The organism is Pseudomonas sp. S3_C06 (genome assembly GCF_054667675.1).
Window position 1 is genome coordinate 4,730,001 of the sequence record NZ_CP162747.1, and the last position, 115,343, is coordinate 4,845,343.

General features: G+C 59.0%; 89 protein-coding genes, 5 tRNA genes, 3 rRNA genes, 1 other RNA gene and 2 pseudogenes (2 of these 100 cut by a window edge). 75 read left to right on the forward strand and 25 right to left on the reverse strand.

Annotation, left to right across the window (positions count from 1 at the left end):
* The 11 genes from AB4N44_RS20915 to AB4N44_RS20965 all read left to right on the forward strand — a co-directional run.
* Window positions 1-162: ribosomal RNA gene (locus tag AB4N44_RS20915) — 16S ribosomal RNA — on the forward strand (it extends 1,375 nt beyond the left edge of the window).
* Between the two features lie 81 nt (window positions 163-243).
* Window positions 244-320: transfer RNA gene (locus tag AB4N44_RS20920), tRNA-Ile, on the forward strand.
* Window positions 321-350: 30 nt separating this feature from the next.
* Window positions 351-426: transfer RNA gene (locus AB4N44_RS20925), tRNA-Ala, on the forward strand.
* 246 nt (window positions 427-672) lie between these two features.
* Window positions 673-3,566, forward strand: a 23S ribosomal RNA gene (locus AB4N44_RS20930).
* Window positions 3,567-3,730: 164 nt separating this feature from the next.
* A 5S ribosomal RNA gene (gene rrf, locus AB4N44_RS20935) occupies window positions 3,731-3,846 on the forward strand.
* Together the 16S, 23S and 5S rRNA genes with 2 tRNA genes alongside form the textbook arrangement of a ribosomal RNA operon.
* Before the next feature lie 154 nt (window positions 3,847-4,000).
* A complete protein-coding gene (recC, locus tag AB4N44_RS20940) occupies window positions 4,001-7,453 on the forward strand; it encodes an exodeoxyribonuclease V subunit gamma (RefSeq protein WP_460107701.1) in 3,453 nt (1,150 codons plus the stop codon).
* On the forward strand, window positions 7,450-11,139 hold the full coding sequence (gene recB / locus AB4N44_RS20945) for an exodeoxyribonuclease V subunit beta (RefSeq protein ID WP_460107698.1): 3,690 nt from the start codon (window positions 7,450-7,452) through the stop codon (window positions 11,137-11,139). Before recC ends, recB begins: the two co-directional genes overlap by 4 nt.
* On the forward strand, window positions 11,136-13,244 hold the full coding sequence (recD, locus tag AB4N44_RS20950; protein ID WP_127925733.1) for an exodeoxyribonuclease V subunit alpha: 2,109 nt from the start codon (window positions 11,136-11,138) through the stop codon (window positions 13,242-13,244). Before recB ends, recD begins: the two co-directional genes overlap by 4 nt.
* Window positions 13,245-13,363: 119 nt before the next feature.
* Complete coding sequence (locus AB4N44_RS20955) at window positions 13,364-13,939, forward strand: YfiR family protein (RefSeq protein WP_127925734.1); 576 nt, start codon at window positions 13,364-13,366, stop codon at window positions 13,937-13,939.
* Window positions 13,936-15,204 (forward strand): diguanylate cyclase domain-containing protein, encoded by a 1,269-nt coding sequence (locus AB4N44_RS20960; protein ID WP_460107695.1) that lies wholly within the window; start codon window positions 13,936-13,938, stop codon window positions 15,202-15,204. Before AB4N44_RS20955 ends, AB4N44_RS20960 begins: the two co-directional genes overlap by 4 nt.
* Window positions 15,205-15,209: 5 nt before the next feature.
* Window positions 15,210-15,704, forward strand: coding sequence for an OmpA family protein (locus AB4N44_RS20965; RefSeq protein ID WP_160038199.1), 495 nt, complete (start codon window positions 15,210-15,212; stop codon window positions 15,702-15,704).
* Here AB4N44_RS20965 and AB4N44_RS20970 read toward each other — a convergent pair.
* Window positions 15,701-16,648, reverse strand: coding sequence for a LysR family transcriptional regulator (locus AB4N44_RS20970; RefSeq protein WP_127930351.1), 948 nt, complete (start codon window positions 16,646-16,648; stop codon window positions 15,701-15,703). The genes AB4N44_RS20965 and AB4N44_RS20970 overlap by 4 nt on opposite strands.
* 149 nt (window positions 16,649-16,797) lie before the next feature.
* Here AB4N44_RS20970 and AB4N44_RS20975 point away from each other — a divergent pair, with 149 nt between their 5' ends.
* Window positions 16,798-18,324, forward strand: a complete 1,527-nt coding sequence (locus tag AB4N44_RS20975) for a CoA-acylating methylmalonate-semialdehyde dehydrogenase (RefSeq protein WP_127925737.1) — start codon at window positions 16,798-16,800, stop codon at window positions 18,322-18,324.
* 9 nt (window positions 18,325-18,333) lie between these two features.
* The gene (gene mmsB, locus AB4N44_RS20980; RefSeq protein ID WP_127925738.1) at window positions 18,334-19,236 is read left to right on the forward strand and encodes a 3-hydroxyisobutyrate dehydrogenase; all 903 of its coding nucleotides are present in this window, start codon (window positions 18,334-18,336) and stop codon (window positions 19,234-19,236) included.
* A 163-nt stretch (window positions 19,237-19,399) separates the two neighbouring features.
* Here the strand turns inward: mmsB and AB4N44_RS20985 are convergent, their stop codons facing one another.
* The gene (locus AB4N44_RS20985) at window positions 19,400-19,750 is read right to left on the reverse strand and encodes a cupin domain-containing protein (protein WP_127925739.1); all 351 of its coding nucleotides are present in this window, start codon (window positions 19,748-19,750) and stop codon (window positions 19,400-19,402) included.
* Window positions 19,751-20,272: 522 nt separating this feature from the next.
* On the opposite strand from AB4N44_RS20985, the gene AB4N44_RS20990 reads away from it, so the two are divergent.
* The 11 genes from AB4N44_RS20990 to AB4N44_RS21040 all read left to right on the forward strand — a co-directional run bounded on the left by AB4N44_RS20990 (window position 20,273) and on the right by AB4N44_RS21040 (window position 34,961).
* The gene (locus tag AB4N44_RS20990; RefSeq protein WP_150749637.1) at window positions 20,273-20,842 is read left to right on the forward strand and encodes an acyl carrier protein; all 570 of its coding nucleotides are present in this window, start codon (window positions 20,273-20,275) and stop codon (window positions 20,840-20,842) included.
* Window positions 20,843-20,850: 8 nt separating this feature from the next.
* On the forward strand, window positions 20,851-22,125 hold the full coding sequence (locus AB4N44_RS20995) for a beta-ketoacyl-[acyl-carrier-protein] synthase family protein (protein ID WP_150749636.1): 1,275 nt from the start codon (window positions 20,851-20,853) through the stop codon (window positions 22,123-22,125).
* 1 nt (window position 22,126) lies between these two features.
* Entirely contained in the window at window positions 22,127-23,185 is a 1,059-nt protein-coding gene (locus tag AB4N44_RS21000) for a beta-ketoacyl-[acyl-carrier-protein] synthase family protein (protein ID WP_127925742.1), read from the forward strand.
* The gene (locus tag AB4N44_RS21005) at window positions 23,182-24,477 is read left to right on the forward strand and encodes a beta-ketoacyl-[acyl-carrier-protein] synthase family protein (RefSeq protein WP_460107689.1); all 1,296 of its coding nucleotides are present in this window, start codon (window positions 23,182-23,184) and stop codon (window positions 24,475-24,477) included. Before AB4N44_RS21000 ends, AB4N44_RS21005 begins: the two co-directional genes overlap by 4 nt.
* The gene (locus AB4N44_RS21010; RefSeq protein ID WP_460107687.1) at window positions 24,474-25,682 is read left to right on the forward strand and encodes a beta-ketoacyl synthase N-terminal-like domain-containing protein; all 1,209 of its coding nucleotides are present in this window, start codon (window positions 24,474-24,476) and stop codon (window positions 25,680-25,682) included. Before AB4N44_RS21005 ends, AB4N44_RS21010 begins: the two co-directional genes overlap by 4 nt.
* Window positions 25,683-25,736: 54 nt before the next feature.
* Window positions 25,737-28,607 (forward strand): aminotransferase class III-fold pyridoxal phosphate-dependent enzyme, encoded by a 2,871-nt coding sequence (locus AB4N44_RS21015; protein ID WP_460107684.1) that lies wholly within the window; start codon window positions 25,737-25,739, stop codon window positions 28,605-28,607.
* Between the two features lie 9 nt (window positions 28,608-28,616).
* Entirely contained in the window at window positions 28,617-29,354 is a 738-nt protein-coding gene (locus AB4N44_RS21020; protein ID WP_150749631.1) for a 3-oxoacyl-ACP reductase family protein, read from the forward strand.
* Complete coding sequence (locus AB4N44_RS21025) at window positions 29,351-30,115, forward strand: SDR family NAD(P)-dependent oxidoreductase (protein ID WP_460107680.1); 765 nt, start codon at window positions 29,351-29,353, stop codon at window positions 30,113-30,115. Before AB4N44_RS21020 ends, AB4N44_RS21025 begins: the two co-directional genes overlap by 4 nt.
* A gap of 68 nt (window positions 30,116-30,183) precedes the next feature.
* Entirely contained in the window at window positions 30,184-31,416 is a 1,233-nt protein-coding gene (locus AB4N44_RS21030; protein WP_410479218.1) for a DUF1302 family protein, read from the forward strand.
* 59 nt (window positions 31,417-31,475) lie between these two features.
* On the forward strand, window positions 31,476-32,312 hold the full coding sequence (locus tag AB4N44_RS21035) for an outer membrane lipoprotein-sorting protein (RefSeq protein WP_095119577.1): 837 nt from the start codon (window positions 31,476-31,478) through the stop codon (window positions 32,310-32,312).
* 33 nt (window positions 32,313-32,345) lie between these two features.
* Complete coding sequence (locus AB4N44_RS21040; protein WP_460107677.1) at window positions 32,346-34,961, forward strand: efflux RND transporter permease subunit; 2,616 nt, start codon at window positions 32,346-32,348, stop codon at window positions 34,959-34,961.
* A 69-nt stretch (window positions 34,962-35,030) separates the two neighbouring features.
* Here the strand turns inward: AB4N44_RS21040 and AB4N44_RS21045 are convergent.
* From AB4N44_RS21045 to AB4N44_RS21055, 3 genes and pseudogenes are all read right to left on the reverse strand, one after another.
* Window positions 35,031-35,439, reverse strand: a pseudogene (locus AB4N44_RS21045) (MerR family transcriptional regulator).
* Window positions 35,440-35,635: 196 nt separating this feature from the next.
* On the reverse strand, window positions 35,636-36,211 hold the full coding sequence (locus AB4N44_RS21050) for an NAD(P)H-dependent oxidoreductase (protein ID WP_127925751.1): 576 nt from the start codon (window positions 36,209-36,211) through the stop codon (window positions 35,636-35,638).
* A gap of 55 nt (window positions 36,212-36,266) precedes the next feature.
* The gene (locus AB4N44_RS21055) at window positions 36,267-37,148 is read right to left on the reverse strand and encodes a LysR substrate-binding domain-containing protein (protein WP_460107675.1); all 882 of its coding nucleotides are present in this window, start codon (window positions 37,146-37,148) and stop codon (window positions 36,267-36,269) included.
* A 214-nt stretch (window positions 37,149-37,362) separates the two neighbouring features.
* Between AB4N44_RS21055 and AB4N44_RS21060 the strand changes: the two genes are divergently transcribed.
* A complete protein-coding gene (locus tag AB4N44_RS21060) occupies window positions 37,363-38,127 on the forward strand; it encodes a sulfite exporter TauE/SafE family protein (RefSeq protein WP_460107674.1) in 765 nt (254 codons plus the stop codon).
* Here AB4N44_RS21060 and AB4N44_RS21065 read toward each other — a convergent pair.
* Window positions 38,117-38,431: a putative quinol monooxygenase gene (locus AB4N44_RS21065; RefSeq protein ID WP_460107672.1), complete on the reverse strand. Its 315-nt coding sequence runs from the start codon at window positions 38,429-38,431 to the stop codon at window positions 38,117-38,119. The two genes, AB4N44_RS21060 and AB4N44_RS21065, sit on opposite strands and share 11 nt — an antisense overlap.
* Before the next feature lie 184 nt (window positions 38,432-38,615).
* Between AB4N44_RS21065 and AB4N44_RS21070 the strand changes: the two genes are divergently transcribed.
* From AB4N44_RS21070 to AB4N44_RS21100, 7 genes are all read left to right on the forward strand, one after another.
* The gene (locus AB4N44_RS21070) at window positions 38,616-39,206 is read left to right on the forward strand and encodes an NADPH:quinone oxidoreductase MdaB (RefSeq protein ID WP_077570944.1); all 591 of its coding nucleotides are present in this window, start codon (window positions 38,616-38,618) and stop codon (window positions 39,204-39,206) included.
* Window positions 39,207-39,330: 124 nt separating this feature from the next.
* Window positions 39,331-40,242: a LysR substrate-binding domain-containing protein gene (locus AB4N44_RS21075; RefSeq protein WP_460107668.1), complete on the forward strand. Its 912-nt coding sequence runs from the start codon at window positions 39,331-39,333 to the stop codon at window positions 40,240-40,242.
* Between the two features lie 103 nt (window positions 40,243-40,345).
* On the forward strand, window positions 40,346-41,239 hold the full coding sequence (locus AB4N44_RS21080; RefSeq protein ID WP_316917590.1) for an NAD-dependent epimerase/dehydratase family protein: 894 nt from the start codon (window positions 40,346-40,348) through the stop codon (window positions 41,237-41,239).
* Window positions 41,240-41,580: 341 nt separating this feature from the next.
* Complete coding sequence (locus AB4N44_RS21085; protein ID WP_460107664.1) at window positions 41,581-42,930, forward strand: GntP family permease; 1,350 nt, start codon at window positions 41,581-41,583, stop codon at window positions 42,928-42,930.
* A gap of 16 nt (window positions 42,931-42,946) precedes the next feature.
* A complete protein-coding gene (locus AB4N44_RS21090; protein WP_460107661.1) occupies window positions 42,947-43,807 on the forward strand; it encodes a MurR/RpiR family transcriptional regulator in 861 nt (286 codons plus the stop codon).
* A gap of 1 nt (window position 43,808) precedes the next feature.
* On the forward strand, window positions 43,809-45,266 hold the full coding sequence (locus tag AB4N44_RS21095) for an N-acyl-D-amino-acid deacylase family protein (protein ID WP_460107659.1): 1,458 nt from the start codon (window positions 43,809-43,811) through the stop codon (window positions 45,264-45,266).
* Window positions 45,267-45,384: 118 nt separating this feature from the next.
* Window positions 45,385-45,753 (forward strand): glyoxalase superfamily protein, encoded by a 369-nt coding sequence (locus tag AB4N44_RS21100; protein WP_034154383.1) that lies wholly within the window; start codon window positions 45,385-45,387, stop codon window positions 45,751-45,753.
* A 395-nt stretch (window positions 45,754-46,148) separates the two neighbouring features.
* Here the strand turns inward: AB4N44_RS21100 and AB4N44_RS21105 are convergent, their stop codons facing one another.
* Window positions 46,149-46,514, reverse strand: a complete 366-nt coding sequence (locus AB4N44_RS21105; RefSeq protein WP_460107656.1) for a DUF6124 family protein — start codon at window positions 46,512-46,514, stop codon at window positions 46,149-46,151.
* Window positions 46,515-47,029: 515 nt separating this feature from the next.
* Window positions 47,030-48,046, reverse strand: coding sequence for an AraC family transcriptional regulator GliR (gliR, locus tag AB4N44_RS21110; protein WP_460107654.1), 1,017 nt, complete (start codon window positions 48,044-48,046; stop codon window positions 47,030-47,032).
* A 211-nt stretch (window positions 48,047-48,257) separates the two neighbouring features.
* On the opposite strand from gliR, the gene AB4N44_RS21115 reads away from it, so the two are divergent.
* The 7 genes from AB4N44_RS21115 to AB4N44_RS21145 all read left to right on the forward strand — a co-directional run bounded on the left by AB4N44_RS21115 (window position 48,258) and on the right by AB4N44_RS21145 (window position 58,425).
* Window positions 48,258-49,853, forward strand: a complete 1,596-nt coding sequence (locus AB4N44_RS21115) for an FAD-binding oxidoreductase (protein ID WP_460107653.1) — start codon at window positions 48,258-48,260, stop codon at window positions 49,851-49,853.
* 5 nt (window positions 49,854-49,858) lie between these two features.
* Window positions 49,859-51,454 carry a glycerol-3-phosphate dehydrogenase/oxidase gene (locus AB4N44_RS21120; protein ID WP_460107650.1) on the forward strand — a complete coding sequence of 532 codons (1,596 nt, stop codon included), beginning with the start codon at window positions 49,859-49,861 and terminating at the stop codon, window positions 51,452-51,454.
* Window positions 51,455-51,474: 20 nt separating this feature from the next.
* Window positions 51,475-53,043, forward strand: a complete 1,569-nt coding sequence (locus AB4N44_RS21125) for an FGGY-family carbohydrate kinase (protein WP_460107647.1) — start codon at window positions 51,475-51,477, stop codon at window positions 53,041-53,043.
* Between the two features lie 241 nt (window positions 53,044-53,284).
* The gene (locus AB4N44_RS21130; protein WP_460107644.1) at window positions 53,285-54,574 is read left to right on the forward strand and encodes a phospholipase; all 1,290 of its coding nucleotides are present in this window, start codon (window positions 53,285-53,287) and stop codon (window positions 54,572-54,574) included.
* A gap of 48 nt (window positions 54,575-54,622) precedes the next feature.
* Window positions 54,623-56,581: a DUF1302 domain-containing protein gene (locus tag AB4N44_RS21135; protein ID WP_460107642.1), complete on the forward strand. Its 1,959-nt coding sequence runs from the start codon at window positions 54,623-54,625 to the stop codon at window positions 56,579-56,581.
* Between the two features lie 145 nt (window positions 56,582-56,726).
* Complete coding sequence (locus tag AB4N44_RS21140) at window positions 56,727-58,100, forward strand: DUF1329 domain-containing protein (RefSeq protein WP_460107639.1); 1,374 nt, start codon at window positions 56,727-56,729, stop codon at window positions 58,098-58,100.
* A 76-nt stretch (window positions 58,101-58,176) separates the two neighbouring features.
* Window positions 58,177-58,425 (forward strand): FitA-like ribbon-helix-helix domain-containing protein, encoded by a 249-nt coding sequence (locus tag AB4N44_RS21145; protein WP_150749612.1) that lies wholly within the window; start codon window positions 58,177-58,179, stop codon window positions 58,423-58,425.
* Between the two features lie 296 nt (window positions 58,426-58,721).
* Here AB4N44_RS21145 and AB4N44_RS21150 read toward each other — a convergent pair whose 3' ends face one another.
* The 5 genes and pseudogenes from AB4N44_RS21150 to AB4N44_RS21170 form a co-directional block, all read right to left on the reverse strand.
* Window positions 58,722-59,585 carry a methyl-accepting chemotaxis protein gene (locus tag AB4N44_RS21150; protein ID WP_371748303.1) on the reverse strand — a complete coding sequence of 288 codons (864 nt, stop codon included), beginning with the start codon at window positions 59,583-59,585 and terminating at the stop codon, window positions 58,722-58,724.
* A gap of 42 nt (window positions 59,586-59,627) precedes the next feature.
* Window positions 59,628-60,809: pseudogene (locus AB4N44_RS21155) on the reverse strand (methyl-accepting chemotaxis protein); the annotation flags it as partial.
* A gap of 48 nt (window positions 60,810-60,857) precedes the next feature.
* Entirely contained in the window at window positions 60,858-62,297 is a 1,440-nt protein-coding gene (locus AB4N44_RS21160) for an ArnT family glycosyltransferase (protein WP_460107637.1), read from the reverse strand.
* A 67-nt stretch (window positions 62,298-62,364) separates the two neighbouring features.
* Entirely contained in the window at window positions 62,365-62,952 is a 588-nt protein-coding gene (gene rimJ, locus AB4N44_RS21165) for a ribosomal protein S5-alanine N-acetyltransferase (protein ID WP_460107634.1), read from the reverse strand.
* A gap of 261 nt (window positions 62,953-63,213) precedes the next feature.
* A complete protein-coding gene (locus AB4N44_RS21170; protein ID WP_150774862.1) occupies window positions 63,214-63,585 on the reverse strand; it encodes a DUF6124 family protein in 372 nt (123 codons plus the stop codon).
* Window positions 63,586-63,899: 314 nt separating this feature from the next.
* Between AB4N44_RS21170 and AB4N44_RS21175 the strand changes: the two genes are divergently transcribed.
* On the forward strand, window positions 63,900-64,940 hold the full coding sequence (locus AB4N44_RS21175; RefSeq protein ID WP_460107628.1) for a DMT family transporter: 1,041 nt from the start codon (window positions 63,900-63,902) through the stop codon (window positions 64,938-64,940).
* An 82-nt stretch (window positions 64,941-65,022) separates the two neighbouring features.
* Window positions 65,023-65,649: a hypothetical protein gene (locus AB4N44_RS21180; RefSeq protein ID WP_150774860.1), complete on the forward strand. Its 627-nt coding sequence runs from the start codon at window positions 65,023-65,025 to the stop codon at window positions 65,647-65,649.
* 178 nt (window positions 65,650-65,827) lie between these two features.
* Here AB4N44_RS21180 and ssrA read toward each other — a convergent pair.
* From ssrA to AB4N44_RS21215, 7 genes are all read right to left on the reverse strand, one after another.
* Window positions 65,828-66,216, reverse strand: a transfer-messenger RNA (tmRNA) gene (gene ssrA, locus AB4N44_RS21185).
* A gap of 96 nt (window positions 66,217-66,312) precedes the next feature.
* Window positions 66,313-66,591, reverse strand: a complete 279-nt coding sequence (locus AB4N44_RS21190) for a hypothetical protein (RefSeq protein ID WP_150774859.1) — start codon at window positions 66,589-66,591, stop codon at window positions 66,313-66,315.
* A gap of 130 nt (window positions 66,592-66,721) precedes the next feature.
* Window positions 66,722-69,532, reverse strand: coding sequence for an FAD-binding and (Fe-S)-binding domain-containing protein (locus AB4N44_RS21195; RefSeq protein ID WP_460107624.1), 2,811 nt, complete (start codon window positions 69,530-69,532; stop codon window positions 66,722-66,724).
* Window positions 69,529-70,200 (reverse strand): LutC/YkgG family protein, encoded by a 672-nt coding sequence (locus tag AB4N44_RS21200; protein WP_460107621.1) that lies wholly within the window; start codon window positions 70,198-70,200, stop codon window positions 69,529-69,531. Before AB4N44_RS21200 ends, AB4N44_RS21195 begins: the two co-directional genes overlap by 4 nt.
* Window positions 70,200-71,654, reverse strand: a complete 1,455-nt coding sequence (locus AB4N44_RS21205; RefSeq protein WP_460107618.1) for a LutB/LldF family L-lactate oxidation iron-sulfur protein — start codon at window positions 71,652-71,654, stop codon at window positions 70,200-70,202. The genes AB4N44_RS21200 and AB4N44_RS21205 overlap by 1 nt, the downstream gene beginning before the upstream one ends.
* The gene (locus AB4N44_RS21210; RefSeq protein ID WP_160038259.1) at window positions 71,651-72,475 is read right to left on the reverse strand and encodes a (Fe-S)-binding protein; all 825 of its coding nucleotides are present in this window, start codon (window positions 72,473-72,475) and stop codon (window positions 71,651-71,653) included. The genes AB4N44_RS21205 and AB4N44_RS21210 overlap by 4 nt, the downstream gene beginning before the upstream one ends.
* A gap of 161 nt (window positions 72,476-72,636) precedes the next feature.
* Window positions 72,637-74,331, reverse strand: a complete 1,695-nt coding sequence (locus tag AB4N44_RS21215; RefSeq protein WP_316917642.1) for a lactate permease LctP family transporter — start codon at window positions 74,329-74,331, stop codon at window positions 72,637-72,639.
* A gap of 262 nt (window positions 74,332-74,593) precedes the next feature.
* Here AB4N44_RS21215 and AB4N44_RS21220 point away from each other — a divergent pair, with 262 nt between their 5' ends.
* A complete protein-coding gene (locus AB4N44_RS21220; RefSeq protein ID WP_007915207.1) occupies window positions 74,594-75,361 on the forward strand; it encodes an FCD domain-containing protein in 768 nt (255 codons plus the stop codon).
* Between the two features lie 119 nt (window positions 75,362-75,480).
* Here the strand turns inward: AB4N44_RS21220 and smpB are convergent, their stop codons facing one another.
* Window positions 75,481-75,963: an SsrA-binding protein SmpB gene (smpB, locus tag AB4N44_RS21225; RefSeq protein ID WP_008088297.1), complete on the reverse strand. Its 483-nt coding sequence runs from the start codon at window positions 75,961-75,963 to the stop codon at window positions 75,481-75,483.
* A gap of 119 nt (window positions 75,964-76,082) precedes the next feature.
* On the opposite strand from smpB, the gene AB4N44_RS21230 reads away from it, so the two are divergent.
* The 3 genes from AB4N44_RS21230 to AB4N44_RS21240 are packed head-to-tail and all read left to right on the forward strand — an operon-like array spanning window position 76,083 to window position 78,235.
* Window positions 76,083-77,486 (forward strand): sodium-dependent transporter, encoded by a 1,404-nt coding sequence (locus tag AB4N44_RS21230; protein ID WP_034154410.1) that lies wholly within the window; start codon window positions 76,083-76,085, stop codon window positions 77,484-77,486.
* Window positions 77,487-77,493: 7 nt separating this feature from the next.
* The gene (locus AB4N44_RS21235) at window positions 77,494-77,928 is read left to right on the forward strand and encodes a type II toxin-antitoxin system RatA family toxin (protein ID WP_016986510.1); all 435 of its coding nucleotides are present in this window, start codon (window positions 77,494-77,496) and stop codon (window positions 77,926-77,928) included.
* Window positions 77,921-78,235, forward strand: coding sequence for an RnfH family protein (locus tag AB4N44_RS21240; protein WP_137219101.1), 315 nt, complete (start codon window positions 77,921-77,923; stop codon window positions 78,233-78,235). Before AB4N44_RS21235 ends, AB4N44_RS21240 begins: the two co-directional genes overlap by 8 nt.
* A gap of 59 nt (window positions 78,236-78,294) precedes the next feature.
* Here AB4N44_RS21240 and AB4N44_RS21245 read toward each other — a convergent pair whose 3' ends face one another.
* On the reverse strand, window positions 78,295-78,822 hold the full coding sequence (locus AB4N44_RS21245; RefSeq protein ID WP_007915215.1) for an outer membrane protein assembly factor BamE: 528 nt from the start codon (window positions 78,820-78,822) through the stop codon (window positions 78,295-78,297).
* 97 nt (window positions 78,823-78,919) lie between these two features.
* Here AB4N44_RS21245 and fur point away from each other — a divergent pair, with 97 nt between their 5' ends.
* Window positions 78,920-79,324 (forward strand): ferric iron uptake transcriptional regulator, encoded by a 405-nt coding sequence (fur, locus tag AB4N44_RS21250; RefSeq protein WP_007915216.1) that lies wholly within the window; start codon window positions 78,920-78,922, stop codon window positions 79,322-79,324.
* Window positions 79,325-79,399: 75 nt separating this feature from the next.
* Here fur and recN read toward each other — a convergent pair whose 3' ends face one another.
* The gene (gene recN, locus AB4N44_RS21255) at window positions 79,400-81,073 is read right to left on the reverse strand and encodes a DNA repair protein RecN (protein ID WP_150749593.1); all 1,674 of its coding nucleotides are present in this window, start codon (window positions 81,071-81,073) and stop codon (window positions 79,400-79,402) included.
* 240 nt (window positions 81,074-81,313) lie between these two features.
* Between recN and grpE the strand changes: the two genes are divergently transcribed.
* From grpE to AB4N44_RS21295, 8 genes are all read left to right on the forward strand, one after another.
* Window positions 81,314-81,880 (forward strand): nucleotide exchange factor GrpE, encoded by a 567-nt coding sequence (gene grpE, locus AB4N44_RS21260; RefSeq protein WP_007915219.1) that lies wholly within the window; start codon window positions 81,314-81,316, stop codon window positions 81,878-81,880.
* 102 nt (window positions 81,881-81,982) lie between these two features.
* Window positions 81,983-83,899 carry a molecular chaperone DnaK gene (gene dnaK, locus AB4N44_RS21265; RefSeq protein WP_007915221.1) on the forward strand — a complete coding sequence of 639 codons (1,917 nt, stop codon included), beginning with the start codon at window positions 81,983-81,985 and terminating at the stop codon, window positions 83,897-83,899.
* 297 nt (window positions 83,900-84,196) lie between these two features.
* Window positions 84,197-85,321: a molecular chaperone DnaJ gene (dnaJ, locus tag AB4N44_RS21270; protein ID WP_007915222.1), complete on the forward strand. Its 1,125-nt coding sequence runs from the start codon at window positions 84,197-84,199 to the stop codon at window positions 85,319-85,321.
* Window positions 85,322-85,330: 9 nt separating this feature from the next.
* The gene (gene dapB, locus AB4N44_RS21275; protein WP_038357479.1) at window positions 85,331-86,137 is read left to right on the forward strand and encodes a 4-hydroxy-tetrahydrodipicolinate reductase; all 807 of its coding nucleotides are present in this window, start codon (window positions 85,331-85,333) and stop codon (window positions 86,135-86,137) included.
* A 257-nt stretch (window positions 86,138-86,394) separates the two neighbouring features.
* A complete protein-coding gene (gene carA, locus AB4N44_RS21280; RefSeq protein ID WP_007953761.1) occupies window positions 86,395-87,531 on the forward strand; it encodes a glutamine-hydrolyzing carbamoyl-phosphate synthase small subunit in 1,137 nt (378 codons plus the stop codon).
* A gap of 126 nt (window positions 87,532-87,657) precedes the next feature.
* Window positions 87,658-90,879 (forward strand): carbamoyl-phosphate synthase large subunit, encoded by a 3,222-nt coding sequence (carB, locus tag AB4N44_RS21285; protein WP_007915231.1) that lies wholly within the window; start codon window positions 87,658-87,660, stop codon window positions 90,877-90,879.
* Window positions 90,876-91,352: a transcription elongation factor GreA gene (greA, locus tag AB4N44_RS21290; protein ID WP_003221530.1), complete on the forward strand. Its 477-nt coding sequence runs from the start codon at window positions 90,876-90,878 to the stop codon at window positions 91,350-91,352. The genes carB and greA overlap by 4 nt, the downstream gene beginning before the upstream one ends.
* A 28-nt stretch (window positions 91,353-91,380) precedes the next feature.
* Window positions 91,381-91,785, forward strand: a complete 405-nt coding sequence (locus tag AB4N44_RS21295) for an MFS transporter (RefSeq protein WP_460107607.1) — start codon at window positions 91,381-91,383, stop codon at window positions 91,783-91,785.
* 9 nt (window positions 91,786-91,794) lie between these two features.
* Here the strand turns inward: AB4N44_RS21295 and AB4N44_RS21300 are convergent, their stop codons facing one another.
* Entirely contained in the window at window positions 91,795-92,103 is a 309-nt protein-coding gene (locus tag AB4N44_RS21300) for a YhbY family RNA-binding protein (protein ID WP_003221534.1), read from the reverse strand.
* A gap of 101 nt (window positions 92,104-92,204) precedes the next feature.
* On the opposite strand from AB4N44_RS21300, the gene rlmE reads away from it, so the two are divergent.
* The 17 genes from rlmE (at window position 92,205) to AB4N44_RS21385 (ending at window position 108,281) form a co-directional block, all read left to right on the forward strand.
* Complete coding sequence (gene rlmE / locus AB4N44_RS21305; RefSeq protein ID WP_008088328.1) at window positions 92,205-92,834, forward strand: 23S rRNA (uridine(2552)-2'-O)-methyltransferase RlmE; 630 nt, start codon at window positions 92,205-92,207, stop codon at window positions 92,832-92,834.
* A 202-nt stretch (window positions 92,835-93,036) separates the two neighbouring features.
* Window positions 93,037-94,944, forward strand: a complete 1,908-nt coding sequence (ftsH, locus tag AB4N44_RS21310) for an ATP-dependent zinc metalloprotease FtsH (protein ID WP_127925787.1) — start codon at window positions 93,037-93,039, stop codon at window positions 94,942-94,944.
* A gap of 8 nt (window positions 94,945-94,952) precedes the next feature.
* Window positions 94,953-95,804 (forward strand): dihydropteroate synthase, encoded by an 852-nt coding sequence (gene folP, locus AB4N44_RS21315; RefSeq protein WP_127925788.1) that lies wholly within the window; start codon window positions 94,953-94,955, stop codon window positions 95,802-95,804.
* A 16-nt stretch (window positions 95,805-95,820) separates the two neighbouring features.
* Entirely contained in the window at window positions 95,821-97,158 is a 1,338-nt protein-coding gene (gene glmM / locus AB4N44_RS21320; protein WP_127925789.1) for a phosphoglucosamine mutase, read from the forward strand.
* A gap of 65 nt (window positions 97,159-97,223) precedes the next feature.
* Window positions 97,224-97,979, forward strand: coding sequence for a triose-phosphate isomerase (gene tpiA, locus AB4N44_RS21325; protein WP_016986498.1), 756 nt, complete (start codon window positions 97,224-97,226; stop codon window positions 97,977-97,979).
* Between the two features lie 4 nt (window positions 97,980-97,983).
* Window positions 97,984-98,370: a preprotein translocase subunit SecG gene (gene secG, locus AB4N44_RS21330; protein ID WP_016986497.1), complete on the forward strand. Its 387-nt coding sequence runs from the start codon at window positions 97,984-97,986 to the stop codon at window positions 98,368-98,370.
* Between the two features lie 22 nt (window positions 98,371-98,392).
* Window positions 98,393-98,478: transfer RNA gene (locus AB4N44_RS21335), tRNA-Leu, on the forward strand.
* A gap of 97 nt (window positions 98,479-98,575) precedes the next feature.
* A tRNA-Met gene (locus AB4N44_RS21340) sits at window positions 98,576-98,652 on the forward strand.
* 139 nt (window positions 98,653-98,791) lie between these two features.
* The gene (gene rimP / locus AB4N44_RS21345; RefSeq protein ID WP_007915250.1) at window positions 98,792-99,250 is read left to right on the forward strand and encodes a ribosome maturation factor RimP; all 459 of its coding nucleotides are present in this window, start codon (window positions 98,792-98,794) and stop codon (window positions 99,248-99,250) included.
* A 47-nt stretch (window positions 99,251-99,297) separates the two neighbouring features.
* Window positions 99,298-100,779 (forward strand): transcription termination factor NusA, encoded by a 1,482-nt coding sequence (nusA, locus tag AB4N44_RS21350; protein ID WP_127925790.1) that lies wholly within the window; start codon window positions 99,298-99,300, stop codon window positions 100,777-100,779.
* A 27-nt stretch (window positions 100,780-100,806) separates the two neighbouring features.
* On the forward strand, window positions 100,807-103,338 hold the full coding sequence (gene infB, locus AB4N44_RS21355) for a translation initiation factor IF-2 (protein WP_127925791.1): 2,532 nt from the start codon (window positions 100,807-100,809) through the stop codon (window positions 103,336-103,338).
* Window positions 103,339-103,498: 160 nt separating this feature from the next.
* Window positions 103,499-103,900, forward strand: a complete 402-nt coding sequence (gene rbfA / locus AB4N44_RS21360; protein ID WP_016986495.1) for a 30S ribosome-binding factor RbfA — start codon at window positions 103,499-103,501, stop codon at window positions 103,898-103,900.
* Between the two features lie 4 nt (window positions 103,901-103,904).
* Window positions 103,905-104,822 (forward strand): tRNA pseudouridine(55) synthase TruB, encoded by a 918-nt coding sequence (gene truB, locus AB4N44_RS21365; RefSeq protein WP_127925792.1) that lies wholly within the window; start codon window positions 103,905-103,907, stop codon window positions 104,820-104,822.
* Between the two features lie 142 nt (window positions 104,823-104,964).
* Window positions 104,965-105,234 (forward strand): 30S ribosomal protein S15, encoded by a 270-nt coding sequence (rpsO, locus tag AB4N44_RS21370; protein ID WP_003177875.1) that lies wholly within the window; start codon window positions 104,965-104,967, stop codon window positions 105,232-105,234.
* Between the two features lie 193 nt (window positions 105,235-105,427).
* Window positions 105,428-107,533: a polyribonucleotide nucleotidyltransferase gene (gene pnp, locus AB4N44_RS21375; protein ID WP_007915263.1), complete on the forward strand. Its 2,106-nt coding sequence runs from the start codon at window positions 105,428-105,430 to the stop codon at window positions 107,531-107,533.
* A 129-nt stretch (window positions 107,534-107,662) separates the two neighbouring features.
* Window positions 107,663-107,738 (forward strand) — tRNA-Thr (locus AB4N44_RS21380).
* Between the two features lie 243 nt (window positions 107,739-107,981).
* Window positions 107,982-108,281, forward strand: a complete 300-nt coding sequence (locus tag AB4N44_RS21385) for a DUF6388 family protein (protein ID WP_123452824.1) — start codon at window positions 107,982-107,984, stop codon at window positions 108,279-108,281.
* 51 nt (window positions 108,282-108,332) lie between these two features.
* Here the strand turns inward: AB4N44_RS21385 and nadC are convergent, their stop codons facing one another.
* Window positions 108,333-109,181 (reverse strand): carboxylating nicotinate-nucleotide diphosphorylase, encoded by an 849-nt coding sequence (nadC, locus tag AB4N44_RS21390; RefSeq protein WP_150749589.1) that lies wholly within the window; start codon window positions 109,179-109,181, stop codon window positions 108,333-108,335.
* A gap of 371 nt (window positions 109,182-109,552) precedes the next feature.
* On the opposite strand from nadC, the gene AB4N44_RS21395 reads away from it, so the two are divergent.
* The 4 genes from AB4N44_RS21395 to AB4N44_RS21410 form a co-directional block, all read left to right on the forward strand.
* Window positions 109,553-111,733 (forward strand): DUF1631 domain-containing protein, encoded by a 2,181-nt coding sequence (locus AB4N44_RS21395; protein ID WP_150749588.1) that lies wholly within the window; start codon window positions 109,553-109,555, stop codon window positions 111,731-111,733.
* Between the two features lie 64 nt (window positions 111,734-111,797).
* Window positions 111,798-112,358, forward strand: coding sequence for a 1,6-anhydro-N-acetylmuramyl-L-alanine amidase AmpD (ampD, locus tag AB4N44_RS21400; RefSeq protein WP_150749587.1), 561 nt, complete (start codon window positions 111,798-111,800; stop codon window positions 112,356-112,358).
* Window positions 112,355-113,194, forward strand: coding sequence for a regulatory signaling modulator protein AmpE (gene ampE / locus AB4N44_RS21405; protein ID WP_127925795.1), 840 nt, complete (start codon window positions 112,355-112,357; stop codon window positions 113,192-113,194). Before ampD ends, ampE begins: the two co-directional genes overlap by 4 nt.
* 1,554 nt (window positions 113,195-114,748) lie before the next feature.
* Window positions 114,749-115,343, forward strand: partial view of a methyl-accepting chemotaxis protein gene (locus AB4N44_RS21410; protein WP_371857645.1) — the 5' portion only. It continues 110 nt past the right edge of the window; only the first 595 of its 705 coding nucleotides appear in the window; its start codon is at window positions 114,749-114,751; its stop codon lies beyond the right edge, outside the window.

Genomic DNA, 115,343 nt, shown 5'->3' on the forward strand with positions numbered 1-115,343 from the left:
TCCCGGGCCTTGTACACACCGCCCGTCACACCATGGGAGTGGGTTGCACCAGAAGTAGCTAGTCTAACCTTCGGGAGGACGGTTACCACGGTGTGATTCATGACTGGGGTGAAGTCGTAACAAGGTAGCCGTAGGGGAACCTGCGGCTGGATCACCTCCTTAATCGACGACATCAGCTGCTCCATAAGTTCCCACACGAATTGCTTGATTCATTGAAGAAGACGAAAGAAGCAGCCCGAAATTGGGTCTGTAGCTCAGTTGGTTAGAGCGCACCCCTGATAAGGGTGAGGTCGGCAGTTCGAATCTGCCCAGACCCACCAATTTTGTGTGGGAAACGCCTGTAGAAATACGGGGCCATAGCTCAGCTGGGAGAGCGCCTGCCTTGCACGCAGGAGGTCAGCGGTTCGATCCCGCTTGGCTCCACCACTACTGCTTCTGAAGTATAAAGCTTAGAAATGAGCATTCCATCGTGGTGATGGTGAATGTTGATTTCTAGTCTTTGACTAGTTCGTTCTTTAAAAATTTGGGTATGTGATAGAAAGATAGACTGAACGTTACTTTCACTGGTAACGGATCAGGCTAAGGTAAAATTTGTGAGTTCTCTTAATTGAGAAATTCGAATTTTCGGCGAATGTCGTCTTCACAGTATAACCAGATTGCTTGGGGTTATATGGTCAAGTGAAGAAGCGCATACGGTGGATGCCTTGGCAGTCAGAGGCGATGAAAGACGTGGTAGCCTGCGAAAAGCTTCGGGGAGTCGGCAAACAGACTTTGATCCGGAGATGTCTGAATGGGGGAACCCAGCCATCATAAGATGGTTATCTTGTACTGAATACATAGGTGCAAGAGGCGAACCAGGGGAACTGAAACATCTAAGTACCCTGAGGAAAAGAAATCAACCGAGATTCCCTTAGTAGTGGCGAGCGAACGGGGACTAGCCCTTAAGTGGCTTTGAGATTAGCGGAACGCTCTGGAAAGTGCGGCCATAGTGGGTGATAGCCCTGTACGCGAAAATCTCTTGGTCATGAAATCGAGTAGGACGGAGCACGAGAAACTTTGTCTGAATATGGGGGGACCATCCTCCAAGGCTAAATACTACTGACTGACCGATAGTGAACTAGTACCGTGAGGGAAAGGCGAAAAGAACCCCGGAGAGGGGAGTGAAATAGATCCTGAAACCGTATGCGTACAAGCAGTGGGAGCAGACTTTGTTCTGTGACTGCGTACCTTTTGTATAATGGGTCAGCGACTTATTTTCAGTGGCGAGCTTAACCGAATAGGGGAGGCGTAGCGAAAGCGAGTCTTAATAGGGCGTCTAGTCGCTGGGAATAGACCCGAAACCGGGCGATCTATCCATGGGCAGGTTGAAGGTTGGGTAACACTAACTGGAGGACCGAACCGACTACCGTTGAAAAGTTAGCGGATGACCTGTGGATCGGAGTGAAAGGCTAATCAAGCTCGGAGATAGCTGGTTCTCCTCGAAAGCTATTTAGGTAGCGCCTCATGTATCACTGTAGGGGGTAGAGCACTGTTTCGGCTAGGGGGTCATCCCGACTTACCAAACCGATGCAAACTCCGAATACCTACAAGTGCCGAGCATGGGAGACACACGGCGGGTGCTAACGTCCGTCGTGAAAAGGGAAACAACCCAGACCGTCAGCTAAGGTCCCAAAGTTATGGTTAAGTGGGAAACGATGTGGGAAGGCTTAGACAGCTAGGAGGTTGGCTTAGAAGCAGCCACCCTTTAAAGAAAGCGTAATAGCTCACTAGTCGAGTCGGCCTGCGCGGAAGATGTAACGGGGCTCAAACCATACACCGAAGCTACGGGTATCACCTTCGGGTGATGCGGTAGAGGAGCGTTCTGTAAGCCTGTGAAGGTGAGTTGAGAAGCTTGCTGGAGGTATCAGAAGTGCGAATGCTGACATGAGTAACGACAATGGGTGTGAAAAACACCCACGCCGAAAGACCAAGGTTTCCTGCGCAACGTTAATCGACGCAGGGTTAGTCGGTCCCTAAGGCGAGGCTGAAAAGCGTAGTCGATGGAAAACAGGTTAATATTCCTGTACTTCTGGTTATTGCGATGGAGGGACGGAGAAGGCTAGGCCAGCTTGGCGTTGGTTGTCCAAGTTTAAGGTGGTAGGCTGGAATCTTAGGTAAATCCGGGATTCTAAGGCCGAGAGCTGATGACGAGTGTTCTTTTAGAACACGAAGTGGTTGATGCCATGCTTCCAAGAAAAGCTTCTAAGCTTCAGGTAACCAGGAACCGTACCCCAAACCGACACAGGTGGTTGGGTAGAGAATACCAAGGCGCTTGAGAGAACTCGGGTGAAGGAACTAGGCAAAATGGCACCGTAACTTCGGGAGAAGGTGCGCCGGTGAGGGTGAAGGACTTGCTCCGTAAGCTCATGCCGGTCGAAGATACCAGGCCGCTGCGACTGTTTATTAAAAACACAGCACTCTGCAAACACGAAAGTGGACGTATAGGGTGTGACGCCTGCCCGGTGCCGGAAGGTTAATTGATGGGGTTAGCTAACGCGAAGCTCTTGATCGAAGCCCCGGTAAACGGCGGCCGTAACTATAACGGTCCTAAGGTAGCGAAATTCCTTGTCGGGTAAGTTCCGACCTGCACGAATGGCGTAACGATGGCGGCGCTGTCTCCACCCGAGACTCAGTGAAATTGAAATCGCTGTGAAGATGCAGTGTATCCGCGGCTAGACGGAAAGACCCCGTGAACCTTTACTATAGCTTTGCACTGGACTTTGAATTTGCTTGTGTAGGATAGGTGGGAGGCTTTGAAGCGTGGACGCCAGTTCGCGTGGAGCCATCCTTGAAATACCACCCTGGCAACTTTGAGGTTCTAACTCAGGTCCGTTATCCGGATCGAGGACAGTGTATGGTGGGTAGTTTGACTGGGGCGGTCTCCTCCTAAAGAGTAACGGAGGAGTACGAAGGTGCGCTCAGACCGGTCGGAAATCGGTCGTAGAGTATAAAGGCAAAAGCGCGCTTGACTGCGAGACAGACACGTCGAGCAGGTACGAAAGTAGGTCTTAGTGATCCGGTGGTTCTGTATGGAAGGGCCATCGCTCAACGGATAAAAGGTACTCCGGGGATAACAGGCTGATACCGCCCAAGAGTTCATATCGACGGCGGTGTTTGGCACCTCGATGTCGGCTCATCACATCCTGGGGCTGAAGCCGGTCCCAAGGGTATGGCTGTTCGCCATTTAAAGTGGTACGCGAGCTGGGTTTAGAACGTCGTGAGACAGTTCGGTCCCTATCTGCCGTGGACGTTTGAGATTTGAGAGGGGCTGCTCCTAGTACGAGAGGACCGGAGTGGACGAACCTCTGGTGTTCCGGTTGTCACGCCAGTGGCATTGCCGGGTAGCTATGTTCGGGAAAGATAACCGCTGAAAGCATCTAAGCGGGAAACTTGCCTCAAGATGAGATCTCACTGGAACCTTGAGTTCCCTGAAGGGCCGTCGAAGACTACGACGTTGATAGGTTGGGTGTGTAAGCGCTGTGAGGCGTTGAGCTAACCAATACTAATTGCCCGTGAGGCTTGACCATATAACACCCAAGCAATTTGCGTCGAAAGGCCAGATTGCGGTGTGTGAAGACGAAACGAACCGAAAGTTCGACTGCACTTAAAAAAGCAGCACAAACACCGAAAGCTGTCACATACCCAATTTGCTGAAGCGAGGCCACAAGGCCACGACTCAGTACCCGAATTTCTTGACGACCATAGAGCGTTGGAACCACCTGATCCCATCCCGAACTCAGCAGTGAAACGATGCATCGCCGATGGTAGTGTGGGGTTTCCCCATGTGAGAGTAGGTCATCGTCAAGATTAAATTCCGAAACCCCAATTGCGAAAGCAGTTGGGGTTTTGTTTTGCCCGCAGGAAAGTTCGTACAGCATTCACAGACGCCGTCCGGCTGCTACAACCTGCCGACAATGCTAAGGTTCTGCCCTAGCTTTTGTACTTTCCCAAGGAAGCCCTTATGCCGGACGCCCAGTCCCTCAACGCTGCATTCATGGTGGTTCAGAGCAACAGCCTGGACGAACTGCGCAGCCTTGTGATCAGCATCATGCGGCGCTATCCATTAGCTCCCCTGGAAAATGAAATTGCCTTGGTGCAGAGCAACGGTATTGCCCAATGGCTCAAATTGGCTCTGGCGGAAGACCCGCAGGACGAGGATCTGGGCGGCTGCGGTATTGCGGCAGCGATTGATGTGCAACTGCCGGGCAGTTTCATGTGGCAGCTTTACCGCATGGTTCTTGGACGAGAAGAGATTCCGGCCAAATCCCTGCTCGATAAGGCACCGTTAACCTGGCGTCTGATGCGCTTGCTACCCCAGGTGATCGATCGTCCGCATTTCGAGCCGTTACAACGCTTCCTCACCAACGACACTGACTTGCGTAAACGCTATCAACTGTCTGAGCGACTGTCGGATCTCTTCGACCAATATCAGGTATATCGCGCCGACTGGCTCGAAGATTGGGCCGAAGGGCGGCATCAACTGCGAAATGTCAGAGGCGAAGTAAAACCGCTGCCACCGACCAGCTGCTGGCAAGCGGAGTTGTGGCGTGCATTGCTCGATGACGTGGGCGAACTGGGAATGGCGCAGAGTCGTGCGGGTGTTCACCAGCGATTCATCGAGCGCATCAACAACCTCACCGAGGCCCCGGTGGGGTTGCCCTCGCGAGTGATCGTCTTCGGGATTTCTTCGTTACCAGCACAAGTGCTTGAGGCGCTGGCCGGGCTCGCGCGTTTCAGTCAGGTTCTGCTGTGTGTGCACAACCCCTGCCGCCATCACTGGGCCGACATCGTCGCCGACAAGGATCTGCTGCGCCATCAATACAAGCGGCAATCGCGCAAAAGCGGAATGCCCGTCGTGCTTGATCCTGAAACACTGCATCAACATGCCCATCCGCTGTTGGCAGCATGGGGCAAGCAAGGCCGGGACTACATCAGCCTGCTCGACAGTTATGATGATCCGAATAGCTATCGAGCGGCTTTTCGCGACGGTCGCATAGACCTGTTCAGCGACACCCAGCCACAGAATCTGCTCAATCAACTCCAGGACGACATCCTGGAGTTGCGCCCGCTCAATGAAACTCGTGAACACTGGCCCGCTGTCGACCTGGCTGATGACGAGTCGATACGCTTTCACATTGCCCACAGTGCTCAACGTGAAGTCGAGATATTGCATGACCAGCTCCTCGCGCGCTTCAGTGCCAACCCGGATCTGCGCCCTCGCGATGTGATCGTGATGGTGCCGGATGTCGACAGCTACGCGCCGCATATCCGCGCGGTGTTTGGTCAGCTTGATCGCCACGATCCGCGATTCATACCCTTCACATTGGCCGATCAGGGGCAGCGCGGCCGCGATCCACTGCTGATCGCAGTCGAACACCTGCTCAAGCTTCCCGACAGTCGTTTCCCGGTCAGTGAAATCCTCGACCTGCTCGACGTTCCCGCACTTCGCGCGCGCTTTGGTGTGGAGGAGCGTGACCTGCCAACACTGCACCGCTGGATCGAAGGTGCTGGCGTGCGTTGGGGCATGAACGCCGAGCAGCGAGCGGGTCTGGGTTTACCCGACGAGCTTGAACAAAACAGTTGGCATTTCGGTCTGCGCCGGATGCTCCTGGGCTACGCCGTCGGCAGCGCCAACGCGTGTGAAGGGATTGAACCCTACGATGAGATCGGCGGACTCGACGCCGCCCTCATCGGGCCGCTGGTGGCTTTGCTCGATGCTCTGGAGCTCGCCCATCAGCAGCTCACCCAACCGGCTCAGCCCAAGGAGTGGGGATACCGGTTGCAGGCGCTGATGCAACTGTTCTTCAAGGCTAGTAACGAGCATGACGACTACTTGTTGACCCAACTCGAAGAGCTTCGCGAAACCTGGCTGGAAACGTGTGAGGCTGTAGGTCTGGCGGATGAGCTACCACTGACCGTGGTTCGCGAAGCCTGGCTCGCCGGGCTGGATCAGGGGCGTTTGTCTCAGCGCTTCCTGGCCGGTGCCGTGAATTTTTGTACGCTGATGCCCATGCGCGCCATTCCATTCAAACTGGTCTGCCTGCTGGGAATGAATGACGGCGATTATCCCCGCGCACAGCCTCCGCTGGACTTCGACCTCATGGGCAGCGACTACCGTCCGGGAGATCGTTCGCGGCGTGAAGATGACCGCTATCTTTTGCTCGAAGCACTTTTGTCAGCGCGCAATCAGCTGTACATCAGTTGGGTCGGCCGCAGCATTCGCGACAACAGTGAGCGACCGGCTTCCGTGTTGATCGGCCAGTTGCGCGATCACCTCGCCAGCGGTTGGCGATTGCTCGATGAAAACCGCGATCTGCTTAGTGCCATGACGCAAGAGCACCCGCTGCAACCATTCAGTGCGCGCTATTTTCATGAAGGCGATCAACTCTTCAGCTATGCCAGCGAATGGCAGGTTCTGCATCAACAGCATGAGCCTCAAAACGAAGCGCAGGTGCTGACGCCTTATGTACAAGATGAGCCCCTGAGCCTGGCGTTGTTGCAGGACTTTTTGCGCAATCCGGTCCGGCACTTTTTTACCCAACGTCTCAAAGTGTATTTCGAAGCGGCCGAAGCCCCCCTGGCCGATGAAGAGCCCTTCGTGCTGGACGCATTGCAGCGTTACACACTCAGCGACAGCCTGCTCGAAGCCGCTCTCAGGCAGCCGGACAATGTCGATCAGGCTTTGACTGCCCAGGCTCGACGTCTGCAGAACAGCGGTCTGCTGCCAATGGCAGGGTTTGGCGAGTGCCTGCAACGAGAGTTGATCGAACCTTTGCCGGATTTGCTACAACGTTATCGCCAACTGCTGACACTCTGGCCGACTCCACTGAACAGTGCGATCCCGATCAATCTAGAGTTGCAGGGTTTGCGTCTTGAAGGCTGGCTCGCCGGTTTGCATCAGCGCGCCGACAGTGGCCTGTTGTCGGTCACGACCATCCCCAACAGCATTGGCTCGATCAAAAGCCGAAAATGGCATCGCCTGACCAAACCCTGGGTCAATCATCTGGTGGCCTGCGCCAGCGGACTTTCCCTGAGCACCGCATTGGTGGCCAGTGATGACACGCTGCTGCTTGAGCCGATGGAGCAGGATCGAGCGGTACGTTTCCTCGGCGACTTGCTCCTCGCCTGGCAGGCCGGGATGCGACAGCCACTGCCGATCGCTGTAAAAACTGCCTTCGCGTGGCTCTCTCAGAGCGACCCGTTGAAGGCCGAAGCGGCAGCGCGTAAAGCCTATGAAGGTGACGGGCAAACCAGCGAAGGTGAGCGCCGCGAGAGCCCGGCATTGTCCCGGCAATACGCCGACTTCGATGCATTGCTGGAGGACGAAACATTTTCCGGTTGGTGCGACGCGTTGTATCGCCCGCTGTTTGAAGCGCCTTGGCGTTCGCTATCCACTGAAGGGGCTCGCGCATGAGTACCAAGACACCCCTCGCACTGGCATTTCCGCTACAGGGCAGCCAGTTGATCGAAGCTAGTGCCGGTACCGGTAAAACCTTCACGATTTCTGCGCTCTACCTGCGGCTTATCCTCGGGCATGGTGACGAGGCGAGCGGATTCGGCCGCGAATTGCTGCCTCCACAGATTCTCGTCGTGACCTTCACCGATGCCGCGACCAAGGAATTACGCGAACGCATACGCACGCGTCTGGCGGAGGCCGCTCGATTTTTCCGCGACGAAACGCCTGCGCCCGACGGATTGATTGCCGAATTGCGTGATCAGTTCGACTCTCAGCAGTGGCCCGGGTGCGCCAACCGCCTCGATGTCGCCGCGCAGTGGATGGACGAGGCCGCCGTTTCGACCATCCACAGTTGGTGTCAGCGCATGCTCCGTGAGCATGCGTTCGACAGCGGCAGTTTGTTTACCCAATCCCTGGAAACCGATCACAGCGACTTGCTTGGCGAGGTGTTGCGTGATTACTGGCGGCTGTTCTGTTACCCGATGCAAGGCGATGCCTTGAATTGGGTTCGCAGCAACTGGGGCGGACCTGCGGCATTGATGCCACGCATACGCGGCTTGTTCGCCAGTGAACGCGACAGCAACGAAGGCAAGGCGCCTGCGGAGCTGATCGAAGAATGCCTGCAAGAACGCCGGGCGGCGTTGATCGAACTGAAAATGCCCTGGCGCCAGTGGGCAGACGAATTGCTCGCCATTTGTCATCAGGGCGTTGCGAGCAAAACCGTCGACGGGCGCAAGATGCAGGCGCGTTACTTCGAACCCTGGTTTGAAAAGCTCAAGGCATGGGCCGAAGACGAGTCCCTGGAGCAACTGGATATCGGCACCGGTTTCACCCGACTGACCCCCGACGGCATGGCCGAAGCGTGGAAAGGTCAGGCCCCGAACCACCCGGGTCTGGATGCCATGCCGAAACTCAAGTCGAGCCTCGATGCATTGCCCACTCCTGATGCCGCTGTGCTGCAACATGCCGCCAAATGGGTAGGCGCACGCTTTGAAGAAGAGAAGCGCCGTCGTGCCGAGATGGGCTTCGACGACATGCTTTTGCGTCTGGATGCCGCGCTGCAATCCGATGGTGGCGAACGTCTCGCGACATTGATCCGCGAGCAGTTCCCGGTCGCACTGATCGATGAGTTTCAGGACACCGACCCGGTGCAGTACCGAATCTTCGAAAGCATCTATCGTATCGAAGACAATAGTCCAGACACGGGCCTGTTTCTGATCGGTGATCCGAAGCAGGCGATCTACGCTTTTCGCGGTGCAGACATCTACACCTACCTGCGCGCACGTCAGGCCACCACTGGTCGGCTGCATACGCTGGGCACCAACTTTCGCTCCAGCCACGGCATGGTCAACGCGGTCAATCATGTATTCGCACGCGCCGAGTCCCGAGAGCTGGGTCGCGGTGCGTTTTTGTTCCGCGAGAAAAACGGCGACAACCCGGTACCATTTCTTCCTGTTGAATCTCAAGGTCGCAAAGAGCAGCTGCAAGTTGCCGGGCAAGCTATCGCGGCGTTGAATGTCTGGCACTTGTCCAGCGACCAGCCACTGTCCGGCGTGGTCTATCGCCAGCAATTGGCAGCCGCGTGCGCCAGCGAAATCACCGCGCTACTCAATGGCGGGCAAAGCGCTAAAGCGGGGTTCGTGCAGGACGGCAAAGACTTCAGAGGTCTGAGGCCGTCCGACATCGCTATTCTCGTGCGCGACGGCAAAGAGGCGCAGGCCGTGCGCGGTGAACTTGCTGTCCGTGGCGTGCGCAGCGTTTACCTGTCGGACAAGGACTCGGTATTTGCGGCGCAAGAGGCCCACGACCTGTTGTCCTGGCTCAAGGCCTGCGCCGAGCCGGATGTCGAGCGCTCCCTGAAAGCCGCATTGGCCTGTATCACCCTGAACCTGCCATTGGCCGAGCTGGAACGTCTGAACCAGGACGAACTGGTGTGGGAAGCCCGGGTCATGCAATTTCGTGGCTATCGCGAGCTATGGCGCAAACAAGGTGTACTGCCGATGTTGCGCCGCCTCCTGCATGACTTCCATCTGCCGCAAACCTTGATGACACGCAGCGATGGCGAGCGCGTACTGACCAACCTTTTGCATCTGTCGGAATTGATGCAACAAGCGGCTGCGGAACTGGACGGTGAACAAGCGCTGATTCGGCATCTCGGCGAACTGCTGGCAGTGTCCGGTCAGGCTGGCGAAGAGCAGATTCTGCGCCTGGAAAGTGACGAGCAACTGGTCAAGGTCGTGACTATCCACAAGTCAAAGGGACTGGAATATCCATTGGTGTTCCTGCCGTTCATTTGCTCGGCAAAACCCGTTGATGGCAGTCGTCTGCCACTGCATTATCACGACGCCGAGGGCAAGGCTCAGATAAGCCTCAAGCCGACCGCCGAGCTGATTGCGCAAGCGGACGACGAACGCCTGGCCGAAGACTTGCGCTTGCTCTACGTTGCCCTGACGCGCGCGCAGCATGCCTGCTGGTTGGGCGTGACGGATCTCAAAAGAGGCAATAACAACAGCTCGGTGCTGCATCTTTCGGCGCTGGGTTATCTGCTTGGTGGCGGCGTATCGCTGGGCGAGTCCAGCGAATTGAAGCGCTGGTTGCAAGACCTGCAACAAGACTGCCCGGCCATCCACATCAGTGAAATGCCACAACCCACCGACGAGCATTACCAGCCGCCACGCAATGACGCCGTGCTGAGTGCGACGCTGTTGCCCAAGCGCAAGGCCAGCGAAAACTGGTGGATCGCCTCCTACAGCGCATTGCGCATCAGCGACGTATTGAGTGTCGGCAGCGATGAAGCGCCGGACAGCCCGCAGGCACAAAAGCTGTTTGACGACGAACGCCTCGACCCGGACGCGCCGAGAGAAATCATAGCCGGCGGCGCCGATATCCACCGCTTTCCACGTGGCCCCAATCCGGGAACGTTTCTTCACGGTTTGCTGGAATGGGCCGGTGACGACGGCTTCGCCGTTTCTCGCGAAGCGCTGGAAGATGCGATTGCCCGGCGCTGCAACCTGCGGGGCTGGGAAGGCTGGATCATCACCCTCAGTGACTGGCTGCAACATCTGCTCAAATCACCATTGCCGGTTGCAGGCGGGCAACCGCCCGTTGTTCTTGAACAGCTGAAGCAGTATCGAGTCGAGATGGAGTTCTGGTTCGCCAGCCATAAAGTCGATGTACTCAAACTCGACGAACTGGTGCGGCAGCACACTCACAGGGGCGTGGCCCGTGTGGCGGCAGAACCGGTGCAGCTCAACGGCATGTTCAAAGGCTTCATCGACCTGACCTTTGAGCACGACGGCCGTTATTACGTGGCTGACTACAAGTCCAACTGGCTTGGCGTGGATGAGCTGGCTTACACCGAACAAGCCATGGAACAGTCGATTCTCGACAACCGCTATGACCTGCAATACGTGCTGTACCTGTTGGCGTTGCATCGCCAGCTCAAGGCACGGCTGCCTGATTACGATTACGACCGGCATGTCGGCGGCGCGTTATATCTGTTCCTGCGCGGCACCCGTGCTGACAGTCGCGGCGTGTATTTTGCTCGTCCGCCCCGTCAGCTGATCGAACGTCTCGACCGAATGTTTCAAGGAAAACCCGAACCCAAGTCCGAACCCGCGTGGGAACAGGGAGTCCTGCTATGAGCCGCACCTTTGCCGATCTGCTCCCCACGCCGCTGGCAGCCGACAGTCTGTCGAGGCTATCGCCCCTGACCAGCGCCGATGACCTGTTGATATTGCTGACCCGTTGGGTCGAGCGTGGCTGGCTGCGTGCGCTGGACAAAGCGTTTGTCGCGTTTCTTCACGAACTTGAGCGCGATACGGATCCGCTGGTGCTGCTCGCGGCTGCCCTGACCAGCCATCAACTTGGTCACGGTCATGTCTGTCTCGATCTGTATGAAACCCTGAAAGCTCCCGACTTCGCTCTGTCGTTGCCCCCCGAAGGTGACGTGCAAGGGGGGGTGTTGTTGCTGCCTTCGCAATTGCTTGAAGCGCTCGAGGGGGCGCACTGGTGCAAGGTTCTTGCGGGCAGCTCATTGGTCGCACTGGCGGCGGATACCCGCGATATCGCACAGCAACGCCCGCTGGTGTTGGCCGGTAAACGTCTGTATCTGCGACGCTACTGGGCCTACGAACGGCGCATCGATTCGGCGTTGCGTCAGCGTCTGCAGCAAGTAGAGCCAACGCCGGACGATCTGCCGCAGCGACTGGATGGACTGTTCGGGTCAGCCAAGGCTGGCGAGGTGATCGACTGGCAGAAACTCGCCTGCGCTCTCGCCACTCGCGGCGCCTTCAGCATCGTTACCGGCGGGCCGGGGACCGGTAAAACCACCACGGTGGTGCGTTTGCTGGCGTTGCTTCAAGCCCCCGCAGTCGCGACCGGTCATCCGCTGCGGATTCGTCTGGCGGCGCCGACAGGCAAGGCTGCGGCGCGGTTGACCGAGTCCATCAGCCAACAAGTGCAGTCACTGGAAGTCAGCGAAGAGGTGCGGGCGAAAATTCCTTGCGACGTCACCACCGTGCATCGTCTGTTGGGCAGTCGTCCCGGCACCCGACACTTCCGACACCATTCCGGTAACCGCCTGCCACTGGATGTGCTGGTGGTCGACGAAGCCTCGATGATCGACCTGGAAATGATGGCCAATCTGCTCGATGCGTTGCCACCCCATGCGCGACTGGTGTTGCTCGGTGACAAGGATCAACTGGCTTCTGTTGAGGCCGGCGCAGTGCTAGGCGATTTGTGCCGGGATGCCGAGGGTGGCTGGTACAACCCGCAGACCCGACAGTGGCTGGAGTCGGTCAGCGGTGAGTCCCTGAAGGACAGTGGCTTGCATGAGGACGTCGAGGGTGCTCACCCGCTGGCCCAGCAAGTGGTGATGCTCCGCTACTCGCGGCGTTTCGGCGAGGGTAGCGGGATCGGCCAGCTCGCGCGGCGAGTCAATCAGCAGTTGCCGGCTGAAGCACGTCAGTTACTCTCAGCCGGGCACTACGACGATGTGTATTCGCTGCCGCTCAAGGGTGAGCACGATCAGAAACTGGAGCGACTGTTGCTGGAGGGGCATGGCGACGGCCCACAAGGCTATCGCCATTATCTGAGCGTGCTGCGTGATCAGCGTCCATCGTCGGGTAGGCCGCTCGAACATCCGGACTGGATCATTTGGGCCCGCGAAGTCTTGCAGGCGTTCGACACGTTCCAGTTGCTGTGTGCAGTGCGCAAAGGGCCATGGGGCGTTGAAGGTCTGAATCTACGCATCACCGCCGCGCTGCTGAAGGCACGTCTGATCGAAAGCGATCAGCAATGGTACGAAGGCCGGCCAGTGCTGATGACGCGCAATGACTACGGTCTGGGCCTGATGAACGGTGATATCGGTATAGCCCTCAAACTGCCCGAGCGCGAAGGACCCGACGCCGGCAAACCCGTGTTGCGCGTGGCCTTCCCGCGCAACGACGGTCAGGGCGGCGTGCGCTTTGTATTGCCGAGCCGCCTCAACGACGTCGAAACCGTCTACGCGATGACGGTGCACAAATCCCAAGGCTCGGAGTTTGCCCATACGGCGCTGATTCTGCCCGATGCCTTGAATCCGGTGCTGACCAAAGAATTGATCTACACCGGTATCACCCGGGCCAAGCATTGGTTCACCTTGATCGAATCCCGAGCGGGCGTGTTTGAAGAAGCGGTGCAGCGCAAGGTCAAGCGCCTGAGCGGGTTGATGCTGGAACTGGAGGAGGGGACCCTGCCTGTGAGGTGAAAATCCCGACGATTGACGGCGTTTACTGACCGACCGGTCAGAGGTCGCTGTCTCGCTGGCGTTTCAGCGCTGTGCTATCGTTGCGGCATCATTTCGCTACGATCCAAGAGAATCCCTGCATGAAGGTGTCTGTCTGGGCGACAGGGCGCGTAGTTGTCTGCAAGCACGCGTTGCTTGTCGGTCTGCTCTGGTTGTTGACGGGCGCGGCTGTCGCGCAGCCACAAGCGCCGACAGGTATGGCCGAACAACGGGCCAAATCTGTCACTCAGGTTGTTCTTGGCATTCTCAGCTACGCGCGCTGGCCGGTGGAGCCTGCGCAGTTGCGCCTGTGCATCGTCGGCCCGACCGAGTACACCGATGATCTGGTCAAAGGCACCACGCAAGCCACTGGCCGACCGGTTACCGTACGTCGCTTGTTGGCCGACAATCCGGCGATCGTCAGCGAATGTGATGCGGTGTACATCGGCAAACTCACCGCCGATGAACGCACTCGCTTGTTCGCTTCGCTGATCGGTCATCCGGTACTGAGCATCAGCGAAGGTGGCGATCAATGCACGGTCGGCAGCCTGTTCTGTCTGCGCGTTGGCGATGAGCAAGTGTCCTTCGAGGTCAATCTCGATTCCGTTGCCCGCAGCGGCGTGCGCATTCACCCCAGCGTGCTGCAATTGTCGCGTCGCAAACCGGCGGCGCCATGAACCTGTTCAGATCGAATAGCCGCCCAACGCTGGGCTCGGTCATTGGCCGAGGCCATTTGACGGTCGCGCTGGTGGGCGTGGCGATGGCCAGCGTTTCGCTGACGTTGCTCGGCGTACTGGCTTTACGGGTGTACGCCGATCACAACCTGCACTTGATCGCCCGTTCGATCAGCTACACCGTGGAAGCCGCGGTGGTGTTCAACGACAAGGCGGCCGCCAACGAATCGCTGGCGCTGATTGCTTCCACCGAAGAGGTCGCTGACGCCCAGGTGCTGGACAGTCAGGGACAACTGCTCGCGCATTGGCAACGCCCGGAAAACGGTTTGTTCTCTGAGATGGAAATGCAGATCACCCGCGCCATCCTGGAAAAACCCATCAGCCTGCCGATCGAGCATCAGGATCGTGAAATCGGTCGTGTGCTGCTCACCGGCCATGGTGGCAGCCTGATGCGCTTTCTGCTCAGCGGTCTGGCGGGGATCATCCTCTGTACCGCGATCAGCGCCTGGGTGGCGCTCTACCTGGCGCGTCGCCAGTTACGCGCGATCACCGGTCCTCTGCGCAGTCTGGCCAATGTGGCCCACGCCGCCCGCAGCGAACGAGCGCTGGATCGCCGCGTGCCGCCAGCGCAGATCGCCGAACTCGACAACCTCGGCAATGACTTCAACGCCTTGCTCGATGAACTGGAGTCGTGGCAAACCCATCTGCAAAACGAAAACGAAACCCTCGCTCACCAGGCGAGCCACGACAGCCTGACCGGTCTGCCGAACCGCGCCTTTTTTGAAGGGCGCTTGATCCGCGCGTTGCGCAATGCCGGCAAACACAATGAACGCGTTGCCGTGTTGTTTCTCGACAGCGACCGCTTCAAGGGGATCAACGACAACTTCGGTCACGCTGCGGGTGATGCTGTGCTGGTCGCCGTGGCCAATCGCATCCGCGCGCAACTGCGCGAAGAGGATCTGGTGGCGCGGCTGGGCGGTGACGAGTTCGCCGTGCTGCTCACGCCGCTGCACAAGGTCGAAGACGCCGAGCGCATTGCCGACAAGATCCTCGCCAGCATGGACATGCCCATCGCGCTGCCGGGCGACACCAGTGTCGTGACCTCGCTCAGTATCGGCATCGCGGTTTATCCCGATCATGGTGCCACGCCGGGCGCCTTGCTCGATGCTGCCGATGCGGCGATGTATCAAGCCAAGCGCCTGTCGCGCGGCGCCCAATTCACGGCCGGGGCGGAGCTCCCGGTCGATTCCGTTCAAACCAGGAGCTGACTCTCGTGTTCCCACTGTCCATTCGATCTTTTTACGCTGTGCTGTTGATCGCCGTACTGGCCCTGACCGGTTGCCAGACTGCGCCACAAAAAGGCCTGACGCCTGCGCAAGTCGCGGTGCTGAAACAACAGGGCTTTGAACTGACCGACGAGGGCTGGGAGTTTGGCCTGTCTGGCAAGGTGCTGTTTGGCAGCGACGTCGAAAGCCTGAACCCGCAAAGCACCGAGATCGTCGAGCGCATCGGTAAGGCCCTGCTGAGTGTCGGTATCGAGCGCGTGCGGGTCGATGGCCACACCGACGCGTCGGGCAAGGAAACCTACAACCAGCAACTGTCCCTGCGCCGTGCGAAAAGTGTCGCCAACGTGCTGGGCACGGTCGGCATGAAGCAAGAAAACATCCAGCTGCAGGGCCTGGGCAGCAAAGAGCCGGTAGCCTCCAACGATACGGCGGCCGGTCGCACGGAAAACCGCCGGGTGTCGATTGTGGTCAGCGCCGACTAGTCGGCGAACTGCATGTCGCCGGTCTGCCCCATCAGCAGCGCCTGATTGCGTTCGGTCACCTCACGGATGTAATCCCATAACAGGGTGATCCGCTTGAGCTTGCGCAGGTCTTCGCGGCAGTACATCCAGAACTGCCGGGTGATGTCGATGTCCTCCGGCAACACCGGCAGCAGGCGCGGATCCTGCGCGGCGAGGAAGCACGGCAGAATCGCCAGTGAGCGCCCTTGCTGCGCCGCGACGAACTGCGCGATCACGCTGGTGCTGCGCAAGTTGGCGCTGGCGCCCGGCAATACGTTCGCCAGGTACAGCAGCTCCGAGCTGAACGCCAGGTCATCCACATAACTGATGAATTGATGCTTGCTCAAGTCTGCCGGGCGGCGGATCGGTGGGTGTTTGTCGAGATATTCCTGAGTCGCATAGAGCTGCAAACGGTAGTCGCAGAGTTTGCAGCACACGTACGGCCCGTGCTCCGGGCGCTCCAGTGCAATGACGATGTCGGCCTCGCGCTTGGACAGGCTGATGAAGTGGGGCAGCGGCAGTATGTCCACCGAGATCGCCGGGTAAGCGTCGACGAAATGGCTCAGCTGCGGGGTGATGAAAAAACTGCCGAAACCTTCCGTGCAGCCCATGCGCACATGCCCGGACAGCGCCACGCCGGAGCCGGAGACTTGCTCGCAGGCCATGTGCAAGGTGCTTTCGATCGACTCGGCATAACCGAGCAAACGCTGGCCTTCGGTGGTCAGGACGAAGCCGCTGGTCCGCGACTTCTCGAACAGCAAAGTGCCCAATGCCGCTTCCAGCGAACTGATCCGCCGCGACACCGTGGTGTAGTCGACAGCCAGCCGTTTGGCGGCAGTACTGGCCTTGCGGGTGCGGGCGACTTCGAGGAAAAACTTGAGGTCGTCCCAGTTCAGCGAGCCTAGAGAGGTGATGTTTTTTTGCATGATGGACGGGCTTATATGTGCGTTCTTATTAGAAGTTTGCACATCTATACTCCAAAAACAGTCCGACAACCAATTCGTGACACACGCCTCATCTCAAGGCGAACCTTTCGCCTTGGCTCCTACGATAAAAACAAGTTTCGGAGACCAGCATGAACGCATCGCTTACGCCCAACGAAACCACGGTCCAGAAGGTCAAGCTGCTGATCAATGGCGAATGGGTCGAGTCGCAGACCACCGAATGGCACGACATCGTCAACCCGGCGACCCAGCAAGTGCTGGCCAAAGTGCCGTTTGCCACCGCCGCTGAAGTCGACGCCGCCGTCAGCGCCGCCCAGCGCGCCTTCCAGACCTGGAAACTGACCCCGATCGGCGCACGCATGCGCATCATGCTCAAGCTGCAAGCGCTGATCCGCGAGCATTCCAAACGCATTGCGGTAGTGCTGAGCGCCGAGCAAGGCAAAACCATTGCCGACGCCGAAGGCGATATTTTCCGTGGCCTGGAAGTGGTCGAGCACGCCTGCTCCATCGGCACGCTGCAAATGGGCGAGTTCGCCGAAAACGTCGCGGGTGGCGTTGATACTTACACCCTGCGTCAGCCGATCGGCGTGTGCGCTGGCATCACGCCGTTCAACTTCCCGGCGATGATTCCGCTGTGGATGTTCCCGATGGCCATCGCCTGCGGCAACACCTTCGTCTTGAAACCTTCGGAACAGGATCCGCTGTCGACCATGTTGCTGGTCGAGCTGGCAATTGAGGCTGGCGTTCCGGCCGGTGTGTTGAACGTTGTTCACGGCGGTAAAGACGTGGTCGATGGCCTGTGCACGCACAAGGACATCAAAGCGGTGTCCTTCGTCGGTTCGACCGCTGTCGGCACCCACGTTTACGACTTGGCCGGCAAACACGGCAAGCGCGTGCAATCGATGATGGGCGCGAAGAACCACGCTGTGGTGCTGGCCGATGCCAATCGCGAACAAGCGCTGAATGCGCTGGTCGGTGCCGGTTTCGGTGCGGCCGGGCAACGTTGCATGGCCACTTCGGTGGTAGTGCTGGTCGGCGCGGCGAAACAATGGCTGCCGGATCTGAAAGCGCTGGCGCAGAAACTCACCGTCAACGCCGGCAGCGAGCCGGGCACTGACGTCGGCCCGGTGATCTCGAAAAAAGCCAAAGCACGAATTCTCGATCTGATCGAAAGCGGCATCAAGGAAGGCGCCAAGCTGGAACTGGACGGTCGCGACATCAAGGTCCCGGGCTACGAGCAAGGCAACTTTGTCGGCCCGACCCTGTTCTCTGGCGTGACCACCGACATGCAGATCTACACCCAGGAAATCTTCGGCCCGGTGCTGGTGGTACTGGAAGTCGACACCCTCGATCAGGCGATTGCGCTGGTCAACGCCAACCCGTTCGGCAATGGCACCGGCCTGTTCACCCAGAGCGGTGCGGCGGCGCGTAAATTCCAGACTGAAATCGACGTCGGCCAGGTCGGCATCAATATCCCGATTCCAGTGCCGGTGCCATTCTTCAGCTTCACCGGTTCGCGCGGTTCGAAACTCGGCGACCTCGGCCCGTACGGCAAGCAAGTGGTGCAGTTCTACACGCAGACCAAAACGGTCACCGCGCGCTGGTTCGATGACGACAGCGTCAACGACGGCGTGAACACCACCATCAACCTGCGCTGAGGAACTGCCATGAAAATCGCATTTATCGGTCTGGGCAACATGGGCGCGCCGATGGCGCGCAACCTGATCAAGGCTGGCCACTCGCTGAATCTGGTCGATCTGAACAAAGCCGTGCTGGCGGAACTGGAACAACTGGGCGGCAGCATTCGCGCTTCGGCCCGTGAAGCAGCCGAAGACGCCGAACTGGTCATCACCATGCTGCCGGCGGCGGTGCATGTGCGCAGTGTCTGGCTCGGTGAGGACGGTGTGCTGGCTGGCATTCGCCAAGGTGTGCCAGCGGTGGATTGCAGCACCATCGATCCGCAGACAGCGCGCGATGTGGCAGCGGCGGCGGCCAAACAAGGCGTGGCCATGGCGGATGCTCCGGTGTCTGGCGGTACAGGCGGTGCAACTGCCGGTACGTTGACCTTCATGGTCGGCGCCACCCCGGAACTGTTCGCCACGCTGCAACCGGTGCTGGCGCAGATGGGCCGCAACATCGTGCATTGCGGTGAGGTCGGCACCGGGCAGATCGCCAAGATCTGCAACAACCTGCTGCTGGCGATCTCGATGGTCGGCGTCAGTGAGGCGATGGCGCTGGGTGATGCGCTGGGGATCGACACCTCGGTACTGGCCGGGATCATCAACAGTTCGACCGGGCGTTGCTGGAGTTCGGAGATGTACAACCCGTGGCCGGGAATTGTTGAAACCGCGCCGGCGTCCCGTGGTTATACCGGCGGGTTTGGCGCGGAACTGATGCTCAAGGATCTGGGGCTGGCGACGGAAGCGGCGCGTCAGGCGCATCAACCGGTGGTGCTCGGCGCGGTGGCGCAGCAGCTGTATCAGGCAATGAGTCAGCGTGGTGACGGCGGGAAGGATTTCTCGGCGATCATCAACAGCTATCGCAAGCCTGCAATTGAAGGGCAGCGCTGAACAAACTGTGGGAGCGAGCCTGCTCGCGATGACGGCGGTCGCTTCAACGAGGAAGTGACTGACCGTGCGCTTTCGCGAGCAGACTCGCTCCCACAGGGGATTTTTGGGTATCCGATATTGTTTGCCGGGAAATCACGTCGGGTGATTTTCCGGCTTTTTTGCATCAGGCAAACACGAAATATTTGCGCACGGTCTCGACCACTTCCCACGTGCCTTTCATGCCCGGTTCAACCACGAAGATATCGCCAGCACGCAGGTGAATCGGCGCCATGCCGTCCGGGGTGATCACGCAGTAGCCTTCCTGGAAATGGCAGTACTCCCACTTCACGTATTCAACGCGCCACTTACCCGGCGTGCAGATCCACGTGCCCATGATCTTGCTGCCGTCTTCGCTGGTGTAGGCGTTGAGGTTGACGGTGTGCGGGTCGCCTTCGAGTTTTTCCCATTTGCAGGCGTCGAGTACCGGCACCGGGTGGGTGTCGCGCAGAACGGTAATAGGGGCGGTCGCGGTCATGAGGACTCCGGGCTGTTGGCTATGAACTGAACTCGCACCCTATAGCGCTGCGCGCATGGACAGATGTCTGTGCTCGACATCCGGTTATCCATAAACGCTGCCGCTGTTCTACTGACAGGTGAGTAAACCCTCCGGCAAATTCATTTAACGGCAGTACTGATCTGGAACAACAGTTATGAAGTTATAACTATTTTACTTGTCCGGATTTTGTTTTTTGTACGTCTGTGCTGCTACGGCTTAGTTGCTCACGATATGCCGTCTTCTAGAGCGCGCGGACGCTCCACCATACCCCGTCTTTGTTAAGTAAATATGTCGTTCGACGGTGACGTTCCGCACCAATCAGGTGCGGCGATTGCGGGGTTTTTCAGACTTTTTCCAAGTTGTAAAAAAACCTTGAATAGTTCGTTGACTCTCCCCTTAAGGGCAGAGTTTAGATTTCCGCCGCGTGAGAAGTTGCTGTGGGAAAAGTTACTTTTCATAAGTCGAATTCATGAAGTAGTCACGACATATAGGGAGATAGAAATGAACAATCCATTGGACTTGGAACATGTCATTGCCAGCACTCGCGAGATCCTGGCACAGCTGTTGGTGATGGGCGCGGATGAGATCGATGAGGACAGCAGCATCGTCGAGGATCTGGGTGCCGATTCGCTGGACATCGTCGACTTGAGCTTCCAGTTGGGCCGACAGTATGGCTGCACACTGCCGAAAACCAGCGTGCTGGATCATGCGGTGGCTGTTTGCGGCGACGCCGGCGAGTTCCTCGTCAACGGTCGCATCACGGAAAGCGGCAAAGCTCTGCTTGAGCAAAGCCTGAGTGCCTACACCCCGGATCAGTTGAAGGCCGGTATGCAACCGGCTCAGGTTTTTGCCGCCACCACCGTACGCAACTGGGCCAATCAGTGCCGCAACCTGTTCAACTATCTGCCGGCCACCTGCCCGGATTGCAACGCCCATCAGGCGGTTCTGAACGAGCGCCAACAAGTGGTCTGCGGCGCCTGCAGTGCGCGCCTTGTGCCGGCCGATGGTGATGAAGTGTCCCGTCAATTGGTTGAGCAGTTTGTGACCACTCACGCCAAAGAAGCGGTGTAGGAGTTCTCATGCGGGCACGAGAAGTCTATGTGAGCGGGTTCGGCCTGGTGGCGCCCATGGCGCTGGACGCTGCCACGTTGTTCGAGCGGATTTGCCGGAAGCAATCCTGTGTCCGCGAACATCCCCGGTTCAAGGCGCTGGGATTTCACAACAGCGCTGCCGGGTTTATCGATGACGCGCAGTGGCAGCAGATCGGTGCCGGTTTCGGCGGTAACGCGGCGCTGCACCCGCGACAAAGTGTGCTGGCGGAGTACGTCGCCCGGCAGGCGTTGGAGCATGCCAGCCTGACACCGGCAGATTTTGCCCACAGTCGCAGCGGTCTGTTTCTGGGCGCCAACAAGTACTGTGCCGACAGCCACGACCTGCATCGTGTCAGCCGTTGCATGAATGAGGCGGGGCGCGTCGACCTCGACCGTCTGTTGGATCATCCGCCATCGCCCGGCGCGATCTTCAACAAACGAGTCGATCAACAAACACAACACCTGGCCGATCGGCTTGGTATCCGCGATCACATCTCGACCCATTCCGATGCCTGTGCCGCGGGCACCATGGCCATCGGCAGTGCTTACCGGGCCATCGAGCGCGGTGAGATCGATCTGGCCATTTGTGGTGCCGTCGAGTTGATGGCCAACGAATTGCCCTACTACATGTTCAACAGTCTCGGCGCGCTCTGTCAGGCCGACTTGCCGGCGAGCGAACAAAGCCGCCCGTTCATGCCTGACCGCAGTGGTTTTGTGCTCAGCGAGGGGGCGGCCATGGTCGTTCTCGAATCCGCTGAACACGCCCAACGACGCAAGGCTGCGCCACTGGGCCGGGTGCTCGGTTACGCGAATGTCTGCGAGGCGCAGAAAATGACCTCCAGCAGCCGGGATGGCAGCAAATACGAGGAATGCATGGAAGCTGCAATCGAAGATGCGGGGCTGCTGCGCAGTGCCGTGCAACACGTCAACACCCACGGCACCTCCACCCAGGCCAATGACAGTTGTGAAGCGCTGGCCTTGCAGCGGTTGTTTGGCGGCTGCCAGGACTTCATGACCTTCACCGCCAACAAATCAGCCGTCGGCCATTCATTGGCCGGCAGCGGTGCAATCGAAGCCGTGCTGTCGCTGATGAGCCTGCGTGACGGTGTGCTGTTACCTACCTTGAATTACGACCCTGAACGTGCCGAATACCCATCGCTGAAGTTTCTGAGCGAGCCGCTTCGCCAGTCGATCAACGTGGTGATGTCCAACTCGTTCGGTTTCGGCGGTATCAACAGTTCGCTGGTTCTGGGAAGGGCATGACATGAACAGAGCCATCTATCTGCACGCCGCTGCTGTCCTGAATACGGCTGGCAGCGAATGTGCCGACTTGCTCGGCACACCGCGTTCTGCACAGCCACTGGCCTTTGATACGCGACGTCTGGCCTTTGCATTGCCGACGCCGCGTCTGGCGAGCGATTTGTTCGATCGCAAGATCCAGCGCAGCGTCGAGCCGCAGGGTTTGCGTCTACTGCATTGCGCAGCACGGCTGGCACCATCGCTGGCGGCGCTGCAATTGCCCGCCTCGCGCGTTGCGCTGACCGCGGCCATTCCCGAAGTCGACGCACCGAGCCCTTGTTGGGACGCGGTGCAGGCGATCATCGAACAGCCACACAAACAACTCGGCCAATTGTTGGCCAACACGCCGCCCTTGCATGCGCTGACCCTGCTCAACAGCAGCGTAATGGCGTATGTGGCCGAAGCGCTCGATTGCCACGGGCCCATGGGGGGCTTCTGTTCCCAGGACAACGCCGGGCTGGATGCGCTGATCGAAGCCAGCCAGCAGATTGGCGAGCGGCATGCCGACGCCGCGCTGGTGGTCAGCAGCAGTCCGAACCTGACACCGGCCCTGTACCTGCGCGAGCCGGATCAGGCGAACGAGCCGGTTTTCGGTGAGGGCGCCGCGGCGCTGTTGCTGGCGTCAACACCACCCGCGGATACGACACACGTCTTGCGCGTAGCCGGGTTCGCTCGGGGTTACAGCGCGGATCCGCAACGTTCTTTAGCCGTAGGCCAGCGCGTGATCGACCAAGCCTTGAGTCTGGAGAAACTGCGCGTGGGCGACGTCGAACAGGTGGTCGGCAATTGCGCTGACGGGCAGTTGATGAAGTTGCTCGAAGCCTTCCCGCGCGAGATTCGCAGTACCCGCGCCATGACCGGTGAACTGGGCGCCAGCGGCTTGCTGACTGAAGTAGCCCTGACCTTGCACCTCAGTCATGAGACGACAGCGACGCCAGGCTACACGCTGCTTGTCAGCCACACTCGCGCCGGTCACTGGGGCGCGTTGCTGTTGAGCAGTGAAACCATGGAGAAGCACGCATGAGTGCGACACGGATTGTGATCACCGGCATGGGCGCCGTCACCGGTTTCGGTTTCGAATGGCAGACCCTCTGGGAAAAAATGCTCGGCGCCGAACATTGTGTGCGGCCATGGCAGCCGGACGACCTGCAAGAGGCCTCGTTCGCGGTGCGTTATGCAGCGCCCGTCGACATGAGCCTGTTGCCGGAAAAACTGCACAGCCACGCGGCCTGGACCCTGCCACTGGAGAAACGCAGCCGCTTTGGCTGGGTGGCCGCCACGCAAGCCGTCAACGACAGTGGCCTGCAACCGGAGCAATTGCGCGGCGCAGCGGTTCTGTGTGCCTCTGGCGCGCCGCAACACATGCTCGCCGACATGCTCCTGACCGCCGCCCCGGATGGCGCTGCCCCGGGCTGGCAGCACTTGATGCCGCGTGCCGGGCAAGTAAATGCCGATGGCTCGCTGCGTCAGAGCAACGACCGTCTGGCGCGAGTAATCGCCGACGATCTGCGCTGCGAAGGCCCCGTGATCAATATCAGCAGTGCCTGTGCGGGTGCCTCCCAAGCGATCGGTAATGCCTTTCAGATGATCCGTCGTGGCGAAGTCAGCGTAGCGCTGGCCGGCGGGGCCGACTCGGTGCTCAATCTCGACACCATGGCTGCGCTGTACCTGCTCGGCGCCGCTTCGGGAGAGCAACGCTGGGGCGCCGACCTGTGTCGGCCGTTCGATCGTGACCGCAGCGGGCTGATCGCCGGCGAAGGCGGCGGTTTTGTCGTCCTCGAAAGCCTGGAACACGCCTTGGCGCGGGGCGCCACACCCTATGCCGAAGTGCTGGGTTTCGGCAGCAGCCTGGACGCTTATAAAGTCACCGCACCACAACCCGAAGGACGCGGCGCGGCGCTGGCGATGCAGGCCGCACTCGACGACGCCGGGCTGCGCCCGCAGCAGATCGATCTGATCAACGCCCACGGCACCTCGACGCCGCTCAACGACGTGGCCGAAACCCTCGCGATCAAAAGTGTGTTTGCCGAGCACAAGCACTATCAAGCCTTGGCTGTCAGCGCCAACAAATCGCAGTTCGGTCACCTGATCGCGGCGGCCGGCGCACCCGAATGCATCGTCACCGCATTGGCCTGCCTGAACGATCTGGTCACGCCCACGGTGAACCTGCACGACGCCGACGAACAGTGTGATCTGGATTATTGCGCCGGTCAGGCCGTCAGTCGTCGCGTGGATTACGCACTGAGCAATTCTTTCGGTTTTGGCGGCCTCAACACCTCGCTGGCCCTTGGCAAATATCGGGAGCACGGACAATGAGCAATGCCTCTGCACGTATCGCCATCACCGGCAGCGGCTGTGTGTTGCCCACCGGCTGGGGTGTCGAGCGTTTCTGGTCGGCAGCCCGCGAAGGTCGCAGCGCGATCTCGGCCTTGCAGTCGCCGCTTTTCCACAGTGAGCGTGTCGTCGCGTTCGGTCACGTCGCTGACGACGATCATCAACGCAGTCGCCAGGACGTTGCACAAAACCTCCAGCGTTATTGTCCGCCGGCAGTGATCTGGGGCGTCAGCGCCGTGCGTCAGGCACTGGCCGAGGCAGGGCTTGAGCCGGGCCGCGACGACGTACGTTTTGGTCTCTATTGCTGCCAGGGCGGTTACACCCATCCGTCGCTCGCTTCTTACGGCGAACTGTTGCATGAGTGTCAGACCGAGACCGGTGCCGACATGCAGCGTCTGGCCAAACGCGTATTGCAGGAGCGCGCGCTCGACCCGTTTCTGGTCCTCAAAAGCCTCAGCAACGGTTTGCTCGGGGTGGTCAGTCTGGCGTTGAAACTGGAGTGCGAAAGCAACGCTTACATGCAAGGCGTCGCCGGCAATCTGGCGGCGCTACGCGAGGCCTGCGCCGCGCTGCAAAGCGGTCGAGTGGATGCGGCCATTGTGGTCGGCGCCGGCAGTGAACTTGATCCGCTGGCGCTGGCTGCACTGGCCGAGGCTGGCGTGATCAGCACCGACGCTTCGCCAAGTCTGCGCGCCTTTGATTGCCGCGGCCGTGGTGGTATTGCCGGCGAAGGCGCGGCAGCGTTGGTACTGCGCCGCGCCGATGATCTGCCGGCCGGGCCGCAAACCTGTCTGACCGCTCTGTTCGCACACCCGCGTCTGGATTCGCTGAACCTGCCGGACAAGCAGGTGGATCTGCTGGTCAGCAGCGCCACTGGCGATCCGCACAAGGATGCCGATCTGGCTCGCACCCTGGCACGAACCGGCGCTACACACATCACCAGCAGCACAGCACTGACCGGCATGCTCAGCGGTGCGCCCAGCCTGGTTGATCTGATCCTCGCCAGGCAGGCGTTGCAGGCGCAAAGCATTCCGCCGGTCAGTGGTCTGGAACAACCTGTGGATGCGCACCTGCCGTTCGTGATCGGCGGGCCGCGCGATGCCGTGCTGCACGATTGCCTGGTCATCAACCGCGACGACAACGGCTTCAGTGCCGGCTACCAACTCGAATTTCACGCGGCTGACTGACCGTCCGCACGCAACGAAACGCAGCTGATTTTTTACTCAAGGGATAGAACTGTCATGGATTACCGCGATTACGTACGGCCGAAATTCGTTGAATTGATGCAGGCTCTGGGCCTCGAATGTCAGTTCCACAGAGCGCTGGGCAGCAAACTGTTTTACCGCGATCGCCAGGGCGATGAAGTAACCGTCACCGACTTCCTCGGTGGTTATGGCGCCGCGCTGTATGGCCACAACGATCCGCAGTTTGTCGATCAACTCGTCGACCTGTTGCGTGCCGATGTCCCGTTCAACGCGCAGATGTCGGTGCGCGGTGCGGCCGGGCAATTGGGGCGCGAACTCAGTGAAGCGTTCAACCGTGAACTGAACAACAGCGAGCGCTACATTTCGACCTTCTCCAACAGTGGCGCCGAGTCGGTGGAGATCGCCGTCAAGCACGCCGAATACCGTCGTCAGAAAAACCTGCAGACGCAATTCGACGAGCGCGACTTCGCCCTCGCCAATCTGGTTGCCAGCGACAAGGCTTATGTCGAGCTGGACATCGACGATCTCGATTTGCCAGCCGGTCTGCTGCCGCAGAATCTGTCCTGCGTCACCGTGCGCCAAGTGGCCGAAGCGGTGCGTCAGCACAACCTGGCGCAGCTGCATGTCGAGCCGGTGTTCCTGGCTGTGCGCGGCAGCTTCCACGGCAAACTGGTGAACACCGTTCAGTTGACCTATGGCAAGCAGTATCGCAAACCGTTCGCCCGTTTCGGCCTCAACGTCGAGTTCATCGACCCGCAACAGCCACAGCAATTGCAGGAGCTGCCGGCCCGCCACGTGCGTCACTGGCTGAGCCTGGAATGGAGCGGCGAAACCCTGCAAGTGCGCCGCGAAGCATTCAGCGCGATCACGGCGGTATTGCTCGAGCCGATTCAGGGCGAGGGTGGCATCAACGAATTCGCCAATGAGTTCTATCTGGGCCTGCGGCGCCTGTGCAACGAACAGCAATGCCCGCTGATCATCGACGAAGTGCAATCGGGTTTCGGCCGCACCGGCACTTTGCTCGGTGCCAGTCATTTCAACTTGCAAGGGGATTACTACTGCCTGTCGAAAGCGCTGGGCGGTGGTTTGATGAAAATCGCCGCGACAGTAATCCGCGCCAGCCACTACGAAAACGATTTCAGCTACATCCACAGCTCGACCTTTGCCGAAGACGATGCGTCTTGCCATATCGCTCTGTCGGCCTTGCGCCGGCTGTTCGAGAACGACAGCGCGATGCTCAAGGACGTGAACAAGAAGGGCGAATACCTCAAGTCTTCGCTGCTGGAACTCAAAGCAGCCTACCCGGACGTGATCGCCGACGTGCGTGGTCGCGGCTTGCTGCTGGGCTTCGAACTGCACGACCTGACCGGCACCAGCTCACTGGTTCAGGCATCGGCGCAGTACAACGATGCGCTGGGCTACATCATCGCCGGCTACCTGCTGCAATTCGAATCCCTGCGCGTGGCGCCGTCCGGCAGCAACGCCAATGTGATTCGTCTGGAACCGCCGGTGTGCATCACCTTTGCGGAAATTGACGGTTTGATCGGTTCTTTGCAGAAAGTCTGCGACATGCTGCGTCGGCGTGATGCGTTTCCGCTGGCGGCCGGTGTGTGCGCCGACAGCATCGCGCAGGTGCCGGCTCGTGAGGTCAGCTTCAAGGAGGACGAAAGCCTCCCAAAGTCTGACGAGAACGTGCGTGTGGTGGCGCGCGTGGCGTTCATCAACCATTTGATTGATTCGGACATGCTCAGCGACGTCGATCCTTCACTGTCGACCCTCAGCGCTGAACAGAAACGCGAGTTCATCAAGCGCATGGCGCCCGAGCGCCGAGCCGCGCCGATCGGCCCGGTGCAGATCCGCTCGAAACTCGGCACTGCCGTGGAATTCACCCTGTACCCGCTGTGCATGGATTCCGATGCCATGGCGGCGTACATCGCCAGCGGCGATCTGCAAACCATCCGCGAAGAAGTCGGCAACCGTATCAAGGATGCCCGCGCCGATGGTTACAGCGTCGCCGGGCTGGGCATGTACACCTCGATCGTCACCAACAACTGCCAGGCCCTGCAGATTCCGGACATGGCGCTGACTTCCGGTAACGCCCTGACCATCGGCATGGGCCTGGAAGCCATCGAACAAGGCTGCAAGCAGCAAGGCCTTGAGCTGGGCGAGCAGACTGCCGCAGTGGTCGGTGCCGCCGGCAATATCGCCTCGACCTACGCCTCGCTGCTGTCGACCAGCGTCGAGCATTTGATCCTCATCGGCAGCGGCCGCGACGGTTCCCTGCGTCGTCTGGAAAAAACCGCGCAACAGATTTACGCCGAAGCCGCCCGCGCGATCCTCAAGGGTGTCGCCGAACACGATCGCCTCGCCCGTCGTCTGCAGCAAATCGACGGTATTGATGCGCTGTTGCAGGCCCACGGCAGCAGTGCCGATCTGGGTCAGCGTGTGGCGAAACTGGTTGAAGAACGCTTGGGTGCGAACGCCTTCATCACCGTCAGCAACGATCTTGATGTGCTGAAACAGGCACGCATCGTGCTCTGCGCGGCGAACGCACCGCAGCCGTTTCTCTTTGCTGAACACTTCGCCGAAAACAGTGTGATCTGCGACATCGCCGTTCCGCTGAACGTTGACCAGAATCTCGCCAGTCAACGTAGCGACGTGCTCTACATGCACGGCGGCATCGTGCAGACGCCGCTGGGCGATGGCCTGGTGAAAAACGTTCGGGCCTATCTCAAGCAAGGTCAGTTGTACGCGTGCATGGCCGAATCGGTGCTGATGGGCCTGTCCGGTATGAAACAGCACTACTCCTACGGCGACATCAGCCGCGAGCAAGTGCAGCAGATTCGTGCACTGGCGGCGACTCACGGTTTCACCCTCGCGCAGTTCAAAACCGACAACTCGCTTTAAGGAACGGTCATGCCGAATAAAGTAGCAGTGGTGACCGGTGGCAGTCGTGGCATCGGTCGGGCGATTGTCCTGGCCCTGGCCGGGGCGGGTTATCAGATCGCGTTCAGTTACGTGCGCGATGAAGTCGCGGCAATGACCTTGCGCGATGAAGTTCAGGCGTCGGGCATCGATTGTCTGGCGTTGCAGTGCGATGTCAGCAGCGGCGACAGCATCAAGGCGTTTTTCGAGCGGGTCGATCAGCATTTTCAGCGTATCGATCTGTTGGTCAATAACGCCGGCATCACTCGCGATGGTTTGCTGGCGACGATGTCGGCGCGGGATCTGGTCGAGGTGATCCAGACCAACCTGATCGGCACGATGCTCTGCTGTCAGCAGGTGGTGCCGGGCATGTTGCGCCAGCGCAGCGGTTGCATCGTCAACATCAGTTCGGTGGCGGCGCAGAAGCCCGGCAAAGGCCAAAGCAACTATGCCGCTGCCAAGGGCGGGGTCGAATCGTTGACCCGTGCCTTGGCGGTGGAGCTGGCGCCGCGCAACATTCGCGTCAACGCGGTCGCCCCGGGCATCGTCAAGACCGAGATGAGTACGGCGCTGATCGGCAGTCAGGAAGAAGAAATCCAGTCGCGCCTGCTGATCAAACGCTACGCCGAACCTGAAGAAATTGCCGAAGCGGTGCTGTACCTTGCCGATCGCGGTTTGTACCTGACCGGGGAGGTCCTGTCGGTTAACGGCGGGTTGAAAATGCCATGAGCCGGACCATTCTGATCACCGGAGCGGCGAAAGGTATCGGTCGCGCGGTCGCCGAGAATTTTGCCGCCGAGGCTGGCAATCGCCTGATCCTGCTGGATCTCGATCTGGCCGAACTGCAGCGCTGGGTCGATGAGCAACAGGAGCAGATCCAGGCGCGGGTCGAAACCCATGCGGCGAACATTGCCGACCTGCCAGCCATGCAAGCGTTGTTCAAGACACTCGGCTCGCAAGTCGAGTACGTCGACGTGCTGGTCAACAGTGCAGGCATTTGCAACGAGAACGAGCCGGAGGATCTGCACAACTGGCACAAGGTGATTTCGGTCAACCTCAACGGCACGTTCTACGTGACCTCGCTGTGTCTGGCGCTGATGCCCGACCGTGGGCGGATCATCAACATGTCGTCGATCCTCGGCCGTGCCGGCAAGGTGCGCAACACTGCGTACTGCGCGTCCAAGCACGGCATTGTCGGCATAACCAAGGCGCTGGCACTGGATCTCGCTTCGCGGCAAATCACCGTCAATGCGATTCTGCCGGCGTGGATCGATACGCCGATGTTGCAGGGTGAACTGGCGACGCAAGCGGCGATTGCCGGGCTGACCCAGGAGCAGATCGTACGCAACGCGAAGAAGAAACTGCCGATGCGCCGTTTCATCCAGAGCGAAGAAGTGGCGGCGATGGTGCGTTACCTGGCCAGCCCCGAGGCTGGTGGGGTGACTGCCCAGAGTCTGGTGATCGATGGCGGTGTCGGGTTGGGAATGTAACGATGCCTCGATTTCACAACAGTCACATCGTGGGTGCGGTGTGGGCGTGCATGGCTGCGCCTATCGCGATGGCCGAATTGACCGTCGATGATCTCAAGCCCGATTACGCCGACGGTGAAGTCGGCGTGGCCACGGCTGTGCGCCTGCACGGTGACGATCAGGTCACGCAGAAAGCCGTGTATTTCAAGGCCAACCTAGAAGACAACTGGGAGGGCGGTTACTACAAGGCCAAGGGCCGCGTGCGTTACGACGCGCGCTATGACGGCAACAATCCGTACAGCGAGCGGGCGCGGGACAAGTACCGTTTCGACGCCGATTGGCGGCACCTCTACGTCGGCCATTCGCTGGGTGACGGCGAAGTGACGGTGGGCTGGCAGCAAGTGGTCTGGGGCCGCGCGGATGAATTGCGTGTGCTCGATCAGATCAACCCGCTGGACTATCGCGACGGTCTGACGCCGCTGCTCGAAGACAGCCGCATCGCCGTGCCCATGGTGCGCTTTGCACAACCGGTGGGCGAGTGGGAACTGGAGGCGCTGTGGATCACTGACTTCGTGAAAAACCAGGCGCCGGTTGAGGGCAGTGAATTTGCCGCGCCACTGTTTGCCGCGCCGGACCCGCAGTATTTTCTGCTCGATTCCAAACCCGGCTATGACGGCGACAAGGGCTATTCCTATGGCCTGAGCGCCAACGGCCGGATCGGTGCGGTGGACACCAGTTTTGTTGCCTTGAGCGCCCGTCAGCAAGACCCGGTGTACGCCGTCGAAGGCCTCGCCGATGACGGTCGCACGCGGCTGGAACGGCAGTTTCCCCGTTACACCATGGGCGGTGCCGGGCTGGCGATCGACGCCGGGCACAGCATCGTGGTACGCAGCGAGGTCGCGTATTTCGACAACTGGCGCGTGACCAATCCGACCCGCGCCTACGGTGCCGACAGCACGCCCATGGTCAAGTCGCTGCTGGGCGTCGACTACCTGTTGCGCGACTGGCTGATCTCCGCGCAGTGGCAGGAACAAGTGCTGCTCGACTGGCAGGACGGCATGTTGCAGGACAAACACGAACCGCTGTTCACCCTGTCGGCCGAAGGCACCCATTGGCAGGACCGCCTCAAGAGTCGTCTGGTGGTCGCTGGCTCACCGCCGTTTCAGGACGACGCCTTGCTGCAAGGCATCTTCACCTACAAGCCGGTCGACTACATCAAGCTCGGCTTGGAAGTCGACGTGTTCTTCGGCAGGCCCGAGAAGACTTTCGGCGAGTACAGCAAGCGCGATCAAGTGCGGCTGTCGGCCGGCTATCTGTTCTGACCCATCACGCCTGCCGCTCTCGCGCGCAGGTGCATTCATCCAACGAAAAGGAAGTTGTTATGTTGCCGTTTTTGAAAAGTCTGACCACCGCCGCTTTGATCCTTGGCAGCGCTTGCGCCAGTGCCGCCGAGGCCGGCAATGCCGATGAGATTATCCGTCAGGTGCGCGATCGCAATGACGGGAACAGCTTCATGTCCCAGGTTTCGCTGATCCTGCATGACAAGAAAGGCAATACCCGCGTTCGCGAGTTCACCTACCTGCAAAAGGATTACCCGGACAGCGACAAGTTCAGCATGTACTTTTCCGCGCCGACTGACGTGCGTGACGTGGCCTTCCACATCGAAAACCCGCACGAAACCCTCGGCCTGGAAGACAGCCAGTGGATGTACCTGCCGGTCAGTCGCCAGACCCGCCGCATCTCCACCACCGACAAGCGCGGCTCGTTCATGGGCAGTGAGTACTCGTATGCCGATCTGGACAAGATCCGCGTCAAAGACTACTCGCAGAAACTCGTCGGCGAAGAACAGATCAAGGGCCGCGACTGCTACGTGATCGAGCGCGAACCAGCCTCCCCCGAGGTGCTGGCCAAGACCGGTTACAACAAGCTGAAGGTGTGGATCGACAAGCAGAATTTCCTGGTCATGCGTCAGGATTTCTTCGACGTCAAAGGTGTGCTGATCAAGCAGATGCGCACGCAGAAAGTCGCGACCATCGATTCGATCGACAGCATTGTGCTCAGTGAAACCGAGCACTTCATCGACGGCACGCGTTCGGAAATGCGCTTCAACCAGTTGCAGTACAACGTCTCGCTGGAAGATCGCCTCTTCACCCAGACCGCCATCAAGCGCGGGCTGAAAACCGGTGACCTGCCGGAATTTGCCGTGTCTGCCCGCTAAGCGCCGACCCCGACGACCTGGAACCGCATGATCATGGAAAGATATCTGAATTTCGTCGAGCGCTATGCGCGGGCGATTGTTTTCCTGCTGGTGGCGATTACGGCGTATTTCACTTATACGCTGGGCGCGCTGGTGTCCGACACCAACCCTTATCTGCTCAAGGAAAGCCACCCGGCGCGCAAGACCATCATCGATTTGCAGGGTGAGTTCACCGGCACGTTCGACTCGGTGATGGTGGCGCTGAACAATCCACAGACGGTGTTCAACAAAACCACGCTCAACGCGCTGTTTTCGATGTCGCAGTCGGTGCGCAAGATGATTCTGGCCAACGATGCCGACAAGGAGCAGTTGGCGCAGATCGTGGCCCGGCATCCAGACGACAGCCGTGCGCAGTTGTTGACCCGGGACATTCTCGAGGGTGGCTTTTCGCAGAACGATTACGCCAACGCCAAGGCCTTGCGTGATCATGCCCAGAGCCAGAGCTGGGACGCCCATGATCAGTTGTTCCTGACCTTTCTCGCCGAGCGGATCAACCCGATCCGCGAAATGGCCTCGATGGGCGACCTGGAAAACATCGTCCTGACCGACGACGGTGAGCTGTTGATTCACAAAACCCTGAATGCCTATGACATGGACCCGGCGCTGGTCGAGTCGCAGATCATGGGCAACGAACTGATGGTCGACGGGGTGGTGTCCAAGGACAAGAAAGTCGCGATGCTGGTGGCCGAGCTCGGCACCAAGCAGGACGACGCTCAGGCGCAACTGCGGGCTTATCAGATCGTGCGCGGCATCGTTGCGCAATATCAGGCCGAGCACCCGGAGTACAAGGACGAAATCTTCATTGCCGGTATGCCGATCTTCATCGCCGCGCAGCAGGAAATCATCGACCATGACCTGGCCGTGCTTTTTCCGATCGTGTTTTTGCTGATCACACTGCTGCTGATCTTCTTCTTTCGCAAACCGCTGGGCGTGCTGTTGCCGCTGTTCAACATTCTGTTCTGCACCATCTGGACCTTGGGCCTGATGGCGCTATTGCGCGTGCCGTTCGACCTGCTGACCAGTGTGCTGCCGGTGTTCCTGTTCACCATCTGCTGCTCGGATGCGATCCACGTGATGGCTGAGTATTACGAGCAGAAAAACGCCGGCAAGAGCAATCGCGAGGCCAACCGCGAAACCCAGCGCTTGATGGTGGTGCCGGTGGTGTTGACGACCGTGACGACCATCGCCACGTTCATGATTTCCACCACCAACAACATTGTCAGCATCCGTAATTTCGGCGTGTTCATGTCCATCGGCCTGACCGCGGCGCTGATCATTTCGCTGTTGCTGATTCCGGCGTGGATCTCGATCTGGGGCAAGGATCAGCCGCAGCAAGTCAAGGCTGTCGCGCACCAGGAATCGATCATCTCGCGGTATCTGGTGGCGTTCTGTGCCTGGATGATCCGCTTCCGCAAACCGATCCTGATGGTCATGCTGCCGCTGCTGGCACTGGCCACGGTGTTCACGTTCCGCGTCGATATCGAAGACTCCGGCATCGCCTACTTCAAGCCGGAAAGCCACATTCGCGTGTCCGATCAGTTCATCAACCACGCCAAAGTGGCGGGGACGGCGCCGGGCTGGATCGCCATCGACAGCAAAGAACCACGCGGCGTGCTGACCACCGAAGTGGTGCAGTTCATCGACAAGCTCGACCACTTCATCAAACAGCAACCGAACGTCAGTTACGGCTATTCCCTGGCCACGTACGTCAAGCGCATGAACCTGGTGCTCAACGACATGAACCCGGATTATCTGCGGGTGCCGAATGCCGTGGAGAAGGTCACGTCAGTCAATGACGACGGGCAGGTCGAGCGTTTTGAAGTACCGGGCAATTCGCTGATCGAGCAGCACGTGATGCTGTTCGAAAACGGTGGCGGTTCGGACCTGAACAACGTGCTCAACGCCGATTTCTCCAAGGCCTTGACCCTGTACACCATGACCTCGTCGGTCGCCAGCGACTATCAGGGCATGCTCGACCGCCTCGATGCCTGGTTGCTGATCAATAAACCGGCCAACCTGGAGGTGACCCACGCCGGCACGCCGTTGGCCTGGACGGGCGTACTGCAGGAAATCACTCAGGGCCAGGTGCTGAGTTTTTCCCTGGCCTTGCTGGTCGTCACGCTGATGATGATGTACTGGCTCAAATCGGTGCGCCTCGGGGTGCTCGGCATGCTGACCTTGCTGACCACGTCGGTGACGGTCTACGGCTTTATGTTCCTGTTCGGCATCGAGCTGAACATCGGCACGACGCTGGTGACGTTCCTGGTGGTCGGTGTGGTCGACTACGCAGTGCACCTGCTGTCGCGCATCAAGTTGCTGGTGCAGCAGGGAATCGAGATCGACGCGGCTATTTTGCAGGCGATGCACAGCGTCGGCCGTTCGACGGTGATCAACGTGGTGATCTTCTCGGTAGGCTTCATGGCGCTGCTGTTTTCCGACTTCAAGCCGATTGTCGATCTGGGCGCACTGGTGGCGATGGCGCTGTTTTCCAGCGGGGTCATGACCATTGTCCTGGTGACGCTGGTATCGCCGTGGTTCTTTGCGGCGATTGCGCCGGTGCATGCGCCGGTTCAAGCGCTGCGCACAGAAGGGGAGGCGGTACCGGGCTGACTCGCCAACGACCGGGCGCGCCTGCCCTGAGACGACAGGCGAGCCCGGTCATGCGGCGCAGCAGGGATTTCAGTTCAGAGTATTGACCGGGTTTTTTTCGCCATAACGGGCAATGCGCTCGAACTGGCATTCCTGGCGCGCATCGTTGAGGTTGCTTTCGAACGCTTCGAGGCCGTCGTGCAATTGCTGCAAATCGCCGATCTGGGTCACCAGTTCGGCTTTTTTCGGCAATGGCTCGTTGCGCCATGTCCCACGGGAATTCGTCGCCGCGGTAGTTGTTGAGGATCACCTGCAGCTCTTTGAGCTTGAAGCCCAGTTGCTGGGCGCACTTGATGAACGTCAACACCTCGACACTTTGCTGGCTGTAGATGCGGTATTTACCTTCACGCTTGGGTTCGGGCAACAGGCCGATTTCTTCGTAGTGGCGAATGCTTTTGACAGTGGTGCCCGACAGCTGGGCGGCTTTGCCGATATACATAAAGGTCCGTCTCGATGGTCAAACATAGCTAGCGCAATCAGGCGTCATGCCTGATCGGCGGCGATTATATGTCCAATAGCATCACAAGATTGCAGCTGTGCGTAAAAGACGCGCACAGGCGACGGGCGGGCACCGACAGGAACCCGCAGACGGACTGACGACGGCCACGCGCCGTCAGTGTTTCAGCCGTGTTACGTCAGCAGGCGGCGCTCACGCGGGCTTGCTCCAGCCAGTTTTCGCGCTGTTTCGGTTTGGAGCCTAGAATTGGCCCGAAGGTCAGCGTCTTCAACGGCTTGATCCCGCAGAATTCCAGGGTGGTCTTGCGCATCTGATGCAGCCCCGGCATGCCGTAGACCCATTTGTAATACCAGTACGGCGTGTCCATGGTCACCAGCAGATGCGCAGTGCGGCCCTTGAGCAGCTTGTCCGGGAACGCTTTGCCTTCGCGATACTTGAAGGCGAAACCGGGCAGGAAAATCCGATCGACAAATCCCTTCAGCAACGCCGGAATCCCGCCCCACCAGATCGGATAGACAAACGTCAGGTGTTCAGCCCAGGTGATGTCGGCCTGGGCTTGCAGCAGATCCGGCTCCAGTGGCTGAATCTTGTTGTAACCCTCGTGCAGAACCGGGTCGAACGCCAGCGCGTCCAGGCGCAACAGGCGGACGTCATGCCCGGCGTCTTTGGCCGCCTGCACGTAGGTCTCGCTCAATGCCCCGCAAAAGCTGTCGGTGGAGGGGTGACCCAGAATCACGAGCATTCGTTTGCTCATTGTGTGTACTCCTGAAATGAAGCCTGCAGGATAGAGTCTGCCCCTAGCGGTAGAGTCAAGGCATCAGCGCATCGAGCAGGGCACGGGCGTAACCGGGCAGGTGGTCGAAATCCCGCGCGCACAGTTTCAAGGTGCGATTCGCCCAGAGGTCGTCGAGCGGACGGCAGATCAGCGCATGCAGGGGGGCCCAACGCTCGACGGCAACCTTGGGCACGATGGCCAGGCCCGCGCCGCGAGCGACCATGCGCATGACACCGTCAAAGCCATCGGTGCGGATGCGGATGGTCATGCGCTGGCCGATGTGCAGGGCCTGTTCCTCCAGATGAATCGCCAGTGCACTGTTGGCGCCCAGCGCCACGTAGTCATGCGCCAGGGTTTCGCCGAACGTCAGCGAGGCGCGGCTCGCCAGGGTATGGCCCGGCGGCAAAACCAGTACCAGTGGATCATCGCGAAACGCGCGGGTCTGCAAGCCGCTGGTGTCTACCGCGTCAGACACGATGCCCAAGTCTGCCGCGCCCTGACGCAGGGCGTGAGTGATGCGCGCGCTGGGCAGTTCTTGCAGATCGATATCCAGATTGGGATGGTCGCGCAAGAAATCCGCGAGCACTTCCGGCAGGTATTCGGTGATCGCCGTGGTGTTGCACAGCAAGCGCACCTGGCCTTTGACGTCTTGGGCATAATCGGCCAGATCCTGCTGCATGCGTTCGGCCTGTTGCAGAAGGATGCGCGCATGGTGGGCGAGGGCTTTGCCGGCGGGCGTCGGGGTGACGCCACGGCGGCCGCGCTCAAGGAAATCGCTGCCGAGCGAGGCTTCCATGGCGCGGATTCTGGCGCTGGCGGCGGCCAGGGATAAATGGCTGCGGGCGGCGCCGGCGGTGATATTGCCGGTGTCGAGGATGTGCAGATAGAGGCGCAGGTCGGTGAGGTCGAAGTGCATGGGCAGCCTCTGAAAGTTCTGGTGTCTGGGCTGGCCTCATCGCGAGCAGGCTCACTCCTACATGGGATGTGTGGCGAACGCAAAACCTGTAGGAGTGAGCCTGCTCGCGATGGGGCCAGAGGCTTCAAAGAAAATCTCAGCCTCTTGTATGGGAAGAGGCACCCTCAGTATATGGCAGATTTTCAGCCAACCCGGACTGGCGCAGAGTAGCGCCATGAACACACTCACAGATTTCTACCAACACCTCGGTCTAGCCCTGTCCTTGCTGGTCATCACGACCTTCGTCCTCGCCGGCCTGATCAAAGGCGTGATCGGCCTCGGCCTGCCCACCGTTGCCATGGGCTTGCTCGGTCTGGCTATGGCGCCGTCGCAGGCAGCCGCTTTGCTGATCATCCCGGCAACCCTGACCAATGTCTGGCAACTGGCATTCGGCGGGCATTTGAAAGGACTGATCAAACGCCTCTGGCCGATGCTGCTGATGATCTTTCTCGGCACCGGCGTCGGCACAATGTGGATCGGCATGGCAGCCGGGCAGTGGGTGGTACGCGGACTCGGCGCGGCACTGTTGCTCTACGCGTTGAGCGGATTGTTTTTGCCAACGCTGAGTGTCAATCCACGTCATGAAGGCTGGCTGGGTCCGGCGTGCGGTTTGATCACGGGTGTCATCACTTCGGCCACCGGCGTCTTCGTGATCCCGGCGGTGCCGTACCTGCAAGCGCTGGGGTTAAATCGCGATCAACTGGTGCAGGCGCTGGGCCTGTCCTTCACCGTTTCGACGTTGGCGCTGGCCGCCGGGTTGCTCTGGCGTGGCGCCCTCGGTGGCGGCGAACTAAGCGCTTCGCTGCTGGCGCTGATTCCGGCCATTCTCGGCATGTTGCTTGGCCAATGGCTGCGCGAACGCATCAGCGCCGTGCTGTTCAAGCGGGTGTTCTTTATTGGTATGGGCGCGCTTGGCGCCCATTTGTTGATCAGCGGTTAGCCGAGGCTGCGCTGAGCATTTCGATCTGGCGGATATCGAAATCGCGCTCCAGATAGTCCATGCGCTGTTCAAAGAATGCCTTCATATGCGGCAGATTCGAATGCACATCCAGGTGCGCTTGCGACGCCCAGATCTCGTAGAAGATAAACAGCGTCGGATCTTGCTTGTCGCGCAGCATGTGGTACTCGATACAGCCCGGCTCAGCGCGACTCGGTTCGACATAGGCGCGAAACAGCGTTTCGAAAGCCTCGGATTGTTCCGGGCGGGTCTTGGCGTGCAGGATAAAACCCAAGCGTTCACTCATCACAACGACTCCTCACATTCAGAATGCCGCGGATGTTATTGCAACAATCGGCGATGGATTCGTGCTTTTTGATCAAATGTATTTTGCGCAATCAGGCCTTATTCCGCGCGAGGCGGATCGTTAACCTGCCGCCATTCCAGTTTCCCTTCTCCATCCAGCCCAATGGCTGCGCCGAGGCTTTCTCATGAAAAAAGTGCTGTTGCTCAATGGCGGTAAAAAATTCGCTCACTCCGATGGTCGCTACAACACCACCCTGCACGAAGCCGCGTTGAGCGTGCTGGATCGCGGCGGTGTCGATGTGAAAACCACGTTCATCGACGAAGGCTACGACGTTGCTGAAGAAGTGGCCAAATTCCTTTGGGCCGACGTGATCATTTATCAGATGCCGGGCTGGTGGATGGGTGCGCCATGGACGGTGAAAAAGTACCTCGACGAAGTCTTCACCGAAGGCCACGGCAGCCTCTACGCCAGCGATGGCCGCACTCGTTCCGATGCTTCGCAGAAGTACGGCAGCGGTGGCCTGATTCAGGGCAAGCAATACATGCTGTCGCTGACCTGGAACGCACCGCAGCAGGCCTTCGATGACCCGACTGATTTCTTTGAAGCCAAAGGTGTGGATGCGGTGTACTTCCCATTCCACAAGGCCAACGAGTTTCTCGGTATGACCGGGTTGCCGACGTTCCTTTGTGTGGATGTGATGAAGCGGCCGAATATCGAGGCTGATGTGGCGCGTTATGAGCAGCATTTGACCGAGGTGTTTGGCCTCAAGGCTTGAGTGTTTCAAGCTACTATCGGTGGTAACAGCAAAAGATCGCAGCCTTCGGCAGCTCCTACAGGAACCCATTTCCATGTAGGAGCTGCCGAAGGCTGCGATCTTGGCGATCTCAAAGAGGACACCCGTGAAAGCCAGATCCGATGAGTTGCAGATTTTCGTCTGCGTGATCGAATGCGGTTCGATTTCCGCCGCCGCCGAACAGGTCGGGCAAACGCCGTCGGCGGTCAGCCGCACGTTGTCGAAGCTGGAAGCCAAGCTCGACACCACGCTGATCAACCGCACCACGCGGCGCATGGATCTGACCGAAGAGGGCAAGTACTTCTTCGAGCAGGCCAAGCTGATTCTCGATCAGATGGAGCAACTCGAAGAGCGTCTGTCTTCACGTCAGCAAACCCCGTCCGGGCGCTTGCGGATCAACGCCGCGTCACCGTTCATGCTCCACGCGGTGGTCCCGTACATCGACGAATTCCGCCGTCTCTACCCGGACATCCAGCTCGAACTCAACAGCAATGACTTGATCATTGACCTGCTGGAACAAAGCACCGACATCGCCATCCGTATCGGCACTCTCGCCGATTCGACGCTGCACGCGCGCTCGCTCGGCTGCAGCCCGCTGTTGATCGTCGCAAGCCCCGCCTATCTGGAAAAACACGGTGCGCCGCTGCAAGTCGCCGATCTGAGCGAACACACCTTGCTTGGCTTCACCCAGAACGAAGGCCTCAACCAATGGCCGCTGCGCTACGTGCACGGCGACCGCTGGCCGATCAACCCGGCGATCAGTGCTTCCAGCGGCGAGACCGTGCGCCATCTGGCGCTGGAAGGGCAGGGCATCGCTTGCCTGTCGCACTTCATGACCATCGACGACATCCGCGCCGGGCGCCTGAAAGTATTGCTTGGCGAATTCAACAGCGGTTATCGCCAGCCGATCAACGCCGTTTACTACCGTAACTCGCAACTGGCGCTGCGCATTCAATGCTTCCTCGACTTTATCCAGAGCAAACTCGCGGCTTACGCCAGCGCCGACTTCAAGGGCTGATTCGTGACCTCTGCGCAAGAGTGAATTGGGCGGGGACGGGTTTTTCCCCCCGGCTCACGGGCAGATACTCGTCCCATCACTTACTCACGCAGGGAGTTTCTCCATGAACGTATTCGTCACCGGCGCTGCCGGTTTTATCGGCGGCTCGATCGCTACCGGTCTGGTCAAGGCCGGGCATCAAGTCACCGGTCTGGTGCGCAGCGCCGAACAGGCTGAAGAGCTGAAAGCCATCGGGATCACCCCGGTCATCGGCACTCTCGACGACAAAACACTGCTCGCCGAACAGGCCCGCGCTGCCGACGCGGTGATCAACGCCGCCAGCAGCGACCATCGCGGTGCAGTTGAAGCGTTGCTCGATGCCTTGCGCGGTTCCAACAAAGTGTTCCTGCACACCAGCGGTTCGAGCATCGTCGGTGATGCCTCGGGCGGTAAATCCAGCGATGTCATCTACTACGAGGACAATCTGCCGGAGCCGACCGTCGACAAGGCCGCCCGCGTGGCCATCGACAACCTGATCCTCGCGGCGGCGAAGGACGGCGTGAATTCCGCCGTTATCTGCAACACGCTGATCTACGGCCACAGCCTGGGCGTCAATCGCGACAGCGTGCAATTGCCACGACTGCTCAAGCAAGCACGCAAAAGCGGCGTGGTGCGCCACGTCGGTACCGGCCAGAACATCTGGTCCAACGTGCACATCGAAGACGTCGTCGCCCTGTACCTGCTGGCGCTGACCAAGAACGTCCCGGGCACGTTCTACTTTGTCGAAAGCGGCGAAGCCTCGTTCATCGACATGACCACCGCCATGGCCGAAGCGCTGAACCTGGGCCAACCACAAGACTGGCCACTGAAAGACGCTGAAGCCGAATGGGGCTACGAAATGGCCAACTACGGCCTCGGCTCCAACAGCCGAGTGCGCGGCGAACACGCCCGCGAACTGCTGGGCTGGGTGCCGAAGCGTACGTCGGTGGTTGAATGGATTCGTAACGAAATGGAGTGAGTCGTCCACCAGCTCCCACAGGTTTTGCGCATTTCTGTCTGGAGGAATGCGATCAAAACTGTGGGAGCGAGCCCGCTCGCGAAAGCGGTTTTTCAGTCGATAGAGATGTTGAATGTGAAGCCGCCTTCGCGAGCAGGCTCGCTCCCACATTGGTTTCTCGTTCACCGAAAAGCCATGTAAATCCCTCCCCCTGATTTTCATTAATCACGACAAGACATACCTATTAGCGACACGCCTTGCCTCTCCACGAAAATTACTTTCATGCGGTTTGAAATCTCGATCTCGAAATGATTTATGAGTTTCACAACCCATTCGAACGTGACCCTTTCGAGGAGTACCGCATGACGCCTTCCTTCGGCTATTGGCTGCTGGTCTATGCCGCCGTCGCCATCATCGCGCTGATCGTGTTGATCGCCCGTTACCGGCTCAATCCGTTCATCGTCATCACCCTGATTTCCATCGGCCTGGCGCTGGTGGCCGGGATGCCACCATCGGGTGTGGTCGGGGCGTATGAGGCCGGGGTGGGCAAGACGCTGGGGCATATCGCGCTGGTGGTCGCGCTGGGGACGATGCTCGGCAAGATGATGGCCGAGTCCGGTGGCGCCGAGCAGATGGCGCGCACGCTGATCGACAAGTTTGGCGAGAAGAACGCGCACTGGGCGATGGTCTGCATCGCCTTCCTGGTGGGCCTGCCGTTGTTCTTCGAAGTCGGTTTCGTGTTGCTGGTGCCGATTGCATTCACTGTGGCGCGGCGCGTCGGCGTGTCGATTCTGATGGTCGGTTTGCCGATGGTTGCCGGCCTGTCGGTGGTGCATGCGCTGGTGCCGCCACACCCGGCGGCGATGCTCGCGGTGCAGGCTTATCAGGCGTCGGTCGGGCAGACTTTGCTGTATGCGATTGCCATCGGTATTCCGACCGCGATCATTGCCGGCCCGCTGTACGCCAAATTCATCGTGCCGCGCATTCAATTGCCGGCGGATAACCCGCTGGAAAAGCAATTTCTCGACCGCGAACCGCGCGACAAACTGCCGGGTTTCGGCATCACCATGGCGACCATTCTGTTGCCGGTGGTGTTGATGCTGATCGGTGGCTGGGCCAACCTGATTTCCACCCCGGGCAGCAACTTCAACCAGTTCCTGTTGTTCATCGGCAACTCGGTGATTGCGCTGTTGCTGGCGACCTTGTTGAGCTTCTGGACGTTGGGCATCGCCCAGGGTTTCAACCGTGAATCGATCCTCAAATTCACCAACGAATGCCTGGCACCCACCGCCAGTATCACCTTGCTGGTCGGTGCCGGTGGTGGCTTGAACCGCATTCTGGTCGACGCTGGCGTCACCGATCAGATCGTCGGCCTCGCCCACGAATTCCAGCTGTCGCCGCTGATCATGGGCTGGCTGTTCGCCGCGCTGATGCGTATCGCCACCGGTTCGGCAACCGTGGCGATGACCACCGCGTCCGGCGTGGTCGCGCCAGTGGCCATTGGTCTGGGTTATCCACACCCTGAGCTGTTGGTGCTGGCGACCGGCGCGGGCTCGGTTATCTTTTCTCACGTCAACGACGGCGGCTTCTGGTTGATCAAGGAATACTTCAACATGACGGTCGCGCAGACGTTCAAGACCTGGACCGTGCTCGAGACGCTGATCTCGATAGTCGCGTTCGGCCTGACCGTCGGCCTTTCTTACCTGCTGTAACCGGAGCCCGCCGCCCATGGACATCCTCTACCAGATCCGCGCCCGTCAGGATTCCTTCAGCGCCGGTGAAGGCCGCATCGCCCGTTTGATGCTCGATGACGTCGGTTTCGCCGCGAGCGCCAGCCTCGAAGACCTGGCGCAACGCGCCGAAGTCAGCACCGCCACGCTGTCGCGTTTCGCCCGCACCGTAGGCTGCCGCGACTTGCGTGATCTGCGCCTGCAACTGGCTCAGGCCAGCGGCGTTGGCAGCCGTTTTCTCGACCCGGCAGGCACGCCTGAGCAGTCGGCGTTCTACGGGCAGATCGTCGGTGATATCGAAACCACGCTGCGCCAGCATCTGGCCGGGTTCGACGAGTCACGCTTTGCCGATGCGGTGAAGATGCTCGGCCAGGCACGAATGATTCACGCCTTCGGCCTGGGCGGTTGCTCGACCCTGTGCAGCGACGAATTGCAGGTACGCCTGGTGCGCCTCGGCTACCCGATTGCGGTGTGTCATGACGCGGTGATGATGCGCGTCACCGCCGCCAGCCTGAACGCCGAGCAAGTGGTGATTGTCTGCTCGCTGACCGGCATCACCCCGGAATTGCTCGAGACTGTCGAGCTGGCGCGCAACTACGGCGCGCGCATTCTGGCGATCACCCGCACCGATTCGCCGCTGGCGCAACTGGCCGACATTGTCCTGCCGCTGCAAGGCGCGGAAACCTCGTTCATCTACAAACCGACGGCGGCGCGCTACGGCATGCTGCTCGCCATCGACGTACTCGCCACCGAGCTGGCGCTGGCCAATCCTGAAGACAATCAAGAACGTCTGCGGCGGATCAAACTCGCCCTCGACGAATACCGTGGCGGCGACGATCACCTGCCGCTGGGAGACTGACATGCTGTACGACACGCTGATTCGCAACGCCCTGATCATCGATGGCAGCAACGTGCCCGGCTACAAGGCCGACGTGGCGATTCGCGAGGGCCGCATCGAACGCATCGGCGACTTGCACGATGCCACTGCCAGCGAGGAAATCGACGCCGCCGGTCGCGTGCTGGCGCCCGGTTTTATCGACGTGCATACCCACGACGACACCGTGGTGATTCGTCAGCCAGAGATGCTGCCCAAGCTCAGCCAGGGCGTGACCACCGTGATTGTGGGCAACTGCGGGATCAGCGCCTCGCCCGTGACATTGAAGGGCAATCCGCCCGACCCGATGAACCTGCTCGGCACAGCGGCGGCGTTCGTTTATCCACGGTTCAGTGATTACCGCGCTGCGGTTGAAGCGGCCAATACCGCGTTGAACGTTGCCGCGTTGGTCGGCCATACGGCGCTGCGCAGCAATCATCTGGATGACCTGTTCCGCACCGCCACGCCGGATGAAGTCGCCGCGATGCGTGAGCAACTGCGCGAAAGTCTTGAGGCCGGTGCATTGGGTTTATCCACAGGCCTGGCGTACGCCAGCGCCTACAACGCTTCCACCGATGAAGTGATGCAACTGACCGAAGAACTCACGGCCTTTGGCGCGGTGTACACCACCCATTTGCGCAGCGAATTTGCCCCGGTTCTGGAAGCGATGGATGAGGCTTTTCAAATCGGTCGACATGCGAAATCGCCAGTGATCATTTCCCACCTCAAATGTGCCGGTGTCGGTAACTGGGGGCGCAGTCCCGAGCTGCTTGCATCATTGGAAGAGGCCGCGAAAACCCACCCGGTCGGCTGCGATTGCTACCCGTATGCGGCGAGTTCTTCGACGCTGGATCTGAAGCAAGTCACCGATGCGCATCGCATCACCATCACCTGGTCGACGCCGCACCCCGAGGTCAGCGGCCGCGACCTGATCGACATTGCCGCCGAAGGGAACGTGCCGCTACTCGACGCCGCCAAACGCCTGCAACCGGCCGGCGCGGTGTACTACGGCATGGACGAGGCGGATGTCAGACGAATCCTCGCGCATCCGTTATCGATGGTCGGGTCTGACGGACTGCCGGAGGACCCGTTCCCGCATCCGCGTCTTTGGGGCGCTTTCCCACGGGTGTTGGGACATTTCAGTCGTGATGTCGGGCTGTTTCCGCTGCACACCGCCGTGCACAAGATGACTGGGCTGTCGGCGGCGCGATTCGGGCTGAAAGAGCGCGGTGAGATTCGTGAAGGTTATTGGGCGGATCTGGTGTTATTCGACCCGGCTACCGTGCGTGATGTAGCCGACTTCCACGACCCGCAACGTGCGGCGCAGGGCATCGATGGCGTGTGGATCAACGGTGTTTTGAGTTATCGCGATGGGCAGGCGAATGGTCGCAGGGAAGGGCGCTTTCTCGCGCGACAGGGTGATCTGCGCGACAATTTTCACTGAGGTTTCGCGGACTGCGTCACAGTGATGGCACATTGCGACTAAAGAAAGTCATCAACAGGCCGAATTGCTGACATCCACCCCGTCTACACTGTGGGGCCAATCAGTCAGGGAGCACCCCATGAGCTTCGGCAAAACCACCCCGATCCTGCGGATCTTCGATGAAGCCAAAGCTGTCGAGTTCTACGTCGATTTTCTGGGTTTCAAGATCGACTGGCAGCATCGCTTCGAGGCGAATTTTCCGTTGTATCTGCAGGTGTCGCGCGGCGAGTGTGTGTTGCATTTGTCCGAGCATCATGGCGATGCGTGCCCGGGTTCGGCGCTGCGCATCGAGACCGATGAGCTGGAGGCGTTTCAGCAGCAGTTGGTGGCCAAGGATTACAAGTTCTCCCACCCGGGTATTCAGGCGATGCCGTGGGGGAGCCAGGACATGACGATCGTTGATCCGTTTGGTAATCGGTTGGTGTTTACCAACGCGATCAGCCTCTGAAGCGAAAAGCCCCTCACCCTAGCCCTCTCCCAGAGGGAGAGGGGACTGACCGAGTTGTCTGACGCTATGCACCGACCTGAAAGATCTGCAGCGATTATGGATTCACAGCAGCACTTTCAGGTCGGTGTATTTAGCGAACATCCCACTGTTGGCCCCTCACCCTAGCCCTCTCCCGGAGGGAGAGGGGACTGACCGAGTTGTCTGGCGCTATACATCGACCTGCAAGACCGGGTCGATTATGGATTCACCGCAGCACTTTCAGGTCGGCGTATCTAATCAATATACCCCGTTCGGCCCCCTCTCCCTCCGGGAGAGGGCTGGGGTGAGGGGAAAATGACACACCACAAAAAGAAGCCCGCCATCCAACCTTTCCAGTTGGGCAGCGGGCTTTTTCGTTACTCGGTCGGCACTAACCTGTCCAACACGCGATTGACGGCCATTTCCGCCACCATCACCACTTGCGCAATGCCCTGCAGGGTTTTGCGGTGAGTGCCTTCAACCTGCGCGGCATGGTTGTTGAGCATGACCGTCGCCGAACCCAGGGTTTCGCTGGCGTCGGCCAGCAGGGATTCGGTGTCGGCATTGGGGTTGGCCATGTACAGCGTGTTGGGAGTGTAGGGCGTAGCCATGAGGTCGGCGTTCGTCGGACCGAGATAGTGGTCTAGGGCGCGCTCGGCGGCTTCGTGGAATTTCTTTGAGTCGGGGGATTCGTAGGGGGAGGCCGGGTCAGTGGCCGGCGGGTTTGGCGTTATCTTGAACATAGCTGTGTTCCCTTTGTTGAGCGGCCACCCTTTGGCTACTAAACGAAAGGGTGGCAGCTGTACGCAGGTTAGTAGACCGGGGAACTCAGCTAAGCCGGCGCGCCGAAGCGCCCTGCGTACAGCCACCATCAAGCTCAGATACGCGAGTACCTGTGATGAATGTACGACCAGCAGAATTACCACCGGGCTACTAAACCCGATCACTGGGAATCAGTGACGCAATCAAGTTACGCAGCATGCTCAGGGCGCACAAGCCGGCGGATTCTGGCTTAGGCGTAGGTTACGGCGCAAGGATTTGTGGGCTGTTTCGCGTAACGCTGAGTGTCTTTAAACACCTGTGATGCTGGATGTTTATTGCGCTCAAGTATCGAAGATTTACCTGTAGGAATTGGGTGCGGCAACTGGCGCATTCGCGAGCAGGCTCGCTCCCACAGTTGATCTCGGTTGCTCACAAAGTTGATGTTCACCGACGACCCAATGTGGGAGCGAGCCTGCTCGCGAAGGGGCCGGAACATTCACTCCCGATGCATCTGCCGAAACTCCCCCGGCGGCATCCCCCGACGACTCTTGAACGTGCGGTGAAACGACCTCGGTTCGGTAAACCCCAGATACTGCGCAATGTCCTGAATCGGCAGCGTGCTGTTGAGCAAATAATGCTCAGCCAGTTCCTGGCGCAGATCATCGAGAATCTGCTGATACGACGTCCCCGCCTGATGCAATTGCCGCTGCAACGTGCGCACGGAAACGGCGAGCTGCTCGGCGACCTGCTCCTTGCGCGGCAGACCTTCCTTGAGCAACTGCCGCAGGATGTTCTTCACCTGCTGCTCAAGCGACGCATCCTCCAGCGTCGCCATCAAACCCAGCGCATGTTCTTCCAGCGTGCGCAGCAACTGCGCATCGGCCTGGCGCAACGGTAACTGCAAATAAGCCAGCGGTACGATCAACGCCGAATACGGTTGATCGAACAACACCGGGCAATCGAAAAACACCTCGTACTGCGCCGGCGCAGCCTCGGCCGGGCATGAATGTTCCAGCCAGACCCCGGCCGGCGACATCTGCGTATCAGCGATCCAGCGCGCGTATTGCAGCCACGAACCGAGGACGTTTTCCACCAGATGCCGGCGGATTCGCGGGCGCTGATAACGGCAAGTCCAGATGAGATGCACGTGACCGTCCAGCACCTCCGCGCGGCTGACGCCCATGTCGCCGACCAGTTTTTCGAACGGCATGATCCGGCTCATCGCATCGCCCAGCGTCGCGCAGTTCATGGTGATGTAACCGAGCACGCTCCACGAATTGGGCAGGACGAAATTCGCCGCGTTGAGCCCGAACAACGGATCGCCCGAGTGCTCGCAGAAATAATCCAGCAGCCGCTCATGCGCCTCTCCGGGCAAACGCAGGGTGTTGTCGCTCAACTGCTGCGCCTGCAAACCCGCCGCCGCCAACGCCGGTTCAATGGCCATGCCCAGTTGTTCGGCATGGCGCAGGTATTTGAGCAGCGGCGGAACCGAGGTGAAGCCAAGCGATTGCATGATCCCATTCCTTTGATCAATGGCGGCGAAGACGGACGAAATAGCCTGAAAGGTAATTTGAAACCCCGACTAAAGTAAATGGCTGACGCTTGCGCGACGTTTGACTCAATTGGCTACACGAACTGGCCGGATGCGACCGTGACACTTTGCGGCCGCTGGCTAGTATGGGGGCCTGAAATATCACTGATCTGACGGTTAGAAGGACACACGCATGCGACGCTGGAACGGCTGGGGAGATGCAACCACGGTGGTCGAACTGCCGGCCCAGGGCGCGGAGTTTCTTCATGAACGACTGGGCGAGGGGCGCGCGCTGCCCGATGCGACACTGGAATCCGCATTGGCCCGGGTGCCGGCTTCGCGATTGCCGGCGCACAGCTTGTACAGCGTCGATGTCCATGACCGTTTGTTGCATGCGCGGGGCCAGAGTCTGCCGGACTGGCTGGCGTTGCGCGAAGGTGCGCTGGGCAATTATCCGGATGCTGTGGCGTTCCCCGAGACCGCTGAACATATTCGCCAATTGCTGGCGCTCGCTCACGAACAGGACCTGTGCCTTATCCCCTATGGCGGCGGCACATCGGTGGCCGGCCACATCAATCCACCGGATTCGGCGCGGCCAGTGGTGACGGTGTCGCTGGCGCGGATGAATCGCCTGATCGACCTCGACGAACAGAGCCTGCTGGCGACGTTTGGTCCCGGTGCGAGTGGGCCGCAGGTGGAAAGTCAGCTGCGTGCGCGCGGCTACACGCTGGGGCATTTCCCGCAGTCGTGGGAGCTGTCGACGCTGGGCGGTTGGGTGGCCAGCCGTTCCAGCGGTCAGCAGTCGTTGCGCTATGGCCGGATCGAGCAGTTATTTGCTGGCGGGACATTGGAAACCTTTGCCGGGCCGATGAACATTCCTACCTTCCCGGCCTCTGCCGCCGGGCCTGATCTGCGCGAAGTGGTGCTCGGTTGCGAGGGACGTTTCGGGATCATTTCCGAGGTCAAGGTGCGGGTCAGCGCCTTGCCCGCCGATGAGCGTTTCTACGGTGTGTTTCTACCTGATTGGCCGCAGGCACTCAGCGCCATCCGCCAATTGGCTCAGGCGCGCGTGCCGCTGTCGATGCTGCGTTTATCTAACGCCGTGGAAACCGAAACGCAACTGGCGCTGGCCGGTCATCCCCAACAAATCGCCTGGCTGGAAAAGTACCTGAACCTGCGCGGGGCAGGCACGGGCAAATGTCTGCTGACCTTCGGCGTGACCGGCAATCGTCGACAAAACGCCCTGTCGCTGAAACAGGCACGACAGCACCTCAAAGCCTTCGGCGGCGTCTTCACCGGCACCTTGCTCGGCAAGAAGTGGGCGCAGAACCGTTTCCGTTTTCCTTACCTGCGCGAGAACCTGTGGAATGCCGGTTACGTGGTCGACACCCTCGAAACCGCCACCGACTGGAGCAACGTCGACAGCCTGCTCAACCTCGTCGAAAACAGTTTGCGTGATGCCTTGGCCGCTGAAGGCGAGCGGGTGCATGTGTTCACCCACCTGTCCCACGTCTACGGCGAAGGTTCGAGCATCTACACCACTTACGTGTTTCGCCCGGCGGCTGACTATCCGGCGACGCTGGCGCGCTGGAAAGCGCTCAAACAGGCGGCCAGCCAGACCATCGTCGACAACCACGGCACCATCAGTCACCAGCACGGCGTCGGCAAGGATCACGCGCCGTACCTGCTGCGCGAGAAGGGCGCATTGGCGATGGATGCCTTGCAGGCGCTGAGCAAACACTTCGATCCGGCCGGGCGCCTCAACCCCGGCACGCTGTTGCCGGAGTGACGGCCATGAGTCAGGACTGGAATGCCGCGTGGCGCCAACAGATTTTGCCGACGCTGGCCGAGGAAACCTGGGATCTGATCGTCATCGGCGGCGGCATCAGCGGCGCTGGCATTCTGCGTGAAGCCGCGCGCCGAGGTTGGCGCTGCCTGTTGCTGGAGCAGCGCGACTTTGCCTGGGGCACCTCCAGCCGATCATCGAAAATGGTCCATGGCGGTTTGCGTTATATCGCCAAGGGCCAGTGGCGCCTGACCCGCGACTCGGTGCGCGAGCGCCAGCGCTTGCTTGACGAAGTCCCGGGACTGGTCGAGCCGATGAGTTTCATGATGCCGCACTATCGCGGCGGCTTTCCCGGACCTCGGGTGTTGGGTGGTTTGCTGAGCGTTTATGACGCCTTGGCCGGGCGTCGCAGCCATCGTTTTCATGATGCGCAACAGCTTCGATATCTGGCGCCAGGGGTGAAGGAAATCGACTTGCTCGGCGGCACCAGTTTTGTCGATGCGCTGACTGATGATGCACGGTTGGTGATGCGTGTGTTGAGCGAAGCGCGGGCCGTTGGCGCTGTCGTGGTCAATGGCGTTCGCGTCGAACATTTGCTGCGAGAAAACGGCCGTGTTTGCGGCGTTCAGATCGAAGATTGCGAGGCGGGCACAACCCTGAAATTGCGCTGCGACGTGCTCGCCGTGGCGACTGGCGCGTGGGCTGAACGCCTGCGGCCGATGGAGGCACCACGGCAATTGCGGCCGTTGCGCGGCAGTCATTTGTTGCTGCCGGGGTGGCGTTTGCCGGTGGCGCAGGCGTTCACGTTTCTGCATGAGCGCGACCGGCGTCCGGTGTTCGTTTTCCCATGGGAGGGCGCGACAGTGGTCGGCACCACGGACCTCGATCACCGTGAGGATCTGGATCAGAGCGCGAGCATCAGCGGCGAAGAGCTCGACTACCTGCTGGCCGCCTGCACGCAACAATTTCCCGGCGCGCAAGTGAGTGCTTCGGATGTGCTGTCGACATGGTCCGGCGTGCGTCCGGTGGTCGGCAGTGCAGCGGGTAATCATCAAGACAAACCCTCGAACGAAACCCGTGAACATGTGCTGTGGCAGGAGCCCGGTTGCGTGACCCTGGCCGGCGGCAAGCTGACCACGTTTCGTCCACAAGCCATCGAAGTGCTAAAGGCCTGCGCGGCCATGCTCGAACGTCCGTTGGTCGATGACGCCGCGCCGGTGTTTGCCGCTGTCCCTGCGCTGGCGATTCCAGAGTTGAGCAGCCATCAATGGCGACGTCTCGCCGGGCGACATGGGCGCGACTTGCCAAGGCTGGCGCAACTGCTCAGGGAGATCGGTCATGACACGGTCGGCGCTACAGATACGCTGTGGGCCGAACTGGCCTTCGCCTGTGAGACGGAAATGATCCTACACCTCGACGATCTGCTCCTGCGCCGCACGCGTCTCGGTCTGCTGTTGCCGCGCGGTGGCGAAGACTATTTCGCCGCCATCCGCCAACTCTGTCAGCCACGACTGACCTGGAGCGACGAACACTGGCAGCAGGAAGAACAGCGTTATCAGGCGTTGTGGCAACGCCATCACGGTTTGCCGGATGCCACGCCTTGATGCCCCTTGAAGAGAGCTCCATGGATAACCACCCGAACAAGCGTTACCTGCTGGCGATCGACAACGGCACCCAGAGCGTGCGCGCGTTGCTCTTCGATTTGCAGGGCAATCTGCTCGGCAAAGGCAAGGTCGAACTGCAGGCGTACTACTCGACGCAACCGGGCTGGGCCGAGCAGGATCCGGAGTATTACTGGGCGAAACTCGGCGAGGCGTGTCAGCAGGTCTGGCAGCAGACCGGCATCGATCGCTCGCAGATTGCCGGCGTTTCGCTGACTACGCAGCGTGGCACGGTGATCAACGTCGATGCCGAAGGCAAGCCGTTACGTCCGGCGATTCTGTGGCTCGATCAACGGCAGAGCGAAGTCGAAGGCGGGATCAAAGGGCCGTGGGGCTGGTTGTTCAAACTGGTCGGCGCGCAAGGCACCGTAGATTATTTTCGCGCTCAGGCTGAGGCGAACTGGATCGCCAAGCATCAGCCTGAAGTGTGGGGGGCGACTGACAAATTTTTGCTGCTGTCGGGGTTTCTTACTCATCGACTCTGCGGGCGTTTTGTCGACTCCGTAGGCTGCTGCGTCGGCTATCTGCCGTTCGACTTCAAACGGCTGAAATGGGCCGCGCCGAGTGACTGGAAATGGCAGGCGCTGGCGGTGCGTCCCGAGCAATTGCCGAGCCTGCACAAACCCGGTGAAACCCTCGGCTACATCACCGCTGAAGCCGCTCGCCACACTGGCATTCCCGAAGGCTTGCCGCTGATTGCCGCGGGGGCTGACAAGGCTTGCGAAGTGGTCGGTGCCGGCGTGGTCGATGCGAGCACGGTGTGCCTGTCTTACGGCACCACGGCAACGATCACCAGCACCCGCTCGCGCTATCTGGAAATTGTCCCGTTGATCCCGCCGTACCCCTCGGCGGTGCCGGATCAGTACAACTGCGAGGTGATGATTTATCGCGGTTACTGGATGGTCAGCTGGTTCAAGAACGAGTTCGGTCTGCGCGAGATGCAGCAGGCCAAAGAGCAGGGCATCGAGCCTGAGCAGTTGTTCGATGCGCTGGTCGACGCTGTGCCGCCGGGATCGATGGGTTTGATGCTGCAACCGTACTGGTCGCCGGGGATTCGTGAGCCGGGTGTTGAGGCGAAAGGCGCGATGATCGGGTTCGGCGATGTGCACACCCGCGCGCATATTTACCGGGCGATTCTTGAGGGGCTGGCGTATGCATTGCGCCAGGGTATGGAAAGCATCGAGCGGCGTTCGAAGGTGTCGATCAAGCGGTTGCGCGTGGCCGGTGGCGGCTCGCAGAGTGATGCGGCGATGCAGCTGACGGCGAATATTTTCGGCCTGCCGGCGGAGCGTCCGCATGTGTATGAAGCGTCGGGTCTGGGCGCGGCGATTTGTTGTGCGGTGGGGTTGGGACTGCACGCGGATTTCCCCACGGCCATCGCGGCGATGACTCGGGTGGGCGCGGTGTTCACCCCGCAGCCCGAGGCTCAGAAAATCTATGAGCAACTGTACAAAGAGGTCTACCTGCGCATGTACCGCCAGCTTAAACCGCTGTATCAAAGCATCCGCAAAATCACCGGTTACCCCGCTTAGCTGACCACCACAAATCCCTTGTAGGAGTGAGCCTGCTCGCGATAGCGGAGGGTCAGCCAGCATCTATTTGACTGACACACCGCTATCGCGAGCAGGCTCACTCCTACAGGGGACGGTGGTGTTTTTGATATCGGGTAATTGGCGCCATCGGAGACTTTTTCTGGTGAGATCGGACAGTGTCAGCGGCGGGGTCGGTTGTTAGGCTCATCCCCCTCGGCACCGCCAATAAGAACCAGAAGCAATGAAGCTGATCTTCCTCCTGTTGCTGCTTTGTGCAACGGCCCCGAGCGCCTGGGGCTGGTCCAACCATACGGTGGGCAGCTATCTGGCGTTGCAGGATCTGCCGGCGTTGCGTGATGCACCGCAGGTTGAAGTCGAACCACTGGAGCGTTTTCTCACCGAGCAATATCCGGCCGTTCTGGCGCTGTTGGAGCAGCAGGAAAGCTTCGCCCGCGAGCACTTCGCTCAATACCCACCACGCCCCGATAACCTGAAATTGCCCGCAGTGCCGAGTGACAATCTGCGCCACGACTTCCTCGCGGCGTTGCGCATCAATCCCGAGATTCATCTGGCGATGGTCATCCAGCCATTGCCCGGCAAAGATCTGCCCGAACGTGAGCATCTGCAGGCCAATCAAGTCATGGTCGAGCAAACCCTTTCGCCGTGGAATCGCCAACGCTTCATCGTGGTCGCCGATCATGAAAAAGTCGCCCCGCTGGCCATACTCGCCAGCGCCGCCGACGAGCCGGATTACGGCCACGACATCAACCTGTTCAGCGACAATCCCGGTGACGTCGGCGCGGTCTACGGCTTCGGCGCGCAACCGTTCGGTGATGCGCGTTTCCAATACAGCTCGCAGGCGCCGTTCCACATGGGCTTCTTCCATGAAAGCGCGGTGGTGTACGCCGCTGCCGGTTTCCTCGAACGCAGTTGGCCGGACTGGCGCGCGTATCAATACATGGGCCTGGCGCGACTGGCGTTTGCCAGCGGTCATCCGTATTGGGGTTATCGCTTTCTCGGCTGGGGCCTGCACCACATTCAGGACCTGACTCAGCCGTATCACGCCAAGCCGTTGCCCGGCGTCGACCTCGCCAGTCTTTTGCTGCTGGAAGGCAAGGCAATCGCCGGTTTCGCTGAGGACAAACAAGCCTCCATCGAGCGCGTCGCTACTCGGCACATGGAAGTGGAGAAGTATCAGTCGACCTGGCTGCGCCGCGTGCTGCGCACGGGGCAGCCGCATCCGATGCTTGATGCTTACGCCGATGTAGCCCAAGACAAAAGCTACCCGCCGTACTCGGTCGACTACCTGCGCGAAGTGGTCAGCGCCGAAGCCGTCAACTACTCCGCCGCCTTCGACGAAGCCATCGGCCAGTGGCTGGAAACGGCGCCCGTCAGCAGTGATTTCAGCAGCGGCAATCAACTGCAACGAGAAGACTTCGACCACCCGGCACTTAACCAGCAGCTGTTGAAACTGCTCGGGCATTTCGGCGCGCACAGTCGGATTTACGTCAGCGCGGGATTGGCGCCGTAGCGTGGCAACGTACACCAAAACAATAAAAACACAGGGAAGGAGGAACACATGATCAACTCTCGATTGCGCCTGACGGGCGCCGGGCTCCCCGGTGTCGGCCTGGCCGGGTTGCTGCAACTGTGCGCAGTCGATGCGGCGCACGCGGTGGAGTTCAGCCTGATGGACAAGCAGGTCACTGGCTCCCTCGACACGACCTTGTCTTACGGCCGTTTGTGGCGGGTGCAGGGCCGCGACAAGACTAACGATGACGTCAACACCAACGACGGCAATCGCAACTTCGACACCGGGCTGGTTTCCGAGGTGTACAAGATCACCTCCGAGCTTGAAGCCAACTATCAGAACTACGGCGTGTTCGTGCGCGGCACCGCGTTCTACGACACGCAACTGATGGACAAGCGCAACGACTACTACGACAACAACAGCCCGTCGCAGCCGAGCCAGAGCTACCCGCAGGACAACCATTTCACCAGCCAGACCCGCGACATCGCCGGCAGCCGCATCGAGATGCTCGACGCCTACGTGCATGGCAGTTGGGACGTTGCGCAGATGCCGGTGACCGCACGTGTCGGCCGTCAGGTGTTCAACTGGGGCGAGGGGATTTTCTACCGCGGCGGGATCAATACCACCAACCCCGTGGACGCCGCCAAGTACCGCTTGCCCGGCGCCGAAGTGAAGGAAGTGCTGGTGCCGGTCGAGGCGCTGAGCTTTAACATCGGCCTCACCGACTCGCTGACCCTGGAGAGTTTCTACCAGACCAACTGGAAGGAAACCCGTATCGACCCGGTCGGCACTTTCTACTCGCAGACCGACTTGTTCGCCGACGGTGGCAACACCGGTTACAACAACTTCAGCGGCACCGCGCTTGATACACCGGTGCCCGGCTTTGGCAACGTCATCGGTTTGTACAGTGCACTGGGCAACAACCCGTTGCTGAACTCCGCCCTGCAAACCACTGGCCTGTACGCCAACGGCGTCACTCCGGCCTACGGCAACACGCTGAAAGTGGCGAGCATCGGCAAGGACTACAACGCACGCAACGATGGCCAGTTCGGCTTTGCCTTTCGCTACATCGCCGAACAACTCAACAGCACCGAGTTCGGTTTGTACCTGGTCAACTACCACGCCAAGGAACCGACCATCGCGGCGGACCTGGGCGGTTACAACGGCATCGACATGGATGCGCTGACCAGCCTGTTGTCCGGTGTCGCTGGCAGTCAGGCCGGGGCGCTGGCCAATGGTCTGGCCACCGCTGATGTGATGGGCAATATCCAGGCGCATCGGCGCTATGCCGAAGACATCCGCATGTACGGTTTCAGCTTCAACACCACACTGGGCGAGGCATCGGTGTTCGGCGAAATCGCTTATCGGCCGAACCTGCCGATCGGTGTCGCAGCCACCAACGATTTGATCGGTGACCTGGCCAACGGAGCTGCCGTGGCGGTGACGGGCAGGTCGATCAACGTCGGCGGGCAGATGGTCAATCTCAACAGCGAGATCAACAACGCCGAACGCGTCGAAGCGTTCAACACCTCGCTCGGCACCATCTACAACTTCGGCCCGACCGCTTCGTTCGACTCGCTGTTCGGCATCTTCGAACTGGCCTCGGAACACCTGCGCGGCAGCAGTCTGCAATACACCGCGTATGACGGCAGCCGTCGCTTCTACGCCGGCACCGGTAACTATTCCTATGTCTCCGGCGGTGATCGCGACGATCAGGTCAATCGCAATTCCTACAGCTACACGGCGATGCTCAACGGCACCTGGAACGATGTGTATGCCGGGGTCAACGTCTCGCCGTACATCGTCTACAAGGACGATTTCGAGGGCAACAGCTATCAGGCCGGCAACACCATCGAAGGTCGCAAGGCCTACACGCTGGGGATCAAGGCCAACTACCAGAACAAGCTCGAAGCTGAACTGCAATACACCGAGTTCTACGGCGGCGGGCAGAACAACGGCATCCGCGACCGCGACAACGTCGGGTTCAACCTCAAGTATTTCCTTTAAAGGCTACACACAGCCCCTGTGGGAGCGAGCCTGCTCGCGAAGAGGCCGGCACATTCAACATTGATGTCGACTGACCCACCGCTTTCGTCGGAACGCCGCCCGGAGCAGGCTCGCTCCCACAGGTTTTTGTATTTTGGAGAAGATCATGGTTCACACTTCGGGATTGACCAAAGCTTCGCTAGGGTTTGTTTTAGGCCTTGCCGCTAGCAGCGTCTTCGCGGCCATCACCCCACAACAAGCCGAACAACTGAAAACCACCCTGACCCCCATGGGCGCCGAGCGCGCGGGCAACGCCGCCGGCACGATTCCCGCGTGGACCGGCGGCATCACTCAAGCCCCGGCCGGCTACAAACCCGGCCAGCATCACCCCGATCCGTACACCGCAGACAAACCGCTGTTCACCATCACCAAAGCCAATCTCGACCAGTACAAAGCGAACCTCAGCCCCGGCCAGATCGCCCTGTTCAACAGCTATCCCGACACCTTTCAGATGCCGATCTACCCATCCCGGCGATCTGGCTCAGCGCCGCAATGGCTGTACGACAACACCCTGAAAAACGCCACCTCGGCCAAATTGCTCGAAGGCGGCAGCGGCTTCTCCGATGCCTACGGCGGCGTACCTTTTCCGGTGCCCAAGGACGGCGTTGAAGTGCTGTGGAACCACATCACCCGCTACCGCGGCATCTACGTCGTGCGCCGCGCTTCCGAAGCGCCGGTACAACGCAACGGCAGCTTCGCGCTGGTGACATCGCAGCAGGAAGCGCTGTTCAACTATTACCGCCCGAACGGCCAGTTCGCCGACCTGAAAAACATCCTGTTCTACTACCTCGCCTTCGTGAAAAGCCCGGCACGATTGGCCGGCGGTGCCGCACTGGTGCACGAAACCCTCGACCAACTCAAGGACGCACGTCAGGCCTGGATCTACGACGCCGGCCAACGCCGCGTGCGCCGCGCACCGAATCTCGCCTACGACACGCCGATCGCTTCATCCGATGGCCTGCGCACCGCCGACGACACCGACCTGTTCAACGGCTCACCGGATCGCTACGAGTGGAAGCTCAAGGGCAAACAGGAAATCTACATCCCCTACAACAACTACAAAGTCGCCAGCCCCGACGTGAAGTACGCGCAACTGCTTACCCCGGGCCACCTCAACCCGCAATACACCCGCTACGAGCTGCACCGCGTGTGGGTGGTGGAAGGCAACTTGAAACCGGGTTCGCGGCATATCTATTCCAAGCGTGTGCTGTTTCTCGATGAAGACAGCTGGGGCGCGGCACTGGTCGATCAATACGATGGGCGAGGGGAGTTGTGGCGGGTGTCGATGGCCTACCTGAAAAACTTCTACGACCTGCCGACGACGTGGAGTGCGCTGGATGTTTTCCACGATTTGCAGGCGCGCCGTTACTACGTGCAGAACCTTGATAACGAAGAAGCGGAGACTGTCGATTTCGCACAACCGGTGCCGGAGGATGCGTACTTCATGCCGTCGGCGTTGCGGCAGCGTGGGACGCGGTAAGTGATTGCGCTGGCTGTTCTTTGGTGGATGGATGTTAGTCTCGATCAATGATTTTTGCTTGATAGCAGGAGGCATCATGGCCAGCATCACAATTCGAAATGTTGATGGTCCGCTCATGGATCAGTTACGGATTAACGCGACCCAGAACGGAAATTCCATCGAGGAAGAAGCTCGCATGATTCTGGGGCGAGCATTGATTAGAAGGGATAGCGCTGGAGGCTTGGGTAGCCGGATTCGCCAGCGCTTTTCCTCGGTCGGAGGGATCGACCTTGGTTTGCCTTCACGGCAGGAAAAAGCCAGGGTTATGGATTTTCCAGATTGCTGATGCTCGAAATGCGCACGCGCTGAAGAATACCTTTATGTAGGAGCTGCCGAAGGCTGCGATCTTTTGATCTGGCTTCTGATTTGTTCAAAAGCGAAGATCAAAAGATCGCAGCCTGCGGCAGCTCCTACATTAGGCGGAGTTTTTTCCGGGACATCGGGGTGATGGGGCGGACGCAATCGCGAGCAGGCGAAGGCCTACAGGGAAATTGGCGTCGCCCACATAATCTGTGATCGACGCGTTACCTGTAGGCCTTCGCCTGCTCGCGATGCGGTTGTAGCGTCAGCGCTGAATCAAGATCAAACGCGGAAGTGGCTGACCATCTGCTGCAACTGACCACCCAGACGCGCCAGTTCAACACTCGATGCAGCTGTTTCATCACTCGCGGCAGCGGTCTGTTCCGACACATCGCGCACGTTGATGATGCTGCGGCTGATCTCTTCAGCCACTGCACTTTGCTGTTCAGCCGCTGCAGCGATCTGCTGGTTCATCGACTGAATGTTCGACACCGTGCGGGTGATGTTTTCCAGCGATGCGCCGGCCTTGCGCGTCAGAGCCACGCTGCTGTCAGTCAGGGCGCGGCTGTTGCTCATCACCGCCGAGACTTGCTGGGTGCCGTTCTGCAGACCGGCGACCAGGCCTTCGATTTCTTCGGTGGATTTCTGTGTGCGCTGAGCCAGGCCACGAACTTCATCGGCGACCACGGCAAAACCACGACCGGCTTCACCGGCACGCGCGGCTTCGATCGCAGCGTTGAGGGCCAGCAGGTTGGTCTGTTCAGCAACAGCCTTGATCACGTCCATGACGCTGCCGATCTTGTCGCTTTCCTGTTGCAGCACGCTCATGGCTTCGGTGGAGCGCACCACTTCGCTGGCCAGACGCTCGATCTGCGCGATGGCTTCGTTTACGACTTTGTCGCCTTCACGGGCTTCGCCGTCAGCGGCGGCAGCGGCTTGCGAAGCTTCTTCGGCGTTGCGCGCGACTTCCTGCACGGTGGCGGTCATCTCGTGCATCGCGGTGGCGACCTGATCGGTCTCGACCTTCTGGCTATTCACACCGGCGCTGGTCTGTTCGGTCACGGCCGACAGTTCTTCAGCAGCGCTGGCAATCTGGGTGACGCCGTCGCGGATGCCGCTGATCAAGTCACGCAGGGTCACGCCCATGCGTGCGATGCCTTGTTGCAGCACGCCGAGTTCGTCGCGACGGGTGACCGTGACGTTCTGGGTCAGGTCGCCGCTGGCGATGCGCTCGACCACAGCCAGGGTTTCTTGCAGCGGACGGGTGATCTGACGGGTGATGATCACCGCAGCAATCACGCCGACCAACAGCGCCAGCAGGGTGCTGATCAACTGGAAGGTACGCGCCTGGGCACTTTCGATGTCGCGACGGTCGAGCTGGATCTGATACAGCTGCTCGCTGGTGGTGACGATGGCGGCGCCTTGATCAGTCATTTCCTTACGCGCCTGCACCGCATCGGTGTTGGCATTTTTATACGCCATCAATGCGCTGCGATAGTTGACCAGTGCGGTTTCCAACTGACGCAGGGCATCTTGCTGAGAATCAGCGAAATGCACGTTCAGTTGCTTGAGGCTGGCGATCGCGACATCCACCTGGCCGACGGCTTTCTGCTCGGTGTCGGCGTTGGTGGTGGCGGTGTAACCGCGAACTTCGTAGCGCGCGAGGATGAACGCTTCCTTGGCGGCGGTGATCGCCTGGAACTGTTCGAAACGCTGCTCGCTCATGTCCATCTGCTGTACGCGCTTGCTGATCGATTCGATCTGGTTGTACGCGGTCTCGGCACTCACGCTCATGCTGTCGCGGGCGCTGTTGCCGGTGCGATAGGCGTTGCGCATTTTGTTCAGCGACGTCTGGTATTCAGCGATGGTCGCGGCCTGCTCCTTGAGCAGTTTGACGTTTTCCGGGCTCTTGAAGCTGTTGATCAGCTTCTGTTGCTGCGCGGCGAAGCTTTCCAGGGTGGTCTGCACATTCTGCGCGGCGGTTTCATCGCCATTGGTCAGCATGTATTGCAGGCGCACCACACGCAGTTTGGTCAGGCCGGCGTTGAGCTGGGTGATGTCGCTCATCCAGTTGCTGCGGTCGATCAGGCCACCGAGGCTGGTCCAGCCTGTCAGGGCCAGCACGCAGGTCAGGGCCAGCACCAGGCCGAAGCCCAGGCCCAATTTCATGTTCACGCTGATGTTGCCGAACCAGCTATTCATCAAAAATCCTCCAGAAACGTTGGGTTTCTTGTCGTCGGTTAGGCTGGAAGATTGTTGTTTTTTTGAGCCAGCAAGGGTGTTAGCAGGTTTGTATCGGCCGCATTTCCCAGAGCTGAAAGGATTTTGTCCTACGGAATTTGTAACGGCCCCGCTGAGGCTCTTTTTCATCGCGGGTTCAGGGGCGTGCCTGCACGAGATGATCGTGTAGCGGCTACCTCAATAACCGACGAAGTAATAAGCCTGCCGACCGACTCTCAGGGTCTTGAGCACTTTCAACGGTGCGACAGGTTCGCGGTCTGCCGCCATGACGGCGACGTGGGATGGCGAGGCTGCGAGGAAGTCTCGCAGTTGCGCGTCGGTATCCAGGCCTTTCAGCACCTGCCGGGTGTAAAAAACGCTGGCGCCGCCGACGCGTTCATTGGCTTGAAACAACGCAACTTGTCGACCTTCGGCTTGCAGCATTTGAATGTGTTCGCTCAACGGCAGGAACGATAGCTTTTTGTCGGCGTGGGGCAGCGCCCATTGCGCGGCCGCGAGATAACTGCCGATCACCAGCGTGAGTACGCCGACTGCCAGTGTCTGACGCTGCCGGGCGATTCGGCCTACGAATCCATTGCCTGATTCGTACTGTTTCAAGCGCTCGAACAGCACGCCCGCATACTCCGCTGCGATCACCGCAGCGGCCGGTGTCATCGACATCAGATACACCGTGCGCTTGCTCGACGCCAACGTCAGCATCACGAATTGTGCAACCATCCACAGGCTGAAAAACAGCAGGTAACGGTTGGCCTGCAATTGTTTGCGGAAATGCCAGAGCCCCAGGTACACCAGAATGTTCCAGGGCAGAAAGGCTTCCGGCAGTTTGGCGAGGTAGTAATAGAACGGTTCGTAGTGTCCGGCTTCGACGAACGATCCGCTGAAGCGCCCGACGCTGTTGGTCAACAGCACTTCTCTGACGGCTTGTGCGCCGCCGTGCTGAAAGAGGATGACGAGCCAGATCAGCAGCGGAATCAAACCGACCAGGGTCAGTAAGCCCGGTCGCAGCCAGTCAACGATTTTCAGGCGCTTGTCCATCAGGTTGTCGGCCAGAAGGTAAGCAAAAATCACCACCCCCGGCATGGCCAGCCCCAGCACACCTTTGCTCAACGTGGCGATGGCAATCCCGACAATAAACAACAGCGAGCTGCCGACACTCGGTGCCCGTTGCGCTTGATAAAAGGCGAGCAACGCCGTGGTCACGCCGAGAGCGAGCAACGCATCCTCGCCGACGCCGCGCACATTGCTCCAGTAACTGGCCATGGTCGCGAGCAGAATGCCTGCCGTCCAGGCGACCATTTTCGGTCGTCCAAACCGGCGCAACATGCCGTACAGCAGCATCACACTGATTAAACCGGCCACCGCCGACGCCAGCCGCACCGCCCACGGTGAAACGCCAAACACGCGCATGGCGCCGGCATCCAGCCACAGGCTCAGTGGTGGTTTTTCCAGAAACGGTTCGCCAAACAGCCGAGGCGTCACCCAGTCGTTATCAAGGTGCATCTCCATGGCGATGCCGGCGACGCGGGCCTCGGTGGAGCCTTGCAATTGATGGCCGCCCAAGGCGAAGAAAAACAGCAGGGCAGCAAGCAGAAACAGCGAAGTGACGGCACGCGACATGGTTTCAGGCAACCGGAAGGGGCGGGAGCCTGAGCATACGTCGGCAATCCTGAATAAATTGTGAAGCTCAGGCCAGTCGTCGCGACCAACGCTTTTCCGGCGTTTCGAACAGCGGATTGACCAGCGCCGTCAGCACGTGGTCCTGCCAGCGCCCGGCAATGTTCAGATACGCCTTGGCGTAACCCTCGCGTTCGAAGCCCAACCGCTCAAGCAAGCGCTCACTGCGCTCGTTGCCGGGAATGTAGTTGGCCATGATCCGGTGCAGGTTCTGGATATCGAACATGTAGTCGATGCCAGCCTTCAGCGCTTCGTGCATCAAGCCCTGTCCCTGTTGGGCTTCATCAATGTGATAACCCAGATAACACGCCTGAAAGGCCCCGCGAATAATGCCGCTGAAGTTGCAGGCGCCGATCATTTGCTGGCCATCCGGGGTCAACAGCGCGAAGTGCATGGCCAGCCCGGCCTCGAAGGCGCTGGCCTGTATTTCAAGGCGCCGGCGAATCTGCTCGGTGGAAAAATATTCGGTGGTGCGGATAGGCGACCATGGCGCGAGGTGGCGTTGGTTGCGTCGGTAGAACTCGCTTTCAAGGTCGGCCTGGTCCGGAGCGAGTATCGCGAGCGTCAGGCGTTGGCAGGGCAGGGTCAACAGCGGCATCGGATGCTCCGGAGTGGGGGATCTTCCGGCAGGTTGGCGCACTCGCCAGTGGGAGAGCAAGCCCTCGCAGGTTGGCGCGATAAATCCGAGGCAAAAAAAAGCCCGCAGGAGCGCGGGCGAACCGTAGTTTCTTGAATGAGCGAGCGGACTGTACAAGGCTTGGCCGCGTAGCTGCAGTGAAGAAAAATTCATCTCGATGGGCGGCTCGGCGTTGTCCGATGCTCACCCGAGCGACGGGGCGACTCGTACAGGTTTCACCCGTCAATGGCGGGTTTCAGGCCCACAGGTGTGCGGTCCCTGCGGGTCAAGATTGTCCCGCGCCCGGCAGACCAGGATCTCGGCCAGTGCGCTCAGTTGCTTCATTGCCACCGCCACATGGCGTTTGGAACCGTCGAACTCATCGGCAAGGTTTGCGCTGATGGCGACGAGGGAGTCGAGGATCTCGCTGGCGTGGGTGAGCAGGGTCAGTGTGTCGACATCGTCACGCACCCTGATGAGTTGATTGAGAGGGACGCTACGCCGCCGACGGGTCGCCTCGGCGCGTGCGGTGGTGTTCGACTGAGGTTGGGTGCTGGAAGCGGGCGCGTCGGAAGGTGCCGAGCCAACCAGCGAAAGCTGTGGGGTTTTTTTCATGACGTAGCTCCGTGGAGTGAACATTCACTGCAGTTGCGGCTGCCAAATCGTCCGTTGGATGGCAGTGGTCGTGGAGGGTAACGTCCTGAGGAACTGTCCACCAGTTCATCAAAGTCGACGCGTGTTGCGGGAATTTTCCTAGGACGTTCGGTGTGGGAAGGAGGGCATGGCGACAAAACCAGACGGCAGTCGCGGTGATCACGGAAAGCCATCTCAAGCATGTAGTCAGCGGGCGGAACGGTTCACACAATTCTCACCTGAGTTTTGCGATGATTGTTGCCGGTATTTCATCGGCCCGAGCGAGTGATTCCTTCATGAATGTGAGCGTTCTCTACGCGTTGGTTGCGGCAGCGTTGTTTGGTGCCAGTACGCCACTCGCCAAGCTCCTAGGCGTACAGACTTCACCGATTCTATTGGCCGGGTTGCTCTATCTGGGCAGCGGTCTGGGTTTGACCGTCCTGCGTTTCGCCCGCGATCGAGGCTGGCAACGTTCCGGACTCGGCACCGGCGAATGGCCGTGGCTGGTCGGAGCCATCGGCTTCGGCGGCGTGCTGGCACCGGTGGCGTTGATGTTCGGTTTGACCCGAACGTCCGGCGCGAGCGCGTCACTGATGCTCAATCTGGAATCAGTGCTCACGGCGCTGCTGGCGTGGATAGTGTTCAAGGAAAACGCCGATCGGCGAATCGTGATCGGCATGCTCGCCATCGTGGCTGGCGGTGTCGTGTTGTCCTGGCCGCAAGAAGCCGTGTCGGCGCAAGACTGGACAGGGCCGCTGGCCGTCGCGTTCGCCTGCTTTTGCTGGGCCATCGATAACAACCTGACGCGTAAGGTCTCTGCCTCGGATGCACTGTTTATCGCGGGCAGCAAAGGTCTTGTGGCGGGAGTGGTCAACTGCGGCCTGGCCTTGTTAATCGGCAAACAACTGCCCGCAACCGCCTCGCTGGTGCCCATCCTGCTGGTCGGGTTTCTCGGTTACGGGGTCAGCCTGGTGATGTTCGTCCTCGCCCTGCGTGGGCTGGGCAGTGCACGCACCGGCGCGTACTTTTCCACCGCGCCGTTTCTGGGCGCAGCTATCTCGATTCTGCTGCTGGGCGAGTCGGTGTCGCTGATGTTCCTGCTCGCTGCGGCGTTAATGGCCGTGGGGGTATGGATTCACTTGATGGAGAACCATATTCATGAGCATCAGCACGAACGGCTCGAGCATGATCATCGCCACACACACGACGAGCATCACCAGCATACGCACGGGTTTGACTGGGATGGAACGGAGCCGCACAGCCATCCGCATGTGCATACGCCGATGCGTCACCGGCATGCACATTTTCCGGATATTCATCACCGGCATGAGCACTGATTGAATGTCGAAAGTCTGTCAATTGATATCACTGTGATATCATTTTTTGCCAGTTTCTTCAGTCTTTCATTCGAGTCATTCCATGAAACCCTTTTTCCTGCTGCCCCTTGTGACCCTCTTTTCGACTGTCAGCGTTGCCGCTGCACCCTCACCAGTGGCGTCATTTGCCGCTTGTGACGATCACTCACTGGCCGTTGTGCAATCACCATTGATCAAGGATCTGGTGCCGAACTCTGTCGAAAATGGCCAGATAAAATTGTCCGGCGGCACCAAGAGCGACATGGGGCAGCGCTGGATGTTTGCCAAACCGGTCGAGATTGATGGCATGTCGTTGACCGGCTTCTACGCCGAAGACATGGATCTGATGGGCACGCGCATCATCAGTTGGGGCTTCTACGCCAAGCAGACGCCGAATGAACTCCACACTCAACTGGAAAAAGCGGGCGGGCCACGCCTGGAGATGTCGCAGGGACTCTACGCACGCGCGGAAATCTGGTCCCATGGCAAATCCAGCTGGCAGCCGGAAGATCCTGCCGCCACTGCCGGTAAGCTGGTGGTCGACAGTGCTGAGCGGGTGTTCTTGATCGAACCGGCTCCGGAAGAGCTGAGTGCTGGGAGTAATGGGATGTTTACTTGCTCGATTCAGGGCAAGGTTAATGAGGCGATGCTTAAGTCCAGTCGTCCGGATTTGGTTAGTGTTGCTCATTGATGGAGCATGAGTGCAGGTAGGAAAAAGGACGACATTGTGTCGTCCTTTTTTGTAGGTTGGCGGAGCATCGCCGGGGTTATCGAGCCTGAACGGTTGCAGGCTGCGGTCGTGGATCCCCGGTTTGGCTGATGTCCAGATGCAACAAAGCCCGCACTTGGCGGGCCTTGTTGTTGAGAGTTGGTGGAGCCGGGGGGATTTGAACCCCCGTCCGCCAGTACTCCGCTGTCGGTACTACATGCGTAGCCGTTTCTATTAAGTTAACCCTCAGCGACCCGAAGGGCAGGGTGCTTTGGGCGAGTTGTGTAAGTTTTAGCCGCTTCGTCCACAACGTACTGCACGGCGATTCTGTTCTATATGACAATCATTTTGGGTTTACAGACATCCCCTGATGATTGCTGGACCCGAAGGTACCAGGAGCATTGTCAGCTGCAATTAAGCAGCGAGAGCAACACCGTATTGGTCGTCATTGGCAACTATAAGTAGTTGCAACAGTGGATTTACGACTTCTGTTACCAAGTCGGCATGCACCTAAAGTTTCGCAACCGGCGTCGAATCCTAAACGGCCCCGAACTCATTGCTCAGTACATCTGTTTGAGCAACAAGCGTGTGCAGTGTACGCCAATCGGCCCCCAAGGCCAACCCGAAGGTTGGCCGGGACGCTGATCAGTTGTTGGTACCGGTGGATTTGCGCAGTTCCACGATGGTTTGCGAGGTTTCCGCAATGCAATCGTCGATTTTGCCTTGAGCCTTGAGCGCCTCGGCCTTGCTCACACTGGCGTTAGCACGCTGACTCAGTTCCGGGTTCGCTGACAGCTGGCCCTTGGCATTGTTGATGGTCTGAATATTGACTTCACACAGGTCGTCAGGCTTGTCAGCAGCAAACGAAGTGGACGCCATCATCGATGCAGTAACGAACAGACCTAACAGTACAGAACGTTTCATGTGTATCTCCTTGAACCGAGTGGGTCCAGACTTCGCTGGCCGTCAGGACGGGCAACCGTGTGGAAGAAAAACCCCGATCAGCCGGGGTTAATCTGTGGACTACAGTCGAACTCAAGGGTTCTATTTTTCTTCAGCAGGCCTTCGCCCGGGTCACGCGATCCACCAGATAGACCAGCCCGTGGTAGTCGATTCCGCCGTGTTGCGTCAGACCGATCTCACAGGTGCGGCTGGTGGAAATTCCCTCGCTGCAATGCTGCACCGCGTCCTTGAGCGTGCGCAGCGAGTGGCTGTTCAGTTCCGGCGTGGTGAAGCCTTTGTCGCCGGCGAATCCACAGCAATGAATGCCTTCCGGAATCACCACTGTGTTGCTGCACTTGCGCGCCAGATCGATCAACGCCTGGCTTTCGCCCAGATGTTGCGTACTGCAGGTCACGTGTACCGCAATCGGTGCGTCCTGTGGCGTGAAGTCCAGTCGATCAAGAAGGTGCGTACGGATGAAGCGCACCGGGTCGTACAGATCCAGACGGGTTTCTCCTACGTCCTGAACCAGACGCAACGTGCACGGACTGGTGTCGCAGTAGATCGGGTCGAGACCGCCGCGACTGGCATGCAGCAGTGCGCTGATCAGCTCCTGACGCTTGTGTTCGGCTTGCTCGGCGTAGCCCTTAGAGGCGAAAGGCTGACCGCAGCAGAGGTTGTCCTGATTGTTCGGGAAGACCACTTGGTAACCGGCCTTTTCCAGCAAACCACGGGTTTTGTCGTACAGAGACATCTGCTCTTTATCGCCCGCCGCCGGGCCCATGACTCTCGATACACACGCGGCTAGATAGACCACACGCGGACGTGCGTCCGAGACGCTGGGGCTGAAGCGGATGGCTTTCTCCGGTTGCGGCATCGCATTCGTCCACAACGGCACCTGGCCTTTGGACAGCCGCGTTATCGTTGCCGAAAGCTTCGCCAGACGCGGTGCGCCGAGCATCATTCGTGCGCCGTTGGCCACATGCAGGGTGAAACGCGCACCTTGCAGGGTCTTGGCGAAATTTCCTTCGATCCAGTCAGCGGTTTTCTGATGCGTAGCGTGTCGGCCTCGAAGCTTTTTCACCAGCTCGCCAGTGTTGATACCTACAGGGCAACGCTGTGCGCACAGACCAGTGGCGGCGCAGGTTTCGATGCCTTGGTACTCGTAGGCTTTTTCCAGTTCGGTGGTGTCGACGCCGGCTCGTTTTTTCGCCTGAATATCGCGCCAGATCACGATGCGCTGGCGCGGGCTCAGGGTCAGTCCTTTCGATGGGCAGACCGGCTCGCAGAAACCGCACTCGATGCACTTATCCACAATCTCATCCGCCGCCGGCAGCGGTTTCAGATGCTTGAGGTGGATCTGTGGATCCTCGCTGAGCACCACGTCCGGGTTAAGAATGCCGTTAGGGTCGAGTAGACGTTTGAGCTGCCACATCAACTGATAGGCGTCGCTGCCCCATTCCAGTTCCACGAACGGCGCCATGTTGCGGCCGGTGCCGTGTTCGGCTTTCAGCGAGCCACCGAATTCCACGGCGACCAGTTGCGCGACGTCGTCCATGAACGCTTGATAACGTGCGACTTCTTCCGGGTTGTTGAAGCCTTGGGTGAAGACGAAGTGCAGATTGCCTTCCAGCGCGTGTCCGAAAAGGATCGCTTCGTCGTAGGCATGTTTGTCGAACAACTCGATCAAGCGATTGACGCCGATGGCCAGTTGTTCGACCGGGAAAGTCACATCTTCGATGATCACCGTGGTGCCGGTTTTGCGCACCGCGCCGACGGCGGGGAAGGTGTCCTTGCGGATCGCCCATAGCTTGGCGTTTTCGGCAGGGTCTTCGGTGAAGTCGACCTGCTTTTCCACCGGGAAACCACTGAGCGACGCCATGATCTGCGCCAGTTGTTCCTGCAGCAACGTGGATGAGGCGGCGCGGGATTCGATCAGCAGTGCGCAGGCATTGTTCGACAGCTGTTGTACGAAAGCGGGCATGCCCGGTTTGTACTGAACCGAACGCAGACTGCGACGATCCAACAGTTCCACGGCGGACACCGGTTGGCTTTTCAGCACGGTGACCGCGTTGCAGCAGGTATCCACATCCGGGAAGACGATCAGCGCCGAGGCTTTGTTCGGGTGATCGATCACGGTGTCGTAGGTCACTGCGCTGATAAATCCGAGGGTGCCTTCGGAGCCGACCAGCAAGTGGCTCAAGATATCCACAGGCTCATCGAAATCCACCAAGGCGTTGAGTGACAGGCCAGTGGTATTTTTCAGACGGTATTTGTGGCGGATTCGTGCAGCGAGTTCGGCGTTGGCGCGAGTCTCGCGACCCAATGTCGCCAAGCGCTCAAGTAGATCGCCGTGGCTTACGCGGAATGCCGCGACACTTGCAGCGTCTTCGGTATCCAGACGTGTGCCATCGGCCAGCACCAGGCGAATCCCGGCCAGCGTGTGATAGGTATTTTGCGCAGTACCGCAGCACATGCCGCTGGCATTGTTGGCGACGATGCCGCCGATCTTGCAAGCGTTGATCGACGCCGGATCCGGGCCGATCTTGCGCCCGAACGGTGCCAGCCAAGCGTTGGCCTGCGCACCGATCACGCCCGGTTGTAGACGAATCTGTGTGCCTTGGCCGCGAATCTCGCGAGCGTTCCAGTTATCCCCAAGCACGATCAAAACGGAATCGCTGATCGCCTGGCCGGAGAGGCTGGTGCCGGCCGCGCGGAACGTCACCGGAACGTGGTCACGCTGAGCCAGTTTCAACAGCGCCACAACTTCATCTTCGGATTCGACGCGAATCACCAGTTGCGGAATCAGCCGATAAAAACTGGCATCGGTGCCGAAGGCCAGAGTCGATAAAGGATCATCAAAGCGGCGCTCGGCCGGAATCAGTTGTTGCGCATCACGCAGGAAATTCGCTGGAAGCGTCATTGGTCCTCCAGGATCAGAACCACCAGGTCTTTCGGGCCGTGGGCGCCGTAAGCCAGTACTTGCTCGATGTCAGCGGTTTTCGAAGGGCCGGACACCAGCAACGCGTTGGTCGGCATGCCTTGCGCCCATTCGAATTCCTGTTGCACTTGATAGAAGTTGTCGCGGATTTCGCTGGCCTTGAGCAGAGCAAAATGCACCGGCGGCACCAGGCTCATCAAGCGCGGCTCTTCGCGGGTTGGCCACAGGATCAGGCTGCCGGTGGCGGCAATCGCACCGAGGGTGCCGGTGAGGCTGGCCGGGGTGTCGTTGAACAGTTCGGCTTTCCACTCTTCCATCGGCCGGTCGTAGGACTTCAGCGCTGGCAGATCAGGATTGTTCGCCCAATGCTGTGTGATGCGTTGCCCGTGCGCTGTCGTCGGCGCGATCAACAGGCTCGGCAACTGGCGATCACGCAGCAATTGCGCAAGCAGCGCCGGCCATTCTGCGTCCGAGGTCAGGTGGATTTCGGTGTGCACCGCTTCCATCAATTTGCGCAGTTGCGGGATGCGTTGTTCGGCGCTGTAGGTGTAAGGCTGCGTCACCAGATCGACATCGAAGTCGTCGGTAATCGGCGTGGTGCCGGTCAGACTTTTCCGCAGCTTGCCGAGGATATTTTGCTTGGCGCTCATCAGCGGTCTCCCTGTTTGGCCAGATGCTCACGGGCCATGTCGTGCAGTGAGCGGGCGGCGGGTTTCGGCGCGCTGTGGTTTTGTGTCCATGGGCCGACATTGCTCGGAGTCAGCGCCCGCAGGCGCGTGGCGAAGAAGCCGAACAATCGATACAAGGTTGGCGAGCTGTTGAGCGTGGCCCAGGCGTTCCAGATGAAGCGTTCCTTGCGCGAATACTTGCTGCCCTGACCGCGCATCACTTGATTCGGGCTGTCCGGGGCTTTGACGTTCTCTTCGCGCAGGCGTCGCAGGATCGCCGGAATCGGAATTTTTACCGGGCAGACTTCACCGCAGGCACCGCACAGCGACGAAGCACTCGGGTGATCCGGAACCTTGGCCAGACCGACCATGTGCGGGGTGATGATTTTGCCGATCGGCCCCGGATACACCTCGCCGTAGGTGTGACCACCGACGCGGGTATAAACCGGGCAATGGTTCATGCAAGCGCCGCAGCGGATGCAATTCAGGGTCTGGCGCAATTCACTGTCGGCGAAAGCCTGGCTGCGACCGTTGTCGAGCAGGACCAGATGCACTTCCTGTGGGCCGTCGAGTTCGTGCTCCTTGCGCGGGCTGGAGATCATGTTGACGTAAGTGGTGATCGGAATGCCCAGCGCCGAGCGGGTCAGCAGTGACAGCAGCGGCACCACGTCACGCAGGTTTTCCACGACTTTTTCGATGCCGGTGACGGCGATGTGCACCGGCGGCACGGTGGTGGTCATGCGCCCGTTGCCTTCGTTTTCCACCAGCAGCAGGGTGCCGGTTTCGGCGACGGCGAAGTTGACACCGGAGACGCCGATGTCCGCTTCGAAGAATTTCTGCCGCAGGACTCTGCGACCGATCTGAATGAGTTGGTCAACGTCCTTGGTGTATTCCACGCCAAGTTTGTCGTGGAACAAGGACGCGACCTGACCGGCATTCTTGTGGATCGCCGGCATAATGATGTGTGAAGGCTTCTCGTGGTCGAGCTGGACGATGTATTCCCCCATGTCGGACTCCAGACATTCAATGTCCCGAGCCTCGAGGAAATGGTTCATCTCCATCTCTTCGCTGACCATCGATTTGCCCTTGATCACTTGCCGCGCCTCGTGAGCGCGGATGATCGATAAGACGATGCCATTGGCCTCGTCCACCGTTTCCGCCCAGTGCACTGTCACACCGTTGCGGGTCAGGTTCTGTTCCAGTTGCTCGAGCAGGTCGGGCAACTTGGAGAGCGCGCGGGCTTTGATCGAATTGCCCAGTGCGCGCAAATGTTCTCTTTCATGGGCATCACTGAAAGCGGCTGCCCGCTTGGCCATCAGTGAGTCCATCGCAGTGCGGAAGTTGTTCCGTAGCTGCTGATCACCCAAGGCATTGTGTGCCCGGGTGCGGAAATCTTCTTCTACGGCGACCGTAGGAATAATCGCGGAAGTGCTCATTGCGCACCCCCGGTTCGTTGCCACAAGAAGCTGGCGAGATGTTGCCCGCGCAGCGCTTCTTTTTGTTTCTCCAATGCGCCGTTGATGTTCATCAAACAGCCACAGTCGGCGCTCAACACCTTGTGCGCGCCGGAATCCTTCAACGCTTTGGTCTTGTCAGCCACCATCGCGCCGGAAATGTCTGGCATACGGACGCTGAATGTTCCACCGAAGCCACAGCATTCGCTTTCGTGGTCATGGTTGACCCGTTCCACGTTGCTCAACTGCGCCAACAACTCGCGGCCGTGCAGGTGGGTGTTCATTTCGCGACGTGCCGAACACGAAGTGTGCAGCGCGACTTTGACCGGCTCGCCGCTGTCCTTGAGCTGCACCTTGCAGACGAACAGCAGAAACTCGGCCAGTTCATAGGTGCGGGCCGCGAGGGCCTGAACCTGTTTCAACGTCTCCGGCTCGTCCTTGAACAAGTCGGCGTAATGCTCGCGTAGCATGCCGGCGCAGGAACCCGACGGCACCACCACCGGATAATCCCCGGCAAACAGCGCCAGTTGCGAGCGCGCTACCGTCCGCGCCTGCTCGGTGTAACCCGAGGTGTAGGCCGGTTGGCCGCAGCAACTCTGCCCTTGCGGGTACTCGACCCGGATCCCTTCGCGCTCCAGCAAGTGGATCGCGTCCATCCCGGCTTCGGGGTAGAACAGATCGACCACGCACGTGCCGAACAGATAGACCCGCGCCGGTTTCTCGCTGGGGTATTGCCGAGGTTCGGGCAGTGGCGGGGCCACACGGGTCGCGTTCGGCACGGCGTTGTAAAAAAGCTCGCTCATCAGGCGTGTCTCCGGGTGGGCCCGGTTATCCGTCTGTGGCGGCTGCTGAATATAGAGAGCGTTGCTTTCAGCAGCCTTACAGACCGGGTTGTGAATTGCTGACGCCGGCATCACGGACCGGCGTCGGTTTTTTCCATGCTTCTTGTAAGCGTCTTGTAGGTTTAGTGCACGAGCATGCCGGTGAACCAGTAGGCCTGAGCCAGGGTGATCAGACCGACAATCGTTGCAAAGAATAGGCTGTGCTTGAGGGTGAAGCGGAACAGATCCGATTCCTTGCCCACCAGGCCGGTCGCGGCGCAGGCCACTGCGATCGATTGTGGCGAGATCATCTTGCCGGTCACGCCGCCGCTGGTATTGGCTGCCACTAGCAGGGTGTCATTGACGCCGATCTGGTGCGCAGTGGTCGCCTGCAGCGAACTGAACAGCGCGTTGGACGAAGTATCCGAACCAGTGAGGAACACGCCGAGCCAGCCGAGGAACGGCGAGAAGAACGGGAATGCCGCGCCGGTTCCGGCCAATACCAGCGCCATGGTCGAAGACATGCCGGAGTAGTTGGTGACGAAGGCGAAGGCCAGCACCATACCGATCGACAGGATTGGCCAGCGCAGTTCATAGAAGGTCTCTTTCAAAGTGGTCAGACCAGTTTTGAAATTGATCTTCAGCACCAGCATCGAGATCAGCGCGGAGAAGAAAATCGCCGTGCCGGTCGCGGAAATCGGGTCGAGTTTGAACACCGCAGGGATTGCTGTTGGAGCGGCCACAATCGGTGCGGTCTTGATCACCAGTTGATCAAGGTGCGGAATCGCGAAGTTGAACACCCAGCTGTACATCGAACCGCCAGCGGCGAACATCGCTTTGAAAGGCTTCAGCGTCCAGATCGTTACCAGCACGGTGAGGATCAGGAACGGCGACCACGCTTTGAAAATTTCCCCGAGGCTGTAAGGCGAAGCCACGGTGCTGCGCTTTTGACCGAAACCGCCGACGCTGGCGGTCACCACCGAGGCGGAAACGGCACCGGCGATGTGTTGGCCGGCGGCGCGTTTTGGCTGCCAGACTTTCAGGAACAGGGTCAGGGAAATCAGGCTGGCCAAGGCCGAGGTGATGTCTGGCAGCTCCGGGCCGATGAAGTTGGAAGTGAAGTATTGGGTGACGGCGAAGCTCAAGCCTGCAACCAGTGCAGCCGGCCAGGTTTCACGCACGCCGCGCAGGCCGTCCATCATGAACACCAGCCAGAACGGCACGAACAACGACAGCAGCGGCAGTTGGCGACCGGTCATGGCGCCGATCTTGAACGCGTCGATGCCGGTGACTTGGCCGGCAACAATGATCGGAATCCCCAATGCGCCAAACGCAACCGGTGCGGTGTTGGCGATCAGGCACAGGCCGGCGGCGTACAGCGGGTTGAAGCCCAGTCCGACCAGAAGTGCGGCAGTAATCGCCACCGGCGCACCGAAACCGGCGGCACCTTCCAGGAAAGCACCGAAGCAGAAACCGATCAGCAGCACTTGCAGGCGCTGGTCGTCAGTAATCGATAACACCGAACTGCGAATGACCTCGAACTGACCACTTTTCACCGTCAGTTTGTAGAGGAACACCGCCGCGACAATGATCCAGGCAATCGGCCACAGACCGTAGGCGAAGCCATACCCGGCGGCGGCGAAGGCCATATCGACCGGCATCTGGAACGCGAAGATCGCCACGGCAATCGACAGTGCGAGGGTGATGCTCCCGGCCACATGGCCTTTGAGGCGGAACACCGCAAGCGCGAGGAAAAAGAACACGATGGGGATGACGGCCGCGAGTGCGGACACGCCGAGACTGCCGAGCGGGCTGTAGAGCTGTTGCCAGGTTTGCATATGGGGTGGCCCCTAATTGTTGTTGGTCAGGCACTGTCAGCGTTCTTGGATAATTGGTAAGACCAATTTACAATCGCTGTTGGCTAGGGTAAAAGCCTTGATGTCGGTGTGTCAATTTGTCGCCCTGAAACTTTTGTCGAACAAGCGGTGCAGATCGCATCTGATCCGGTTTCGGCAAGTGGCGTCTGGTAGGTGTCGGCAAGGCGCCGATAGGCCAGAATAGAGAGCCCGGCGAGCGGTCGGGATCGTGGAGAAATGAGTTATGGGGTTTGATCAGATACGTCAGCGCCGTTTGTCTGACGATATTGTCGAGCGACTTGAGGGGATGATCCTTGAGGGCACGCTGAAGTCCGGTGAGCGGCTGCCAGCGGAGCGCACGCTAGCCGAACAATTTGGCGTATCACGGCCGTCGCTGCGCGAAGCGATTCAGAAACTCGCGGCGAAAGGCTTGCTGGTCAGTCGCCAGGGTGGCGGCAATTATGTGGTGGAAAGTCTGGGTTCGACGTTCAGCGATCCGCTGCTGCAGTTGCTCGAAAGCAATCCTGAGGCGCAGCGTGATTTATTGGAGTTTCGGCACACTCTGGAGGCATCGTGCGCCTATTACGCGGCATTACGCGCAACTGATGTCGATCGCGAACGGCTGACGGCAGCGTTCGAGGAGTTGCAGGACTGCTATTCGCGCCACGATGAAGTCAGTCGGGCGGAGGAGGGCGCGGCGGATGCGAAATTTCATCTGGCGATTGCTGAAGCCAGCCATAACGCAGTGTTGCTGCACACCATTCGCGGGCTGTTCGATCTGCTTAAGCGCAACGTCGTCACCAACATCGGCGGCATGTACAAGCAGCGCACGGAAACCCGCGACATGCTGATCACCCAGCATCGGGAATTGTATCTGGCGATTATCGAAGGTCGTGCGGAGCAGGCGCGGGAAGTCTCCAGCCGACATATTTTGTATGTGCAGGAGGTGCTGGAAGAGGTGCGGCAGGAAGTTCAGCGCATGGCTCGGGCGGAGCGGCGCAAGGGGATGTGATCAGTTATTTCTGTGTTGATGCTGCAATAGCTTTCGCGAGCAGGCTCGCTCCCACATTTGAAATGCATTCCAAGGTGGGAGGGAGCTTGCTCGCGAATACGCTCTAAAGGCAGAAGAAATTAATCTTCCTTGCCCTTGTTGCGCACCGCACGCTGCAGTTCACGACCGGCGTCGCGTTCGCGCTCGGTGTCACGCTTGTCGTATTCCTTCTTGCCCTTGCCCAGAGCGATCTCGCACTTGACCATGTGCTTGCTCCAGTACCAGGACAGGCAGACGCAGGCGTAACCCTTTTGCTGCACCATCGCTGCAAGCTTTTCCAGCTCGCGGCGGTTGAGCAGCAATTTGCGTGTGCGCACCGGGTCGGCGATGACGTGGGTGCTTGCGGTCATCAGAGGCGTGATGTGGCTGCCGAGCAACCACGCTTCGCCATCCTTGAGCAGGACATAGCTGTCGACCAGCTGTAGCTTGCTTGCCCGCAGACTTTTTACTTCCCAGCCGGCCAGGACCAGACCAGCCTCGAACTTGTGTTCGATGAAGTAATCGTGTCGCGCCTTTTTGTTCTGCGCGATGGTCCCTGTTGGGTGTTTCTTCTGTTTAGCCATAGGGGCGGCATTATATGGAGATAAACGGCTGTCGGCTACGGTGATGCTGCGTGCTTGAGCAGGTTGAGTGAATCCCGGACAATGCGGCCTCTTTTTCTAACGCTTGGGCGTGATAAACGATGTCGACAGACAAGGTTTCTGTCCACGGCAGTTGGGCTAGCCGCTGGGTATTCATACTCGCCGCGACCGGTTCGGCCGTGGGACTGGGTAGTATCTGGAAGTTCCCCTACATGGTCGGGGTCTACGGCGGCGGTGCGTTTGTACTGATGTTTCTGGCGTGCATCGCGCTGATCGGCATCCCGGTCATGCTCGCTGAAACCCTGATCGGCCGGCGCGCCCGGCAAAGTCCGGCGAACGCCTTGAAGGTGCTGGCGCTGGAAGCCGGGCACTCGGGCAAATGGTCGTGGGGAGCGTTTGCCGGGATGATTACGGCCTTGCTGATCCTGTCTTTCTATAGTGTGGTCGGCGGCTGGTCGCTGGACTACATCGTCGACATGGGCCGCGGTGATTTCCAGGGCGCCACGGCCGATCAGGTCGGCGCTTATTTCGGCAATGTCATCTCCAATCCATGGCGCCTGACACTTTGGCATACGATTTTCATGCTGCTGTCGGCCTTCGTCATCGCCAAAGGCGTGGTTGCTGGGCTTGAGCGCAGCTTGCGCATCATGATGCCGCTGCTGTTCGTGATGATCCTGGTATTGCTGGGTTACAGCATGACCACCGGGCATTTCATGGAAGGCGTGCATTTCATGTTCGACTTCCACCCGGAAAAAGTCCTCGACGGCTTGTTGCCAGCGATGGGCCACGCGTTCTTCTCGCTGAGCGTCGGTGTCGGCTCGATCATGATCTACGGCGCTTACATGCCGAAAAGTTCGTCGCTGTCCGGCACGGTTGTCGGCGTGGCGCTGCTTGATACCTTTGTGTCGCTGGTCGCCGGTCTGGCCTTGTTCCCGATTGTGTTTGCCGGGGGGCTGAACCCTAGCGAAGGACCAGGCTTGATGTTCGTCAGCCTGCCATTTGCCTTTGGTAATGTGGCTTTTGGTCAATTGATGGGCGTGGTGTTCTTTGTGCTGGTGGCGATTGCGGCCTGGAGTTCGGCGATTTCGCTTCTGGAACCGATGGTTGCCTATCTGGTTGAACGCACGAAAGTCAGTCGCGCCTGGGTAACCTTCTGGCTGGCATTCATCTGCTGGTTCGTCGGTCTGGGCACAGTGTTCTCCTTCAATATCTGGAAGGAAGCCAAATTTTTCGTGAACGAAGGCGGGATGTTCCACCTCTACCAATGGGGTGCGCAGAGCGGTCTGGACTTCTTTGGCGTGATCGATTTCTTCACCTCGCGGATCATGTTGCCGCTCGGTGGCCTGTGTTTCGTGCTGTTTGCTGGATGGGTGATGGGGCGTGAAGCGGTACGCGACGAGTTGTCGATCCGCAACCCGGTACTGTTCGCCCTGTCTTTGTTCTTGATGCGCTACGTGGCGCCCATCGGCATTCTTGTAGTGTTTGCCGCTCAGCTCTGGAAGTAACGCTCACATGACGACACATATTCAACGATCGGCATTGCTGCCGTACCCGGCGCAATTTCTCTACGACCTGGTGAATGACGTGGCACGCTACCCGGAATTTCTGCCGTGGTGCTCGTCGGCCGAGGTACTGGAAAGCTCGCCGGAGCATATGCGCGCCAGTGTTGGCGTAGCGAAGGGTGGTCTCAGCCAGCATTTCGTGACGCGTAATACGCTGGTGCCAGGGCAGTCGATCGAGATGAACCTTGAAGAGGGGCCGTTCAATCAGTTGCACGGTGTCTGGGTGTTCAAGGTGTTGAACGAGAAGGCCTGCAAGATCAGTCTGGATCTGTCTTTCGACTATGCCGGGCCGCTGGTGCGCGCGACGTTGGGGCCGCTGTTCAATCAGGCCGCCAATACGCTGGTGGACGCGTTTTGCCAGCGCGCCAAGCAGATGCATGGTTGAGCCGGTGATCGAGATAGAGGTGGTGTACGCGGCCGTGGATCGTCAGGTTTTGCGCTCGGTTAGCATAAATGACGGCGCAACGGTGCGGGCTGCGGTGCTTGCGTCGGGTATCGGTGGCGAGTTCCCTGAGCTGAATCTGGCGGAATGTCCATTGGGCATTTTTGGCAAAGTGGTTACTGACCCGGATTCGCGGCTGATTCAGGCAGGGGAGCGCATCGAGATTTACCGTCCATTGCTGGCCGATCCGAAAGAGGTACGGCGTCTGCGTGCGGCCAAGGCTGCCGAAGCCAAGGCCCGAAACGCGTAAAAACCAAATCGCAGACAATAAAAAACCCGGAGTTTCCGGGTTTTTTATTGTCTCGCCAATTATTGCGGCGAGGTGTCCAGCGGCTCTGGTGTCGGAACCGGAACGGTTTCTACACCATCGACGTCCTTCTGGATCTGATCCAGCAAGGAACCTGGCTTCACCGGTTTTTCCGGTGTTGGCTTCTCGGCGTTTTCAGCAGGAGCGGTCACCGTAGTGCCACTGTCCTTGCCGAGAATGGCTTCGTCACGGCTTACGCCCGGCATAAAGTCACCGGACAGGCTGACAAGCTGGTCGTTTGAGTTGAAAATAACGCTGATGCGTTCCTGTTGGCGTTCACCGCCACCCGGTTGCAGGCTGTACAGATAATCCCAGCGATCGGCATGGAACGTGTCGACAAGCAGAGGGTTGCCCATGATAAACCGTACTTGCGGCCGGGTCATTCCCGGGCGTAACTGGTCTATCATGTCCTGCGTGACGACATTGCCCTGCTGGATGTCGATTTTGTAAACCCCGGGGAATGAACAACCGGCGAGTGCGAGCAGTCCCACAAAGGTGAAACTGGTTAGCAAGAGCTTGGTGTTTTGCATCGGTGGGCGACTTCCACTATCTTGGCTGGGACAACGTAAACGCCGATCATACCCGCATTAAGAGAAGCTGCGAAGCAGCATCGCGAGAAAGCTGACCATGGTTGAAAATAGCGAACTACGCAAAGCCGGCCTTAAAGTGACCCTGCCACGGGTCAAGATCCTGCAAATGCTCGACTCCACCGAGCAGCGCCACATGAGTGCCGAGGACGTCTACAAGGCGTTGATGGAAGCTGGTGAGGACGTCGGTCTGGCCACGGTTTACCGTGTTCTGACCCAGTTCGAAGCGGCTGGCCTCGTGGTCCGTCACAACTTCGACGGTGGCCATGCGGTTTTCGAGTTGGCCGACAGTGGTCACCACGACCACATGGTTAACGTGGAAACCGGTGAGGTTGTCGAATTCGTCAGCCCGGAAATCGAAAAGCTTCAGAAGGCAATTGCCGAGGAGCACGGTGTCGAGTTGGTGGATCACAACCTGGTGCTGTACATCCGCAAGAAAAAGTAAGCATGTCGCGCGAATTTCATATTCGCGAAACGAACGAAGGCGACCCAAGGGTCGCCTTCGTGCTTTCTGTCGTTGTCAAACCTTGGCGGTCACAACCATTTTTTTCGCGTGGGCCAGGGATTCCTTGGTCAGATCGATGCCGCCGAGCATCCGCGCCACTTCTTCTATGCGCTCGTTCTTGCTCAGTTTGGAGACGGCGGTGTGCGTCGCCTGTTCGCCCCGCACCTTGTGCACGAACAGATGCTGATGACCCTGCGCTGCCACCTGAGGCAAGTGCGTCACGGTCAGTACCTGGCCGCGATCCCCGAGACGGCGCAGCAGCTGGCCGACAATTTCAGCGGTAGGGCCACCAATGCCGACGTCCACTTCGTCGAACACCAGCGTCGGAACACGGGATGTCTGTGCGGTGATGACCTGAATCGCCAGGCTGATCCGTGACAGTTCGCCACCAGAAGCGACTTTTGCCAGCGCCTTCAGTGGTTGGCCCGGGTTGGCGCTGACCAGCAATTCGACCTGTTCCAGCCCGTTGGGCAGCAATTCGTCGCTGCTATTGGCCTTTAATTCAATGGTGAATCGACCTCCGGGCATGCCCAGACGCTGAATTTCCTGTTCAACCGCGCTGGCGAGACTGCCGGCAGCCTGATGACGCAAGTCGCTCAGTTCCCGCGCCTTCTCTTGATAGTGGCGGGCGTAGGAAGCCAGTTCTTCTCCCAGGCGCTCGATGGACTCGTCATTGGCGTTGAGGGTTTCTATCTCATCCAGCAACTTCTGCTGCATTTCCCCGACCTCGGTCGGCTGAATCCGGTGTTTGCGTGCCAGCGTGTAGATCGCGTCGAGACGCTCTTCCAGATATTGCAGGCGCGCCGGATCGGCATCGAAGTTGTCGAGGAAGCGGTTGAGTTCGCCGACGGCCTCTTCGACCTGGATCTGCGCGCTGGTCAGTAAGCTGCTGGCTTCGCCCAATGCGCCGACGGAGTTATTCACGCTCGACAAGCGATTGAGGCTGGCGGTCAGTGCGTTCAGCACATTGCCGGAATCGCTTTCGCTGCATTGCTCGACCACTTGCCGACAAATGCCCAGCAGCGTCTCGGCGTTGGTCAGGTTTTTGTGTTCCTGCTCCAGTTGCTCAAGTTCGTTCTCGCCGAGACCGAGGTTTTCCAGTTCTTCGAGTTGATAGCTCAGCAATTGATGGCGCGCGCGTTGTTCGTCGCCGGAGTTGGAGAGGCGTTCCAGTTCCTGGCGAGTCTGGCGCCAGCGCTGGGCGGCGAGCTGAACCTGGCGCGCCAGATCGGTGGCGCCGGCGTACTCGTCCAGCAAACGGCGATGGGTATCGGTTTTCAGCAGGGACTGGTGTTCATGCTGGCTGTGGATATCGATCAACAACTCGCCCAGCGACTTGAGATCGCCCAGTGGGCAAGGGGTGCCGTTGATGTAGCCGCGCGAGCGACCTTCCGACGTGATTACCCGGCGCAGAATGCACGGGCCGTCAGTTTCCAGATCGCGCTCGGCCAGCCACGTGCTGGCTTCAGGGATGTCGGCCAGATCGAAGGTCGCAAGGATATCGGCCTTGTCGGCACCGGGGCGAACCACGCCGCTGTCGGCACGATCTCCAAGGGTCAGGCCCAGGGCGTCGAGCATGATCGACTTGCCGGCGCCGGTTTCCCCTGTGATCACGCTCATCCCGCGATCGAGTTCGAGATCGAGATGTTCAACGATGGCGTAGTTATGTACGGACAGGTGCACCAGCATAAAGGCCGCTCCCAGGCTTTAGGTCTGGTTATTTATACAGTGTTTTGTTTCGGGCTGACAATGCCCTCCCTTAGCTCGATTCGCTTGAACATAAAAACTGCTTAGCGCATTCAGGAATGAGAATGTGGCACTTTTTTGTAGGGTTAATGGTTGAAAGCCCTTGAAGCCTGATTTTGCGGCCCCATATATCGGGGCAGAAGCGCGAGTCAGGCTCGCGGACGAAATTGAAAGGAGAATTCTATGGCTGACGAACAGACAGTAGATACGCAAAACCCAGAAGCCAATCAGGCGCCCGAAGGTTCGGGTGATGACCTGGCGACCCGTGTACAAGTGCTCGAAGAGCAATTGGCCGCCGCGCAGGATCAGTCTCTGCGTGTTGCTGCCGATCTGCAGAACGTCCGTCGCCGTGCCGAGCAGGATGTCGAGAAGGCGCACAAGTTTGCCCTGGAAAAATTCGCCGGCGACCTGTTGCCGATCGTCGACAGTCTGGAGCGCGGCCTTGAGCTGTCGAACCCGGACGACGAAAGCATCCGTCCGATGCGCGAAGGCATCGAGCTGACGCTGAAAATGTTCCACGACACCCTCAAGCGTTATCAGCTGGAAGCGATCGACCCGCATGGCGAGCCGTTCAACGCCGTTCAGCATCAGGCGATGGCCATGCAGGAAAGCGCCGACGTAGAACCGAACAGCGTTCTGAAGGTGTTCCAGAAGGGCTACCAACTCAACGGTCGCCTGTTGCGCCCGGCCATGGTTGTGGTCAGCAAGGCGCCTGCGCCAATTTCGCCTTCGATCGACGAGAAGGCTTGAAATTAGCCGCAAGGCCCCCATTTAGAAGTCAAGCGTTTAAGTATTACCGCAGTTAGCCACCACTGCTGCGGCAAAAAAATCCAAAGTTTCGGGAGAGTTAACATGGGCAAAATTATCGGTATCGACCTGGGGACCACCAACTCCTGCGTCTCCGTGCTGGAAAACGGCAAAGCAAAAGTTATCGAAAACGCTGAAGGCGCGCGTACCACGCCGTCGATCATCGCTTACGCCAACGATGGCGAAATCCTTGTAGGTCAGTCGGCCAAGCGTCAGGCTGTGACCAACCCGCACAACACTCTGTACGCGGTAAAGCGTCTGATCGGTCGTCGTTTCGACGAAGAAGTTGTGCAGAAAGACATCCAGATGGTCCCTTACAAGATCGTCAAGGCTGACAACAACGACGCTTGGGTTGAAGTGAACGGCCAGAAAATGGCACCGCCACAAATCTCGGCTGAAATCCTGAAAAAGATGAAGAAGACCGCCGAAGACTACCTCGGCGAGACCGTGACCGAAGCGGTGATCACCGTTCCGGCCTACTTCAACGACAGCCAGCGTCAGGCGACCAAAGACGCCGGCCGCATCGCCGGTCTGGACGTAAAACGTATCATCAACGAACCAACCGCAGCCGCTCTGGCTTACGGTATGGACAAGGCCAAGGGCGATCACACCGTGATCGTTTATGACCTGGGTGGCGGTACTTTCGACGTTTCCGTGATCGAGATCGCTGAAGTTGATGGCGAGCACCAGTTCGAAGTACTGGCCACCAACGGTGACACGTTCCTCGGCGGTGAAGACTTCGACATTCGTCTGATCGACTACCTCGTTGACGAATTCAAGAAAGAAAGCGGCATGAACCTCAAGGGTGACCCGCTGGCCATGCAGCGCCTGAAAGAAGCCGCTGAGAAAGCCAAGATCGAGCTGTCGTCCGCTCAGTCGACCGACGTCAACCTGCCGTACATCACTGCAGATGCCACCGGTCCTAAGCACCTCAACGTGAAGATCTCGCGTGCCAAGCTCGAAGCACTGGTTGAAGACCTGGTTCAGCGCACCATCGAGCCTTGCCGCATCGCCATGAAAGACGCTGGTCTGGACGTTGGCGCGATCAACGACGTGATCCTGGTCGGTGGTCAGACCCGTATGCCGCTGGTGCAGAAGCTGGTTACTGATTTCTTCGGTAAAGAAGCTCGCAAAGACGTTAACCCGGACGAAGCTGTTGCCATGGGTGCTGCGATTCAGGGCGCTGTTCTGGCTGGTGACGTCAAAGACGTTCTGCTGCTCGACGTCAGCCCGCTGACTCTGGGTATCGAAACCATGGGTGGCGTGATGACCGCGCTGATCGAGAAAAACACCACGATTCCTACCAAGAAATCGCAAGTGTTCTCGACTGCCGACGACAACCAGGGCGCTGTGACCATTCACGTGCTGCAGGGCGAGCGTAAGCAAGCCACTCAGAACAAGTCCTTGGGCAAGTTCGACCTGGCCGACATTCCACCTGCTCCACGTGGCGTGCCGCAGATCGAAGTGACCTTCGACATCGACGCTAACGGCATTCTGCACGTTGGTGCGAAAGACAAGGCGACCGGCAAGACTCAGTCGATCGTGATCAAGGCCAACTCCGGTCTGTCCGATGAAGAAATCGAGCGCATGGTGCGTGACGCCGAAGCCAACGCTGAGGAAGACCGCAAGTTCGAAGAACTGGCCGCTGCCCGTAACCAGGGTGACGCACTGGTTCACTCGACTCGCAAGATGATTGCCGACGCGGGCGACAAAGTCACCGCTGAAGAGAAGACTGCGATCGAAGCTGCTGTGGTTGCTCTGGAAGCCGCTGTCAAAGGCGACGACAAAGCTGCTATCGAAGCCAAGGTTGAAGAGCTGTCGAAAGTCTCCGCTCCGGTTGCTCAGAAGATGTACGCCGAACAGGCTCAGCCAGCTGATGGCGCAGCCCCGCAAGGCGAATCGGCTGAGAAGGCTGACGACGTTGTCGATGCAGAGTTCGAAGAAGTCAAAGACCACAAGTAAGTTGTTGGTCGGCCGGTTGACTGCCTTTAGGCAGTGACTGGTAGGATGTCGCCGCGCGGGAGCTAGCTCCCGCGTTGGCGTATCTGGAATACGCGAATTTTTACAGCATGCGACAAGCCTCGTGTGTTGCTGGTATGGCCGGGAATGCTCCTGCTTTCCGTGCCGCAAGTACCACAAGAAACAAAGACCAGGATCGTTGAATTGACGTGAGTTGGGTCCGGGCCTGTATTGGGGCTCAACGAGTTTGACGATCCTCAGGAGGGGTTTGTCGGACGTCCTCAAGAGTGCAGAAGACTTATGGCAAAGCGTGACTATTACGAAGTGTTGGGTGTTGAGCGCGGCTCAAGCGATGCGGACCTGAAGAAGGCTTACCGTCGTCTGGCGATGAAGCATCACCCGGACCGTAATCCCGATGACAAAGCGTCGGAAGAAATGTTCAAAGAGGCCAACGAGGCCTATGAAGTGCTGTCCGACTCGAGCAAGCGTGCGGCGTACGACCAGTACGGTCATGCCGGTGTCGACCCGAGCATGGGTGGCGGTGGCGCCGGTTTCGGCGGTCAGAATTTCTCGGACATCTTTGGTGATGTCTTCAGTGATTTCTTCGGTGGCGGTCGCGGCGGTTCCCGTGGCGGCGCTCAGCGTGGCAGTGACTTGCGCTACACCCTGGAACTGAATCTGGAAGAAGCGGTGCGCGGCACGACCGTGAATATCCGTGTTCCGACATTGGTCAACTGCAAGCCGTGCGATGGTTCTGGCGCTAAGAAAGGCTCCTCGCCATCGACGTGCCCGACTTGCGGCGGCATCGGTCAGGTGCGCATGCAGCAGGGCTTCTTCTCGGTGCAGCAGACCTGCCCGCGTTGCCATGGCCAAGGCAAGATCATTTCTGATCCGTGCGACTCCTGCCACGGTGATGGTCGCGTCGAAGAGTACAAAACCTTGTCGGTCAAAGTGCCGGCCGGCGTTGATACCGGTGACCGCATTCGTCTGTCCGGCGAAGGCGAGGCGGGTACTCAGGGTGGTCCGACGGGCGACCTTTACGTGGTCATCAATGTCCGCGAGCACGACATCTTCCAGCGCGATGGCAAGCATCTGTTCTGCGAAGTGCCGATCAGCTTTGTTGATGCAGCCTTGGGCGGCGAGCTGGAAATTCCGACCCTCGACGGTCGCGTCAAACTGAAAATCCCTGAAGGCACCCAGACCGGCAAGCAGTTCCGCGTACGCGGCAAAGGCGTGGCGCCGGTGCGTGGCGGCGGTGCGGGCGACTTGATGTGCCGTGTGGCCGTTGAGACCCCGGTCAACCTGAACCGTCGTCAGCGCGAATTGCTGGAAGAGTTCCGCAGTTCGCTGGCGGACGACAACAGCCATTCACCGAAAACCACCGGTTGGTTTGACGGTGTGAAGCGCTTCTTCGGCGATCTGTAAGGAGTCGGCATGCGACGTATAGCTGTGATGGGCGCTGCTGGGCGCATGGGCAAGATTCTGGTCGAAGCCGTGCAGCAGCGCGCGCCGCTGACCGGGTTGACCGCCGCTGTGGTTCGTCCTGGCAGCACGCTGATCGGCGTCGATGCCGGTGAGCTGGCTTCGCTGGGTCGCATTGGCGTGCCGTTGTCCGGGCATATCGAGGCTGTGGCTGAAGAATTCGACGTATTGATCGATTTCACCCTGCCGGAGGTGATGCTGAAAAACCTCGCGTTCTGCCGCAAGGCAGGCAAGGCCATGGTTATCGGCACCACCGGGCTGGACGCGGCGCAGAAGCAGTTGCTGGTCGAGGCGGGCAAGGATATTCCGATCGTGTTCGCGGCAAACTTCAGTGTCGGCGTCAATCTGTCGCTGAAGCTGCTGGATATGGCAGCGCGCGTGCTGGGCGATGATGCTGATATCGAAATCATCGAAGCTCATCACCGTCACAAGATCGATGCGCCGTCGGGTACGGCGTTGCGCATGGGTGAAGTGATCGCCAGTGCGCTGGATCGTGATTTGCAGAAAGTCGCGGTGTACGGTCGTGAGGGTCATACCGGCGCTCGTGAGCGTGAAACCATCGGTTTTGCCACCGTGCGCGGCGGTGACGTGGTGGGTGACCACACCGTGCTGTTCGCCTGCGAAGGTGAGCGTCTGGAGATCACGCACAAGGCGTCGAGTCGCATGACTTTTGCCAAGGGCGCGGTGCGTGCGGCGTTGTGGCTGGACGGTCGCGAGCCGGGTCTGTACGACATGCAAGACGTGCTCGACCTGCGTTGATACACTGCTGAACCCAGCGCAAACGCCCTGTTTGCGCTGGTTTTTCTCCGCTTGGCGACGACCTGTCGCATTCTCCGGCCTTTTCGGCTCTTTAGCGGTGGACCAAAAAAGCCTTTTTCTGTAAGCTACAGCTTTAGTGTGTCCACTAAAAGCGCGCAGAATAATTCAGTGAAGAAGCGGGGTGACGTGTCCATACGTCACTCCGCTTTTTTACAACCTGCGATCGCCCTTTCATGCGTTATTTACGGGAGGTCTTCTTGACTAAGCCAGCCATACTTGCCCTTGCTGATGGCAGCATTTTTCGCGGCGAAGCCATTGGTGCCGACGGTCAAACCGTTGGTGAGGTGGTGTTCAACACCGCAATGACCGGCTATCAGGAAATCCTTACCGATCCTTCCTACGCCCAACAGATCGTTACCCTGACTTACCCGCACATCGGCAACACCGGCACCACGCCGGAAGATGCCGAGTCCGATCGCGTCTGGTCCGCTGGCCTGGTCATCCGTGACCTGCCGCTGGTAGCGAGCAACTGGCGTAACACGATGTCCCTGTCCGACTACCTGAAAGCCAACAACGTTGTGGCCATCGCCGGTATCGACACCCGTCGCCTGACCCGCATCCTGCGTGAAAAAGGCGCACAGAACGGCTGCATCATGGCTGGTGACAACATCTCCGAAGAAGCGGCCATCGCCGCGGCGCAAGGCTTCCCGGGCCTGAAGGGCATGGATCTGGCGAAAGTCGTCAGCACCAAGACTCAATACGAGTGGCGCTCGACTGTCTGGGATCTGAAAACCGACAGCCACGCGACCATCGAAGCCTCCGAGCTGCCCTACCACGTGGTTGCCTACGATTACGGCGTCAAGGTCAACATCCTGCGCATGCTGGTCGAGCGCGGCTGCCGCGTCACCGTGGTGCCGGCTCAGACCCCAGCCGCTGATGTGCTGGCACTGAAGCCGGACGGCGTGTTCCTGTCCAACGGCCCTGGTGATCCGGAGCCATGCGACTACGCGATCAAGGCGATCAAGGAAGTCCTGGAAACCGAAATTCCGGTATTCGGCATCTGCCTCGGTCACCAACTGCTGGCACTGGCCTCCGGCGCCAAGACCCTGAAAATGGGCCACGGCCACCACGGTGCCAACCACCCGGTGCAGGATCTGGATACTGGCGTTGTGATGATCACCAGCCAGAACCACGGTTTCGCGGTAGATGAAGAAACCCTGCCAGCCAACGTGCGCGCGATCCACAAATCGCTGTTCGATGGCACCCTGCAAGGCATCGAACGCACCGACAAGAGCGCGTTCAGCTTCCAGGGTCACCCTGAAGCGAGCCCGGGCCCGAACGATGTCGCGCCACTGTTCGACCGCTTCATCAACGAGATGGCCAAGCGACGCTAAGCGTTCGCCTTGAGACTGTAGAGAGAAGCCCTTCGAGGGTGGCCCCGATCCCGGCGGCCCCTTCGAGACTTCAGAAATCGATCAAGACGGCTTGCCGACTGACCTGCGGATTTGAGTGACAAACCCATGCCAAAACGTACAGACATTAAAAGCATCCTGATTCTCGGCGCTGGCCCGATCGTTATCGGCCAGGCCTGCGAATTCGACTACTCCGGCGCCCAGGCCTGCAAAGCCCTGCGCGAAGAGGGTTACCGCGTCATCCTGGTGAACTCCAACCCGGCCACCATCATGACCGACCCGGACATGGCCGACGCCACCTACATCGAGCCGATCAAGTGGCAGACCGTTGCCAAGATCATCGAGAAAGAACGTCCGGACGCGGTGCTGCCAACCATGGGCGGCCAGACCGCTTTGAACTGCGCCCTGGACCTGGAGCGCGAAGGCGTTCTGGAGAAGTTCGGCGTAGAAATGATCGGTGCCAACGCCGACACCATCGACAAGGCTGAAGACCGTTCGCGTTTCGACAAGGCGATGAAATCCATCGGCCTGGCGTGCCCGCGTTCCGGTATCGCCCACAGCATGGAAGAAGCCAACGCGGTTCTCGAAACCCTGGGCTTCCCGTGCATCATCCGTCCGTCCTTCACCATGGGCGGCACCGGTGGCGGTATCGCTTACAACCGTGAAGAGTTCGAAGAAATCTGCGCCCGCGGTCTGGACCTGTCGCCGACCAAAGAGCTGCTGATTGACGAATCGCTGATCGGCTGGAAAGAATATGAGATGGAAGTTGTCCGCGACAAAAAGGACAACTGCATCATCGTCTGCTCGATCGAAAACTTTGACCCGATGGGCGTGCACACCGGTGACTCGATCACCGTGGCTCCAGCACAAACCCTGACCGACAAGGAATACCAGATCCTGCGTAACGCCTCCCTGGCGGTACTGCGCGAGATCGGCGTCGAGACGGGCGGTTCCAACGTTCAATTCGGTATCTGCCCGAACACTGGCCGCATGGTCGTGATCGAAATGAACCCGCGTGTATCGCGTTCCTCGGCGCTGGCCTCGAAAGCCACCGGTTTCCCGATCGCCAAAGTCGCGGCCAAACTGGCTGTGGGCTACACCCTCGACGAGCTGTCGAACGACATTACCGGCGGCAAGACCCCGGCGTCCTTCGAACCGTCGATCGACTATGTCGTGACCAAGCTGCCGCGTTTCGCCTTCGAGAAATTCGCCAAGGCTGACGCGCGCCTGACCACTCAGATGAAGTCGGTTGGTGAAGTCATGGCCATCGGCCGTACTTTCCAGGAGTCCCTGCAGAAAGCTCTGCGCGGTCTGGAAGTGGGCGTTTGCGGTCTGGACGAGAAGCTCGACCTGAGCAACCCGGAAAGCATGAGCGTGCTCAAGCGCGAACTGACCGTGCCGGGCGCCGAGCGTATCTGGTACGTGGCGGACGCTTTCCGCGCTGGCCTGTCGGTCGAAGACATCTTTGGCATGAACATGATCGACCCTTGGTTCCTGGTGCAGATCGAAGATCTGATCAAGGAAGAGGAGAAGGTCAAGACCCTCGGTCTGTCCGCTATCGATCGCGACCTGATGTTCAAGCTCAAGCGCAAAGGCTTCTCCGACCAGCGTCTGGCCAAGCTGCTGGGTGTGACCGAGAAGAACCTGCGTACGCACCGTCAGAAGCTCGAAGTGTTCCCGGTCTACAAGCGCGTTGACACCTGCGCCGCCGAGTTCGCCACTGATACCGCTTACCTCTACTCGACGTACGAGGAAGAGTGCGAAGCCGCGCCGTCGGGCCGCGACAAGATCATGATTCTGGGTGGCGGTCCGAACCGTATTGGCCAGGGCATCGAGTTTGACTACTGCTGCGTTCACGCCGCCCTCGCTCTGCGCGAAGACGGCTACGAAACCATCATGGTCAACTGCAACCCGGAAACCGTTTCCACCGACTACGACACTTCCGACCGTCTGTACTTCGAGCCGGTGACCCTGGAAGACGTACTGGAAATCTGCCGTGTCGAGAAGCCGAAAGGCGTGATCGTCCAGTACGGCGGCCAGACCCCGCTGAAACTGGCTCGTGCCCTGGAAGCCGCCGGTGTGCCAATCATCGGCACCAGCCCAGACGCCATCGACCGCGCTGAAGACCGTGAGCGCTTCCAGCAAATGGTTGAGCGCCTGAATCTGCGTCAGCCGCCAAACGCCACCGTACGCAGCGAAGATGAAGCTGTTCGTGCTGCTGCGAAAATCGGTTATCCGCTGGTGGTGCGCCCGTCCTATGTACTGGGCGGCCGTGCGATGGAAATCGTTTATAAAGAAGACGAGCTCAAGCGTTACCTGCGTGACGCGGTGCAAGTGTCCAACGACAGCCCGGTGCTGCTCGACCACTTCCTCAACTGCGCCATCGAAATGGACGTGGATGCGGTCTGCGACGGCAAAGACGTGGTGATCGGCGCGATCATGCAGCACATCGAACAGGCTGGCGTTCACTCCGGTGACTCCGCGTGCTCGCTGCCGCCGTACTCGCTGCCGGCGCACATCCAGGACGAGATGCGCGAACAGGTCAAGAAAATGGCCTTGGAACTGGGCGTTGTCGGCCTGATGAACGTGCAGTTGGCTTTGCAGGGCGAAGACATCTACGTCATCGAAGTCAACCCGCGCGCTTCCCGTACCGTACCGTTCGTGTCGAAGTGCATCGGTGTCTCCCTGGCGATGATCGCTGCCCGCGTGATGGCCGGTAAGACCCTGAAAGAAATCGGCTTCACCAAAGAAATCATCCCGAACTTCTACAGCGTGAAAGAGGCGGTGTTCCCGTTCGCCAAATTCCCTGGCGTTGACCCGATCCTCGGCCCAGAGATGAAGTCGACCGGTGAAGTGATGGGCGTCGGTGACACCTTCGGTGAAGCATTCGCCAAAGCCCAGATGGGCGCCAGTGAAGTGCTGCCGACCGGCGGTACTGCGTTCATCAGCGTGCGCGACGACGACAAGCCATTGGTTGCAGGCGTGGCCCGTGATCTGATCAACTTGGGCTTCGAAGTGGTTGCCACTGCCGGTACTGCCAAGCTGATCGAAGCCGCAGGCCTGAAAGTGCGCCGTGTGAACAAGGTGACCGAGGGGCGTCCGCACGTGGTCGACATGATCAAGAATGACGAAGTCACGCTGATCATCAACACCACCGAAGGTCGTCAGTCGATCGCTGATTCCTACTCCATTCGTCGTAATGCCTTGCAGCACAAGATCTATTGCACCACCACCATTGCTGCTGGCGAAGCTATCTGTGAAGCGCTGAAGTTCGGTCCGGAAAAGACCGTGCGCCGCTTGCAGGATCTACACGCAGGATTGAAGGCATGATCAAATACCCAATGACCGTCCAGGGCGCTAAAGCCCTGGAAGAAGAACACGCTCACCTGACCAAGGTCGTTCGTCCGAAGCTCAGCCAGGACATCGGCACGGCCCGCGAGTTGGGTGACTTGAAGGAAAACGCTGAATACCATGCCGCCCGCGAACAGCAAGGCATGGTTGAGGCGCGGATTCGTGACATCGAAGGCCGGATTCAGAATCAGGTCATCATCGACGTCACGACCATTCCTCATACCGGCAAGGTGATTTTCGGCACTACCGTCGAAATCGCCAACGTCGAGACCGATGAAAGCGTCACTTACCACATCGTGGGTGAAGATGAGGCTGACTTCAAACTCGGCAAGATTTCCGTCGGCTCGCCTTTGGCCCGTGCCTTGATCGGCAAGGAAGAGGGCGATGTGGTCGCCGTGAAAACGCCGAGCGGCGTTATCGAGTACGAGATTGTCGAAGTCCGCCACATCTGAAAAAGGGCGCCCGCTGCATGCGGGCGCCATGCTTTGGCAGCTGACCCAGATGCTTTGGGTTGGCGGTCTATGGCTGATACATCTCGGTTTGCAGCCGGCGCTGGGCAAGATTGGCCTGGCACCGCTGCTGATCGATGAAGTCGCCAGTGCATTTGAAGTGCTGGTGGTGGGGTTTGCCGCCGCATGCGTTATTTTTCAGGCTTTGGTGCTGGTACAGGCCGAGGGCCTTACCAGTCTATGGCGGGATTTTCGTGGGCAGGTGCTGTTGATGGCGTTGTATGCGTGTGCGATGTATGTCGCAGTGCGTGTCGGCTGGCCGGATGCGCAGCGCTGGCAGGTGTTCAGTTATCTGGTTTTGGGCTTTTCCGGGCTGGTGCTGGTGATGCAGCCGGTGCCGGGATGGAGTGGCAGGGTGCGCGAAGCACACCCTTGACCCTTTTCATCACTTGAAGCGATGAACGTTCGACAGCTGCTTGTTGACGCTGAAGTTCTTGCGGTAAACCAGTGCCATCTTGCCGATGACCTGTACCAGGTCTGCCTTGCCAACCTTGCACAGCTCTGCGATGTGCGCCAGGCGCGACTCGCGATCGAGGATGTTGAGCTTGATCTTGATCAGCTCGTGATCCGCCAGGGCGCGTTCAAGTTCGGCTAAAACACCTTCAGTCAAACCGTTGTCAGCCACCGTCAAAACCGGCTTCAGGTGGTGGCCAATGGATTTGTACTGTTTCTTCTGCTCTGGAGTGAGCGGCATAATCTGACCCTTTCGTCTGGATTCTGTAAAATGGCGGCCATTTTACCCGAGGGTTCGTGGATCCGCCCAATTAATCACGACCCTTATCATCGAGGTGCCCAATGGCGCGTTCCAAGACAAGCCTTGGTTGGCTGAAACGACATGTCAACGATCCCTATGTGAAGCAAGCGCAGAAGGATGGCTACCGCTCGCGTGCGAGTTACAAGCTTCTGGAAGTCCAGGAGAAATACAAACTGATCCGCCCAGGCATGAGCGTTGTCGACCTGGGCGCGGCGCCCGGAGGCTGGTCGCAGGTCACCAGTCGTCTGATCGGTGGTCAGGGGCGTTTGATCGCTTCGGACATTCTGGAAATGGACAGCATCCCTGACGTGACCTTTATTCAGGGTGACTTCACCGAGGACGCAGTACTCGCTCAGATTCTTGAAGCTGTGGGTAATTCGCAGGTGGACCTTGTGATTTCCGATATGGCCCCCAATATGAGTGGTACGCCCGAAGTAGATATGCCCAAAGCCATGTTTCTCTGCGAGCTGGCGCTTGATCTGGCGGAGCGGATACTCAAGCCGGGTGGCAATTTTGTGATCAAGATTTTTCAGGGCGAAGGATTTGATGTTTACCTGAAGGACGCTCGCAAAAAGTTCGACAAGATCCAGATGATCAAGCCGGACTCCTCCCGTGGCAGCTCACGCGAGCAATACATGCTGGCTTGGGGTTACCGCGGACGTAGTGAGTAAAACGAGGTTTTTGTGCGGGGTGATAGGTTTTTAGTATTTCGCCCGGCTAGCATTAACGAATATTGTGTAGAAAGTGTTTCACAAAGGGTTACAGACGGCGCCTGCCAGAGCCGTAGGTAATGTAGTAAGTTAGGCCGGTGAATATCATGCGAAGCGCGCGCCAGTAGCGGAGCTTGCTTCAGAGGGTAGTTAATTGAACGATATGGCAAAGAATCTGATCCTGTGGTTGATCATCGCGGCTGTCCTGGTGACGGTGATGAACAACTTCTCCAGCCCTAACGAGCCGCAGACCCTCAACTATTCCGACTTCATCCAGCAGGTCAAGGATGGCAAGGTCGAGCGCGTAGCGGTTGATGGCTATGTAATCACCGGCAAGCGCAACGATGGCGACAGCTTCAAGACCATTCGTCCGGCAATTCAGGACAATGGCCTGATCGGCGATCTGGTCGACAACCACGTTGTGGTTGAAGGCAAGCAGCCTGAGCAGCAAAGCATCTGGACCCAGCTTCTGGTAGCCAGCTTCCCGATCCTGGTGATCATCGCGGTGTTCATGTTCTTCATGCGCCAGATGCAGGGCGGTGCCGGTGGCAAGGGCGGGCCGATGAGCTTTGGCAAGAGCAAGGCACGCCTGCTCTCCGAAGATCAGGTGAAAACCACATTGGCTGACGTTGCCGGTTGCGACGAAGCCAAGGAAGAAGTCGGCGAACTGGTTGAGTTCCTCCGTGATCCGGGCAAGTTCCAGCGCCTGGGCGGTCGTATTCCTCGCGGTGTGCTGATGGTGGGTCCTCCGGGTACCGGTAAAACCTTGCTGGCCAAGGCAATTGCCGGCGAAGCCAAGGTTCCGTTCTTCACCATATCCGGTTCCGACTTCGTTGAAATGTTTGTCGGTGTCGGTGCGAGCCGTGTTCGCGACATGTTCGAGCAGGCGAAGAAGCACGCGCCGTGCATTATCTTCATCGACGAAATCGACGCCGTCGGTCGCCATCGTGGCGCTGGCATGGGTGGCGGTCACGATGAGCGTGAGCAGACTCTCAACCAGTTGCTGGTCGAGATGGACGGCTTCGAAATGAACGACGGCATCATTGTTATCGCTGCAACCAACCGTCCTGACGTACTTGACCCTGCGCTGCTGCGTCCGGGCCGTTTCGACCGTCAGGTTGTCGTCGGTCTGCCGGATATCCGTGGTCGCGAACAGATTCTCAAGGTTCACATGCGCAAAGTGCCAATGGGTGACGACGTCGCTCCGGCCGTTATCGCGCGTGGTACTCCAGGCTTCTCCGGTGCTGATCTGGCAAACCTGGTCAACGAAGCGTCGCTGTTCGCTGCGCGCAGCGGCAAGCGCATCGTTGAAATGAAAGAGTTCGAACTGGCCAAAGACAAGATCATGATGGGCGCCGAGCGCAAATCGATGGTCATGTCCGAGAAAGAGAAGCAGAACACCGCTTATCACGAAGCTGGCCACGCCATTGTCGGTCGCGTCGTGCCTGAGCATGATCCGGTCTACAAAGTGTCGATCATTCCGCGCGGCCGTGCGCTGGGTGTGACCATGTTCCTGCCGGAAGAAGATCGCTACAGTCTGTCCAAGCGCGCGCTGATCAGCCAGATCTGCTCGCTGTATGGCGGCCGTATCGCTGAAGAAATGACCCTGGGCTTTGACGGTGTGACCACCGGTGCTTCCAACGACATCATGCGTGCTAGCCAGATTGCGCGGAACATGGTGACCAAGTGGGGTCTGTCGGAAAAACTCGGTCCGTTGATGTATGCCGAAGAAGAGGGTGAAGTATTCCTCGGCCGCGGCGGTGGCGGTCAGGCTGCCAGTTTCTCTGGCGAGACAGCCAAGCTGATCGACTCCGAAGTGCGCAGTATCATTGACCAGTGCTACGGCACCGCCAAGCAGATCCTCACGGACAACCGTGACAAGCTCGATGCCATGGCCGATGCCCTGATGAAGTACGAAACGATCGATGCTGAACAGATCGACGACATCATGGCCGGTCGTACGCCTCGCGAGCCTCGTGACTGGTCGGGTGGCACGGGTACACCACCACCTCCAGTGGTTCAGGACGAGCGTCCGGAAACACCGATTGGCGGTCCGGCTGCTGACGTTTAAGGTTTGAAATGACTTCTGTACAGTCCCTGACCCGGTTGCCTTGCGGCAACCGGGTTCTTGATTTGGCCCAGACGCATGTCATGGGCATTCTCAATGTCACCCCTGATTCTTTCTCTGATGGCGGCCAATACAGCCAGCTTGACGCTGCCTTGCGCCATGCAGAAGCGATGGTTGCGGCGGGTGCGACACTGATTGACGTCGGTGGCGAGTCCACCCGGCCTGGCGCGCGAGCGGTTTCTCCGCTCGAAGAGCTTGAGCGCGTGGCGCCGATTGTCGAGCTGATCAATCGCGAGCTTGATGTGATCATTTCGGTGGATACGTCTACGCCTGCGGTGATGCGCGAAACCGCACGGTTGGGTGCCGGGTTGATCAATGATGTGCGATCGCTACAGCGCGATGGTGCGTTGGATGCAGCGGCGGCGACAGGCTTGCCGGTATGTCTGATGCATATGCTCGGTGAGCCAGGCGATATGCAGGACAATCCGCAGTATCACGATGTCACTCGCGAGGTTGGCGAGTTTCTCGCGCAGCGGATGTCGGTGTGTGCATCAGCAGGTATTCCTGCCGAGCGGATCATTCTTGATCCGGGCTTCGGTTTCGCCAAAACCCTGCAGCACAATCTAAGCTTGTTCAAGCACATGGAAGCCCTGCATGCGTTGGGCAGGCCCTTGCTGGTTGGTGTTTCCCGAAAGAGCATGATTGGGCACGCCTTGAATCGTCCTGTTGGCGAGCGGCTGCATGGCGGATTGGCGCTGGCGGCGCTGGCGTCGGTGAAAGGTGCGCGTATATTGCGCGTCCATGATGTGGCGGAAACAGTAGACGTGGTGCGGATGATCGCGGCCGTGGAATCAGCCGAATAAGAATGATGGAGCGCTTATGAGCAAGAAATATTTTGGTACTGACGGCATTCGTGGTCGCGTTGGTGAATACCCGATTACTCCTGACTTCATGCTCAAGCTCGGCTGGGCTGCTGGCATGGCGTTCCGCAAGATGGGCGCCTGCAAGGTGCTGGTCGGCAAAGACACGCGAATTTCCGGTTATATGTTCGAGTCGGCGCTTGAGGCCGGTCTGACATCGGCGGGTGCCGATGTGATGCTGCTGGGTCCTATGCCGACGCCGGCCATCGCCTACTTGTCGCGCACGTTCCAGGCTGAGGCCGGTATCGTGATCAGTGCTTCGCACAATCCGCACGACGATAACGGCATCAAGTTTTTCTCCGGTAAAGGCACCAAGCTGCCCGATGAACTGGAGCTGATGATCGAAGAGTTGCTCGATACGCCGATGACCGTGGTCGAATCGAGCAAGATCGGCAAGGTCTCGCGGATCAACGATGCGTCAGGCCGTTATATCGAATTCTGCAAGAGCAGCGTGCCAACGGGCACCAGTTTCTCTGGACTCAAGATCGTTATCGACTGTGCGCATGGTGCGACCTACAAGGTGGCTCCGAGTGTCTTCCGGGAGCTGGGTGCGGAAGTTGTCGTGCTGTCAGCCCAGCCTAACGGTCTGAACATCAATGAGAATTGCGGCTCGACCCATATGGGGCAGCTGCAGGCTGCGGTACTGGCGGAGCATGCCGACCTGGGTATCGCTTTTGATGGCGATGGCGATCGGGTTCTGATGGTTGACCACACTGGCGCCATTGTTGATGGCGACGAGTTGTTGTTCATTATTGCTCGCGATCTGCATGAACGTGGCAAGTTGCAGGGCGGCGTGGTTGGCACCCTGATGAGTAATCTGGGTCTGGAGCTCGCGCTTGCAGAGCTTTCGATTCCGTTCATTCGTGCCAATGTCGGCGACCGCTACGTGATCGCTGAGTTGCTTGAGCGCAATTGGCTGGTCGGTGGCGAAAATTCAGGGCATATCGTTTGCTTCAATCACACCACGACCGGTGATGCGATCATCGCGGCTTTGCAAGTGCTGATGGCCTTGAAGACCCGTAATGAAGGGTTGGCGCAAACGCGTCAGGCATTGCGCAAGTGCCCTCAGGTGCTGATCAATGTGCGTTTTGGTGGTGGCGAAAGTCCGCTGGAACACTCGGCTGTCAAGGAAGCCAGTGCGCGTGTTACCCAGGCAATGGCGGGGCGCGGTCGCGTGCTTTTGCGCAAGTCCGGGACAGAGCCTCTGGTGCGCGTAATGGTCGAAGGCGAGGACGAAACCCAGGTTCGCAACTACGCCGAAGAGCTGGCAAAACTGGTAACTGAAGTTTCTGCCTGATACGGCTTGCAAGCCATGATTGTGTTGGGTAACATCTGCGCCCACTTTGACCGACGAGGTACAGCATGCGTCGCCCTATGGTAGCTGGTAACTGGAAGATGCACGGTACCCGCGCCAGCGTCGCTGAGCTGATCAACGGCCTTCGTCATCTGGCCTTGCCAAGCGGTGTTGATGTCGCGGTATTCCCGCCTTGCTTGTATATCAATCAAGTGATTGATGGCTTGAAAGGCAAGTCGATTTCGGTCGGCGCGCAGAATTCTGCGGTGGAATCCATGCAAGGTGCATTGACCGGTGAGATTGCGCCGAGTCAGTTGGTGGATGCAGGTTGTTCCCTGGTGCTTGTCGGGCACTCCGAGCGTCGCCAGATAATGGGCGAGCGGGATGGGATGCTGAATCGCAAGTTTGCAGCTGCGCAGGCATGTGGCTTGATTCCGGTGTTGTGTATAGGGGAAACCCTCGAGCAGCGCGAAGCCGGAAAAACTCTTGAGGTTGTCGGGCGTCAGCTGGGCAGCATCATCGAGGAGCTGGGTGTCGGTGCTTTTGCCAAGGCAGTCATTGCTTACGAGCCGGTCTGGGCTATTGGTACCGGACTGACTGCGACGCCGCAGCAAGCTCAGGATGTGCATAAAGCCATTCGCGAGCAGCTGGCGGCAGAGAATTCTGAAGTGGCACGAGGTGTGCGGCTTCTATACGGCGGCAGCGTGAAGGCGGCCAATGCGGTCGAACTGTTCGGCATGCCGGATATCGATGGGGGGCTCATTGGTGGAGCTTCCCTGAATGCAGATGAGTTCGGTGCGATTTGTCGCGCCGCGGGAAACTGAAAAAATGCTGGAAACAGTCGTAGTCGTTTTTCATCTGCTGGGTGCATTGGGCGTAGTTGCTCTGGTTTTGCTGCAGCAGGGTAAGGGTGCGGACGCTGGCGCGTCTTTCGGAGCAGGTGCTTCAAATACTGTGTTCGGAAGCCAAGGTTCCTCTACCTTTCTTAGTAAGTTTACTGCTATACTTGCCGCCGGTTTCTTCATAACCAGCTTGGGGTTAGGTTACTTTGCTAAAGAGAAGGCTCATCAGCTGACTCAGGCAGGTCTCCCAAACCCGGCAGTGTTGGAAGTACCTAAGCAACAACAACCGGCTTCTGATGATGTCCCGGTGCTTCAAGAGCAAAAGTCGGCTACTCCAGCGACTGACGTACCTCCAGCTCAAGAGCAGAAGTAAGAAGGGTTTCAAACGTAGTTTTGCCGAGGTGGTGGAATTGGTAGACACGCAACCTTGAGGTGGTTGTGCCCATAGGGTGTAGGGGTTCGAGTCCCCTTCTCGGTACCAATTAGTCAGGAGAGCCCGCTGTTGCGGGCTTTCTTGCAGGTGGAAGGTTACATTGACCCTATAAGGGATCGGTCGTATACTTCCGCCCCAGCTTTGTCGCGGGGTGGAGCAGTCTGGTAGCTCGTCGGGCTCATAACCCGAAGGTCGTCGGTTCAAATCCGGCCCCCGCAACCAGTTTAAGGAGCCCCTTTTAAGGGGCTTTTTGTTAGCTGGACACTTTCAACGCCGCTGTTCGACGGCGTTTCAAGGATGGGCGTTAAGCCCATTTTTTTATTTTGCAAAGCATGCACATATCATGCACTAGGGGGTTCAGGTGTCGAGCAAGCTAGAAGAGTTGCAGGCCTTGCTGGCCCCGGTGGTCGTGGCCCTGGGCTATGAATGCTGGGGTATCGAGTTTTCGGCTCAGGGTCGTCACTCGATGTTGCGCGTTTATATCGATAAAGAGGGTGGCGTGCTGGTGGACGATTGCGCCATTGTCAGCCGTCAGATCAGCGGTGTGCTGGATGTTGAAGATCCGATCTCCGTTGAATACACCCTCGAAGTTTCCTCGCCTGGCATGGAGCGCCCACTGTTCACTCTTGAGCAGTTTGCAAAGTTTGCCGGTGAACAAGTGAAGATCAAGCTGCGCTCGCCTTTTGAAGGGCGACGCAACTTTCAGGGCCTTCTGCGCGGTGTAGAAGAACAGGATGTCGTGGTGCAGGTAGACGACCATGAGTTCCTGTTGCCGATCGATATGATCGACAAGGCCAACATTATTCCCAGTTTTGACTGAGACGCGGATCCCGCGGATCCAATGGCTTGCGAAAGGCGAGGCGTACGATGAGCAAAGAAGTACTGCTGGTTGTTGAGTCGGTATCCAATGAAAAGGGCGTACCGGCAAGCGTAATTTTTGAAGCGCTGGAGCTGGCTCTGGCCACTGCTACCAAAAAGCGTTTTGAGGACGAAGTTGACCTGCGTGTGGAAATTAACCGCCACACCGGGGCATACGAAACTTTCCGTCGCTGGACGGTCGTCGAAGAGAATGATCTCGACGATCCGGCCATCGAAACCTGGCCAAGCAAGGTTGCCGAAACGCATCCTGGTGCCAAGGTTGGCGACGTCGTCGAAGAAAAGATCGAATCCATCGAGTTCGGCCGCATCGCTGCACAGACTGCCAAGCAGGTCATCGTGCAGAAAGTTCGCGAAGCCGAGCGCGCTCAAGTGGTCGACGCCTATCGCGAGCGCCTGGGAGAAATCATCTCCGGCACCGTGAAAAAAGTCACCCGCGACAACGTGATCGTCGATCTGGGCAACAACGCTGAAGCGTTGCTGGCCCGTGAAGACATCATTTCTCGCGAAACCTTCCGTGTCGGCGTGCGCTTGCGTGCGTTGCTCAAGGAAATCCGCACCGAGAACCGCGGCCCGCAGCTGATCCTGTCGCGTACCGCGCCGGAAATGCTGATCGAGCTGTTCCGTATCGAAGTGCCGGAAATTGCCGAAGGTCTGATCGAAGTAATGGCTGCATCCCGTGATCCGGGTTCGCGCGCCAAGATCGCCGTCCGCTCTAAAGACAAACGCATCGACCCACAGGGCGCTTGCATCGGTATGCGCGGTTCGCGCGTCCAGGCAGTGTCGGGTGAGTTGGGCGGTGAGCGTGTTGATATCGTCCTGTGGGACGACAACCCGGCTCAGTTCGTGATCAACGCCATGTCCCCGGCTGAGGTTGCGGCAATTATCGTTGACGAAGATGCCCACGCAATGGACATCGCCGTTGGCGCAGACAATCTGGCTCAGGCCATCGGTCGTGGTGGTCAGAACGTGCGTCTGGCGAGCCAGTTGACTGGCTGGACCCTGAACGTGATGACCGAATCGGACATCCAGGCTAAGCAGCAAGCAGAAACCGGCGACATCCTGCGCAACTTCATCGACGAGCTGGAAGTCGACGAAGAACTGGCTCAGGTGCTGGTTGATGAAGGCTTCACCAGCCTGGAAGAGATTGCCTACGTACCGTTGGAAGAAATGCTCAACATCGACGGCTTTGACGAAGATATCGTCAACGAGCTTCGCGCTCGTGCCAAGGATCGTTTGTTGACCAAAGCCATCGCTACTGAGGAAAAGCTGGCAGACGCCCATCCGGCCGAAGACCTGCTCTCGCTTGAGGGTATGGACAAGGATTTGGCGATGGAACTGGCGGTGCGCGGCGTAATTACCCGCGAAGACCTGGCCGAGCAGTCTATTGACGACCTGCTCGACATCGACGGCATTGACGATGATCGTGCCGGCAAGTTGATCATGGCCGCCCGAGCCCACTGGTTCGAGTAATTAGGCGCGGCCTGAGGAGAGAAGTGCATGACGCAAGTCACGGTGAAACAACTGGCCGATGAGGTCAAAACACCGGTAGAGCGCCTGTTGCAGCAGATGCGTGAGGCAGGTCTGCCGCACACCGCCGCCGAAGAAAATGTGACTGACAGTGAGAAGCAGTCTCTGCTGACTCACTTGAAAAGCAGCCACAAGGCGAAAGTGGAAGAACCACGCAAGATCACGCTGCAGCGTAAAACCACCAGCACCCTGCGTGTGGCTGGTAGCAAAAGCATCAGCGTAGAAGTTCGCAAAAAGAAAGTTTTCGTACAGCGCAGCCCGGAAGAAATCGAAGCCGAGCGCAAGCGTGAACTGGATGAGCGTCGCGCAGTAGAAAATGCTGCTCGTCAGAAGGCTGAAGAAGAAGCCAAGCAACGCGCCGAAGTAGAAGCGCGTAATCAGCCTGCTGCTGCGCAGACCGCTGCCAGCGACGCCGTTGCGGCGCCGGCTGCAGCTGCCGAACCTGTTCGCGAAAGCGCACCGGTAGTGGCCGCTGCTCCAGCTCCGTCTGCCGAAGTTCGCAACAAGCAGAACGAACAGCGCCGTCCGGACAAACCACGTGCCGACGACAACAATCGTCGCAGCGGTGGTGGTGATGGCGAGCGCAAAAACGCTCCGCATCGCGCCTCGGTCAAAGAAAAAGCGCCGGCTCCACGTGTGGCGCCACGCACTACCGACGAAGAAAGCGATGGCTTCCGTCGTGGTGGTCGCGGCAAGGCCAAGCTGAAGAAGCGCAACGCTCACGGTTTCCAGAGCCCAACCGGCCCTGTCGTGCGTGATGTACAGATCGGCGAGACCATCACTGTTGGCGATCTCGCCAATCAGATGTCGGTCAAGGCTGCTGAAATCATCAAGTTCATGTTCAAACTGGGTACTCCAGCGACCATCAACCAGGTGCTTGATCAGGAAACTGCTCAACTGGTAGCCGAAGAACTGGGCCACAAAGTGACCCTGGTCAGCGACACCGCCCTGGAAGATTCCCTGGCCGAGTCCCTGAAGTTTGAAGGTGAGTCGTTCTCCCGTGCGCCAGTCGTGACCGTAATGGGCCACGTTGACCACGGTAAAACTTCCCTGCTCGACTATATCCGTCGTGCCAAGGTAGCTGCTGGCGAAGCCGGCGGTATCACCCAGCACATCGGTGCGTACCACGTTGAAACCGAACGCGGCATGGTCACCTTCCTCGATACCCCGGGTCACGCCGCGTTTACCGCAATGCGTGCTCGTGGTGCCAAGGCGACCGACATCGTGATTCTGGTGGTTGCAGCGGACGACGGCGTGATGCCGCAGACCATTGAAGCTGTTCAGCACGCTGTAGCGGCTGGCGTTCCACTGGTTGTTGCAGTGAACAAAATCGACAAGCCGGGCGCCGATCTCGATCGCATCCGTAGCGAACTGTCGGTTCACGGCGTGACTTCCGAAGAGTGGGGCGGTGATACGCCGTTCGTTCCGGTTTCGGCGAAAGTCGGTACTGGCGTGGACGAGTTGCTTGAAGCCGTTCTGCTGCAAGCTGAAGTTCTCGAACTGAAAGCAACTCCATCGGCTCCTGGTCGTGGTGTTGTGGTTGAATCGCGTCTCGACAAAGGTCGCGGCCCGGTGGCAACCGTTCTGGTTCAAGACGGTACCCTGCGCCAAGGCGACATGGTCCTGGTCGGTTCGAACTATGGTCGCGTTCGCGCCATGCTCGACGAGAACGGCAAGCCAATCAAAGAAGCCGGTCCTTCCATCCCTGTCGAGATCCTCGGCCTGGACGGTACCCCGGACGCTGGCGACGAGATGAGCGTGGTTGCTGACGAGAAGAAAGCCCGTGAAGTGGCTCTGTTCCGTCAAGGCAAGTTCCGCGAAGTCAAACTGGCTCGCGCTCACGCCGGCAAGCTGGAAAACATCTTCGAAAACATGGGTCAGGCCGAGAAGAAGACGCTCAACATCGTCCTCAAATCCGATGTCCGTGGTTCGCTGGAAGCGTTGAACGGTGCCTTGAATGGCCTGGGCAACGACGAAGTTCAAGTGCGCGTAGTCGGCGGCGGTGTCGGTGGTATCACCGAATCCGATGCTAACTTGGCACTGGCTTCCAACGCTGTACTGTTCGGCTTCAACGTGCGTGCCGATGCTGGCGCACGGAAGATCGTCGAGCAGGAAGGTCTGGACATGCGTTACTACAACGTGATCTACGACATCATCGAAGACGTCAAGAAAGCCCTGACCGGCATGCTCGGCAGCGATGTTCGCGAGAACATCCTGGGTGTGGCCGAAGTGCGTGACGTGTTCCGTTCGCCGAAGTTTGGCGCGATCGCTGGCTGCATGGTGATCGAAGGTGTTGTGCACCGTAACCGTCCGATCCGTGTACTGCGTGAAGACATCGTTATCTTCGAAGGCGAGCTGGAATCCCTGCGCCGCTTCAAGGATGACGCTTCCGAAGTACGTGCCGGCATGGAATGCGGTATTGGCGTGAAGAGCTACAACGACGTCAAAGTCGGCGACAAGATCGAAGTCTTCGAGAAGGTTCAGGTTGCTCGCAGCCTCTAACTCGCGCACTTCAGGAGCCGTGATGGCCGGCCGCACTCAACAGTGTGGCGCATCACCCGGACTCTAAACGCAACGCCCGGTCTGGCTTTTGTCAGGCCGGGCGTTTGCCGCTTTCAGACCTGGCGGGTTTCACCGCCGGGCAGTAACAGGTAACAAAATCATGGCAAAAGAATACAGCCGTACCCAACGTATCGGCGATCAGATGCAGCGCGAGCTGGCCCAACTGATCCGTCGTGAAGTCAAAGATCCACGCGTGGGTCTGGTCACCATTACCGCAGTGGAAGTCAGCCGTGACGTCGGTCACGCGAAGATTTTCATCACCGTGATGGGGCAGGACAACGCTGAAGACATCGCACAAAGCATCAAGGTGCTCAATTCCGCCGCAGGTTTCCTGCGCATGCAATTGGCCCGTGAAATGAAGCTGCGCAGCGTGCCGCAACTGCACTTCCACTACGACGAGTCCGTCGTGCGTGGTGCGCACCTGTCGGCGCTGATCGAGCGTGCGGTGGCTGAAGACAATCAGCATCCGGTCGTTGCTGAACCTGAAGACACCAAGGAGTAACTCGGTGGCTCAGGTCAAACGTATCCGTCGTAACGTCAGCGGCATCATCCTGCTCGACAAGCCGTTGGGATTCACGTCCAACGCCGCGTTGCAGAAGGTTCGCTGGTTGCTCAACGCCGAGAAGGCCGGTCACACCGGCAGCCTCGACCCTCTGGCCACGGGCGTCTTGCCGTTGTGCTTTGGCGAAGCGACCAAGTTCTCGCAGTACCTGCTCGATTCCGACAAGGCTTATGAAACCCTCGCGCAACTGGGTAAGACCACCACCACGGCCGATGCCGAAGGTGAGGTTTTGCAGGAGCGCCCGGTGACCGTTGGTCGCGCCGATATCGAAGCGGCATTGCCGAAATTTCGTGGGCAAATCAGTCAGATACCGCCGATGTACTCGGCGCTCAAGCGTGATGGCCAGCCGCTCTACAAGTTGGCTCGTGCAGGCGAAGTAGTGGAGCGTGAACCGCGTTCTGTTACTATTGCGCGCTTGGAATTACTGGCCTTCGAAGGCGATACTGCACGACTTGCGGTGGATTGCAGCAAAGGCACCTATATTCGCACCCTCGTGGAGGATATCGGTGAGCAACTCGGTTGTGGTGCGTACGTCGCGGAATTGCGCCGTACCCAGGCCGGGCCTTTCACCCTGGCGCAGACGGTGACCCTCGAAGAGCTTGAAGCGGTACATGCCGAGGGCGGCAACGAAGCGGTGGATCGCTTCCTGATGCCATCGGACAGCGGCCTGCAGGATTGGCCGTTGCTGCACTTCTCCGAAGCGAGTGCGTTCTACTGGCTCAACGGCCAGCCGGTGCGTGCCCCGGATGCTCCGAAGTTCGGCATGGTGCGGGTACAGGATCACAATGGTCGCTTCATCGGTATCGGTGAAGTGAGCGAAGACGGGCGCATTGCGCCACGTCGACTGATTCGGTCGGAATGACCGAAACCGGTCTGTGTCAAAGCAGGCTGGCGAGGGTGGCTGTTAACAGGCACGGTCACTACTCATTTATAGATACAGGGATTTGTCCCTGGCCTGTTGAAGCTGTTTCTTTGAAACAGTTTCCTGATAAAAGGATTGCCTCATGGCTCTCGACGTTCAAGAAAAAGCTCAAATCGTTGCTGACTACCAGCAAGCTGTTGGTGACACCGGTTCGCCAGAAGTGCAAGTTGCACTGCTGACCCACAACATCAACAAGCTGCAAGGTCACTTCAAGGCCAACGGTAAAGATCACCACTCCCGTCGTGGTCTGATCCGCATGGTAAACCAGCGTCGCAAGCTGCTGGACTACCTGAAAGGCAAGGATCTGGGTCGTTATCAGACTCTGATCGGTCGCCTGGGTCTGCGTCGCTAATCAGCGATTGCGCTATGAGGTTGGTTGTCTGTCGGACGTCAGCGGTTTACCGCCGGCGTCTTGCAGGCTCCCAGCCTCAAGTTTTATCTGGATACACGTTTTACCCTGGACAGGCGTTGGGCCGATTCCCGACATTGCCCAAGAATTCGCAAGAAACCAGTTCCCCCAAGAGCCACAAAGAAGGTAGGACACCGTGAACCCGGTAATCAAAAAATTCCAGTTCGGTCAATCGACCGTTACCCTCGAGACTGGCCGTATCGCCCGTCAGGCCTCCGGCGCAGTATTGGTCACCGTTGACGACGACGTCAGCGTGTTGGTGACTGTAGTCGGTGCAAAACAAGCTGATCCAGGCAAGGGCTTCTTCCCTCTGTCGGTTCACTACCAGGAAAAGACTTACGCTGCCGGTAAGATCCCTGGCGGTTTCTTCAAGCGTGAAGGCCGTCCTTCCGAAAAAGAAACCCTGACTTCCCGACTGATCGACCGTCCGATCCGTCCGCTGTTCCCTGAAGGTTTCATGAACGAAGTGCAGGTTGTCTGCACCGTTGTTTCCACCAGCAAGAAGACCGATCCGGACATCGCTGCGATGATCGGTACCTCGGCTGCCCTGGCCATCTCGGGTATCCCGTTCGACGGCCCGATCGGCGCCGCTCGCGTTGCCTTCCACGAAAGCACCGGCTACCTGCTGAACCCGACTTACGAGCAGCAAGCGGCTTCGAGCCTGGACATGGTCGTTGCCGGTACTTCCGACGCCGTACTGATGGTTGAATCGGAAGCCAAAGAGCTGACCGAAGACCAGATGCTGGGCGCGGTACTGTTTGCTCACGACGAATTCCAGGTTGTGATCAACGCCGTTAAAGAACTGGCCGCTGAAGCTGCCAAGCCAACCTGGACCTGGGCTCCTGCGCCAGAAGCCACCGAACTGCTGGGCGCTATCCGTGCCGAGTTCGGCGAAGCGATCTCCCAGGCTTACACCATCACCGTCAAGGCCGACCGTTATGCGCGTCTGGGCGAGCTGAAGGATCAAGTCGTTGCCAAGCTGTCCGGTGAAGAAGGTCAGCCTTCGTCCAGCGAAGTCAAAGCCGCTTTCGGCGAAATCGAATACCGCACCGTTCGCGAAAACATCGTCAACGGCAAGCCACGTATCGACGGTCGCGACACCAAAACCGTACGTCCGCTGAACATCGAAGTCGGCGTTCTGCCGAAGACTCACGGTTCGGCGCTGTTCACCCGTGGTGAAACCCAGGCGCTGGTCGTTGCAACACTGGGCACCGCCCGTGACGCACAACTGCTGGACACCCTGGAAGGCGAGAAAAAAGACCCGTTCATGCTGCACTACAACTTCCCTCCGTTCTCGGTGGGCGAGTGTGGTCGCATGGGTGGTGCTGGTCGTCGTGAAATCGGTCACGGCCGTCTGGCCCGTCGTTCGGTTTCGGCCATGCTGCCAGCCGCTGACGTGTTCCCGTACACCATCCGTGTGGTTTCGGAAATCACCGAATCCAACGGTTCGAGCTCGATGGCTTCCGTTTGCGGCGCTTCCCTGGCCCTGATGGACGCTGGTGTGCCGATGAAGGCGCCGGTTGCCGGTATCGCCATGGGTCTGGTCAAGGAAGGCGAGAAGTTCGCAGTTCTGACCGACATCCTCGGTGACGAAGACCACCTGGGCGACATGGACTTCAAAGTAGCCGGTACCGCCAAAGGCGTTACTGCGCTGCAGATGGACATCAAGATCAAAGGCATCACCGAAGAAATCATGGAGATCGCTCTGGGCCAAGCCCTGGAAGCGCGCCTGAACATCCTCGGTCAGATGAACCAGATCATCGGCCAGTCGCGTACCGAACTGTCGGCCAACGCTCCGACCATGATCGCGATGAAAATCGACACCGACAAGATCCGTGATGTTATCGGTAAAGGTGGCGCGACCATCCGTGCGATCTGCGAAGAAACCAAGGCTTCGATCGACATCGAAGACGACGGTTCGATCAAGATCTTCGGCGAAACCAAGGAAGCTGCTGAAGCTGCACGTCAGCGCGTTCTGGGTATCACCGCTGAAGCCGAGATCGGCAAGATCTATGTGGGTAAAGTTGAGCGCATCGTCGACTTCGGCGCATTCGTCAACATCCTGCCGGGCAAGGACGGTCTGGTGCATATCTCGATGCTGAGCGACGCTCGCGTAGAGAAAGTGACCGACATCCTGAAAGAAGGCCAGGAAGTGGAAGTGCTGGTACTGGACGTGGACAACCGCGGCCGTATCAAGCTGTCCATCAAAGACGTGGCTGCTGCCAAGGCTTCGGGCGTTTAATCACCCCAAAGCGTTAGCGCAATAAAAATGCCCCGCCGTGAAAACGGCGGGGCATTTTTTTGTCTGCGAAATATCGGGACATTCTGTGAAGTTGCCGGACTTCAAGACCGGTGCTAGGTTTAGCCCACCGCCCGTGTAGCTCAGCCGGTAGAGCAGCGCACTCGTAACGCGAAGGTCGCAGGTTCGATTCCTGTCTCGGGCACCACCTTCTTAAACACTCTCACCCATCGCAAAAGCGGATTTATGTTCCGCAGGTCAGCTTTTTGTGAGAGAGATGTAAAGAGCCGTGTAATTCGTCATGCAAACGTCCTATATTCGGAGCCTGCATGAGCATCGCCCAGCAGTTTTCAGATGATCCCGAATGGTTCCGAAGGCCGGACAAATCCGCGTCAGAGAGATCCTTGATGATCCAGATCCATCCTCCATTCCTAAGATCAGCGAGAACGCCATGACCGAATTAACTCAAGAGCAACGTCACGAACAAGCGCTGGAAAAGTACATTCTGGACGTACCGGACCTGAAAGAAGAGATCAAGGACCTGAGTCCCGATGATCAGAAAGATCAGATCCAGTGGGCCTTCGAAGACGAAGCCGAAGCCCAGGGCTTGCAGCCGTGGGAGTTGACACTCAAGTACACGAGCACGCCGGAAGAGTTCGAGGCACAGCGCCTCGTGCTGCACAAAGAGGCGGCCGAAGTGCTGGGTGTCGAGTGGGAAGAGTACTGCGAGATGAATAATCTGGTGGTCTGATACAAAAACGCCAGCCTCAACCGGGCTGGCGTTTTTTATTGCGCGCAGTATTCAGAGACTGAGGCGCATCGACAGATCCACCGCTTTGACATCCTTGGTCATCGCGCCAATCGAGATGTAGTCCACTCCGGTTTCGGCGATCGGCAGCAGTGTGCTTTCGTTGATACCGCCGCTGGCCTCCAGTTTCGCCTTGCCGCCGTTCAGGCGCACGGCTTCGCGCATGTCATCCAGGCTCAGTTCGTCGAGCATGATGATGTCGGCGCCGGCGGCCAGTGCCTCCTTCAGCTCCTCCAGACTTTCCACTTCGACTTCCACCGGTTTGCCCGGGGCAATCTTGTGCGCGGCGGCAATCGCCTGCGGGATGCCACCGCTGGCGGCGATGTGGTTTTCCTTGATCAGGAACGCGTCGTACAGACCGATGCGATGGTTGTGGCAGCCACCGCAGGTCACCGCGTATTTCTGTGCCAGACGCAGACCCGGCAGAGTCTTGCGGGTGTCGAGCAGTTTGACCTGAGTGGTACCGACGAAATCGGCCAGGTACTGCGCGTGCGTAGCTACGCCGGACAGCAATTGCAGAAAATTCAGCGCACTGCGCTCACCGGTCAGCAGCGAACGGGCCGGGCCTTCCAGATGAAATAACGGTTGATTGGGCTTTACCCGCTCGCCATCGACCACTTGCCAATGCACCGCCACCCGCGGATCAAGCTGACGAAACACCGCATCGACCCAGGCAGTGCCGCAGATAACGGCCGCGTCGCGAGTGATGATGGTGGCTTTGGCCAGGCGTTCGGCCGGGATCAGTTGCGCGGTGATGTCGCCGCTGCCGATGTCTTCGAGCAACGCACGGCGCACGTTGGCTTCGATTTCGGCGGTCAAATCGGCGAGACGTAGATTCGGCATAACGGGCTCCACAAACAAAGTGGTTCGATTATAGGGGCATGGCGCGAGCCAACCCAAGGCGAGAACGCGCGTGCTTGCCTGCATCCGGTCGATTTTCTTTGAGCAAACCCGGCCAGGCGTGGTCACTGAAAGGGGCGGTATAGGGGAAACCCTGACGGCTATGGCGCCGGGTGCAAGTTATGAAAGATAATTCGCCTTGCATTTGACGTCATAGCTTTGACGTCCTGATTGAACTTGCGGGAGCGCGCCTGCTCGCGAATGCATTCTTTCAGTGACATTGCTGCGGCTGACACACCGCCATCGCGAGCAGGCTCGCTCCCACAGGATCCGGGTTGGCTTGACCGAACGAATCACCGTTTCAGGAGGCTTGGATGCACAACGACGGGAAAGTGGTGCCTTTGCACAAAGGCACTGCCGATCAGGCGAATCACTCGCCGCTCGCCCGCCTGCCTGTGATTCTGCTTCAGGTTCGCGACAAGGCTGCCCAGCAACTGCGCCACGGTTTGCAGGAGCTGTTCGATAACGCCGACGACACGCTGTTTGAAATGGCCGACCGGGCGCGCAACGACGTCGAACAGAACATCTTTTTCGAAGCCATGCGCGACCTGCGCCTGAAGCGCAAAAACATCGAACGCGGTTTTCTCGAGCAATTCTTCGAAGCCTTCGTCGGCCTGACCCAATACGATCCTGCGCACAACACTCTGCCGCACGCGCTGATATACGACGAGCTGGCCCCCCGCAACGACGATATGGAACGCAGCGTGGCGGTCGAGACCATGGTCGGTCGGGTGCTCAAGCGTGACGGCTTCGCCCTCGATCAACTGACCGCACGGCTTAACGCGCTGCTCGGCAAGACCCTCGATGATCAGCACAACCCGCTCGGCCCGGCGCTGCTCTGCGAGTTTTTCCTCCAGGCCGGGCGTAATCTGGGCGTGGAGATCAAGGTTAAACTGATCCTGCTCAAACTGTTCGAGCGCTATGTCCTGGCCGACACCGAACAGCTTTACGCCGAAGCCAATCAATTGCTGCTCGCCACCGGTGTGTTGCCGGACTTGAAGCCGGCCCCTGCACGCCGCGCCATTGATCGGGCGATCGCGAATGTGGAAAGTGGTGAAAGCGACGATCTGCCGCCTGTCGATGAAAGCGTGCAAGAGGTCTTCGCCGCGTTGCAAGAGTTGCTTTCGCATGTACGTGGCACTGTCGCACCGACGCTGGAATCCAGCTTTGCGGTTCAACCGATTTCCACCCGCGATCTGCTGCGCCTGCTCTCGCATTTGCAGCAATACGTGCCCGAGTTGGCGGCACAGGATGATTTCGATCTACGCAATCAGCTCGAACAACTGCTGACCCGGGTCAGCGTCAGAAGCGGCAAATCGCGGATTGTGGGCGATGCGGACGAAGACGTGATCAATCTGATCGCCATGGTCTTCGACTGCATTCTTGAAGACCGCAATGTCCCGGATTCGCTCAAGGCCCTGATCGCCCGGTTACAGATCCCGATGCTCAAGGTCGCGGTGCTCGACAAGAGTTTCTTCAGCCGCAGCACGCATCCGGCGCGGCGCCTGCTCAATGAAATCGCCGAGGCGGCCATGGGCTGGGGCGATTGTGACGGTGACGCGCGTGACAGCTTGTACCTGCGTATCGAACAAGTGGTGCAGCGCCTGCTGACTGACTTTGTCGATGATCCGGCGATTTTTTCCGAATTGCTCGCCGATTTCCTCGCGTTCACCAGTGATGAACGCCGTCGCAGCGAGCTGCTTGAACAGCGTCTGCGTGACGCCGAAGAGGGGCGAGCGAAAACCGAACTGGCCCGGCGCCGGGTCGAACGGGCTTTGAATCAGGCATTGCTGGGCAAGACGCTGCCGCCTTCCGTGGTCACCTTCGTACAAGATGCGTGGAGCAAAGTACTGCTGCTGACGTGCCTCAAGCATGGCGATCAGTCAGCCGAATGGCAGGCCGATGTGCAAACCATGGAGCAATTGATCTGGAGTGTGCAGCGTCACGAAGACGCTGAATCCAGTCTGCGCTTGCTGGCGCTGGTACCGGGGTTGCTCAAGTCGCTGCGTGATGGCCTGACCAGTTCGGCGTTCGACCCGTTCGCCACCAGCGAGTTTTTCAGCGAACTTGAAGCCCTGCATGTGCAGGTGCTGGAGCGCTCCGTCGAGGCAGAACCGGCCGCTTCGATGATTGAGGTCTCGCAACAGATCGTGCTGCAAAGCGCCGACGACAGCAGCATGGCGCTGTCATCGGCACGTTTGTCCCACGATGCCGTCGGTTTGCGCCAGGTCGAGCAACTGCGTCTGGGCAGTTGGGTGGCGTTTCAAGAGGACGATGAACACAGTCTGCGTTGCAAACTCGCGGCGATCATCGAAGCCACCGGCAAATATGTGTTTGTCGATCGCACCGGCATGAAGGTACTGGAGCGCAGTCGCCTTGCGCTGGCCGAGGAATTCCAGCGTGGTGCGGTACGCGCACTGGATGACACCTTGCTGTTTGATCGGGCGCTGGAGTCGGTACTGGGCAATCTGCGGCGACTCAATCGCGGCAAGTGATCGCGCGCCGGGGGCCGATCACGGCATACTGGGCGCCAACACAGTCGGCGTTGAAGGAATCGGTATGCAGTTGGATCCCGCTAGCGGGTGGTGTCACGGGGTGCAGGTCTGCCCATCGCCCAACTTCAATGAACGCCCTGCGGGCGAAATTTCCCTGTTGGTTATCCACAACATCAGCCTGCCGCCGGCGCAGTTTGCCACAGGCAAGGTACATGAATTTTTCCAGAATCGTCTGGATGTCACCGAACACCCCTACTTTGCAGGGATCGCCGACTTGCGCGTTTCGGCGCATTTTCTGATTGAACGTGACGGCAAGGTCACCCAGTTTGTCTCCTGTCTTGAGCGGGCGTGGCATGCGGGTGTATCGGTGTTCGAAGGGCGCGAAACCTGTAACGATTTTTCCGTGGGCATCGAGCTCGAAGGCACCGATGATCTGCCGTTCACCGACGCGCAGTATCAGGCGTTGACGGCGCTGACACGTCAGTTGCAAAGCGCATTTCCGGCCATCACCGGCGCGCGCATTTGCGGGCACAGCGACATAGCACCCGGGCGTAAGACCGATCCTGGCCCGGCATTCGACTGGGCGCGTTACCGCGCGGCCCTGGCACAAGAGGAAGGACAATGAGTTTTCTGGTGTTACTGCTGGCGCTGTGGATCGAGAAGTTTTCGGCCCTGCGTCATCGGGTTCAACGCGATGGCGGATGGATCCGCGAACTGAACAAACTCGAAAGCAGCGAGCGTCTGGCGAAACAGCCGTGGCTGGTGCTGAGCATTCTGGTGCTGTTTCCGGTGGCCTTGCTGGCGCTGTTGCTGGTGGTGCTGGAGCCGGTGGCTTACGGCTTGCTGGCGTTGCCGGTGCATTTGCTGGTGGTGATTTACAGTCTGGGGCGCGGCGACTTGCTCGGCGGTCTCGGGCCGTTCCGTGATGCCTGGCGCCGTGAGGATCTGCAAGCCGCGGCGCATGTGGCCAAGCGTGATCTGAATATTTGCGCCGACAGCGGCGAGCAGTTGCTCGAGCGTGTGCAGGGGCATCTTCTGTGGCAGGCTTACCAGAGCTTTTTTGCGGTGATCTTCTGGTATTTCGTGCTCGGCCCGGTGGCGGCACTGGCCTATCGCTTGTTGGCGCTGGCGCAAGAACACGGGCAGAACCCGGCGCTGGTCGAGCGCGCCGCGCAACTGCGGCACGCCTTCGACTGGCTGCCGGTACGCTTGCTGGCGGCGAGCATGGCACTGGTCGGCAACTTTGTTGCGGTCAGTCGGGTGATGCTGCATGAACTGCTCAACTGGAACATCAGCGCGGCGCAACTGATCAATCGGGTCGGTTTGGCGGCAGGCGAGATTCCACCTCCAGTGGTCGGGCCGGAAGGCATCAACACCCTCGATTGCCTGTGGGAACTGCTGCTGCGCGCGGCAGTGCTGTGGTATGCCGGGTTTGCCCTGTGGACAGTCCTGATCCACTGATTTCACTGATTTAAAGAAAGATCAAAAGATCGCAGCCTGCGGCAGCTCCTACACAGGGATTGTGTGTTTCCTGTGGGAGCTGCCGCAGGCTGCGATCTTTTTGTCGTTAACCTTAAGTTACAAAACCTCCCTCCGATTTGAGCTATACAGAGATAGCGCCCGATAGTGGCTATCTGCTGTCGTCCCGCGCCTGCCAATAAAAACAAGAAAAACCAAGGGAGACTTCCAGTGAAGAGCTTGCTCTATCCCGCCGTCTCGCTGATGAACCGTCTGAGCTTCGGCATGAAGTTCAGCCTGATCAGCGTGCTGTTCCTGGTGCCGATGCTGGTGACCAATTTCTATCTGGTGCGCGACTCCTATCGCGAATTCCAGGGCACCCGCGTCGAGCTGCAAAGCCTTGATCTGCTGGGCAGCAGCCTGGCCCTGCGCCGGGATCTGGAAACCCTCAACAATCTGGTGCAGATCAACGTCAGCCTCGGCCAGTCGGGCAAGGCCGGGAATGTCGAGGCGCAGATCACCACGCTCGAACAGGCGGTTCTGGCGCGCCTGCAGGGACTGGCGGCAATGACCGACGATCCCGAGCAGATCAAAGTATTCGACGACAAGCGTGATGAAATGATCGCCGCGTTCAAGGCCCAGCAAGTGGAAAACTCGCTGCAGAGTAAAAGCGCGTTGATTGGCAAACTGCTGGCCAGTGCGCAGATTTTCAGCCAGATCATCACCAGTCAGGCCGGGCTGAGCCGCGACAACCAGAGCGACATCCGTCAGCTCAGCGAACTGGTTACCCTGATTACGCCGACCGTCACGCAAACTCTCGGCGAAGGCCGGGCCATGGGTTCTTATTCATTGGGTCAGGGTTTTCTCAACAGCTCTTCAAGCACACGTTTCGACGAGTTGATGGTGCAGATCGAAAAACTCCAGGCCGAATACGGTTTGAAACTGCAGGACGCCCTCGGCTCCAGCAAAGCAGCGCGGGAAACCCTCAGCGCTGCGGCCGACAGCAGCAAGGCCTCGCTGAAACAGGCCAGCGAACTGTTCGAAGAGCAGGTCGTCATGGCCGACACCCTCGATGCGCCGTGGCAGGCTTTTTACGATCAGGTCACTGGGCTGATCGGCAAGACCTATGAGCTCAACGAAGCCACGTTGAAATTCCTCGACACTCAATTGCAGCAGCGTCTGGCGCAAAACCGCACACACATGGTCTTGCAGGCGGTGGCGCTGTCGGTGGTGTTTGTGCTGATTTTCTATCTCTATGGTGGTTTCTACGCCTCGACCCGCACCACGCTTAAACGCCTCGGGGCGATGATGGACAAGGTTGCGGCTGGTGACATGACGGTCAACTTCAAGGCCAGCAGTCGCGATGAGTTAGGTGAGTTGGGCGAGGTGTTCAATGGCACGGTGAGGAAGATTCACGACTTGATTGAGCGGGTGGGCCAGACCGTCGCCGAGGTCGAACGTCAGGCCGGGCAGGTTGAAAACGTCTCCGCGCAGAGCAATCAGGCGGTGGCGGGACAGCGCACGCAGATCGAACAAGTGGCGACGGCGATGAACCAGATGTCGGCGACCTCACTGGAGGTGGCGCGCAGTGCCGCCGCAGCGGTGAGCAGTGCTCACAGCGTGAATGACGAGACCATCAATGGCCGTGGCTTGGTCGAATCACAGCAGGGCAGCATTGCCGCGCTGGCCAGCGAGATCGACCAGTCGGTGCTGGTGATCAACCAGTTGGCCAGCGACAGTCAGTCGATCAGCCGTGTACTGGAAGTGATCAAGAGCATCGCCGAGCAGACCAACTTGCTGGCGCTCAACGCGGCGATCGAAGCGGCACGTGCCGGCGAGCAGGGACGTGGCTTTGCTGTGGTCGCAGACGAAGTGCGTACCTTGGCCAAACGCACTCAGCAATCGACCGAAGAAATCGAACAGATGATCGCCAAGCTGCACGGCGGCGTCGGAGCAGCGGTGAAAGCCATGGGCGTTAGCCATCAGATGGCCAACGGCACGGTGGGGCAGTCGGAAAAGGTTCAGCAGGCGCTGGAAAACATCCTCGGGGCGGTGGGCATGATCGTCGATCAGAACCAGCAGATTGCCGCGGCCGTTGAACAGCAGACAGCAGTGGCCCACGACATTGACCAGAACATTGTCGAGATCAACC

Excerpts from the sequence above, each read along its gene's own strand:
- recC (WP_460107701.1), top strand. The coding sequence starts at position 4,001 with ATGCCGGACGCCCAGTCCCTCAACGCTGCATTCATGGTGGTTCAGAGC.
- recB (WP_460107698.1), top strand. The coding sequence starts at position 7,450 with ATGAGTACCAAGACACCCCTCGCACTGGCATTTCCGCTACAGGGCAGC.
- recD (WP_127925733.1), top strand. The coding sequence starts at position 11,136 with ATGAGCCGCACCTTTGCCGATCTGCTCCCCACGCCGCTGGCAGCCGAC.
- AB4N44_RS20955 (WP_127925734.1), top strand. The coding sequence starts at position 13,364 with ATGAAGGTGTCTGTCTGGGCGACAGGGCGCGTAGTTGTCTGCAAGCAC.
- AB4N44_RS20960 (WP_460107695.1), top strand. The coding sequence starts at position 13,936 with ATGAACCTGTTCAGATCGAATAGCCGCCCAACGCTGGGCTCGGTCATT.
- AB4N44_RS20970 (WP_127930351.1), bottom strand. The coding sequence starts at position 16,648 with ATGCAAAAAAACATCACCTCTCTAGGCTCGCTGAACTGGGACGACCTC.
- AB4N44_RS20975 (WP_127925737.1), top strand. The coding sequence starts at position 16,798 with ATGAACGCATCGCTTACGCCCAACGAAACCACGGTCCAGAAGGTCAAG.
- mmsB (WP_127925738.1), top strand. The coding sequence starts at position 18,334 with ATGAAAATCGCATTTATCGGTCTGGGCAACATGGGCGCGCCGATGGCG.
- AB4N44_RS20985 (WP_127925739.1), bottom strand. The coding sequence starts at position 19,750 with ATGACCGCGACCGCCCCTATTACCGTTCTGCGCGACACCCACCCGGTG.
- AB4N44_RS20990 (WP_150749637.1), top strand. The coding sequence starts at position 20,273 with ATGAACAATCCATTGGACTTGGAACATGTCATTGCCAGCACTCGCGAG.
- AB4N44_RS20995 (WP_150749636.1), top strand. The coding sequence starts at position 20,851 with ATGCGGGCACGAGAAGTCTATGTGAGCGGGTTCGGCCTGGTGGCGCCC.
- AB4N44_RS21000 (WP_127925742.1), top strand. The coding sequence starts at position 22,127 with ATGAACAGAGCCATCTATCTGCACGCCGCTGCTGTCCTGAATACGGCT.
- AB4N44_RS21005 (WP_460107689.1), top strand. The coding sequence starts at position 23,182 with ATGAGTGCGACACGGATTGTGATCACCGGCATGGGCGCCGTCACCGGT.
- AB4N44_RS21010 (WP_460107687.1), top strand. The coding sequence starts at position 24,474 with ATGAGCAATGCCTCTGCACGTATCGCCATCACCGGCAGCGGCTGTGTG.
- AB4N44_RS21015 (WP_460107684.1), top strand. The coding sequence starts at position 25,737 with ATGGATTACCGCGATTACGTACGGCCGAAATTCGTTGAATTGATGCAG.
- AB4N44_RS21020 (WP_150749631.1), top strand. The coding sequence starts at position 28,617 with ATGCCGAATAAAGTAGCAGTGGTGACCGGTGGCAGTCGTGGCATCGGT.
- AB4N44_RS21025 (WP_460107680.1), top strand. The coding sequence starts at position 29,351 with ATGAGCCGGACCATTCTGATCACCGGAGCGGCGAAAGGTATCGGTCGC.
- AB4N44_RS21030 (WP_410479218.1), top strand. The coding sequence starts at position 30,184 with ATGGCCGAATTGACCGTCGATGATCTCAAGCCCGATTACGCCGACGGT.
- AB4N44_RS21035 (WP_095119577.1), top strand. The coding sequence starts at position 31,476 with ATGTTGCCGTTTTTGAAAAGTCTGACCACCGCCGCTTTGATCCTTGGC.
- AB4N44_RS21040 (WP_460107677.1), top strand. The coding sequence starts at position 32,346 with ATGGAAAGATATCTGAATTTCGTCGAGCGCTATGCGCGGGCGATTGTT.
- AB4N44_RS21050 (WP_127925751.1), bottom strand. The coding sequence starts at position 36,211 with ATGAGCAAACGAATGCTCGTGATTCTGGGTCACCCCTCCACCGACAGC.
- AB4N44_RS21055 (WP_460107675.1), bottom strand. The coding sequence starts at position 37,148 with ATGCACTTCGACCTCACCGACCTGCGCCTCTATCTGCACATCCTCGAC.
- AB4N44_RS21060 (WP_460107674.1), top strand. The coding sequence starts at position 37,363 with ATGAACACACTCACAGATTTCTACCAACACCTCGGTCTAGCCCTGTCC.
- AB4N44_RS21065 (WP_460107672.1), bottom strand. The coding sequence starts at position 38,431 with ATGAGTGAACGCTTGGGTTTTATCCTGCACGCCAAGACCCGCCCGGAA.
- AB4N44_RS21070 (WP_077570944.1), top strand. The coding sequence starts at position 38,616 with ATGAAAAAAGTGCTGTTGCTCAATGGCGGTAAAAAATTCGCTCACTCC.
- AB4N44_RS21080 (WP_316917590.1), top strand. The coding sequence starts at position 40,346 with ATGAACGTATTCGTCACCGGCGCTGCCGGTTTTATCGGCGGCTCGATC.
- AB4N44_RS21085 (WP_460107664.1), top strand. The coding sequence starts at position 41,581 with ATGACGCCTTCCTTCGGCTATTGGCTGCTGGTCTATGCCGCCGTCGCC.
- AB4N44_RS21090 (WP_460107661.1), top strand. The coding sequence starts at position 42,947 with ATGGACATCCTCTACCAGATCCGCGCCCGTCAGGATTCCTTCAGCGCC.
- AB4N44_RS21095 (WP_460107659.1), top strand. The coding sequence starts at position 43,809 with ATGCTGTACGACACGCTGATTCGCAACGCCCTGATCATCGATGGCAGC.
- AB4N44_RS21100 (WP_034154383.1), top strand. The coding sequence starts at position 45,385 with ATGAGCTTCGGCAAAACCACCCCGATCCTGCGGATCTTCGATGAAGCC.
- AB4N44_RS21105 (WP_460107656.1), bottom strand. The coding sequence starts at position 46,514 with ATGTTCAAGATAACGCCAAACCCGCCGGCCACTGACCCGGCCTCCCCC.
- gliR (WP_460107654.1), bottom strand. The coding sequence starts at position 48,046 with ATGCAATCGCTTGGCTTCACCTCGGTTCCGCCGCTGCTCAAATACCTG.
- AB4N44_RS21115 (WP_460107653.1), top strand. The coding sequence starts at position 48,258 with ATGCGACGCTGGAACGGCTGGGGAGATGCAACCACGGTGGTCGAACTG.
- AB4N44_RS21120 (WP_460107650.1), top strand. The coding sequence starts at position 49,859 with ATGAGTCAGGACTGGAATGCCGCGTGGCGCCAACAGATTTTGCCGACG.
- AB4N44_RS21125 (WP_460107647.1), top strand. The coding sequence starts at position 51,475 with ATGGATAACCACCCGAACAAGCGTTACCTGCTGGCGATCGACAACGGC.
- AB4N44_RS21130 (WP_460107644.1), top strand. The coding sequence starts at position 53,285 with ATGAAGCTGATCTTCCTCCTGTTGCTGCTTTGTGCAACGGCCCCGAGC.
- AB4N44_RS21135 (WP_460107642.1), top strand. The coding sequence starts at position 54,623 with ATGATCAACTCTCGATTGCGCCTGACGGGCGCCGGGCTCCCCGGTGTC.
- AB4N44_RS21140 (WP_460107639.1), top strand. The coding sequence starts at position 56,727 with ATGGTTCACACTTCGGGATTGACCAAAGCTTCGCTAGGGTTTGTTTTA.
- AB4N44_RS21145 (WP_150749612.1), top strand. The coding sequence starts at position 58,177 with ATGGCCAGCATCACAATTCGAAATGTTGATGGTCCGCTCATGGATCAG.
- AB4N44_RS21150 (WP_371748303.1), bottom strand. The coding sequence starts at position 59,585 with ATGGGCGTGACCCTGCGTGACTTGATCAGCGGCATCCGCGACGGCGTC.
- AB4N44_RS21160 (WP_460107637.1), bottom strand. The coding sequence starts at position 62,297 with ATGTCGCGTGCCGTCACTTCGCTGTTTCTGCTTGCTGCCCTGCTGTTT.
- rimJ (WP_460107634.1), bottom strand. The coding sequence starts at position 62,952 with ATGCCGCTGTTGACCCTGCCCTGCCAACGCCTGACGCTCGCGATACTC.
- AB4N44_RS21170 (WP_150774862.1), bottom strand. The coding sequence starts at position 63,585 with ATGAAAAAAACCCCACAGCTTTCGCTGGTTGGCTCGGCACCTTCCGAC.
- AB4N44_RS21175 (WP_460107628.1), top strand. The coding sequence starts at position 63,900 with ATGAATGTGAGCGTTCTCTACGCGTTGGTTGCGGCAGCGTTGTTTGGT.
- AB4N44_RS21180 (WP_150774860.1), top strand. The coding sequence starts at position 65,023 with ATGAAACCCTTTTTCCTGCTGCCCCTTGTGACCCTCTTTTCGACTGTC.
- AB4N44_RS21190 (WP_150774859.1), bottom strand. The coding sequence starts at position 66,591 with ATGAAACGTTCTGTACTGTTAGGTCTGTTCGTTACTGCATCGATGATG.
- AB4N44_RS21195 (WP_460107624.1), bottom strand. The coding sequence starts at position 69,532 with ATGACGCTTCCAGCGAATTTCCTGCGTGATGCGCAACAACTGATTCCG.
- AB4N44_RS21200 (WP_460107621.1), bottom strand. The coding sequence starts at position 70,200 with ATGAGCGCCAAGCAAAATATCCTCGGCAAGCTGCGGAAAAGTCTGACC.
- AB4N44_RS21205 (WP_460107618.1), bottom strand. The coding sequence starts at position 71,654 with ATGAGCACTTCCGCGATTATTCCTACGGTCGCCGTAGAAGAAGATTTC.
- AB4N44_RS21210 (WP_160038259.1), bottom strand. The coding sequence starts at position 72,475 with ATGAGCGAGCTTTTTTACAACGCCGTGCCGAACGCGACCCGTGTGGCC.
- AB4N44_RS21215 (WP_316917642.1), bottom strand. The coding sequence starts at position 74,331 with ATGCAAACCTGGCAACAGCTCTACAGCCCGCTCGGCAGTCTCGGCGTG.
- AB4N44_RS21220 (WP_007915207.1), top strand. The coding sequence starts at position 74,594 with ATGGGGTTTGATCAGATACGTCAGCGCCGTTTGTCTGACGATATTGTC.
- smpB (WP_008088297.1), bottom strand. The coding sequence starts at position 75,963 with ATGGCTAAACAGAAGAAACACCCAACAGGGACCATCGCGCAGAACAAA.
- AB4N44_RS21230 (WP_034154410.1), top strand. The coding sequence starts at position 76,083 with ATGTCGACAGACAAGGTTTCTGTCCACGGCAGTTGGGCTAGCCGCTGG.
- AB4N44_RS21235 (WP_016986510.1), top strand. The coding sequence starts at position 77,494 with ATGACGACACATATTCAACGATCGGCATTGCTGCCGTACCCGGCGCAA.
- AB4N44_RS21240 (WP_137219101.1), top strand. The coding sequence starts at position 77,921 with ATGGTTGAGCCGGTGATCGAGATAGAGGTGGTGTACGCGGCCGTGGAT.
- AB4N44_RS21245 (WP_007915215.1), bottom strand. The coding sequence starts at position 78,822 with ATGCAAAACACCAAGCTCTTGCTAACCAGTTTCACCTTTGTGGGACTG.
- fur (WP_007915216.1), top strand. The coding sequence starts at position 78,920 with ATGGTTGAAAATAGCGAACTACGCAAAGCCGGCCTTAAAGTGACCCTG.
- recN (WP_150749593.1), bottom strand. The coding sequence starts at position 81,073 with ATGCTGGTGCACCTGTCCGTACATAACTACGCCATCGTTGAACATCTC.
- grpE (WP_007915219.1), top strand. The coding sequence starts at position 81,314 with ATGGCTGACGAACAGACAGTAGATACGCAAAACCCAGAAGCCAATCAG.
- dnaK (WP_007915221.1), top strand. The coding sequence starts at position 81,983 with ATGGGCAAAATTATCGGTATCGACCTGGGGACCACCAACTCCTGCGTC.
- dnaJ (WP_007915222.1), top strand. The coding sequence starts at position 84,197 with ATGGCAAAGCGTGACTATTACGAAGTGTTGGGTGTTGAGCGCGGCTCA.
- dapB (WP_038357479.1), top strand. The coding sequence starts at position 85,331 with ATGCGACGTATAGCTGTGATGGGCGCTGCTGGGCGCATGGGCAAGATT.
- carB (WP_007915231.1), top strand. The coding sequence starts at position 87,658 with ATGCCAAAACGTACAGACATTAAAAGCATCCTGATTCTCGGCGCTGGC.
- greA (WP_003221530.1), top strand. The coding sequence starts at position 90,876 with ATGATCAAATACCCAATGACCGTCCAGGGCGCTAAAGCCCTGGAAGAA.
- AB4N44_RS21295 (WP_460107607.1), top strand. The coding sequence starts at position 91,381 with ATGCTTTGGCAGCTGACCCAGATGCTTTGGGTTGGCGGTCTATGGCTG.
- AB4N44_RS21300 (WP_003221534.1), bottom strand. The coding sequence starts at position 92,103 with ATGCCGCTCACTCCAGAGCAGAAGAAACAGTACAAATCCATTGGCCAC.
- rlmE (WP_008088328.1), top strand. The coding sequence starts at position 92,205 with ATGGCGCGTTCCAAGACAAGCCTTGGTTGGCTGAAACGACATGTCAAC.
- ftsH (WP_127925787.1), top strand. The coding sequence starts at position 93,037 with ATGGCAAAGAATCTGATCCTGTGGTTGATCATCGCGGCTGTCCTGGTG.
- folP (WP_127925788.1), top strand. The coding sequence starts at position 94,953 with ATGACTTCTGTACAGTCCCTGACCCGGTTGCCTTGCGGCAACCGGGTT.
- glmM (WP_127925789.1), top strand. The coding sequence starts at position 95,821 with ATGAGCAAGAAATATTTTGGTACTGACGGCATTCGTGGTCGCGTTGGT.
- tpiA (WP_016986498.1), top strand. The coding sequence starts at position 97,224 with ATGCGTCGCCCTATGGTAGCTGGTAACTGGAAGATGCACGGTACCCGC.
- secG (WP_016986497.1), top strand. The coding sequence starts at position 97,984 with ATGCTGGAAACAGTCGTAGTCGTTTTTCATCTGCTGGGTGCATTGGGC.
- nusA (WP_127925790.1), top strand. The coding sequence starts at position 99,298 with ATGAGCAAAGAAGTACTGCTGGTTGTTGAGTCGGTATCCAATGAAAAG.
- infB (WP_127925791.1), top strand. The coding sequence starts at position 100,807 with ATGACGCAAGTCACGGTGAAACAACTGGCCGATGAGGTCAAAACACCG.
- rbfA (WP_016986495.1), top strand. The coding sequence starts at position 103,499 with ATGGCAAAAGAATACAGCCGTACCCAACGTATCGGCGATCAGATGCAG.
- rpsO (WP_003177875.1), top strand. The coding sequence starts at position 104,965 with ATGGCTCTCGACGTTCAAGAAAAAGCTCAAATCGTTGCTGACTACCAG.
- AB4N44_RS21385 (WP_123452824.1), top strand. The coding sequence starts at position 107,982 with ATGACCGAATTAACTCAAGAGCAACGTCACGAACAAGCGCTGGAAAAG.
- nadC (WP_150749589.1), bottom strand. The coding sequence starts at position 109,181 with ATGCCGAATCTACGTCTCGCCGATTTGACCGCCGAAATCGAAGCCAAC.
- AB4N44_RS21395 (WP_150749588.1), top strand. The coding sequence starts at position 109,553 with ATGCACAACGACGGGAAAGTGGTGCCTTTGCACAAAGGCACTGCCGAT.
- ampD (WP_150749587.1), top strand. The coding sequence starts at position 111,798 with ATGCAGTTGGATCCCGCTAGCGGGTGGTGTCACGGGGTGCAGGTCTGC.
- ampE (WP_127925795.1), top strand. The coding sequence starts at position 112,355 with ATGAGTTTTCTGGTGTTACTGCTGGCGCTGTGGATCGAGAAGTTTTCG.